Origin of the sequence: Neobittarella massiliensis (ex Bilen et al. 2018), assembly GCF_900289145.1 — a bacterium.
Classification (GTDB): domain Bacteria; phylum Bacillota; class Clostridia; order Oscillospirales; family Ruminococcaceae; genus Neobittarella; species Neobittarella massiliensis.
In genome coordinates this window covers 1-84717 of sequence record NZ_OKQO01000010.1, presented here as the reverse complement: position 1 = coordinate 84717, position 84717 = coordinate 1, and the positions used below count along the sequence as shown (strand labels likewise).

The 84717-nt window shown below is 62.6% G+C and carries 77 protein-coding genes and 1 pseudogene; 61 read left to right on the top strand and 17 right to left on the bottom strand.

All coding sequences use genetic code 11. The annotated features are described in order from the left end of the window. Together C6Y32_RS13820 and C6Y32_RS13815 are read right to left on the bottom strand one after the other, a co-directional pair. The coding region (locus C6Y32_RS13820) for a neutral/alkaline non-lysosomal ceramidase N-terminal domain-containing protein (RefSeq protein ID WP_207204837.1) at positions 1-423 on the bottom strand (423 nt) is incomplete at its 3' end. A gap of 152 nt (positions 424-575) precedes the next feature. Further along, positions 576-857, bottom strand: coding sequence for a CD3324 family protein (locus C6Y32_RS13815; RefSeq protein WP_105205862.1), 282 nt, complete (start codon positions 855-857; stop codon positions 576-578). Positions 858-1222: 365 nt separating this feature from the next. Here C6Y32_RS13815 and spoIIR point away from each other — a divergent pair, with 365 nt between their 5' ends. Both spoIIR and C6Y32_RS13805 read left to right on the top strand, forming a co-directional pair. Beyond that, positions 1223-1837: a stage II sporulation protein R gene (spoIIR, locus tag C6Y32_RS13810; RefSeq protein WP_164998297.1), complete on the top strand. Its 615-nt coding sequence runs from the start codon at positions 1223-1225 to the stop codon at positions 1835-1837. A 117-nt stretch (positions 1838-1954) separates the two neighbouring features. Further along, positions 1955-2518, top strand: a complete 564-nt coding sequence (locus C6Y32_RS13805; RefSeq protein WP_105205860.1) for a biotin transporter BioY — start codon at positions 1955-1957, stop codon at positions 2516-2518. A gap of 92 nt (positions 2519-2610) precedes the next feature. Here the strand turns inward: C6Y32_RS13805 and C6Y32_RS13800 are convergent, their stop codons facing one another. Further along, positions 2611-4569, bottom strand: a complete 1959-nt coding sequence (locus C6Y32_RS13800) for an elongation factor G (RefSeq protein ID WP_105205859.1) — start codon at positions 4567-4569, stop codon at positions 2611-2613. A gap of 186 nt (positions 4570-4755) precedes the next feature. Here C6Y32_RS13800 and C6Y32_RS13795 point away from each other — a divergent pair, with 186 nt between their 5' ends. The 42 genes from C6Y32_RS13795 to C6Y32_RS13585 all read left to right on the top strand — a co-directional run bounded on the left by C6Y32_RS13795 (position 4756) and on the right by C6Y32_RS13585 (position 54477). Next, a complete protein-coding gene (locus C6Y32_RS13795; RefSeq protein ID WP_105205858.1) occupies positions 4756-5685 on the top strand; it encodes a carbohydrate kinase family protein in 930 nt (309 codons plus the stop codon). 114 nt (positions 5686-5799) lie between these two features. After that, positions 5800-6318 carry a pyridoxamine 5'-phosphate oxidase family protein gene (locus C6Y32_RS13790; protein WP_105205857.1) on the top strand — a complete coding sequence of 173 codons (519 nt, stop codon included), beginning with the start codon at positions 5800-5802 and terminating at the stop codon, positions 6316-6318. A gap of 312 nt (positions 6319-6630) precedes the next feature. Further along, positions 6631-9939: a PD-(D/E)XK nuclease family protein gene (locus C6Y32_RS13785; protein WP_129589460.1), complete on the top strand. Its 3309-nt coding sequence runs from the start codon at positions 6631-6633 to the stop codon at positions 9937-9939. After that, positions 9929-13522: a UvrD-helicase domain-containing protein gene (locus C6Y32_RS13780; RefSeq protein WP_105205855.1), complete on the top strand. Its 3594-nt coding sequence runs from the start codon at positions 9929-9931 to the stop codon at positions 13520-13522. The genes C6Y32_RS13785 and C6Y32_RS13780 overlap by 11 nt, the downstream gene beginning before the upstream one ends. A gap of 34 nt (positions 13523-13556) precedes the next feature. Beyond that, positions 13557-14399 (top strand): putative RNA methyltransferase, encoded by an 843-nt coding sequence (locus tag C6Y32_RS13775; RefSeq protein WP_105205854.1) that lies wholly within the window; start codon positions 13557-13559, stop codon positions 14397-14399. A 308-nt stretch (positions 14400-14707) separates the two neighbouring features. Further along, positions 14708-15232 carry a translation initiation factor IF-3 gene (gene infC, locus C6Y32_RS13770; protein ID WP_105205853.1) on the top strand — a complete coding sequence of 175 codons (525 nt, stop codon included), beginning with the start codon at positions 14708-14710 and terminating at the stop codon, positions 15230-15232. 20 nt (positions 15233-15252) lie between these two features. Continuing rightward, positions 15253-15450, top strand: coding sequence for a 50S ribosomal protein L35 (gene rpmI / locus C6Y32_RS13765; RefSeq protein WP_105205852.1), 198 nt, complete (start codon positions 15253-15255; stop codon positions 15448-15450). A gap of 117 nt (positions 15451-15567) precedes the next feature. After that, positions 15568-15921: a 50S ribosomal protein L20 gene (rplT, locus tag C6Y32_RS13760; RefSeq protein WP_105205851.1), complete on the top strand. Its 354-nt coding sequence runs from the start codon at positions 15568-15570 to the stop codon at positions 15919-15921. A 1597-nt stretch (positions 15922-17518) separates the two neighbouring features. Continuing rightward, positions 17519-18316 (top strand): TrmH family RNA methyltransferase, encoded by a 798-nt coding sequence (locus tag C6Y32_RS13755; RefSeq protein ID WP_105205850.1) that lies wholly within the window; start codon positions 17519-17521, stop codon positions 18314-18316. Beyond that, the gene (locus C6Y32_RS13750; protein WP_105205849.1) at positions 18313-19371 is read left to right on the top strand and encodes a DNA-processing protein DprA; all 1059 of its coding nucleotides are present in this window, start codon (positions 18313-18315) and stop codon (positions 19369-19371) included. Before C6Y32_RS13755 ends, C6Y32_RS13750 begins: the two co-directional genes overlap by 4 nt. A 92-nt stretch (positions 19372-19463) precedes the next feature. Next, the gene (gene topA / locus C6Y32_RS13745) at positions 19464-21539 is read left to right on the top strand and encodes a type I DNA topoisomerase (RefSeq protein ID WP_105205848.1); all 2076 of its coding nucleotides are present in this window, start codon (positions 19464-19466) and stop codon (positions 21537-21539) included. Between the two features lie 65 nt (positions 21540-21604). Next, the gene (gene trmFO / locus C6Y32_RS13740) at positions 21605-22924 is read left to right on the top strand and encodes a methylenetetrahydrofolate--tRNA-(uracil(54)-C(5))-methyltransferase (FADH(2)-oxidizing) TrmFO (protein WP_105205847.1); all 1320 of its coding nucleotides are present in this window, start codon (positions 21605-21607) and stop codon (positions 22922-22924) included. Positions 22925-22980: 56 nt separating this feature from the next. Then, positions 22981-24009 (top strand): phosphate acyltransferase PlsX, encoded by a 1029-nt coding sequence (plsX, locus tag C6Y32_RS13735; RefSeq protein ID WP_105205846.1) that lies wholly within the window; start codon positions 22981-22983, stop codon positions 24007-24009. A gap of 25 nt (positions 24010-24034) precedes the next feature. Further along, a complete protein-coding gene (gene rnc, locus C6Y32_RS13730; protein ID WP_105205845.1) occupies positions 24035-24715 on the top strand; it encodes a ribonuclease III in 681 nt (226 codons plus the stop codon). Further along, on the top strand, positions 24712-25710 hold the full coding sequence (locus tag C6Y32_RS13725) for an elongator complex protein 3 (protein ID WP_105205844.1): 999 nt from the start codon (positions 24712-24714) through the stop codon (positions 25708-25710). The genes rnc and C6Y32_RS13725 overlap by 4 nt, the downstream gene beginning before the upstream one ends. A gap of 4 nt (positions 25711-25714) precedes the next feature. Further along, complete coding sequence (gene smc, locus C6Y32_RS13720) at positions 25715-29281, top strand: chromosome segregation protein SMC (RefSeq protein WP_105205843.1); 3567 nt, start codon at positions 25715-25717, stop codon at positions 29279-29281. A 75-nt stretch (positions 29282-29356) separates the two neighbouring features. After that, positions 29357-30271, top strand: a complete 915-nt coding sequence (ftsY, locus tag C6Y32_RS13715; protein WP_105205842.1) for a signal recognition particle-docking protein FtsY — start codon at positions 29357-29359, stop codon at positions 30269-30271. 1207 nt (positions 30272-31478) lie between these two features. Next, the gene (locus tag C6Y32_RS13710) at positions 31479-32075 is read left to right on the top strand and encodes an XTP/dITP diphosphatase (protein ID WP_105205841.1); all 597 of its coding nucleotides are present in this window, start codon (positions 31479-31481) and stop codon (positions 32073-32075) included. Positions 32076-32077: 2 nt separating this feature from the next. Beyond that, positions 32078-32374: a YhbY family RNA-binding protein gene (locus C6Y32_RS13705; RefSeq protein WP_105205840.1), complete on the top strand. Its 297-nt coding sequence runs from the start codon at positions 32078-32080 to the stop codon at positions 32372-32374. A 69-nt stretch (positions 32375-32443) separates the two neighbouring features. Continuing rightward, a complete protein-coding gene (gene nadD / locus C6Y32_RS13700; RefSeq protein WP_105205839.1) occupies positions 32444-33058 on the top strand; it encodes a nicotinate (nicotinamide) nucleotide adenylyltransferase in 615 nt (204 codons plus the stop codon). After that, positions 33055-33657 carry a bis(5'-nucleosyl)-tetraphosphatase (symmetrical) YqeK gene (gene yqeK / locus C6Y32_RS13695; protein WP_164998296.1) on the top strand — a complete coding sequence of 201 codons (603 nt, stop codon included), beginning with the start codon at positions 33055-33057 and terminating at the stop codon, positions 33655-33657. The genes nadD and yqeK overlap by 4 nt, the downstream gene beginning before the upstream one ends. Before the next feature lie 2 nt (positions 33658-33659). Further along, positions 33660-34877 carry an LCP family protein gene (locus C6Y32_RS13690; RefSeq protein ID WP_105205837.1) on the top strand — a complete coding sequence of 406 codons (1218 nt, stop codon included), beginning with the start codon at positions 33660-33662 and terminating at the stop codon, positions 34875-34877. 22 nt (positions 34878-34899) lie between these two features. Further along, positions 34900-35250: a ribosome silencing factor gene (gene rsfS / locus C6Y32_RS13685; protein WP_105205836.1), complete on the top strand. Its 351-nt coding sequence runs from the start codon at positions 34900-34902 to the stop codon at positions 35248-35250. Beyond that, positions 35247-37661, top strand: coding sequence for a leucine--tRNA ligase (leuS, locus tag C6Y32_RS13680; protein ID WP_105205835.1), 2415 nt, complete (start codon positions 35247-35249; stop codon positions 37659-37661). Before rsfS ends, leuS begins: the two co-directional genes overlap by 4 nt. A 175-nt stretch (positions 37662-37836) precedes the next feature. Further along, a complete protein-coding gene (rpsU, locus tag C6Y32_RS13675) occupies positions 37837-38019 on the top strand; it encodes a 30S ribosomal protein S21 (RefSeq protein ID WP_105205834.1) in 183 nt (60 codons plus the stop codon). A 677-nt stretch (positions 38020-38696) separates the two neighbouring features. After that, the gene (locus C6Y32_RS13670) at positions 38697-40808 is read left to right on the top strand and encodes an Ig-like domain-containing protein (RefSeq protein WP_164998295.1); all 2112 of its coding nucleotides are present in this window, start codon (positions 38697-38699) and stop codon (positions 40806-40808) included. Positions 40809-41051: 243 nt separating this feature from the next. Then, positions 41052-41534, top strand: a complete 483-nt coding sequence (locus tag C6Y32_RS13665; protein ID WP_105205832.1) for a YqeG family HAD IIIA-type phosphatase — start codon at positions 41052-41054, stop codon at positions 41532-41534. Between the two features lie 44 nt (positions 41535-41578). Beyond that, positions 41579-42448, top strand: coding sequence for a TIM barrel protein (locus C6Y32_RS13660; protein WP_105205831.1), 870 nt, complete (start codon positions 41579-41581; stop codon positions 42446-42448). A gap of 11 nt (positions 42449-42459) precedes the next feature. Next, positions 42460-43182, top strand: coding sequence for a uracil-DNA glycosylase family protein (locus C6Y32_RS13655; RefSeq protein ID WP_105205830.1), 723 nt, complete (start codon positions 42460-42462; stop codon positions 43180-43182). Positions 43183-43223: 41 nt separating this feature from the next. Next, positions 43224-43688 (top strand): type II 3-dehydroquinate dehydratase, encoded by a 465-nt coding sequence (aroQ, locus tag C6Y32_RS13650; RefSeq protein ID WP_105205829.1) that lies wholly within the window; start codon positions 43224-43226, stop codon positions 43686-43688. 4 nt (positions 43689-43692) lie between these two features. Further along, the gene (locus tag C6Y32_RS13645) at positions 43693-44745 is read left to right on the top strand and encodes a M24 family metallopeptidase (protein ID WP_105205828.1); all 1053 of its coding nucleotides are present in this window, start codon (positions 43693-43695) and stop codon (positions 44743-44745) included. Positions 44746-44892: 147 nt separating this feature from the next. Then, a complete protein-coding gene (gene efp / locus C6Y32_RS13640) occupies positions 44893-45450 on the top strand; it encodes an elongation factor P (RefSeq protein WP_105205827.1) in 558 nt (185 codons plus the stop codon). 75 nt (positions 45451-45525) lie between these two features. Continuing rightward, a complete protein-coding gene (locus C6Y32_RS13635) occupies positions 45526-45981 on the top strand; it encodes a CD1247 N-terminal domain-containing protein (RefSeq protein WP_105205826.1) in 456 nt (151 codons plus the stop codon). Positions 45982-46091: 110 nt separating this feature from the next. Beyond that, positions 46092-46676, top strand: coding sequence for a GrpB family protein (locus C6Y32_RS13630; RefSeq protein ID WP_105205825.1), 585 nt, complete (start codon positions 46092-46094; stop codon positions 46674-46676). A gap of 212 nt (positions 46677-46888) precedes the next feature. After that, positions 46889-47338 carry a GtrA family protein gene (locus C6Y32_RS13625; RefSeq protein WP_164998294.1) on the top strand — a complete coding sequence of 150 codons (450 nt, stop codon included), beginning with the start codon at positions 46889-46891 and terminating at the stop codon, positions 47336-47338. A gap of 1073 nt (positions 47339-48411) precedes the next feature. Beyond that, positions 48412-49623 carry a hypothetical protein gene (locus C6Y32_RS13615; protein WP_105205822.1) on the top strand — a complete coding sequence of 404 codons (1212 nt, stop codon included), beginning with the start codon at positions 48412-48414 and terminating at the stop codon, positions 49621-49623. 202 nt (positions 49624-49825) lie between these two features. Next, positions 49826-51040: a metal-dependent hydrolase family protein gene (locus C6Y32_RS13610; RefSeq protein WP_105205821.1), complete on the top strand. Its 1215-nt coding sequence runs from the start codon at positions 49826-49828 to the stop codon at positions 51038-51040. A 148-nt stretch (positions 51041-51188) separates the two neighbouring features. After that, entirely contained in the window at positions 51189-51470 is a 282-nt protein-coding gene (locus C6Y32_RS13605; RefSeq protein ID WP_105205820.1) for a DUF6506 family protein, read from the top strand. A 77-nt stretch (positions 51471-51547) separates the two neighbouring features. Next, entirely contained in the window at positions 51548-52765 is a 1218-nt protein-coding gene (locus tag C6Y32_RS13600) for a metal-dependent hydrolase family protein (protein WP_105205819.1), read from the top strand. 171 nt (positions 52766-52936) lie between these two features. Next, positions 52937-53386: a MarR family transcriptional regulator gene (locus C6Y32_RS13595; RefSeq protein ID WP_105205818.1), complete on the top strand. Its 450-nt coding sequence runs from the start codon at positions 52937-52939 to the stop codon at positions 53384-53386. Next, positions 53387-53944 (top strand): cyclase family protein, encoded by a 558-nt coding sequence (locus tag C6Y32_RS13590; protein WP_105205817.1) that lies wholly within the window; start codon positions 53387-53389, stop codon positions 53942-53944. A 65-nt stretch (positions 53945-54009) separates the two neighbouring features. Continuing rightward, the gene (locus C6Y32_RS13585; protein ID WP_243562780.1) at positions 54010-54477 is read left to right on the top strand and encodes a pyridoxamine 5'-phosphate oxidase family protein; all 468 of its coding nucleotides are present in this window, start codon (positions 54010-54012) and stop codon (positions 54475-54477) included. 54 nt (positions 54478-54531) lie between these two features. Here C6Y32_RS13585 and C6Y32_RS13580 read toward each other — a convergent pair whose 3' ends face one another. Beyond that, complete coding sequence (locus tag C6Y32_RS13580) at positions 54532-54813, bottom strand: DUF6809 family protein (protein WP_105205816.1); 282 nt, start codon at positions 54811-54813, stop codon at positions 54532-54534. Between the two features lie 457 nt (positions 54814-55270). Between C6Y32_RS13580 and C6Y32_RS15465 the strand changes: the two genes are divergently transcribed. From C6Y32_RS15465 to C6Y32_RS13570, 3 genes are all read left to right on the top strand, one after another. Continuing rightward, on the top strand, positions 55271-55447 hold the full coding sequence (locus tag C6Y32_RS15465) for a hypothetical protein (RefSeq protein WP_164998293.1): 177 nt from the start codon (positions 55271-55273) through the stop codon (positions 55445-55447). Between the two features lie 205 nt (positions 55448-55652). After that, positions 55653-56792, top strand: a complete 1140-nt coding sequence (locus C6Y32_RS13575; RefSeq protein WP_105205815.1) for a M20/M25/M40 family metallo-hydrolase — start codon at positions 55653-55655, stop codon at positions 56790-56792. Positions 56793-57035: 243 nt separating this feature from the next. Next, positions 57036-58238 (top strand): AfsR/SARP family transcriptional regulator, encoded by a 1203-nt coding sequence (locus tag C6Y32_RS13570; protein ID WP_105205814.1) that lies wholly within the window; start codon positions 57036-57038, stop codon positions 58236-58238. A gap of 284 nt (positions 58239-58522) precedes the next feature. Here the strand turns inward: C6Y32_RS13570 and C6Y32_RS13565 are convergent, their stop codons facing one another. Next, entirely contained in the window at positions 58523-58924 is a 402-nt protein-coding gene (locus tag C6Y32_RS13565; RefSeq protein WP_105205813.1) for a zinc-ribbon domain-containing protein, read from the bottom strand. Between the two features lie 238 nt (positions 58925-59162). Here C6Y32_RS13565 and C6Y32_RS13560 point away from each other — a divergent pair, with 238 nt between their 5' ends. The 5 genes from C6Y32_RS13560 to C6Y32_RS15180 all read left to right on the top strand — a co-directional run bounded on the left by C6Y32_RS13560 (position 59163) and on the right by C6Y32_RS15180 (position 64334). Continuing rightward, a complete protein-coding gene (locus C6Y32_RS13560) occupies positions 59163-60770 on the top strand; it encodes an ABC-F family ATP-binding cassette domain-containing protein (protein ID WP_105205812.1) in 1608 nt (535 codons plus the stop codon). Between the two features lie 233 nt (positions 60771-61003). Next, positions 61004-61753 (top strand): exodeoxyribonuclease III, encoded by a 750-nt coding sequence (locus C6Y32_RS13555; RefSeq protein ID WP_105205811.1) that lies wholly within the window; start codon positions 61004-61006, stop codon positions 61751-61753. Between the two features lie 36 nt (positions 61754-61789). Beyond that, positions 61790-62980, top strand: coding sequence for a CCA tRNA nucleotidyltransferase (locus C6Y32_RS13550; protein WP_105205810.1), 1191 nt, complete (start codon positions 61790-61792; stop codon positions 62978-62980). A gap of 202 nt (positions 62981-63182) precedes the next feature. Further along, positions 63183-63872 (top strand): L-2-amino-thiazoline-4-carboxylic acid hydrolase, encoded by a 690-nt coding sequence (locus C6Y32_RS13545; protein WP_105205809.1) that lies wholly within the window; start codon positions 63183-63185, stop codon positions 63870-63872. 186 nt (positions 63873-64058) lie between these two features. Then, positions 64059-64334 carry a hypothetical protein gene (locus tag C6Y32_RS15180; RefSeq protein ID WP_129589459.1) on the top strand — a complete coding sequence of 92 codons (276 nt, stop codon included), beginning with the start codon at positions 64059-64061 and terminating at the stop codon, positions 64332-64334. Positions 64335-64390: 56 nt separating this feature from the next. On the opposite strand, the gene C6Y32_RS13540 is transcribed toward C6Y32_RS15180, so the two are convergent. The 5 genes from C6Y32_RS13540 to C6Y32_RS13520 form a co-directional block, all read right to left on the bottom strand. After that, positions 64391-65464 carry a 6-phosphofructokinase gene (locus tag C6Y32_RS13540; RefSeq protein WP_105205808.1) on the bottom strand — a complete coding sequence of 358 codons (1074 nt, stop codon included), beginning with the start codon at positions 65462-65464 and terminating at the stop codon, positions 64391-64393. 108 nt (positions 65465-65572) lie between these two features. Then, a complete protein-coding gene (locus C6Y32_RS13535; RefSeq protein WP_164998292.1) occupies positions 65573-66511 on the bottom strand; it encodes a carbohydrate kinase family protein in 939 nt (312 codons plus the stop codon). A gap of 28 nt (positions 66512-66539) precedes the next feature. Beyond that, positions 66540-67604, bottom strand: coding sequence for an SIS domain-containing protein (locus C6Y32_RS13530; protein ID WP_164998291.1), 1065 nt, complete (start codon positions 67602-67604; stop codon positions 66540-66542). A gap of 63 nt (positions 67605-67667) precedes the next feature. Continuing rightward, positions 67668-68852, bottom strand: coding sequence for an SIS domain-containing protein (locus tag C6Y32_RS13525; RefSeq protein WP_105205805.1), 1185 nt, complete (start codon positions 68850-68852; stop codon positions 67668-67670). 236 nt (positions 68853-69088) lie between these two features. Next, positions 69089-70102, bottom strand: a complete 1014-nt coding sequence (locus C6Y32_RS13520; RefSeq protein WP_164998290.1) for a carbon-nitrogen hydrolase family protein — start codon at positions 70100-70102, stop codon at positions 69089-69091. Positions 70103-70415: 313 nt separating this feature from the next. On the opposite strand from C6Y32_RS13520, the gene metF reads away from it, so the two are divergent. The 4 genes from metF to C6Y32_RS13500 all read left to right on the top strand — a co-directional run bounded on the left by metF (position 70416) and on the right by C6Y32_RS13500 (position 75179). Beyond that, positions 70416-71300 (top strand): methylenetetrahydrofolate reductase [NAD(P)H], encoded by an 885-nt coding sequence (gene metF, locus C6Y32_RS13515; protein WP_105205803.1) that lies wholly within the window; start codon positions 70416-70418, stop codon positions 71298-71300. A gap of 4 nt (positions 71301-71304) precedes the next feature. Further along, entirely contained in the window at positions 71305-72021 is a 717-nt protein-coding gene (locus C6Y32_RS13510) for a vitamin B12 dependent methionine synthase, activation domain protein (protein WP_105205802.1), read from the top strand. Next, positions 72008-74392, top strand: coding sequence for a homocysteine S-methyltransferase family protein (locus tag C6Y32_RS13505; RefSeq protein WP_279386215.1), 2385 nt, complete (start codon positions 72008-72010; stop codon positions 74390-74392). The genes C6Y32_RS13510 and C6Y32_RS13505 overlap by 14 nt, the downstream gene beginning before the upstream one ends. Positions 74393-74453: 61 nt before the next feature. Next, the gene (locus tag C6Y32_RS13500; protein ID WP_105205801.1) at positions 74454-75179 is read left to right on the top strand and encodes a gamma-glutamyl-gamma-aminobutyrate hydrolase family protein; all 726 of its coding nucleotides are present in this window, start codon (positions 74454-74456) and stop codon (positions 75177-75179) included. 126 nt (positions 75180-75305) lie between these two features. Here C6Y32_RS13500 and C6Y32_RS13495 read toward each other — a convergent pair whose 3' ends face one another. After that, complete coding sequence (locus C6Y32_RS13495) at positions 75306-76112, bottom strand: MBL fold metallo-hydrolase (protein WP_105205800.1); 807 nt, start codon at positions 76110-76112, stop codon at positions 75306-75308. Positions 76113-76310: 198 nt separating this feature from the next. Here C6Y32_RS13495 and C6Y32_RS13490 point away from each other — a divergent pair, with 198 nt between their 5' ends. Then, complete coding sequence (locus C6Y32_RS13490) at positions 76311-76790, top strand: DUF6530 family protein (protein WP_105205799.1); 480 nt, start codon at positions 76311-76313, stop codon at positions 76788-76790. A 201-nt stretch (positions 76791-76991) separates the two neighbouring features. Here the strand turns inward: C6Y32_RS13490 and C6Y32_RS13485 are convergent, their stop codons facing one another. Then, positions 76992-77759, bottom strand: a complete 768-nt coding sequence (locus C6Y32_RS13485; RefSeq protein ID WP_105205798.1) for a 4Fe-4S binding protein — start codon at positions 77757-77759, stop codon at positions 76992-76994. 60 nt (positions 77760-77819) lie between these two features. After that, on the bottom strand, positions 77820-78308 hold the full coding sequence (locus tag C6Y32_RS13480) for an NUDIX domain-containing protein (protein WP_105205797.1): 489 nt from the start codon (positions 78306-78308) through the stop codon (positions 77820-77822). Between the two features lie 189 nt (positions 78309-78497). Between C6Y32_RS13480 and C6Y32_RS13475 the strand changes: the two genes are divergently transcribed. Genes C6Y32_RS13475 through C6Y32_RS13465 form a run of 3 tightly spaced genes read left to right on the top strand, consistent with a single transcriptional unit; the run spans position 78498 to position 80793 of the window. Further along, positions 78498-79118 (top strand): TetR/AcrR family transcriptional regulator, encoded by a 621-nt coding sequence (locus tag C6Y32_RS13475; protein ID WP_105205796.1) that lies wholly within the window; start codon positions 78498-78500, stop codon positions 79116-79118. Continuing rightward, a complete protein-coding gene (locus tag C6Y32_RS13470; protein WP_105205795.1) occupies positions 79115-79999 on the top strand; it encodes an ABC transporter ATP-binding protein in 885 nt (294 codons plus the stop codon). Before C6Y32_RS13475 ends, C6Y32_RS13470 begins: the two co-directional genes overlap by 4 nt. Further along, on the top strand, positions 79996-80793 hold the full coding sequence (locus C6Y32_RS13465) for an ABC transporter permease subunit (RefSeq protein WP_105205794.1): 798 nt from the start codon (positions 79996-79998) through the stop codon (positions 80791-80793). Before C6Y32_RS13470 ends, C6Y32_RS13465 begins: the two co-directional genes overlap by 4 nt. Before the next feature lie 164 nt (positions 80794-80957). On the opposite strand, the gene C6Y32_RS13460 is transcribed toward C6Y32_RS13465, so the two are convergent. From C6Y32_RS13460 to C6Y32_RS13445, 4 genes are all read right to left on the bottom strand, one after another. Continuing rightward, positions 80958-81194, bottom strand: a complete 237-nt coding sequence (locus C6Y32_RS13460; RefSeq protein WP_105205793.1) for a hypothetical protein — start codon at positions 81192-81194, stop codon at positions 80958-80960. 232 nt (positions 81195-81426) lie between these two features. Further along, the gene (locus C6Y32_RS13455; RefSeq protein WP_105205792.1) at positions 81427-82092 is read right to left on the bottom strand and encodes a recombinase family protein; all 666 of its coding nucleotides are present in this window, start codon (positions 82090-82092) and stop codon (positions 81427-81429) included. 260 nt (positions 82093-82352) lie between these two features. Then, a complete protein-coding gene (locus tag C6Y32_RS13450) occupies positions 82353-83018 on the bottom strand; it encodes an ECF transporter S component (protein ID WP_105205791.1) in 666 nt (221 codons plus the stop codon). Positions 83019-83201: 183 nt separating this feature from the next. Then, entirely contained in the window at positions 83202-83969 is a 768-nt protein-coding gene (locus C6Y32_RS13445; protein WP_164998289.1) for a type III pantothenate kinase, read from the bottom strand. A gap of 500 nt (positions 83970-84469) precedes the next feature. On the opposite strand from C6Y32_RS13445, the pseudogene C6Y32_RS13440 reads away from it, so the two are divergent. Further along, positions 84470-84717: pseudogene (locus C6Y32_RS13440) on the top strand (hypothetical protein); the annotation flags it as partial.

Sequence of the window (84717 nt, the reverse complement as noted above, 5' to 3'; positions counted from 1 at the left end):
CCGCACCACCGCCCAGGCGCCGGCGGCGGGGGCCAAGTCTTGCAGCGCCGCCCGGGCGGCGCCGGATACCTGACGGCACAAAAAGCGGTAGTAGGCGGGCGCGGCGGCACAGTCGGGGCCGGAATGGGTGTGGCTGCAGCAGAGCATCACCTGGCTGCGCGCGCAGCACAGCAGCTGGGCCAGCTCGTCGCGCAGGCGGTCGCCCAGCTGCTGGGTGAGCCCCAGCAGGTCCAGCGTTACCAGGCAGCAGCGGTCGCCGTCCTGGTCAAACAGCAGCACCTGGGCGACCAGGGGTTCCAACACGCCGCGGGAAGTATCGTCCTCCCGGGTAAAGCCGATGAGCTGTACCGGCATAGTGGGGGTGATATCGGCGGCGGCATAACCCACCTGCACGGCGCCGGTAGGGGTGTGGGCAGTCATCATAAGTCCCTCCTGTCATGTGCTGAGACCAGTATAGCACTGCCGGCGGCCCTGCGGGCTGCCCCGTTTGCCGCGGCGGTATTTGGTGCACAAAAGAGCGGGCGGGGCCGCCCTGCCCCCGCCTGCTCTTTTGATGCGATCTGAAAGAATGCCGCTCAGCGCCCGCCGCGGGGCTGACCGGCGCGCTCCAGCGCCCGGGATACCGCCCGCACCGACAGCGCGTACTGCGCCGCCAATGCCCGCACCGAAGTGCCTTGCCGGTACAGCGCCGCCAGCTGCCGGTCCCGTGCCGCCAGCAGCGCCCGGGTGTTGGTCCCGCTGCCCCAGGGGCGGCGGCCGGTGGCGGGCACGTACAGGTACCCGCCCTGTATATACTGCTGCAGCGCCGCCAACAGCGGCGGCGGCAGCACATCTTTGGCGTTTTGATAAGCTCTCATATTTTGCGCGCTCCCTGCCTCTTGCGTGGATATCGGATCTGGCAGGGGCCGACGCCGGGCGGCAGTTACTCCACACAGACGCCGCCCGGCGCTGTCCCCGTGTGGAGGTAGCTGCTGTTGTCGCGCTTTTTGTTGTCCTCTGGCCGCATGAGTCGTCTCCTTTTGGCGGGGCCGCCGGGCGGCCGCTGATGGGGCGGCACCGGGCCGCCTGTCTACCACTTCTATTATACGGTGATCCGGCGGCGCTGCCAAGGGGGTAGAGGGGCCGCGCCACATGCCATATTTTTCCACACATAAACTGCATACGCCGGGGAATGGCCGCCCATACTCGTGGTACGACGAGATCAAAAAAGGAGCGATTTCCCATGAAAAGAAGACCGGGTAAAATAGAGTGGGTGCTGGCCCTGACGCTGGTACTGTGTTGCCTGTACAGCGCGGTGTACGCCCAGTCGGGCGCCGAGCAGAACATCCGCCAGAACACGGTGCGGCTGCACATCTTGGCAAACTCCGACAGCGAGCGCGACCAGGCCCTGAAGCTGGCGGTGCGCGACGAGCTGCTGGCCCGCTCGGACGAGTGGTTTGCCGGTGCCGCCAGCAAAGAGCAGGCCCTGCAGGCGCTGCGGCAAAAGCTGCCCCAGATCGAGCAGATCGCCGGCGAGGTGCTGCGGCAAAACGGCTGTGACCTGCCGGTGCAGGCCAAGATCGTAGAGATGGATTTTGCCGCCAAGGAGTACGAGGACACCGCCACACTGCCCGCCGGCACCTACGACGCGCTGCGGGTGATCATTGGGGACGGGGAGGGCCACAACTGGTGGTGCGTGATGTTCCCGCCGCTGTGCGTGCCCACCGCCAGCGAGCAGACCACCCTGACCGTATACGGCGAGGACGGCGCCAAAGAGGTGGCCCCCGGCGGCACCATCCAGGTAAAATTCAAACTGGCCGAGTGGTGGCAAAAGCTCACCGGCCAGGAGGAGCGCTGATCCCCGGCGCACAGCATTGTAAACCTTTGTTTAAAATATAGTTGACAATACCGGCGGCAACAGCTATACTAGCCTTGTTTACCAGTTATAAAATTTAGGTTGACAGGAGCGAGAGAAATGACTTCTGCGAGAAGAGGTTCTGTACAAAAACTGGTGCTCTGCGCCATGATGGCCGCCATTACCGCCGTGTGCGCCCAGGTGGCTATCCCCATCGGGCCGGTGCCCATCAATCTGGCCATGCTGCCGGTGTTCGTGGCCGGCGGCCTGTTGGGGGCCGGCGCCGGCGCCGTGAGCCAAACGGTGTACCTGCTGGTGGGCCTGCTGGGGGTGCCGGTATTCTCGGGCTTTTCGGGCGGGCCGGGCGTGGTGGTGGGCCCCACCGGCGGCTACATCGTGGGCTATATCGCCGCCGCCTGGCTCACCGGGCTGCTCGTCGGCCACCTGGCCGTGAGAGAAAATGGCAAGCTGCGGGTGCCGGTGGTGGTGCTCGCTATGGCGGCTGGGCTCGCCGCCTGCTATACGCTGGGCACCGCCTGGTTCTTGGCGGTCACCGGCGCCGGGCTGTGGTACGCACTGACAGTCTGCGTCATCCCGTTTTTGGCCGGCGACGCGCTGAAGATCGCCGTGGCCACCCTGCTCGTCTGCCGGCTGCGGCCGCTGCTGGCCCGCACCGGACAGTGAGCGGTCACCCCCGGCGCCCGATCGTAAAAAGAGAGCTGCGGCCCATGCCGCGGCTCTCTTTTTTCTCGCTCTCTCTCGGGTACTGGCGGCGGTCAATCTTTTATGTGTATCATGGCCGGCACCTGGTCCCACTTTACAGCATAGCCGGCGCCTTTGGCACAGAAGATCGAGTCGGAGGTGTTCTCGGTATCGCGCACCTTGTCGTAGCCGATGGCGTCGATGATGGGGCCGGGATCGGGTACGGGGCGGTAACTGTCTACCTGTAAGCTCATGCTGCCCTGGCCGCTGGTGTAGGCCGCCAGCTGCGGCGGGTAATCCATAAACCCGGCCACCGGGCACAGCCCCTGTACCTGCGCGTCGCCGCCGGCGGTCTCGGGCGGCAAAAAGCTGCCTCCCACCTTTTGCACGTCGGCCAGCAGGCGGCCCAGGTGTGCGGCCGGCAGCTGGGCGGTAAAGCGGTATACCGGCTCCAGCAGAACGCTCTCGGCCTGCTCCAGCCCCTGGCGGATAGCCCGGTAGGTGGCCTCGCGAAAATCGCCCCCCTCGGTGTGCTTGAGGTGGGCCCGCCCCCGCAGCAAGGTGATATGCACGTCGCACAGCGGCGAGCCGGTGAGCACGCCTTTGTGGGTGCGCTCAAAAACGTGGGTGCGCACCAGGTTCTGGTAGTTTTTGTCCAGCAGATCCAGCGGGCAGGCGCTCTCGAAGGTGATCCCGCTGCCCGGCGCCCCGGGGGCCAGGCGCAGGTGTACCTCGGCGTAGTGGCGCAGCGGCTCAAAGTGGCCGTAGCCGACCACCGTGTTTTTTATGGTCTCGCGGTACAGTACCCGGCAGGGGCCAAACGCCACCCGGGCGCCAAAGCGCGTGCTGAGCTGCCCGGCCAGCACCTCCAGCTGGATGGGGCCCATGATCTGCAGCTGCAGCTGTTCCAGCTGGGGGCTGTACTGCACCCCCAGCAGCGGGTCCTCCCGTTCCAGCAGGCGGCACAGCTCGGCGGCTCTTACCAGCGGCAGCCCGTCTTGCGGCAGCACCGCTACCTGCAGCGCCGGGGTCACGGTGGGGGCCAACGTGTCGGCCGCCCAGCCGACACCGTCGCCCGGCCCGGCCCGGTGCAGGCCGGTCACCGCCACCAGCTGCCCGGCGGTGGCCTGCGGTACACTGTGCGACTTTTCGCCGCTGAATAGCCGCAGCTCTCCGCATTTTTCCTCGAACTCGCCGTGGGCGGTGTGCAGGTACAGGGGCTGCCGGGGCCGCAGCGTGCCGCTCAAGAGCTTGATGAAGGTCAGCTGGCCGCGGGTGGGGTCGCAGCGCACCTTTTGCACCCGGCCGCCCAGCGGGGCGCTCTCGTTGTAGCTGGTGGTAAACAGCAGCGCCAGCCCGTGCAGCAGCGGCTCGATACCCGTGCCCTGCAGCGCGCTGCCGCAAAAGCAGGGTCGCAGCGCCCGGCTCTCTGCCAGCTGCCGGGCGGCGCGCAAAAAGTCGTCGCCGGTGGCGGTGCCGTCAAAGTAGCGCTCCATCAGCTGTTCATCCAGCGCCGCCAGCTCCTCGCGGGCAGTCTCGCTCAGCGCGCCGTCGGCGGCCAGGCTGGTGCAGTCGACCACCGCCCCGCCAAAGGCCTGCTGCAGCGCCGCCCGCACCGCCTGGGGGTCGGCCCCCGGCCGGTCGCACTTGTTTAAAAAGTAAAAGGTGGGCAGCCGGTATTTTTGCAGCAGCCGGCACAGCGTGCGGGTGTGCCCCTGAATGCCGGCGGTGCAGTCGACGAGCACCACCGCGCAGTCGAGCACCGCCAGCGCCCGCTCGGTCTCGGCGGCGAAGTCGGTGTGGCCGGGGGTGTCGACCAGCGTGAAGTGCTGGCCCTGCCACGAAAACTGGGCCTGGCCGGAAAATATGGTGATACCGCGCCGGCGCTCCTGCTCATCGCAGTCTAAAAAGGCGTTTTGGTGGTCCACCCGACCGCGCCGGCGCAGCGCCCCGGCGGCGTAGAGCAGCCCCTCACACAGGGTGGTCTTGCCCGCGTCGACATGGGCCAGCACCCCCACCACTTTTTCCATCATGCAGCGCCACTCCTCCCATCCCGCCGGCGCCCGGCCGGCAGGGTAAAATGCTGCAAGTATTATACTGCTTTTGGGTTAAAATCACAAATCTGTAAAAATCGCAGTGGGGATGATTGACAAAAACTGTATGCGTGTTATGCTGAAACTGTTCAGTTTGTATGACTTTTTGTGAGGAGGATACTGGGGATGGAGCGGCAGAAATATGTGTTCGCCATGGGCGGCACCACCATCGACAATTACTATATGGTAGATAACTGGATCCAGCTGGGGGACAAGATCAGCTGCCAGTTCGTAGAGCGCATTTTGGGCGGGCCACAGCTCAATATGTCCTCGGTGCTGGCGGGGTACGGCGATAAGGTGTACTTTATGGACGCTATCCCCCGCAATGCCGACGGTGAATTCGTGATGCAGTCGCTGGCCGAGCGCGGGGTGGATACCAGCTGTGTGGTGCGGCAGGAGAACTGCAAAAACAGCGAGGGGATCCTGTTCGTCTCGAAGAGGGAGGGAGACCGGGCCATCTTTTTGGAGCAGAGCTACTGCGACCCTATCGAGCCGTCGGGCCAGATGCTGGAGCGCATCGAAAACGCCACCTATTTTTACACCATGAACCGCTATATCGGCGACGTGCTGCGCTCTACCGACTGCATCAAAAGAGCCCGCGCCGCCGGCTGCAAGCTGGTCATCGACGGCGAGGGCCACTACGAGGACCAGAGCAACCTGGAGCTCTTGCATATGGCCGATATCGTGCTCATCAACGACACCTCTTACGGGCGGTTAAAGGCCTGCATCGGCGCCGATCCGGCCGCCTCGCTGCTGGCCGACGCCGCCCAGGTGGTGGTGATGACCAAGGGCCCCGACGGCTGCGAGGTGTTTACCCGCGAGGAGCACTTTGCGGCCCCGGGCATCCCGGTCAAGGCCATCGACACCACCGGCGCCGGCGACACCTTTGCCGCCTCGTTTTTGCACTGCCTGCTGCAGGGCAAAGACCTGCGCTATGCGGCTACCTTCGCCAACGGCGCCGCCGCCCGTCTGTGCACCATCCTGGGCGGTGGCGGCGGTATCGCCCCCGAAGAAGAGGTGCTCGCCTTTATCCGCGACCACGGGGTGGCGCTGTGAGTACAAAACATGAGAAGTGGCGGTGGCGCGGCCCGCTGTAAGATGCGTACGCCCCAGATCATGTGGAAAAAGAACTTTATTGAAAGAAGATGACATTGGTATAAGGAGATAAAAATGTGTGCGTACGATCAGGCCATGAAGCTACTGGATGAACAGTTGGGTAACAGAGATCAGCTGATCTCGCTATCCACTATTGCGCTGGCCCCGTCGGCCAGTGGAAAAAGCCGCCCCGCTGCCCGTATCGTAGATGCGTATTATGAAGACGGCGCATTTTATGTTGTCACATCTGGCCGCTCAGATAAGATGCGTCAGATCGCGCAAAACCCTGAGGTTGCGATATGTGCCATCGTCGAGAACTTTACAGCCGACGGGATCGCTCAAAACCTGGGTTGGGTGGGTGAAAGCGAGAATGCCGAGATGTTGGCCAAACTGCACACGATATTTGCTGCGTGGTATGCCGATGCCAATAACGACAGTGACCCCAACACATGCCTGCTGCGCATTCGCCTTTTAAAGGGCACATGGACCGACGCACATAAGGGGATCAGGCATGAAATTGACTTCATCGGCAAAGCGGTGGGCGAAGTGCCGTTCCAAAACGATCTGGAAGAGCCATCTGCCGGGGTCCTGTGAGTGGGGTTTGAGAGAAAAGATAAAATCGGCGAATTGACGTATTGTACAGATGCGGTATATGGCAGTAGCTCTATCGGAGCTGCTGCCATTTTTTACGGCACCTCTCGGTCGAGTAGGGCCCTGACTGCCGCGATCTTTAAGCGCTGGGGCCATAGCTGCCGGTTGCGCAGACAGCGGCGCTCGTGGTATGCTACTGTAGATAGATCACCGGCTCTGCCGCCGGCGCGACACGGGTGCGCCGACTGGCCGCAGAGCCGCATTGCCGCTGCCGCCGCCGGGCGGCGGCACAGGACGAAAAGGGGAGGGATGACCGTGCTGAAACTGCTGCTGGGCCGGGCCAGATCGGGCAAGAGCGCCGAGCTGTTAGCGCGGGTAAAACAGCAGGTAGCCGCCGGGCGCCAGGTGATCTATCTGGTGCCGGAGCAGGCCTCGTACCAGACCGAGAGCGCACTGTTTTCCTCTCTCACCCGCGCCGAGTTTTCGCGGGTATCGGTCTGTTCATTCACCCGCCTGTGCGCCCAGATCTTTGCCAAAAACGGCGGTTTGGCCCTGCCGGACCTGACCGATGTGGGCGGTGCGGCGCTGATGAGCGTGAGTTTTGACGAGGTAAAAGACCAGCTGCACTACTACGACAGCCAGTCGATGGGGGAGGGGTTCCTCTCGGCGCTGCTCTCCGCCCGGCAGGAGCTCTATAATCTGGGCCTCACCCCCAAGCTGATGGAGGAAACCGCTCAGCTGGTGTCCGCCCCGGCTCTGCAGCAAAAGCTCGGCGATCTGGCGGCGGTATACACTGCTTTCGACAGCCTTATCGACAGCGCCTACGCCGACGAGACCGAAAAGCTGTATCGCGCCGTCGAGCGCCGCGGCGACTTCTTTGCCGGCAAAGCGGTGTTTGTGGAGGAGTTTACCGGTTTTACTAAGCCCCAGACCGACCTGCTCACCGCAATTTTGCGCGATTGCGACAGCCTGACGGTAGCCCTAACCTGCGATGAGCTGTACCCCCGCCGCGCCGCCGGCAAAGACGCCTTGTCCCCCTTTTGGCCGGCGGTGCAGACCGGGCGGCGGCTGCTGGCTGTGGCCAGAAAGTGGGGCGTGCCGGCCGAAAAGCCCAAGGTGATGCGCGCCGACGGCTTTGTAGGCGACGGCCCGCGGCAGATGGAGCGGGCGCTGGCCGGCCACCGCCCGGCGGCGGTGCGCGACGGCACGCTCACGGTGATGTCTGCCGCCACCGTGTTTGAGGAGTGCGAGGCGGTGGCCGCCAAGATCGCCCAGCTGGTGCGCCAGGGCTACCGCTACCGCGACATCGCGGTGATGGCCCGCAGTGCGCAGGACTATGCCGTCCCCATCCGCCAGGCCTTCGCCGCCCGCGACATCCCCTACTTTTTAGATGAGAACCAGCAGGTGTATGCCAAGCCCACGGTCACGCTGTGCCTGCATCTGCTCAGCTGTGCGGTGCGCGGACTCACGCCCGAAGACATCTGTGCGATCGCCCGCGAAGGGGTGCTGGGCGCCACCGAGGAGACGATCTGCGACTTCGAGGATTACCTCTACACCTGGGACCTGCGCGGCAGCGCCCTCAAAGAGCCCTTTACCCGCAGCCCCGGCGGCTTTGGCGGGCAGATGACCGCGGCCGAAAAGCAGCAGCTGGCCCGCATCGAGGCGCTGCGGGCACAGGTGGTAGGGGCGGTGCAGACCTTTGCCGGCGCCTGCCGCCGGGCCACCGGCGGCGACATCGTCAAGGCGCTGTTTGCCGCCTTTGGGGCGCTGGGCACCGGCGAGCTGGGCCAGCAGAAGATCGAGCAGCTCGAGGAGCTGGGCGAGACCCAGCTGGCCGACGACTTTGTGGCCCAGTGGGATGCGGTGATGGGGGTGCTCGACGAGCTGTACCTCACGCTGCGCCGCACCCCCATGAGCGTCGAGCGCTTTTTAGAGGTGCTGCGGCTGTCGCTGCAAAAATGTGATTTTGGCACGCTGCCCCGCAGCCTGGACGAGGTGTTGGTGGGCAGCGCCGACAAGACCCGCCCGGCCGGCATCAGGGTGTGTTTTGTGGTGGGGGCGGTGTTCGGCTCTTTTCCGCTGCAGGAAAAAGATACCGGCCTGCTCAGCCAAAAAGAGAAAAACGCGCTGGTGGCCGCCGGGGTCGATTTTCTACCCGATACCGAGCAGGATATCAGCATCGAGCTGGGCCACTGTTACAGTGCGGCCACCGCCCCTGCAGAGGTGCTGTACATCAGCTATTACACCGGCAGTCTGGCCGGGGAGGAGAGCCGCCCCAGCGAGCTCGTCGAGACTGCCCGGCGCATCCCCGGCGCCGGTGCCGCCACCGCCCGCCAGGTGCTGCAGGAGGCCCCTCACAGCCCCCATACCGCCTTTATGGCCCTGTGCCAGAGCACGGACCAGCCGGCGGTGCAGGCGGCGCTGCAGCAGGCGCTGGGGCCCGGCTATACCGGCCGCATCGACCGGGTGCTGGGCGCGCCGCAGCAGTTCTCGTTTCACCTGGACCCCGCCGAGAGCCGGCTGCTGTTCGGCAGCCGGCTGGGCCTGTCGCCCACCGGGCTGGAGCAGTTTGAAAACTGCCGCTTTTCCTTTTTTTTGCGGCGGGGCCTGCACATCGCCCCCCCGCCCAAAGGGGAGATCTCGCCGCTGGAGACCGGCAGCTTTATCCACTACCTGCTCGAGCAGGTGCTCTCGCGCTTTGGCCGCGGCTTCCCCGCCGCCGGCACCGACGAGATCGCCGCCTGCGCGAGGCAGGTGGCCGACGAGTACGTGGCCCAGAGCCTGGGGCGCGAAAACCTGACGGCCCGGCAGCAGTATCTGCTGCAGAAGATACAAAAGAACACGCTGCTGCTGTTGGGGCACCTGCAAAAAGAGCTGGCCCAGTCGCTGTTTTTTCCCCAGGGGTTCGAGGTGCCCATCGGCGCCGGCAGCGACATACCGCCGCTGCGGGTGAGTGCCGGTGACGGCACCGTGGTGGAGGTGTCGGGCACCGTGGACCGGGTCGACAGCTGCCAGCTGGACGACCGGGAGTACCTGCGGGTCATCGACTACAAGTCCGGCGGCAAAGCCTTTGCGCTGGAGGATGTGTACAGCGGTCTCAACATGCAGATGCTCATCTACCTGTTCGCCCTGTGCGAGCACAGTGGGCAGCAGCCGGCCGGTGTGCTGTACATGCCCGCCTCGGTCGACTACACCAGCCTGGAGCGCGAGCCGTCGCCAAAAGACGACCAGCTCTTTGGGAGCACGCTGCAGCAAAAAGGGCTGGTGCTCTCTGACCCGGCGGTCATCACCGCTATGGAGCGGGAGGTGGCCGGCCGCTATATCCCGGTCACCGCCAAAAAAGACGGCAGCTTCAGCCAGTACTCCCGCACCGCCAGCGCCGAGGAGTTCTCGCTCATCCGCGGCCATATCGAGCACACACTGCGCCAGCTGGCCGACACGCTGCACCGGGGCGATATCGCCGCGCTGCCGCTGCGCCACGGCCAGTTTTTGCTCTGCGACTACTGCGACTACCGCCGCGTGTGCATGCGCGAGGATGACGACCCGGCGCGCAGCTGCCCCAAAATAAAGACCGATAAACTGTTTTTCGAGCGCCTGCGAGAGGAGGAGACCGATGGCCGCTAAGCGCAGATTTACCCCCGCCCAGCAGGCGGCTGTCGACGACCGGGGCGGCACGCTGCTCATCTCGGCGGCCGCCGGCTCGGGCAAGACCTCGGTGCTCACCGCGCGGGTGGTGGCGCTGCTCTGCGACGAGCAGTGCCCCCGCGACCCGCAGAGCATGCTCATCGTCACCTTTACCCACGCCGCCGCCGCCGAGATGAAACAGCGCATCTATCAGGGCCTGGCCGACAAGATCGCCAAAGACCCGCAAAACGCCTTTTTGCGGCGGCAGCAGGCGCTGGTGGGGCGGGCGGATATCTGCACCATCCACGCCTTTTGCCTGCGGCTCATCCGCGAGCAGTTTTCTTCTCTGGGCCTGCGGCGCGATTTTTCCCTCTGCGACGACGCCCAGGCCAGATTGCTCAAAAAAGAGACGGTGGCCCGGCTGCTCGACGAGAAGTACGAGCGCGCCGAACCCGGCTTTTTGGCGCTGAGCGAGCAGATCGACGCCCAGCGCAGCGACCACAAGCTGGGCGAGGTGGTGCTCGGCCTGCACGACTTTTTCGTCTCCCACCCCTACCCCGAACACTGGTGCCGCCAGATGCTCGCCGCCTTTGCCGCCAGCGGGGAGGACTTCTCTGCCAGCCCCTGGGGCATACAGCTTTGCCAGAGCGCGGCGGCGCTGTGCGAGGACCTCTTGCAGACCGTCGACCGCATGCGCCGGCAGAGCGCCGAGGACGGGGTGCTCTACGCCGCGCTCGACGACCTGTTTTCGCAGGATGCCGCCCAGGTGCGCACCGTGTGTCAGGCGGCCCGCTCCGGCGACGTAGAGGCGCTGCGCCAGAGCCTGCTGCAGCTGGGTTTTGCCCGCTTTGCCGCCCCCAAGGGCTACGCCGACGACCCGCTCAAAAAACAGCTGCAGCAAGACCGGGACAAGCTCAAAAAGGCGCTCAAAGACTTTTTGCAAAAGCGGCTGCCCCGCTCGCTTGAGCAGCACGCCCAGGATGTAGAGGCCCAGCTGCCGGTGCTGCGCCAGATGTACGATCTGGTGCTGGAGTTCGACGCCCAGCTCACCGCTGAAAAGCGCGCCCAGAACCTGCTGGAATTTTCCGACCTGGAGCAGATGGCCCTGCGGCTGTGCACGGTGCGCGACGGCGACACCATCCGCCAGAGCGACTGGGGAGAAAAGCTGGCCGCCGACATCGACTTCATCATGGTCGACGAGTACCAGGACACCAACGACGCCCAGGACGCGCTGTTTTTGGCCCTCTCAAAAAACGGCGGCAACCTGTTTATGGTGGGGGATGTAAAGCAGTCGATCTACCGCTTTCGCCAGGCCCGACCCGAGATCTTCATGCAGAAAAAACGGGCCTTCTCGCCCTACGACGGCGTCCACTACCCGGCGCTCATCAATCTCGACCGCAACTTTCGCAGCAGCCGCGACGTGACCGAGACGGTCAACTTCTTTTTCTCGCGCCTGATGAGCCTTCAGGTGGGAGAGGTGGACTACCGCGACGGCGAGGCACTGGTGTGTGCCGGCGGCTACGACAAATTCGACCTGGATACCGCCACCGAGGTGGCGCTGATCGACTGCTCCGACCCCGCCGCCCCAAAGCCGGTGGCCGGCCAGGCCCAGCAGTCGCTGTTCGGTGCGCCCCCAAAAGAGGACCCGCCCCCCTGCGAGGAGACCCGCACCCCCGATGAGCAGGAGGCCGACTGGGTGGCCGCCAGGATCGCCCAGATGGTACAGGACGGCTTTTTGGTGCGCGACGGCGACGAGGTGCGCCCGGCCCGCTACGGCGACTTTGCGGTGCTGCTGCGCTCGGTCAAGGGCAAGGCGGGCACCTATATCCGCCGCATGAAGCTGGCCGGAGTGCCGGCGGCGGGGGAGGGATCACAGGGGTTTTTGACTCAAAAAGAGGTGGTGATGGTCAAAAACCTGCTGGGGGTGCTCAAAAACCCCAAAAACGATCTGGCTCTCACTGGCTGTATGCTCAGCCCCATTTTCGGTTTTACCCCCGGCGAGCTGGCGGCCATCCGCGCCGGTGCGCCCCCGGCGCCTGAGGGCGCCCGCCAGAGCTTTTACAGCATGGTGCTTTGCTGCCGGGGCCAAAAAAAGGTGGATGATTTTCTCTCGCTCACCGAGCATTTCCGCCGCCTGAGCGATCTGCTCTCGGCCCGCGAGCTCATCGAGCGAATCTACGACGCCACCGACCTGCCGGCCATCGTGGGGCAGCTGTCCCAGGGCCGGGTGCGGCAGGAGAACTTAAAGCTGCTGCTCACCTACGCCCAGCAGTTTGGCCAGTCGGGCTCGGCGCGCGATTTTCTCGCCTATCTCGAGCGTATCGAAGAGCAAAAAGGCGACCTCAAAGGCGCACAGGGCCCCGGCGGGGAAGACGCGGTGTCGGTGCTGAGCATCCACCGCTCCAAAGGGCTGGAGTTCCCGGTGTGCTTCGTCTGTGACCTGGGGCACCTCTACAATTTGAGCGATATCCAGGGGCGGTGGCTGCTGTCGCCGGCGCTGGGCTTTTCGCTGTACCGGCGGCGCGAGCACTTTTTACAGCACAGCACTCTGTGCCACGAGGCGGCCCGCCTGCAGCAAAAGGCATCCACCATCAGCGAGGAGATGCGCATTTTATACGTGGCCATGACCAGGGCCAAGCAAAAGCTTATCCTCACCATGCACAGCACCGACCCCCAAAACTGGCTGCTGCGGCGCCACCGGGCCGGCACCTCGCCCTACGCGGTGTCCGAGAGCCGCTGCTTTGGCGACTGCGTGCTCTCGGCGCTGGCCGACTGCAGCGGTGCCGACAGCCTGTTTGCCGGGCTGGGGGTGGTGTCCCAGTGGCAAAAGCGGTGCGGTTTTGGGCTGGTGGCAAACAGCTGCCGCGCCCCCCAGCCGCCGCAGCCGGCATCGGCGCCGCATCAGGCGCAGCCGGCCGCGCCCGATGCGGCGCTGGTCGCGCAGCTCAAACAGCAGCTGGCCTACCGCTACCCGCTGGCGGCGCTGGGGCAGGTGCCGGCCAAGGTGTCGGTATCGCAGCTGGCCAAGGGGCGCAGCACCCGCCTCAACACCCGTCCGGTATTTACCTATCAGGGCGGGCTCACGCCGGTACAGCGGGGAAACGCGCTGCACAAGTTCATGCAGTACTGCAGCTACCACCGCGCCGCCGCCGACCCCGCCGCCGAGATCGCCAGGCTCAGGGCCGAGGCCTACCTGCACCCGCAGGAGGCCGACAGCATAGAGCCCGCCAGCGTGGCCGCCTTTTTTGCCAGCGACATCGGCGCCGAGATACTGGCCTGCCAAACGCTGTACCGCGAGCTCGACTTTTTCACCGCCGTAGACAGCGGCGAGATCGACCCGGCCAGCGCCGGGCTGGGGGCGCAGGTGCTCATTCAGGGCGTGGCCGACTGTGTGCTCGACCGCGGCGACGGGCTGTGGATCATCGACTATAAGACCGACCGGGTAAAGGCCGCCGACCAGCTGGCCGAGCGCTACCGCACCCAGCTGGAGGTGTACCCCCGCGGCATCGGCGAACTGCTGGGCAAGCCGGTCACGCGGCGGGTGCTCTACTCTTTTTACCTGGGGCAGAGCGTCGACGTGTGAGGCGTTGCCGGCTGTGTTTTGAAAGGACTGTATCATGACTGTATTTTGCTGCCCCCACTGTGGCGGGGCGCTCACCACAGCCGGCGGCAGCGCCCGCTGTGCGGCCGGCCACAGCTTCGACTTTGCCGGCAGCGGCTACTTAAACCTGCTGCCGGCCACCCGCCGCCACTCCAAAGATCCCGGCGACAACCGGCAGATGGTGGCGGCGAGGGCCCGTTTTTTGGCCGGCGGCAGCTACGACGTGCTGGCTGATGCGGTGGTAAAACAGCTGGCCGACCTGGTGCCCGCCGGCGGTGCGGTGCTCGACGCCGGCTGCGGCGAGGGTTACTTTACCGCCGCCGTGCGCACCGGGTTGCCGGGGGCCGGCTGGGTGGGGGGCGTCGATATCTCTAAAAGCGCGGTGGCCCGCGCCGCCCGCCGCCACAAGGGCTGCCGCTTCGCGGTGGCGGGGGTGCACGCGTTGCCGGTGGCAGATGGGAGCCTGGCGGCGGTGACCAACCTGTTTGCCCCCCACGACGAGCGCGAGTTTTGGCGGGTGCTGCAGCCGGGGGGCCATCTGCTGGTGGCCGCCCCCGGCCCCCGGCACCTGTGGGGTCTCAAACAGGCCCTCTACGAAACCCCCTACCAAAACCCACCTTTTGCCTACCGGCCCGCCGGCTTTTCGCTGTGCCGGCAGACGGCGGTGACCGCTCAGCTGCAGCTTTCTGACCCCCAGCAGATCGCCGACCTGTTCGCCATGACCCCGTATTGCTATCGCACGCCGCCCCAAAAGGCAGAGGAGCTGCTGGGGCGGCAGCAGCTGGATACCCCCATCGAGTTCGTGCTGGCGCTGTACCAAAAGCTGCCGCCCGAGGAGGAAAAAGGCGGCTGTCTTTAAATACAGGGATTGACATTTTTCGCCCGGTGCGGTATCCTCGACCGGTACCCGCTTTTTTGAGCCGCCCATCCGGCGGTGCCCGGCGGGGGCCCGCCCGCGCGTCCAAAGCGAAAAAAGCACTTGACAGGCCGCTGATAGTCTGTTACACTAGTTTGGAAAACAAAGTAGAACAACATCTGCCGTTCTCACCCATGGCTAACGGGTCATGTGGTCAATAGTCGAGAAAGCCCCACAGCGGGTGTATCTTTGCGATTTGGCGCGGCAACACGGTGTTGTCGCGCTTTTGTAATTTTGTGCTTTGGAGGTGTATGAGCATAGCTAAAAAAGAACTGCTCATCAACGGGAGTATTCGTGAAAAAGAAGTCAGGACCATCGATTCCGACGGCAGCCAGCTGGGCGTTTTGCCCACCAGGCAGGCGCTGTCCATGGCCTACGACAAGGACATGGACCTGGTGATGATCTCGCCGGGCGCCCAGCCCCCGGTCTGCAAGATCATGGACTACGGCAAGTATCGCTTCGAGCAGTCCAAGCGGGACAAAGAGGCCAAGAAAAAGCAGAAAGTCATCGAGAACAAAGAAGTCCGCATGGGCCTGAATATCGACACCCACGATCTCGAGACCAAAGTCGGCCAGGCGACCAAGTTTTTGTCGGCGGGCAATAAAGTCAAGGTATCCATCCGCTTTCGCGGCCGCGAGCTGGCCCACAAAAACCTGGGTTTCGAGCTGATGGAGCGCTTCACCACCCTGTGTGAAGAGGTGGGCACCATCGACAAACCGCCCAAAATGGAAGGCCGCAGTCTGGTGGCATTCTTTTCCGCCAAAGCAGCAAAGTAAAATTTTTAGGAGGACGTATCATGCCTAAGTTAAAAACTCATACCGGTGCCAAAAAGCGCTTTAAACTCACCAAAAACGGTAAGGTGAAACGCGGTCACGCTTTCAGATCCCACATCCTCACCAAAAAAGATACCAAAAGAAAACGCGGTCTGCGCAAAGCGGCCTACGCCGACGAGACCAACGCCAAGATCATCAAAAAATTACTGCCCTACAGCTAAGCGCCGGCGCTTAGAAAAAGGGATCGCCACGGCTGCAGGCACGGTGCTGCCTGGGCTGGGGTTTTTGCGCGTCGGCACTGCCGGCCATCTACAGACATAACGCAGGAGGTTTTCAATATGGCTCGTATCAAGAGAGCGACGATGACACATAAAAGACGCAAAAAGGTGCTGAAACTGGCCAAGGGTTACTTTGGCGGCAAGAGCAAGCTGTTTAAAACTGCCAAGCAGGCAGTCATGAAGTCCGGCCAGTACGCCTACATCGGCCGCAAGCAGAAAAAGCGCGATTTCAGAAGACTGTGGATCACCCGCATCTCGGCCGGCTGCAAGGCAAACGGCATGAACTACTCCACCTTCGTAAATGGTCTCAAAAAGGCCGGTATCTCCCTCAACCGCAAAATGCTGTCGGAGCTGGCCATCCACGACCCCGCCGCTTTCACCTCGCTGTGCGAGAAGGCCAAGGCCGCTATCTAAAAAAGCTACTTTTACGCCCGGTCTTTGGACTGGGCGTTTAGCTTATCGCGCAGTAACCCACTGCTTTCAAGATAAATAGGTGGGTATGGGCGCCTGAGGAAGTGGCGCGATAAGCGATGAAAGAATCTCTGTTCGGGCCATAGGTCCTCCTATCGCCCTAAGGGCGATAACGCGATTCTTTCTGCTGGATATCTGATGGCCTGACGGTGACCCGCTGATTTGTTTATAAATGGGTGGGTGCCGGTGCCTGGGGAAGTGGCGCGATAAGCGATGAAAGAATCTCTGTTCGGGCCATAGGCCCTCCTATCGCCCTAAAGGCGATAACGCGATTTTTCTGCTGGGTATCATCTGATGGCCTAGCGGTGACCCGCTGATCTCCTATAAATGGATGGGTGCCGGCGCCTGGGTAAGAGGCGCGATAAGCGATGAAAGAACCTCTGTTCGGGCCACCGGCCCTCCTATCGCCCTAGGGGCGATAACGCGATTCTTTCTGCTGGGTATCTGATCGCCTGACGGTGACCCGCTGATCTCCTATAAATGGATGGGTGCCGGCGCCTGGGTAAAAGGCGCGATAGGCGATGAAAGAATACCTCTCGGGCCACCGGCCCTCCTATCGCCCTAGGGGCGATAACGCGATTCTTTCTGCTGGGTATCATCTGATGGCCTAGCGGTGACCCGCTGATCTCCTATAAATGGATGGGTGCCGGTGCCTGGGGGAGTGGCGCGATAGGCGATGAAAGAACCTCTGTTCGGGCCACCGGCCCTCCCGCCGAGCTTATCGCACCGTTACCCATTTATATGGTATCAAGCCGGGGGGTATCAGCACCTAGGGCAGCAGTGCGATAAGCGATGAAAGAATACCTCTCGGGCTACCGGCTCTCCCGCCGAGCTTATCGCACCGTTTCCCATTTATATGGTATCAAACCGGGGGTATCAGCACCTGGGGCAGCAGTGCGATAAGCGATGAAAGAATACTTCTCGGGCCACCGGCCCTCCCGCCGAGCTTATCGCACCGTTACCCATTTATATGGTATCAAGCCGGCGGGTATCAGTACCTAGGGCAGCAGTGCGATAAGCGATGAAAGAATACCTCTCGGGCCACCGGCCCTCCCGCCGAGCTTATCGCACCGTTACCCATTTATATGGTATCAAGCCGGGGGGTATCAGCACCTGGGGCAGCAGTGCGATAAGCGATGAAAGAATACCTCTCGGGCCACCGGCTCTCCCGCCGAGCTTATCGCACCGTTACCCATTTATATGGTATCAAGCCGGCGGGTGCCGGCGCCTGGGTAAGAGACGCGATAAGCGATGAAAGAATACCTCTCGGGCCACCGGCCCTCCCGCCGCGGAGCGGCAACGGTATTCTTTCCGTCCTCGGTGTGTTTCGGCGTCCGCAGGGCTCGCTGATAGTCCGGGGAGGGCTTTGGCGCGAACTGTTACGGCGAGAGCGGTAACGAGGTCCATTCCAGCCAAAACCGGCCCACGCGTCTTTATGTGACCGGCCGCCCCACCCCCGGCGACCCATTTTGACCGTTCTTTATGTATTGTGTATACGGTGCTGCCTCTGGCGGCCACACTCTGTTAGGAGGCGTCACCTTTGCCCGAGATCGTCCACATCGCCAGCCGCCAAAATCCTCTGGTCAAAGAGGTGCAGAAGCTCCGCGCCAAGCCGGCTTACCGGCGGCAGCAGGGGGTGTTTTTGGCCGAGGGCCACAAGCTTTGCGCCGACGCGGCCGATGCCGGGGCCCAAATCCTCTGGGCGGTGTGCTCGGATCAGGCACAGCAGCGCTACCCCGAGGCCTGCCGGCTGGTGCTGTCGGCGGCGGCGCGCAGCTACACCGCCACCGACGAGGTGTTTTTAAAACTCAGCGGTCAAAAGGCGCCCCAGGGGGTGCTGTGCGGCGTAGCCGAGCAGAGCGTGCTCGCCCCGCTCGACCAGCTCGATGTAAACAGGAGCTATCTGCTGCTGGAGCAGGTGTCCGACCCGGGCAACGTGGGCACCATCCTGCGCACGGCGGCGGCGCTGGGGCTGGGGGGCATTTTGCTCGACAGCGGCTGTGCCGACTGCCTGGGAGATAAGGCGGTGCGTGCCAGCATGGGCAGCATTTTTAAGCTGCCGGTCTACCGGGTAGACAGCGCGCCCGACACCGTCGCCTGGCTCAAGCGGCAGGGCCTGCCGGTATACGGTTCTACTCTTTCCTGCCGCAGCGTAGATATCGGCCAGGTAGACCTGCGCGCCCCCTGCGCCGTGGTCATCGGCAACGAGGGCCGCGGCATAACCGAGCCGACCGCTGCCGCCTGCGACCAGCTGGTGCACATCCCCATCACCCCGGCGGCCGAGTCGCTCAACGCGGCGGCGGCGGCAGCCATCTTCAGCTGGGAGATGATGCGGTGAACAGCGCCGATATGGCCGCTTGGCAGCAGCTGCAGGCGCTGCTGGGGCCGGGCAGCCACCGGCTGCGGCCGGTACTGCGCCACTTTGGCAGCCCACAGAATGTGTGGCGGCAGGGGGCAGACAGCGACTTTTTGACCGGTGAGGAGCGCCGCCGGCTGGCAAACCTGCGGCAAAATTTTGTCCCGTTCACAGATTTGCCAAAAAACTGTGGTATGGTAGCATTCGGCACGCCCGGTTACCCCGCGGCGCTGGATGATCTGGCAAACCCGCCGGCCCTGCTCTACTTCCAGGGCGATCTGTCGCTGCTGCAGCGCCCGGTCACCGCGGTGGTGGGCAGCCGCCGCATCGACGGCTACGGTCGGCAGGTGTGCGGACATTATGCGGCAGCTCTGGCCCAGGCGGGCCGGGTCGTGCTCAGCGGCACCGCCCTGGGCGCCGACAGCTGTGCCCACCGGGCCGCGCTGGCGGCGGGCGGCAAAACAGTGGCGGTGCTGCCGGGCGGCTTTTTTCACCCGGCGCCGGTACGATCGGCGGCCCTGTTGCGGGATATCACTGCTGCTGGCGGCCTTATTTTGTCTGAGTACCGGCCCGACTGCCCGGTACAAAAAGCCGGTTACTACCAGCGCAACCGGCTGCTGGCCGCTCTCGGCCGGCAGCTGTTTATCCCCCAGTGCGGTGCAGCCGGTGGCGCCCAGATGACCGCCGACTACGCGCTAAAGCTGGGCCGGCCGGTATATGCCGCCGCCGGCGACATCTTTTCCGAGCACGCCCAGGGCCTCACCGCTCTGCTGCAAAAAGGCGCTAGAGCCACCGCCAGTCCGGCGGATATGGGCCTGGCGCCGGCCGTGCCATCCGCGGCGCCGCCACCGCCCGGATCAGAGCCCGACTCGCCGCTGTGGCCGCTGTTTGCCGGCGGTCGGGCGCTGCTGCCCGAAGAGGTACTGGCCGCCGGCGGTATGCCCCCCGGCGCGGCCATGCAGGCGCTCTCGCGGTTAGAGCTCGAGGGCCTGCTTTTGCGCCGCAGCGACGGGCGCTACGCCAAAACGAAAAAATAAGGGGCCCGGCCCCTTTTATCCATACGCGGCAGGTCTGCCCTGCCAGCATCTTGCGCCCCGGTGGGCGCAGATAGAAAGGCGCGATCATACCTATGTCAAAACTGGTGATAGTGGAGTCCCCCGCCAAGGCCAAGACCATCAAAAAATACCTGGGCCGCGGCTACGAGGTGATCGCCTCCATGGGCCACGTGCGGGACCTGCCGAAAACCAAGATGGGGGTGGATATCGAGCACGATTTCGAGCCCCAGTACATCAACATCAAGGGCAAAGGCGGGCTCATCAAAGAGCTCAAGGCCGCCGCCAAAAAGTGCGATACCGTCTATCTGGCCGCCGACCCGGACAGAGAGGGGGAGGCCATTTCCTGGCATCTGGCCCACATTTTGGGGCTGGACGTGTCGGCGCCCAACCGGGTCTCTTTCAACGAGATCACCAAATCCGGCATCCAAAACGGCATGAAACACCCCCGCACCATCGATATCGACCTCTTTAATGCCCAGCAGACCCGCCGCATCCTCGACCGTATCGTCGGCTACAAGCTCAGCCCGTTTTTGTGGCGCAAGGTGCGCAAAGGGCTGTCGGCCGGGCGCGTGCAGTCGGTGGCGGTGCGGCTCATCGTCGACCGCGAGCTGGAGATACGCGCCTTTGTCCCCAAGGAGTACTGGAGCATCGAGGCCCACCACCGCATCCAGGGCAGTCAGGGCAGGTTCGTCTCCAAACTGGTGGGCAAAGACGGCAAAAAACTCGAGATCACCGACAAGCAGCAGGCCGACGCGGTGCTGGCCGATCTCAAGGGCCAGCAGTTTCTCATCGACTCCATCAAGCGCGGCAGCCGCAAGCGCAACCCGGCGCCGCCCTTTACCACCTCCACCCTCCAGCAGGAGGCCTCGCGCAAGCTGGGCTTCCAGTCGCGGCGCACCATGCAGGCCGCCCAGCAGCTGTACGAAGGTGTGGATGTAGAAGATCTGGGCGCTGTGGGCCTTATCACCTACATGCGTACCGACTCGCTGCGCATCTCGCAGGACGCACAGGACGAGGCCACCGCCTACATCAAAGACCACTACGGCGACAGCTACCTGCCCGAAAAGCCCCGCCACTACGCCCAGAAAAAGAGCGCCAACACCCAGGACGCCCACGAGGCCATCCGCCCCACCATGCCGTCGCTTACCCCCATGCAGATCAAAGACTCGCTGACGGCCGACCAGTTTAAGCTCTATAACCTCATCTGGAAGCGCTTTATCGCCAGCCAGATGGCCTCCTCGCTGCTGGATACCGTAACCGTCAACCTGAAGGCCGCCGGCTACGACTTCAGGGCCACCGGCTTTACCGTCAAGTTCGACGGCTTTACCAAGGTGTATATCGAGGGCAAAGACACCCAGGAGGAGGACGAGAAGTCGCTGCCGCCCATCAAGGAGGACTCGGCGATCCTCACCGACAAGGTGCAGGGTGCCCAGCACTTTACCGAGCCGCCGCCGCGCTACACCGAGGCCACCCTCATCAAGGCCATGGAGGAAAACGGCATCGGCCGCCCCAGCACCTACGCCCCCACCATCACCACGATCTTGAGCCGCGGCTACGTGGAGCGCCAGGCCAAGGCGCTGGCCCCCACCCAGCTGGGCGAGATCACCACCGAGCTGCTCAAAGAGCACTTCGACAGCATCGTGGATGTGGGCTTTACCGCCGGGCTGGAGGACGACCTGGACAAGATCGAGGAGGGAAAAGCCGATTGGGTGGCCACCCTGCACCACTTCTACGACCAGTTCGACCGCACGCTGCAAAACGCCGAAAAGGCGATGGAGGGCACCCGGATCAAGATCCCCGACGAGGAGACCGACATCGTCTGCGAGCTGTGCGGCCGCAAGATGGTCATCAAGACCGGCCGCTACGGCAAATTCTTGGCCTGCCCGGGCTTTCCCGAGTGCAAAAACACCAAGGCCATCACCGTCGAGACCCCCGGCAAGTGCCCGGTCTGCGGCGGCAAGATGCTCGAGAAAAAGTCAAAACGGGGCCGCAAATTTTTCGGCTGTGAAAAAAACCCCACCTGTTCGTTCATGACCTGGGACGAGCCGCTGGCCGAGATCTGCCCCCAGTGCGGCAGCACGCTGTTTAAAAAGACCGGCAAAGATGCCATGATCCACTGCCTCAAAGAGGGCTGTGGCTACGTAAAATAGACAGGGGCGCGCACTGCCGCGCACCCGATCTCCACTGAAGCGACCCGAGTATCGGCAGGAGGACCATGTCACCAAAATCTACTGTAAAAGTCATCGGCGCCGGGCTGGCCGGGTGCGAGGCGGCGCTGCAGATCGCCGGCCGCGGCATCCCCGTCGCGCTGTACGAGCAAAAACCGGCCCAGTATAGCCCCGCCCACCACTACCCCGGCTTTGCCGAGCTGGTCTGCTCCAACTCGCTCAAGGCCGACCGGCTGGAGAGCGCCGCCGGCCTGCTCAAAGAGGAGATGCGCCAGTTCGGCTCGGTGGTCTGTCAGGCCGCCCGGGCCACCCAGGTGCCCGCCGGCGGCGCGCTGGCGGTGGACAGAGAGCAGTTTTCCGACTACATCACCCGCCGGGTGCGCGCACACCCATACATCACCGTGCGAGAAGAGGAGGTCACCTCCATCGACCCCGACGAGATCACGGTGGTGGCCACCGGCCCGCTGACCAGCGACCGGCTGTCGGCGGCTATCGGGGCGCTGCTGGGGGAGGAGTACCTCAGCTTTTTCGACGCCGCGGCTCCCATCGTGGCCGCCGACAGCTTAGACTACAGCCGGGTGTTTGCCGCCGCCCGCTATGGCCGGGGCGACGCCGACTACCTGAACTGCCCCATGAATAAGCCCGAGTACGAGGCCTTTGTGCAGGCGCTGCTCACCGCCGAGCGCGCCCCCCAGCACGACTTTGACGGCCGCCAGGTATACGAGGGCTGTATGCCGGTAGAGGTGATGGCCGCCCGCGGCCCCGACACGCTGCGCTTTGGCCCCCTAAAACCGGTGGGCCTGCGCGACCCGGCCACCGGCCACCGCCCCTGGGCGGTGGTGCAGCTGCGCAAAGAAAACCGCGCCGGCACCCTCTACAACCTGGTGGGCTTTCAGACCAACTTAAAGTTCGGCGAGCAAAAGCGGGTGTTCTCGCTGATCCCCGGCCTGCAGAGCGCCCGCTTTATGCGCTATGGGGTCATGCACCGCAACACCTTTTTAAACGCCCCCAAGCTGCTCGGGCCCACCCTAAACCTGCGCGCGTATCCCAAGGTGTTTTTTGCCGGTCAGATCACCGGCACCGAGGGCTATATCGAGAGCGCTGCCGGCGGCATTTTAGCCGGGCAAAACGCCGCCCGGCTGGCCGCAGGGCAGCCGCTCCTCACCCTGCCCCGCGACACCATGCTGGGGGCGCTGGTGGGCTATATCAGCGACCCCTACACCAGCGACTTTCAGCCCATGGGCAGCAATATGGGCGTGCTGCCGCCGCTGGCAGAGCGCATAAAGGGCAAAAAGGAGCGCTACCTGGCGCTGGCCCAAAAGGCGCTTGACAGCCTGCACCGCTATCTGTACCAAAATGGGTGGTGAGCCCGGGCCTACCGGCCGGCCACTGCTTTTCGTTTAGAAAGAGAGGGTTTTGACCTATGCGCATACTCTTTGACGCCTACGGCGGCGACAACACCCCCGACGAGGCCATCAAGGCCGCCAGACTGGCCAAAGATCAGTACCCCATCGAGCTCACGCTGGTGGGCGACAGCGCGGCCATCGCCCACCGGGCCGGCCAGCTGGGCGTATCCTTAGACGGCATCGACCTGCACCACGCCCCCACCGCCATCACCATGGAAGACGAGCCCACCGACGTGCTCAAGCGCCTGAGCGACTGCTCTATGGCCGAGGGGCTGCGCCTTTTACATCAGGGGGAAGGCGACGCCTTCGTCTCCGGCGGCAACACCGGCGCGCTGGTGGTGGGCGCCACCATGATCGTCAAGCGCATCAAGGGGGTCAAGCGGGCGGCGCTGACCGCCCTCATCCCCAGCGCCACCGGCAACTACCTGCTTTTGGATGTGGGCGCCAACGCCGACTGCCGGCCCGAGATGCTGGCCCAGTTCGCGGTGATGGGCAGCGCCTATATGGAGAAGATCGTGGGGGTCAAAGAGCCCCGGGTGGGCATTGCCAACATCGGCACCGAGGAGCACAAAGGCACCGACCTGCAGCGCCAGGCGCTGGCACTGCTCAAAGACGCGCCCATACACTTTATCGGCAACGCCGAGGTGCGCGATGTGCCGCTGGGCTGTGCCGACGTGGTGGTCTGCGACGGCTTTACCGGCAACGTCATGCTCAAGCTCACCGAGGGGCTGGCTAAGATGTTCGTCGGCGAGCTCAAGCAGGTGCTGTTTAAAAACCTGCTCACCAAGATGGGGGCGCTCACCCTGTCGGGCAGCCTAAAGAGCTTTAAGCAAAAGCTCGACTACAAAAAGTCCGGCGGTGCACCGCTGCTGGGCCTCACGAGACCGGTCATCAAGGCCCACGGCAGCTCCGACGCCGAGGCCTTCCAAAACGCCATCCGCCAGGCGGTATCCATGGTAGAAAACCGGGTGGTCGAGACCACCGAACAGGCTATGACGCAGCTCAACAGCCAATTAAAACAGCGCGCCGGCGCCCAAGAACAGTAGCACGGGGAGAAGTGAATAAAAAGACATGGAGAGTTTAGAAAAGAGCCTGCACTACAGCTTTAAAGACCGCGACCTGCTGCACACCGCCCTGACCCACTCGTCGTTTGCCAACGAGCGGGGCGGCAAGGTGCCCTACAACGAGCGGCTGGAATTTTTGGGCGACGCGGTGCTTTCGATCGTGGTGTCCGACTACATCTTCAAAAACCTGCAGGACCTGCCCGAGGGGGAGCTCACCCGCATCCGCGCCACTCTGGTGTGCGAGAAGTCGCTGTGCGATCTGGCCCGGGCCATCCACCTGGGCAATTTCCTCTACCTGGGCCGGGGCGAGGACCTGTCCGGCGGCCGCGACCGCCCCTCTATTCTGGCCGACGCCTTCGAGGCGGTCATCGCCGCCATCTATCTCGACGGCGGCATGGAGGCGGCCTCCGCCTTTATCCTGCGCAATATGGGCAGCCTCATCAACAACCGGCAGTACAAACCATTTGTCGACTACAAGACCCAGCTGCAGGAGATCGTGCAGCAAAACCCCGAGGAGCAGCTGCAGTACGTGCTGGCCGGCGAGGAGGGCCCCGACCACGCCAAGGTATTCACCGTACAGGTGCACCTCAATTCCAACGTGTTCTCCACCGCCACCGGCCGCAGCAAAAAGGTGGCCGAGCAAAACGCCGCCAAAGAGGCGCTGCGCCTTATGGGGTACGAGGTGTGAAACACGGCAACGTCGCCGTGTTCATCCCCCACCTGGGCTGCCCGCAGCAGTGCTCCTTTTGCAACCAGCGGTCCATCTCCGGCCACCAGAGCGCCCCGTCCCCCGCACAGGTGGGCGCGCTGCTGCAGGCCGCCGCCGGGCAGGCTGGTAGGCCCGACCGCAGCTGTGAGATCGCCTTTTTCGGCGGCAGCTTCACCGCCATCGACCCGCGCTACCGCGAGCAGCTGCTAGACGCCGCCCAGCCCTTTTTGCAGAGCGGCGCCTTTACCGGCATCCGCATCTCCACCCGGCCCGACTGTCTCGACGAGTCCCTCTGCCGCCACCTCAAAGAGCGGGGAGTCACCGCCATCGAGCTGGGGGCCCAGTGTATGGACGACGAGGTGCTGGCAAAAAACCGCCGCGGCCACACCGCCGCCCAGGTAAAAAAGGCCAGCGCCGCCATCAAAAAGGCGGGCCTGCAGCTGGGGCTGCAGATGATGACCGGCCTTTACGGCAGCAGCGCGCAAAAGGATTTGCAAACCGCACAGAGTTTTTGTAAAATAGAGCCAGATACGGTGCGCGTTTACCCCACCATCGTCATGGCGGGCACCGCCCTGTGCGACCTGTACCGCCGCGGTGACTACCTGCCCCCCAGTCTCGAGCAGGCGGTGGAGCAGGTGTCGCAGCTGCTACAGCTGTTTTACGCCCGGCACATACCGGTCATCCGCGTGGGCCTGCACCGGGACGAAGGGCTGCTCAGCGGCATGGTCGCCGGCCCCTGGCACCCGGCCTTTCGCGAGCTCTGCGAGAGCCGCATCTACGCCCGTGCGCTGGGGCGCGCCCTAAAAGACGTGCCGCCGGGCCGGGTGGCGGTGGCGGTGCACCCGTCGCAGATATCCAGGCTGTGCGGCCACGGGGGGCAAAACCGCGCCTTTTTTGCCGCACAGGGCTGGCAGCTGCGCCCGGTGCCCGACCCCGGCGTGCCCCCCTTTACCCTCAAACTCGTAAGGACGTGACAGCTTGTTTTTAAAAGCACTGGAGATATACGGCTTTAAATCGTTTCCCGACAAGACCCGGCTCACCTTTGAGCGGGGTCTTACGGCGGTAGTGGGCCCCAACGGCTCGGGCAAATCAAACATCTCCGACGCCATGCGCTGGGTGCTGGGCGAGCAGTCCACCAAAAGCCTGCGCAGCAGCAAGATGCAGGACGTCATCTTCGGCGGCACCCAGCAGCGGGGAGCTATGGGCTTTGCCCAGGTGTCGCTGGTCATCGACAACCAGGAGGGCGAGCTGGCCGGCATCCAGGCGCCAGAGGTCACCGTCACCCGCAAGCTGTACCGCTCCGGCGAGAGCGAGTACCGCATAAACGGCGCCATGGTTCGCCTAAAAGACATCCATGAGATGTTTATGGACACCGGCCTGGGCAAAGACGGCTACTCCATTATCGGCCAGGGCCGCATCGCCGAGATCGTGGCCGCCAAGAGCGACGAGCGCCGCGAGATCTTCGAGGAGGCCGCCGGCATCGCCAAATACCGCTACAAAAAGACCGAGGCCGAGCGCAAACTGGCCCGGGCCGAGGAGAACCTCACCCGGTTGCAGGATATCGTCGACGAGATCGAGTCGCGCTTAGAGCCGCTGCACCGCCAGAGCGAAAAGGCCAGCGAGTACCTGGATCTGGCCGCCCGCCGCCGCCAGATCGAGATATCGCTGTGGGTGCACACTCTGAACAAATCCCGCCAGCTGCTGCGACAGCAGGAGGACAAGCTGCTCATCTGTCAAAACGACCTGCAGCGGCTCGACGGCGAGATCGCGCAGATCGACCGGGCCGCCGAGGATGCCTTTATGCAAAAGGGGGCCATCAGCCGCCGGATCGACGATATCAACGGGCAGATCGCCGCCATTCGCGAGCAGATGAGTCAAAACGAGGCCAGCGCGCTGGTATTGCAAAATGAGAAAAAGCACGTGTCCGAGAGCATCGAGCGCTACCGGGCGCAGATGGGGGATATCGGCGTGCAGAGCGCCCAGAAAGACCGCCAGATCGCCGACCAGCAGGCGCTCATCGAGAAGAGCCGGCAGATGGCCGCCGAGCGCGAGCAGCAGGCGGCAAAAAAGGAGCAGGCGCTGCAGGCGCTCATGAGCGACAACGCCACCGTGCAGTCCGAGATCCAGCAGATGGCCGACCAGCTCTCCCAGTACGCGCTGCAGCTGGGGGAGTACAGGGTGAAACTGCACGCGGCCGAGGACAACCGCACCCGCAGCGCCAGCCAGCTCGAGCAGCTGCAAAAAAACCGCGAGCAGCTGCAAAAAGACCGCCAGCAGGCCGTCGAGGAGCTCGAGCAGGTGCGCCGCCAGCTGGCCGAGACCGAAGAGGCGCTGCAGTCGGCTCAAAATGCCGGCGAGGGTTACGCCATGAAGCTGCGCAGCCGCAGCGATAAGCACCAAAAGCTGGTGCAGGAGCTGGCCGAGCTGCGCGCCGCCGGCACCGATATGCAAAACAAGATCAAAGTGCTGCGCGACTTAAAAGACAATATGGAGGGCTTTGCCTACAGCGTAAAAAAGGTGAGCATGGCCGCCAAAGAGGGCAAGCTGCGGGGCATTTTGGGCCCGGTGGCGCAGCTGCTCTCGGTCGACAGCCAGTACGCCACCGCCATCGAGGTGGCGCTGGGCGGCGCCGCCCAGCACATCGTCTGCACCGACGAGGCCGCCGCCAAGGCCGGTATCCGCTTTTTAAAAGAGACCCGGGGCGGCCGGGCCACCTTTTTGCCCCAGACCACCATCCGCCCCCGCAGCTTAAACGAGCGGGGCGTCGAGGAGGCAGACGGCTTTGTGGGCATAGCCAGCGCGCTGGTGCGCTGCGAGGCAGATATCGCCCCCATCGCCCAGAATATTCTGGGCAAAACGGTGGTGGCCGAGGATCTGGATGCCGCGGCGGCGATGGCCAAGCGCTTTGGCTACCGCTTTCGCGTCGTCACCCTCGACGGCCAGGTGGTCAACGCCGGCGGCAGCTTTACCGGCGGCCACCTGTCTAAGTCCGCCGGGGTGTTTTCCCGCCAGAGCGAGCTGGACAAGCTCAGCCAAAGGCTGCAGCAGACGGCCGAGAGCTACCGCCAAAAAGCCGCCGAGGAGAAAGCGCTGGGCGAAGAGGTGGCCAAGCTCACCGCCATCGTCGACGGCGCCGGCAGCGAAAAGATCACCTTCACCCAGGACAAGATCCGCTGTGAGGGAGAACTGGCCAAGATCGAGCAGTACCTGCAGACGGCCGACCGCCAGCTGGCGGCCATAAAGGACGACGGTGACCGCGCCGCCGCCTACCGGCAGCAGCTCGAGAGCGAGATCAGCGAGCTCGGCGCCCAGCAGCACGAGACCAGACAGCTGCACGACGAGCTCGACGAAAAGCTGGCTAGTCTGTCGGGAGAGGCCAAGGCCTATACCGACCGCCGCCAGCAGATCATCGACGAGATCACCGAGCTGAAAGTACAGATCTCCGGCCTGCAAAAAGACATTCTGGTGGCCGGCCAGGAGATGGTGGCTTTAAGCGAGCAGAAACTGGCCGGCGGCCGCCAAAAAGAGCAGCTGCAGCAGCAGATAGAGAGCGCCGAGGCGCAGCTGGGCGAGCTGGAGGAGCAGGCGCAGGCCCTGGCCGGGCAGAATGATGGCCTGCAGGCCTCGGTGGAGCAGTGCAGGCTGGATATACAGGCCCAGGTAGAGGCACGGCAGGCGCTGGAGCAAAAAGAGACCGCCGACCGCCAGCACCAGCGCCAGCTGCAGACCCAAAAAGAGGAGCTGGCGCGGGAGCTGGCCCGCCTGGAAGAGCGGGGCCGCACCATGCAGCAGCAGTACGACCAGATCATCGCCGACTTGTACGACCAGTACGAGCTCAGTCGCTCCCAGGCCGAAGAGGAGGCCCGCCCGGTCACCGACGAGCGGGAGCAAAACCGCCAGCTGGCCAGCCTAAAGGCCAAGATGCGCGCGCTGGGCGCGGTCAACGTGGAGGCCATCGAGGAGTACCGGGCCGAAAAAGAGCGCTACGACTTTATGACCGGCCAGATGACCGACGTGCAGGAGAGCAAAGAGAAACTGCGCCAGATGATCGGCTCGCTCACCAAAGAGATGATCGCCATCTTCTCGGACAACTTCAAAAAAATAGGCGACAACTTCTCCCGCATCTTTGTCGACCTGTTCGGCGGCGGCAGCGCCGGTCTGGTGCTCACCGAGCCGGACAACGTGCTGGAGTCGGGCATCGAGATCCAGGTCTCGCCCCCGGGCAAGCTGGTCAAGAGCCTGCAGGCGCTCTCCGGCGGCGAGCAGGCCTTTGTGGCCATCGCCATCTACTTTGCCATCCTCACCGTACACCCGTCGCCGTTTTGCATCCTCGACGAGATCGAGGCCGCTCTAGACGACGTCAACGTCGCCAAATACGCCAGCTACCTGCGCACCATGAACGACCGCACCCAGTTCATCCTCATCACCCACCGCCGCGGCACCATGGAGGAATCCGACGTGCTCTACGGCGTCACCATGCAGGAAAAAGGGGTTTCTAAGCTGCTCAAGCTGGATGTCAGCGAGATCGGCTCCGAATACAAATAGAGATGGGCCGTAAGGCCCCGCCGGCCGCGGCCGGCAGCACACCGACTACACGGATCAGAAAGAGGAGGCAGCAAGTTGGGCTTTTTTGAAAAACTCAAGCAGGGACTTAAAAAGACCCGCGATTCTTTTGCCGGGGCCATCAGCGGCATCGCCGCCAGCTTTACCAAGATCGACGAGGAGCTGTTCGAGGAGATCGAGGAGACCCTCATCATGGCCGACGTGGGGGTCGATACCGCCCTCAAGGTGGTCGAGAACCTGCGCGCGGCCATCAAGCGCGACCGGGTCACCGACCCGGCCCAGGTCAAGAGCTACCTGAAAGACGCACTGTACGAGATACTGGCCGGCGACACCGCCCTGCAGCTGCCCACCAAGCCCACCATCCTGCTCGTCATCGGGGTAAACGGGGTGGGCAAAACCACCACCATCGGCAAAATAGCCGCCGACCTGCGCGGTAAGGGAAACAAGGTGCTGCTGGCGGCAGCCGATACGTTCCGCGCCGCGGCCATCGATCAGCTGCAGGTGTGGGGCCAACGCGCCGGGTGCGACGTCATCGCCCACCAGGAGGGCTCCGACCCGGCGGCGGTGGTGTTCGACGCGGTGCAGGCGGCCAAGGCCCGCGGCGCCGATGTGCTCATCTGCGACACTGCCGGCCGGCTGCACAACAAGAAAAACCTCATGGCCGAGCTCGAGAAGATCGGCCGGGTCATCGACCGCGAGGCGGCCGGCTGCAAAAAAGAGACCTTTTTGGTGCTCGACGCCACCACCGGCCAAAACGGCGTCAACCAGGCCAAACAGTTTATGGAAGTCACCGACCTCACCGGCATCGTGCTCACCAAGCTCGACGGCACCGCCAAAGGCGGGGTGGTGGTGGCCATCAAAGATCAGCTGGGCCTGCCGGTGCGCTACATCGGCGTGGGCGAGCAGGTCGACGACCTGCAGCCGTTTGACGCCAGAGAGTTTATCGAGGCGCTGTTTAGCGAAGAACAGTAGCGACTGCGGTTAGAGTGGAAAACGGTAGTGACTGCGTTCAAAAGGAGGATGCCAATCGCTGCGGACTCGCTGCGCTCGCCTTGCTCTGTCATCCTCCTCTTTGCAATCCTCCGGCACCGCCCCAAAATCACGGCCGGGCCGCAATTTTGGGGCGGTGGAAGGTATCGGCCGTCCGGCCGATGAAATCTAAATGGTCTTATCAAAACGCCGGTCGTGCCAAACGGGAGGTGCCGGGGCCAATCGCCGATATATTGTTTTATGGCTCCCGGCTTCGCCGGCTCGCACCAGGTTGACCTGCTGCGGTTCTGTTAAGAAGTTAGCTTTCATTTCCTACCACGCTACTGCCTAGCCGCCGATATGTGGCTTTGTGGCTCCCGGCGTTGCCGGTTCGCACCAGGTTGACCTGCTGCGGTTCTGTTAAGAAGTTAGCTTTCATTTCCTACCACGCTACTGCCTAGCCGCCGATATATTGTTTTATGGCTCCCGGCTCCGCCGGTTCGCACCGTATCGCACCGCTGTGGTTCTGTGGGGCGGCCGGGGCGCATCTCACGCCGGTTCACCGGTCGGGCCGCCGATATATTGTTTTGTGGCTCCCGGCGTTGCCGGCTCGCACCGTGTCGCACCGCTGTGGTTCTGCGGGGCAGCCGGGGCTTATCTCATGCCGGTCCACCGGTCAGGCCGCCGATATATTGTTTTGTGGCTCCCGGCGTTGCCGGTTCGCACCGTGTTGCACCGCTGTGGTTCTGTGGGGCGACCGGGGCGCATCTCACGCCGGTTCATCGGTCGGGCCGCCGATATATTGTTTTGTGGCTCCCGGCGTTGCCGGCTCGCACCGTGTCGCACCGCTGTGGTTCTGTGGGGCGGCCGGGGCGCATCTCACGCCGGTCCATCGGTCGGGCCGCCGATATATTGCTTTGTGGCTCCCGGCTTCGCCGGCTCGCACCGTGTTGCTCTGCTGTGGTTCTGTGGGGCGGCCGGAGCTCACCTCACGCCGGTTCATCGGTTGGGCCGCTGATATATTGTTTTATGGCTCCCGGCGTTGCCGGCTCGCACCGGGTCGTCGCTTTACAATGTCGTCGTAAGGCAGGTCAGCCCAAAGGGGCGCTATTTGCCGCCTGATTTCCTGTTTCAAGTCCGAATTTATAATTTATTAACATTTCCCCAAGGCCTGTCAAGGCCCCGTCTGCCTGCACAAAGGAGAGCGATCATGCGCTTTATCATCGCCACCAACAATCAAAAAAAGCTCAAGGAGTTCCGCCGCATTCTCGACAGCTACGGCATCGAGGCGGTCTCTTTAAAAGAGGCCGGTATCGAGACCGAGATCGAGGAGACCGGCACCACTTTTGAAGAAAATTCTTTCATCAAGGCCAAAGCCATCTGCGACCTGAGCGGCCAGCCGGCCATTGCCGACGACTCCGGTCTGGCGGTGGATGCGCTGGGCGGGGCGCCGGGGGTGTACTCGGCCCGCTACAGCGGCGAGGGGGCCACCGACGAGAAGAACAACCAAAAGCTGCTGGCGGCGCTGGAGGGCGTACCGGCTGAAGAGCGCGGGGCCAAATTTGTCAGCGTCATCACCTGCGTGTTCCCCGACGGCCGCAGCTTTCACACCCGCGGCGAGTGTCCGGGGGTCATCGGTCTGGCGCCCAAAGGCGACAGCGGCTTTGGCTACGACCCGCTGTTTTACGTGGGGGAGGACAAGACCTTCGCCAGCATCGGGCCGGATGAAAAGGATGCTATCAGCCACCGGGGTAAGGCGCTGGCCGACTTTGCACCCCTATTACAGCAATATCTAAAGGAGAGATAATTATGCTCAGCAGCAAACAGAGGGCCCGTCTGCGGGCCGCTGCCAATTCCCTCGACACCATCCTGCAGGTGGGCAAAGGCGGGCTGGACGACGCAGTAGTCACCCAGGTAAAAGACGCTTTGGCCGCCCGCGAGCTCATCAAGATGCGGGTACTGGAAAACAGCCTCTACACCGCCAAGGAGGCGGCCGCCGAGCTGGCCGAGTACACCGGCGCCGAGGTGGTGCAGGTCATCGGCACCCGCTTTGTGCTCTTCCGCGGCAAGAAAAAAGACAGCAAGTACCAGGAGCTGCTCAAGTAGCTGCTTCCGGCACACCGGCGGTGAAGCGCCGCCGGTGCAAAAAAAGCTCTAAAAAGGCAGGTGACGGCAATGTCTATGGCGGTGTTCGGCGGCACTTTCGACCCGCCCCACAAAGGCCACACCAAACTGGTGTCGGCGGTGTGCAGTCAGCTGGGGCTCGGGCGGTGTCTCATCATCCCCACCAACATCCCGCCGCACAAGCAGCAGGCTACCGGCGGGGCCAGCGCCGCCGACCGGCTGGCCATGGCCGCCCTGTGCGACTGGGGCGTGCCGGCCCAGGTGTCGGATATAGAGCTCGCCCGCACCGGCAAGAGCTACACCTACGACACGCTGGTGCAGCTGCGCGCGCTCTACCCCGGCGAAAAGCTCTACTTTCTGCTGGGCAGCGACATGCTCTACTACTTTAAAAAGTGGCACCGCTGGCAGGAGCTGCTGGGGCTGGCCACTTTTTGCGCCGCCGCCCGCAACGCCACGGACCGGGCGGGCCTGCAGGCCTTTGCCGACGGGCTGACCGCACAGGCGGGGGGAGAGATCCTGCTGTTTGACTTTCCGCCGGTGGAGATCTCCTCCAGCGCGCTGCGGCAGAGCCTGGCCGCCGGGACCGCCGTCGGCGCCTATCTCGACCCGGCGGTGGCAAGCTACATAAATACCCATCATCTCTACAGACAGGGGGCATCTGTTTGACTGGTACCGATATCGATCTCGCCGCCCTGCGCCAGCTGGCCAAAGAGCGGCTCTCGAAAAAGCGCTTTCGCCACGTGCTGGCGGTAGAAAAAATGGCGGTGGACCTGGCGCGCACCCACGGGGCAGATATCTGGCGCTGTCAGGCGGCGGCGCTGCTGCACGACCTGATGAAAGAGTCCCCGCTGCCCGAATTATTGCATTGGTGCCGGGGTTTTGCTATAATAGAGCATATTCGCCTGCCGTATCAGCAAAAAGTCGTCTGTACCCGGGCTCTCTTACACGGCCCGGCCGCCAGCGCTTACGCCCAAAAGGAATTGGGCATTGCCGATCGGGAGATACTAGACGCTGTGTACTACCATACCACCGGCCGCCCGGCCATGACCGGGGCCGAAAAGGTGGTATTTTTAGCAGACATGGTGGGGCTGGACCGCGATTTTCACGGGGTGGACAAGCTGCGAAAACTGTGCTTTGCCAGTTTAAACCGCGGCATGGCCGCCGCTTTAAGAAACAATATCCTCTACCTGGCCAAAGAGCAAAAGCCCATTTACGAGGACACGGTCTCGGCCTATAACTACTACCAACTTCTGGGAGATGATTGATTTTGGCAAATAGACCTAACAACAATAGCAACGGTGGCGGCGATCAGCGCGGCCGCGGCCCGGCTGGTAACAGTAAGCGCCTGCGCGTAAAAAAACCGGTCAACAAGAAAAAGCGGCTCACCATCATCCTGTCCAGCGTGCTGGCGGTGGTCATCCTGCTGTGCGGGGTGGGCTATGCGCTGCTGCACACCAACCTGTTTGGCGGCGCCGACATCACCGAGTACTCCAGCCCCAAAAAGATCCAGGACAAGTCGGTGAACATCCTGGTCTGCGGCATCGATAACGATTCCGACCCGGCGGCCGAGCACACCGAAAACGAGCTCACCGACGTCATCATGATCGTCAACTTCAATTTCGAGAAGAGCGAGGCCACCATTCTGCAGGTCCCCCGCGACACCTATATCGGCAGCGACTACCCCTCCGGCAAGGTGAACGCCGTCTACGCCCACGGCGACAACCAGAATGAGAAGATCAAAAATCTGGTGGGCCTGCTCAACGACCAGTTTGCCCTGCCCATCGACCACTACGTTACCATCACCATGGAGACCTTCCGCGAGGCCATCGACGCCATCGGCGGCATCGATATGAACGTCCCCTACCAGATCGACTACTCCCCGGGCGAGGGATTCGTTATCCCCGCCGGCCAGCAGAAGCTCACCGGCCAACAGGCAGAGTGGTTCGTGCGCTGGCGCGACGGCTATGCCGAGGGAGATATCGGCCGCGTCAAGGCCCAGCGGCTGTTTGTTTCGGCGGCCATGGAGGAGCTCACCACCCTCAACAGCAGCCAGATGATCAAGTTAGTCAAGCTCTGCTACGACAAGGTCGAGACCGACCTCACCATGGCCGATATCCTGGCTTACGCCCAGGAGGCCTCTAAGCTCGACCTGGCCAAGGTCGAGATGTATATGGTCCCCGGCGAGCCCACCTATTCCGACGACGGGCTCTCTATCTACGGCATCCACAAAGACGAGCTGGCCGACCTGCTCAACCAGAAATTCAGGCCCCACACCGACGACGTGCTGGCCGAGAATCTAAATGTCATAGAGGTCAGCCACGAGTACGACTATTACGACCAAAACGGCAACTCTATCCAAGATCTGCTGGACGGCCACACCCCCGGCAAAGACAGCCTCAGCAACAAAGAGGACACCACCAGCGGCACCGGTGACGGCAGCGGAGAAGACAGCTCCGGCACCGGCTCCGATACCGGCGAGGAGTAGAGCCACACAGAGGAGTGAACGCATGGACGCAAAACAAAAATATCTCTTGGCAGCCAAAGCCTTAGACGATAAAAAAGCCACCGATATCAAAGTGCTCAAGATCGCCAAGATCTCCACTCTGGGCGACTACTTCGTCCTCTGTGAGGGCGGCAGCACCACCCAGGTCAAGGCGCTGGCCGACAACGTGGAGTTTCTCCTCAAGCAGCAGGGAGCCGAGCCGCTGCGGGTCGAGGGGTACCAGTCGGCAAACTGGATCTTGCTGGATTACGGCGACGTGATGGTGCACGTGTTTTTGCACGAGACCCGGGAGTTTTACGACCTGGAGCGGCTGTGGGCCGACGGTGAGCTGGTAGATTGGGAGAGTGAAGCATGAACTACGACTTTAAGCAGATCGAAAAAAAATGGCAGGACCGGTGGGAGGAGGACAAGACCTTTGCCGCTACCACCGACTACTCAAAACCCAAGTTCTACCCGCTGGTAGAGTTTCCCTACCCCTCGGGTCAGGGCCTGCATGTGGGGCACCCCCGCTCCTATACCGCCCTCGACATCGTGGCCAGAAAGCGCCGCCTCGAGGGGTACAACGTGCTCTACCCCATGGGATGGGACGCCTTTGGCCTGCCCACCGAGAACTACGCCATCAAAAACCACATCCACCCCGAGATCGTCACCAGGCAGAACGTGGCCCGCTTTAAGAGCCAGCTGAGGTCGCTGGGTCTGTCGTTTGACTGGGACCGGGAAATAAATACCACCGACCCATCCTATTACAAGTGGACCCAGTGGATCTTCTTGCAGCTGTTCAAAAAGGGGCTGGCCTATAAAAAAGAGATGGCCGTCAACTTCTGCACCTCCTGCAAGGTGGTGCTGGCCAACGAGGAAGTCGTCGGCGGCGTGTGCGAGCGCTGCGGCGGCGAAGTGGTGCGCAAAGTCAAGAGCCAGTGGATGCTTGGGATCACCGAGTACGCCCAGCGCCTCATCGACGACCTCGACGAGGTCAACTTTATCGACCGGGTCAAGACCTCGCAGATCAACTGGATCGGCCGCTCCACCGGCGCCGAGGTGGATTTCTCCACCACCGAGGGGGACAAGCTCACCGTCTACACCACCCGCCCCGACACGCTGTTCGGCGTCACCTACATGGTGCTCTCGCCCGAGCACCCCTACATAGACCAGTGGGGGCAGGCGGGCAAGGTACACAATCTGGATGCGCTGCTCTCCTACCGCGAGCAGGCCGCCCGCAAGAGCGACTTCGAGCGCACCGAGCTGGTCAAAGAAAAGACCGGCGTGTGCATCGACGGCGTGCGCGCCGTCAACCCGGTCAACGGCAAAGAGATCCCCATCTTCGTGTCCGACTACGTGCTCATGAGCTACGGCACCGGGGCCATCATGGCGGTGCCCGGCCACGATACCCGCGACTGGGAGTTCGCCAAGACATTCTCGCTGCCCATCATCGAGGTCGTGGCCGGCGGCAACGTGGAAAAAGAGGCCTATACCGACTGCGGTACCGGCACCATGGTCAACTCCGGCTTTTTAGACGGCCTAACGGTCGACGAGGCCAAAAAGGCTATCGTCGAGTGGCTGGATAAAGAGAAAAAAGGTCACCCCAAAGTCAATTTCAAGCTGCGCGACTGGGTGTTCTCCCGCCAGCGCTACTGGGGCGAGCCCATCCCCATCGTGCACTGCGACAAGTGCGGTTTCGTGCCCATCCCCGAGGATCAGCTGCCGCTTAAGCTGCCCGAGATCGAGGACTTCGAGCAGACCGAGGACGGCCAGTCCCCGCTGGCCAAGCTCGACAGCTGGGTCAATACCACCTGCCCCCACTGCGGCGGCCCCGCCAAGCGCGAGACCGACACTATGCCCCAGTGGGCCGGCTCGTCCTGGTATTTCCTGCGCTACTGCGACCCCCACAACGACAAGGAGCTGGCCAGCAAAGAGGCGCTGGAGTACTGGATGCCGGTCGACTGGTACAACGGCGGCATGGAGCACACCACCCTGCACCTGCTGTACTCCCGTTTCTGGCACAAGTTCCTCTACGATATCGGCGTGGTGCCCACCAAAGAGCCCTATAACAAGCGCACCAGCCACGGCATGATCCTGGGCGAGAACGGCGAGAAGATGTCCAAGTCCCGCGGCAACGTGGTCAACCCCGACGATATCGTCGAACAGTACGGCGCCGACACGCTGCGCCTTTACGAGATGTTCATCGGCGACTTCGAGAAAGCCGCCCCCTGGAGCGCCGACTCCATCAAGGGCTGCTGCCGCTTTTTAGAGCGCACCTGGGGCCTGGGCAAGCTGCTGGTACCCGGCGAGGGCTACTCCGCCGCGCTGGAGACCAGCTTCCACAAGACCATCAAAAAGGTGACCGAGGATATCGAGAACCTCAAATTCAACACCGCGATCGCTGCCATGATGGCCCTCATCAACGAGATCTACGCCCAGAAAGCGGTCACCCGCGACGAGCTGCGCGATTTCCTCATCATGCTCAACCCGTTTGCCCCCCACATCACCGAGGAGATGTTCGAGAAATACAGCCTGGGCCAAGGGATGCTCTCCCACCAGAAATGGGTGCAGTACGACGAGAGCAAATGCGTCGACGCCACCGTCGAGCTGGCCGTGCAGGTAAACGGCAAGGTAAAGGCCCGCATCGTGGTGCCGGCCAACTGCGACAAAGAAACGGCTATCCGGCTGGCCAAAGACCACGCGGCCATCGCCGCCGAGCTCACCGGCAAAATGCCCATCAAAGAGGTGTATGTGCCGGGCCGTCTGGTCAATATCGTTATCAAGTAGACCTGAGCGGGCAGCTGCTCTGCGCAGATTTACCAGAGAGCAGATAGATTTTCTCTTGACACCGTATAGGCAAAAGATGTATAATAATCTCTGTTCTACTAATATGGTTTGGTTATAGTTTTTGCCTTGGCAATGATTATAAACTCCTGCCCCATGGCGGAGGGAGGGGAAGTAAGTGTCAGAAGTTCGTATCAAAGACAACGAGTCTTTGGACAGCGCCTTGAGAAGATTTAAAAGACAGTGCGCCAGAGCGGGCGTCCTCCAAGAGGTCCGTAAGAGGGAGCACTACGAGAAACCTTCTGTCAAGCGCAAGAAAAAGTCTGAAGCAGCGCGTAAACGCAAATTTAAAAAGAGATAATTTGCGCTTTGCCGGTGTGTGACAAATGTGCAAAAAGCGGACAACTTAGGTTGTCCGCTTTTTTTGTCTGCCAAAATACCACTGTCTCCCCACACTGCCCTCATTATGTATCGTGCAGTCATATTTTCGACAACAAAATGCTTTTGCCACCGATTTGTTTGACATTTCTGGCGTTTCCTCTTATAATAGGAGGCAAAAGCTGGGAAAATTTTGCAACATCTGCCAGGGATATCCATTTCCACCCAGGGGCAGACGGGCAAAAAACGGCATGATAGCGGCGTTTGACCGGTCTGCCCGTCGGTGGCAGGTCCCCGTGGCGGCGCGCTGCCTTTTCAGCAAAGTATGGTTTTTCGTTCGCCGGCCGCTCCTAGCTACAGACGCGCAAAAAGGCCGGTCTGCAGCGTGCAGACCGGCCATAAATACCAGGTATATCCAATTTTGCAAAAGAACGAAAAACCATAATTTCCAGTGCAAAACATAGCTGGGCCGCGAGAGCCGGTCGGCGGCGGCGCGCTCGCTCTGTGTGCAGAGCACCGCCTGCCGGCACCGCCGCGCTGAACCCGGCACCTGCAGAGAGGAGGATGCATATAAGTTTTGCACCGGCAGTGAAAAAGTGGGGGAGTGCTCGCCTACGGGTGGGCGCACCAGAATGTGTAAAGAAGAAGGAGCACACATCGATGAAGAAAAAGATCATATCCTCGGTACTGGCACTTATGCTGGTCGTGGGATGTCTGCCGCTGGCGGCACTGGCCGCCCAAAACGACATCGACGCCGCCCAAGCGCCTACCTATAACGAGTCGACCAACGAGTTTTTTGCAGGTGGCACGCCCATCACCATCGAAGATACCGATGAGGCCGGCAAAGCGGCCCTCATCAAGTGGGATGGTGGCCAGCAGCTCATCGCTGCCGATGCAGCTGTATACGGCGGCAGCGATACCGTGTCCTCGAACATCCACCTGCGCAGCACCTCCATCACCATGAACGGCGGCCAGGTAAAAGATCTGGTCGGCGGCAACAAGACCAAAAACGAAAAGAGCGGCTGCGATTACAGCCTGATCGACACCGTCACGCTGGATATCAACGGCGGCACCATCACCCGGGGCCTGCACGGTATCGACAACCAGCACACTGCCTTTGGCGCCGACGTGCGCAAAGAGCAAAACGGCAAGTCCTATAAAAACTATGCCATCGGCGACCTGAACGTCACCATCGACGGGGCCACCGTCAACGATTTCCGCGGCGTCACCTCTTACGCCTACGCCGAAAATGTCGATGTCGTGGTGGGCAGAGATGCGGCCGCACAGCTCAAGGGCTTTATGTGGGGCACCAACGGCATCATCGGCAACGCCACCTTCACCATGTACAGCGGCAGCACCGATATCGGCCAGTCCATCCTGCGCTGCTGTATCCTCGGCAAAATGACCTACAACATCCTCGGCGGCCAGATCGGCGACATCTACGCCGGTTCTTACTACCCCGCCGAGGAGACCGCTGCCGGTTCTAACAACTGGGACGGCTGGGGCTTTGGCGGCGTCGATTACGGCTTTGTGGGCAGCACCGAGATCAATGTCGGGGCCGACGCCAAATATAACGACATCATCTCCGGCTTCCAGTACCGCGAAGACGTAGAGATCTTTAAAAACAAATACGCCGATGCCAGCTGGTGTATCAAAGAGATCGACACCACTGCCCCCATCGTGCTCAACCTGTCTGCTCGTCCCAGCGCCGAAAAGCTGGACACCTTCTCGGTCATCGGCAGCGACGCCAGCTACGTGACCACCAACTGGAAAGCCACCGGTATCACCCTGGACCAGAACGAGCTGCTGCTGAACGCCGGCGGCCGAGCCGTACAGCTCAACGCCAGCGTACTGCCCGAGTACAACACCGACAGCATCGTCTGGACCACCTCCGCCCCCGAAGTCGCCGAGGTGCTGGATGGCCGGGTAGACCCGCGTTCTGCCGGCACGGCTATCATCACCGCCACCGCCGGTGACGTATCGGCCCAGTGTGAAGTTACCGTTTACGAGGTAGAGGAGCCCCAGATCCCCACCATCGACCCCTCCAAACCGGTCGGCAAAGTCGAGGTCGGTTCCACCTCCAATACCCATGTCGTCATCTCCAGCTCCGCCAACCAGCTAGTCACCGAGATCCTGGCCGGCAAAGCAGTAGACGCGGTAGACGAGGCCACCAAAGAGGCGGTCAAACAGGCCGCCGAGAGCGGCAAAGCCATCACGGCGGCCGTCTCGGTCGAGCTGATGGACGAGAGCCAGGTGGCCGAGGCCGATAAAGCGCTCATCAAAGAGAGTGCCGGTAAAGTGGCCGGCGGAGCGGTCGTGGCCCAGTACCTCGACTTAAAGGTGCTGCTCACCGCCGACGGCGTCGAGCTCGGCACCCTCAATAAGCTCAACTCCGCGGCCAGCTTCACCATCGCCGTCCCCGAAGAGCTGAAAGCCGACGGGCGCATTTTCCATATCGCCCGCCTGCACGACGGCAAAGTCGACCTGCTCGAGACCGTCCAAAATGAAGACGGCACGCTCACCTTCTCCACCGACCGCTTCTCCACCTATGCGCTGGTCTATCTTGATGGGGCCAGCGGCGGAAATGGCAACAACGGCGGCGAGACCACCACGCCCGGCGGCGACAGCACCACCGATAGCGGTAAAGGCAGTGACAGCGCCAATACCGGCGACGTGCTGCCCATCGCGGTACTGGGCGCGGCTCTGGCCGTATCCGCCGGCGCAGTGCTCACCCTGCGGGGCAAACAGAGCAAATTCCGCCACATGAAATAAACTGCATCTTCCTCTTTTCATAAAAAGGGCCCCCGATCTATCGGGGCCCTTTTTTGCTGTGGCGGCGGCCGTACCCCCACACCGGTCCCACCACCGGGCAGCACTGTCCGCTCGGGTGGCAGATAATTTGTGTCACGGGCCGTTTACCTGTAGAAATAAAGGCGCAAAATTGCTATACTATGGAAGAAGCCGCCGGCGCGCTGCCGCCGGCCACCACATCAAAGCTTTTAACAGGAGAACACCATGCTGAGACCCGGTTATATGTTCAGGAGCGTCGCCGACGTGACCATAAATTTTTTAAAACAAAATAACATCCGCGGCCTGATCATCGATATCGATAACACGCTGGCCAAGCACGACCACCCGGTCCCCGCCGAAGGGGTGGAGGCGTGGATGGACAAGCTGCACCAAAACGGCATACAAACGGTCATCATCTCCAACAACGGCTACGACCGGGTGCGCCCCTTTGCCGAGATCTTTGGGGTAGATTACATCTGCGACGCCAAAAAGCCGCTGCCCGGCAGCTACAAAAAGGCGGTGGCCAAAATGGGGCTGCCCAAAAGTCAGGTGGCTATGGTCGGCGACCAGCTGTTTACCGACACGCTGGGCGGCAACCTGGCCGGGGTCAAGACCATCCTGGTAAACCCCATCGACTCCTCTGAGCTGCGCCAGATACGCTTTAAGCGCAAGCTGGAGGACCTGATCGTCAAGCGGGTGGACGACTGATCGCCGCACCGCCCAACCCCACCGGGAAGGAGAGCTATTATACCATGCCAGATACCGCCAGATTCGGCCCGGCCGGCAATTCCAACAGCTTTAAAGAGCAGGGCTACAAGACCACCCTGCAGGCCCCGGGCTATGTAGAGAAGATGGGCCTCGACTGCTACGAGTACCAGTGCGGCCGCGGCGTGCGGGTAAACCCCGACACGGCCGAGAAGTTTCGCCGCAAAGCGGCAGAGCACCGCGTCGCCGTGTCGCTGCACGCGCCGTACTACATCTCACTGTCCTCGGTTGAGGAGGAAAAGCGGCAGAAGTCGGTCGACTACATCCTGCAGAGCGCCCGCGCCGCCGATATGCTGGGCGCCAGCCGCATTGTGGTGCACACCGGCTCCTGCGCCAAAATATCCCGGGCCGAGGCGCTGGAGCTGGCCAAAGGCACCATACAGACTGCGCTGGATGCCCTCGACGCCGCCGGGCTGGGCCACATCCACATCTGCCCCGAGACCATGGGTAAATTAAACCAGCTGGGCACGCTGGAGGAGGTGCTGGCGCTCTGCCGGCTCGACAGCCGTCTCATCCCCTGTATCGACTTCGGCCACCTGTACGCCCGCACGCTGGGCGGCATAGCCGGCAAAGACGACTTCCGCCGCATTTTAGATGCCATCGGCAGCGTATTGGGGGAGGAGAAGCTGCGCGACTTTCACGCCCACTACTCGATGATCGAGTACACCGAAAACGGCGGCGAAAAGCGCCACCTCACCTTTGCCGACGGCCTGTTCGGCCCCGACTTTCACCCGCTGATGGAGCTGCTGGCCGAATACGGCAGCTGCCCCACCATCATCTGCGAGTCGGCCGGCACCCAGGCCGAAGACGCCTTGGCCATGAAGACCTACTATCACCAGCAGCTGGCAAAAGAGTAGGGGGGACCGGCATGCGTGCCGCAGGGGCAGATATTGGCCGTGTCAAGCGCACAGACAGAGAGCTGGGGGCCGTCACCTCGCTGGGAGCGCTCATGGACTGCTGGCGCCGGGAGCACCGAGCGGAGCAGCCGCAGCACTACCGCCTGTATGCAAACGTGCAGGTAAACAGCTGCTCTTTTGTAAAGGACGGCATCCTCTCACCCCGCCGTTACTGGGCGCTGCAGGCACCGGCCAAGCGGTATCTCTTTATTTCTAAAGAGGCAAATATCTCGATGGATGGCGAGGAGAGCTGGTGCGGAAAAGGCTTTTGGCTGCGCGAGGTGGCCGCCGGCAGCTGTCCACAGACAAACTTCTCCCGGCGGCTGGGCATGCTCTACAGCGCCGCCGTCAGCGGTGACTTCGCGCGCCCCGACAAGAGCGGCAGCCTCCTCCCCGAGATCGCTTTCATGAACCTCAACAAGCGGGGCGGGGCCAGCCGGTGCTGCTGGCACACGCTGCGCTGCTACACCCAAAAATACGCCGGTTACATCTGCCGCGAGATCGAGCTGATCGGCCCGCAGGTCATCGTCTGCTGTGGGGGCGGCGTCCAGAATTTGCTCGAGCAGTATGTGGGAGCCGACGCGCTGCGGCCCTATACGGTGCTCAGCGTGTACCACCCCAGCTACCGCTGTGCCGACGAAAAACACCTGGCAAAGCTGCACGACCGGCTGCTGGCGCGGGGGCTGTGCCGGTAGACGACTACCCACTCTATTGTAAAAAAAAAGGGGGACTTTTTATGCGCGGGACCATCGCCATCGTCAACGGGCCCAACCTCGACCTGTTGGGCGTGCGGGAACCGGCCCACTACGGCCGGCAAACGCTGCAGTCCATCGAGGAGGCCTGTATCGAAAAATGCCGCCAGCTGGGATTTGACTGTATCACCTTTCAGTCAAACAGCGAGGGGGACCTCATCGACTTTATCCACCGGGGCGTCGGCCCCGACGGCGCCCCCGGCGAATTCGACGCCATCGTCATCAACCCCGGCGCCTACACCCACTACAGCTATGCCATCCGCGACGCGCTGGCCGCGGTCTCGCTGCCGGCTGTCGAGGTGCACATCTCCAACGTGCACCGGCGCGAGGAGTTTCGCCACCAGTCGGTGACGGCGGCGGTGTGTGTCGGCCAGATCGTGGGCCTGGGCTCTATGGGCTATCTGCTGGCCATCGAGGCGCTGGCCCAGCGCCTGAAAGAGGGGGAATAGAGATATGCGCATCTGTGATAAACTGCCGCAAGGCGTAGACGCCGCCATCATCAGCGACGAGAAGAACCGCCAGTACCTCACCGGGGTGCGCTCCTCGGCGGGCACGGTGGTCGTCACCCGCGACGAGACCTATCTCATCATCGACTTCCGCTATATCGAGATGGCCCGCCAAACAGCTGTCGACTGCCAGGTGCTCCTGCAGGGCCGGCTGTACCAGCAGATCGGCGAGCTGTTTGCAGCCCACGGGGTCAAGACCTGGGGCCTGTGCGACAGCCTCACCGATCTGGCCCAGCTGCGGCGCTACCAAAAACAGCTGCCCGGCGCCTTTTTAGAAGACAGCGGGGTAGACGGCCTGCTGCAGCAGCTGCGCATGTGCAAGTCAGAGGTGGAGCTGGGCTTTATCCGCCAGGCCCAACAGCTCACCGACGACTGCTTTTCCTATATCACCCAGCGCATCGCCGCCGGCCGCAGCGAGCGCGACATCGCCCTGGATATGGAGTTCTACATCCGCCGTCAGGGGGCCCAAGGGGTCAGCTTCGACTTCATCGTGGTGTCGGGCGAAAATTCCTCCAAGCCCCACGGGGTGCCCGGCGAGCGGCTGGTGCAGCCGGGCGACTTCATCACCATGGATTTCGGCTGCACCGTCGGCGGCTACTGCTCCGACATGACCCGCACCGTGGCGGTGGGGCAGGTGACCGACGAGCAGCGGCAGGTCTACGATATCGTGTTGCAGGCCAACCGCCTGGGGGTACAGCTGGCCGGCCCGGGCGTCGCCTGCGACTGGGTGGACGCCCAGGTGCGCGCGCTCATCGCCGACGCCGGCTACGGCGAATGCTTCGGCCACGGTCTGGGCCACGGGGTGGGGCTGGATATCCACGAGGAACCGGCTTTTTCCCCCTCCTGCGGCACGCTCACCCGGCCGGGCATGGTCATCACCGTCGAGCCGGGCATCTACCTGCCGGGCAGGTTTGGGGTCCGCATCGAGGACATGGTCGTCATCACCCGGGACGGCTGCACCGACATCACCCGCTCCCCCAAAGAGCTGCTGGCGCTATAGCGGTGCTGCCTGTCCGTCCACTGCGGACACATCGGCCGCCCGGACCCCGAAAAGTGGCCTGTTTATGCGCTTATCCACAAACTCGGGGTTGAAAAAGCGACCGAGATAGGATAGAATTAGATAGAACTATGAGTATGGAGGTCAACAATGATATCTGCGGGAGATTTTAGAAACGGCGTGACATTCGAGATGGACGGCAACGTGATGCAGGTCATCGAGTTCCAGCACGTAAAGCCGGGCAAAGGCGCCGCGTTCGTGCGCACCAAAGTCAAAAACGTCATCACCGGTGGCGTGGTCGAGAAGACCTTTAACCCCACCGAGAAATACCCCACCGCCTACATCGAGCGCCGCGACATGCAGTATTTGTACAGCGACGGCGATCTGTACTACTTTATGGACAACGAGAACTACGAGCAGCTGCCGATCAACAAGTCGGTGCTCAGCGACAACTTCAAGTTCGTCAAAGAGAACACCGACGTGAAGGTGCTCTCCTACAAAGGCAACGTGTTTGGCGTAGAGCCCCCGTTCTTCGTCGATCTCGAGATCACCAAGACCGATCCGGGCTTTAAGGGCAACACGGCCACCAACACCACCAAACCCGCCATTCTGGAGACCGGTGCCGAGATCCGCGTGCCCCTGTTCCTCGACGAGGGCGACAAGATCCGCATCGATACCCGCACTGGCGAGTATATGGAGCGCGCATAAGCCCCATACTCTATACTGGTTACTGGATACTGGGGAGTAAGCGCATCCAAATTTATAAGGACAGGAGAGATTGCAGTGACAATAAACGAAAAAGTGTCCTACCTGAAAGGCCTGATGGAGGGCCTGGAACTGGACAAAGGCAAAAAAGAAGTCAAAGTGATTTCGGCAATGGTGGACATCATTGAAGATTTGGCGCTGACTGTCGACGACATCGAGGAAGATCTGGACGAAGTGATGGATCTGGTCGAGGAGATCGACGAGGACCTGTCCGATGTGGAGGACGACCTCTACGGCGAAGACGAGGACGGCTGTGACTGCGGCTGTGAAGACTTCGATGAGGGCGAGCTGTACGAAGTGACCTGCCCCAGCTGCGGCGAAGTGGTCTGCGTGGACGAGGACATGCTGGACCTGGGCAGCATCCCCTGTCCCAACTGCGGCGAGGAGCTGGAGTTCGATATGGATTTCGTCTACGATGAGGACGAGCCCGAGGGCGGCTGCGACTGCCACGAAGAGGGCTGCGACTGCAAGTAGTCCGCCGCCACGAAAATAGCGAGATCGCGCACAGAGAGGACCGGTATACCGGTCCTCTCTTTCTGCTGTACCGCCCCGGCGGTGCAGCCCGCAATAGGAGGTCATACGATATGCCATCACCAAAGATAGAGCGCAGCGACGCCGAGCTGGCCCAGGTCACCGTGGGGGAGCGGGTCCCCCACAACAGCACCATCTTTTTGCAGGAATACGACACCCAGTGGCCCCGGCTGTACGCCGTCGAGCGGCAGCGCATACAGGCCGCGCTGGGCGCCGGCGCCCGGCAGATCGAGCACGTGGGCTCCACCTCGGTGCCGGGCCTGTGCGCCAAGCCCATCATCGATATGCTGTTGCTGGTGGCCGACTCGGCCGACGAGTCCGCCTATCTGCCCACTATGCAAAAAGCCGGCTACACACTGCGCATCCGCGAGCCGGACTGGTATCAGCACCGCATGTTTAAAGGCCCCGGGACCGACAGCAACATCCACGTGTTCACCGTCGGGTCAGAGGAGGCGCAGCGCATGCTGCTGTTTCGCGACTGGCTGCGCGCCCACCCCGAAGACCGCGACCTGTACGCCGCTGCAAAGCGCCGGCTGGCCGCCCGGGTGTGGCGCCACGTGCAGCACTACGCCGACGCCAAGACCGCGGTGGTGCAGCAGATCATGCAGCGGGCGCTGGCCGTCGGCAGCGCCCGGTAGCCGCCGACAGGTCGGCGCAGCAGCTGCCGCCACCTGCCGCCCAGGCCGCCGGCTGTCCTGCAGCAGGGCAGGGGAGCCGCGCTACCGGCACGCCGCCGGTAGCGGCTGCGATTTGACAACCGCTGCCGGCGGTGGTACAATGCCAGTCAACGCGACAGTATTCGACATCTCAAACCCGGCCCACCAGCCGGGCGCTGACAGGGGGGCTGCTGGTGAAAAAGCTGGCTGCCAAAGTATTTGGCGACATTAAAAACGACCTGCCCCGCTTTGTGCGCTACGTGTTCTGGGGGGCCATCACCGCCTTTTTCAATTTGGGCGTGTACCTGCTGCTGACCAACGCCTTGGGGCTGCACTACCTCGTCAGCAATACCGTCGCCTGGGTCCTGTACGTGGTCGCGGCCTTCTTTACCAACAAGCTGTACGTCTTTGGCACCCGCGGGCAGACCGGCAAACAGGTCGCAGCCGACCTGGGCCGCTTTGCAGGCAGCCGTCTGGCCACCTGCCTGCTCGAAAATGTCATGCTCTTTGTGTTCGTCACCCTGCTGCACGGCAACAAAAACCTGACCAAGATCATCGCCAGCGCCACCTCGGCCATCCTCAACTACCTGGTCAGCTGCCTCATTATATTTTCCAAGAAAAACAGCGCCGGCGAGCGCCGGTGATATAGATCAGCAAAATAAAAAGAGCGCTCGTCAGGGCGCTCTTTTTTATCGTACCGCCGCCTTTGTTTACCGGCACGGGCTGCCAAAGCGCGCATGAGCGCCCGGGCCGGCTTGTGCCCCCGCCAACATGCCCAGTACCGCTCTGCCGCCGTTTTTCTCCATATACCCGATCCCCACCGGCCCGCCACCGTCGCTGCCGAACAGTTTTCCAGTCGCTGCCCACTCGCCACCCGGCCGATCCCCCGTCTCCAACATACCCACTGCTCGCCGCCCGCCCGATCCTCCACTCCCAACATGCCCGTCCGATCCCCCGCACTAAACCCGCTCGCTCACTGCCGTCCGGTTAAACCCCACACCCAACCCGCCCGTTGCCCGCCACCTGCCCGATCTCCCACACTCAACCCGCCCGCTCACCGCAGCCCGGGCACGTCCCGTACCAACCCGTCCACTGCCCGCCGCCACCCGGCAGGTCTCCCGCACCCAACCTGCCCGCTCACTGCCGTCCGGTTAAACCTCACACCCAACCCGCCCGCTTACCGCCACCCGGTCAAGTCCCGTACCAACCCGTCCGCTGCTCGCCACCGCCCGGTCAGGTCCCCCGCCCCCAACCCGCTCGATGCCCACCCAAAACTGAGAGTTGGCCCCAGTTCTTCCAGCACTTTGCAGTGACAAAGCGATGTGGCAACTTTTTTTACCAAAAAACAACAAAAATTGCTAAAACAGCGGTTTTCCACCATGTGGTCTGTGCACATTGACGAACTAGGTCTATCTCCGCTGGAAGATCTGCCGGTAGTCCTGTCACGGACGAAAGTGTTTTCTAAACAAATACAAAAGTGCGGTATAAGGCAAATGTGTGCGCGTATAAAATACATTACATTGTCAAACCGTTATCAATTTATGAATAAACTTTGAAAATACGTGATTTTTACCGCCGATTTTACTGGTTGAAAGTGATGAATTGACACATGTGACGAAATCGGACTAAAAGTGGTGACAACGAAAAATGCGCGTGCTATACTATGGAAAAATGACGGGCAAAGCCGGTCATTCTCAAAAAGAGTAGGAGGATCCTTATGCAAAGCTTATGGACGCCGCTATTCTCGTTTGCCGTATTCGTGATCGTTTTCGCGTTCGGCGACCTGGTAGCAGAGAAAACAAAAGGTCTGGTCTCATCCATCATCATCGGCGCTGCCGTGTATCTGGTTGGCTTCTGGACCAAGATCATCCCCGCTTCTTCCCTGACCGACACCACCCTGCCGGCTATGATGAGCGCCTTTGGTATCGCTATTTTGCTGGTACACGTAGGCACCATCATCAACCTGGAGGACCTGTTAAAAGAGTGGAAGACCGTCCTGATCGCCCTGATCGGTCTGGTCGGCTTGGCGGCCATCAGCTTTACGCTTTCGACCATGCTCTTCGGCCGTGAGTACGCCCTGAGCGCTGCTTCGCCCATTGCCGGCGGCGTTATCGCCGGTGTCATCACCAACGAGTCGGCAGTCGCTGCCGGCAAACCCGAGCTGGGCGGTTTCGCCATGCTGGTGGTGGCCTTCCAGATGTTCATCGGTATGCCCATCGCCTCTTTCCTGCTGAAAAAAGAGGCCAACAAGCTGGTCAAATCCGGCACGCTGGACCTGAGCGGCGACAGCGCAGACAAGAAAAAGAAGATCAATCTGCGCTTCATCCCCCCCATGCCCAAGAGCCTGAGCACCTCCAGCTGGATCATCGGCCGCGTGGCCATCGTGGCCGCTATCGCCGCCATCCTGGCCAACTTCACCGCCATCCCCGGCTCCAACCCCACCAACTACATCTTAAACCCCAACATCGCCTATCTGCTGTTCGGCATCCTGTTCTGCGAGTTCGGCTTCCTCGAGAAGAACGCCCTGAACAAGGCCAACGCCTACGGCTTTGTGGGTATCGCCCTGATGAGCATCGTCCCCGGCAGCTTCGCCTCCATCTCGTTTAAGGCGTTCCTGGGCATGATCTATCCCCTCATCGGCACCCTGATTCTGGGCTCCATCGGCATCGCCGTATTCGCGGTCATCGCCGGCAAACTGCTGGGCTACTCCCCGGCCATGTCCATCACCATCGGCCTCACCGCCCTGATCGGTTACCCCGGCACCCAGGTCATCACCAACGAGGTCACCAACGGCCTCGACGCCTCCGACGAGGAGAAAGCAGCTGTCTCCGAGATCCTGCTGCCCAAAATGCTGGTCGGCGGTTTCACCACCGTCACCATCGCCTCGGTCGTGTTCGCCGGCATCATCGCCCCCATGATCTTCAAATAAAAACTGCCTGAGCAATGCGCGCAGCGCGCATATTGCCCGACAGTGCGCAGTTTGAAAAGCATATAAGTCGTGCCGCCCGCGCTCTGCCGCTGGCGGCACAACTTCGTTTTAGCCCTTTAAAGGATCAAGGATCGCTGTATCGGGCCGCAGCCGCGGCCCTGCCATACACACAGTACTGTAAAACTGTAAAGGAGTGTTTGAGATGAAAAAAGTAATCAAATGCGGCAAGCTCTTTACCGCCACCGACGAGCGCGTACAGGAGAACATGGCTGTTGTCATCGAGGACAACAAGATCGTGGAAGTCGCCCCCGCGGCGGCAGTGGACTGCGCCGGCTGTGAGGTCATCGACCTGTCGGATAAATTCGTTATGCCCGGCCTGATCGACACCCATCTGCACACCGCTTTCGACGGCCGCCCCGGCTGCATGGAGACCCAGATCACCTGGACCGCCGGCGACTTTGCCTTCGCCAGCATGAAAAACGCCGAGAAAGACCTGATGGCCGGCTTTACCACCGTGCGCGACGAGGGTTCTTACGGCTTTGTCGACGTGGCGCTGAGAAATGCCATCAACCGCGGCGACGTGGTGGGCCCCCGCATGATGGTCTCCGGCCGCCCCTTGGGCACCACCGGCGGCCACTCCGACTCCCACTATAACCCCGACATCCACGGCGAGACCACCATGGGCCTCATCTCCGACGGCCCCGACGGCGCCCGTCATGCCGCCCGCTACACCCTGAAATACGGCGCCGACCAGATCAAACTCATGGCCACCGGCGGCGTCATGTCCATCGGCGACGAGCCCGGCGCCCCCGACTTCACCTTCGAAGAGATGAAGGCGGCGCTGGATGTGGCCAACAGCCGCGGCCACATCTCCTCGGCTCATGCACACGGCGCAGTGGGCATCAAAAACGCCATCAGGGCCGGTATCACCTCCATCGAGCACGGCATGATGATGGACGACGAGTGCATCGACATGATGGCCGAGCACGGCACCTACCTGGTCCCCACCATCGTAGCGGCCTACAAGATCGTCGAGAACGGCGACTCCCTGCCCGCCGAGGCAGTCGAGAAGGCCACCCGCTGCCTGGTCAACCACGGCAAGAACCTGGAAAAATGCCGCGCCAAAGGCGTAAAGATCGCCTTCGGTACCGACGCCGGCACCTACTATAACTACCACGGCACCCAGACCTGCGAGTTTGCCCTCATGCAGAAATACGGCAACTTCGGCGTGGCCGAGAGCCTGCTGTCGGCCACCAAAGTCGCCTCTGAGCTCATGCGCATGAACGACAGGGTCGGCTCCATCGAGGCCGGCAAACTGGCCGATATCACCGCCTTCGACGTCAGCCCCTTCGACGATATCCACACCATGGAAAACTGCACCTTCGTCATGAAAGACGGCGTCGTGTATAAGGGCTAAACCCCAGCTTTAAACCGCCAGAGTGGCCGCCTGCAAGCGGCCACTTTTTTGGCTGTATGCCCCTTGGGGCCCACCGCTAAAAAAAGCGTGCGGGCGCCGCTTGTCGAAAAGGTGACCGGCGCTCCGCCGATAGAAAGAGGTCTAAAATATGAAACTCGCCTATATGCTCATGGGCCACTTCGACAGCCGCCGCGACCGCGCCGACATGCACGGCGGCGATGTGCAGGTCGTCGGCGTATCCAGTATCGAAGACGCCTGCCAAACAGCGCAGCAGCTGGCCGCCGACGGGGTGCGCTGCATCGAGCTGTGCGGCGCCTTTGAGGAGGCGGGGGCCCGCGCCGTCATCGCCGCCACCGGCGGCAAAGTGGCGGTGAGCTATGCGGTGCACCTGCCCGAACAGGACGCTCTGTTCGAAGAGATATTTGGTTAGAGCTCTCCCCAGCGGCGACGGACTGCCGGCTGGGCAAACGAGCCGATACTTTATAAAGTAGAGAAGGAGAAGCGCTTATGGATAAGATCGTGCTTTTGTGCGGCAAGCTGTTTTGCAGCACGACCGGTACCGTCAAAGAAAAGGTGGCCGTCACCGTTGAGGGTGAAAAGATCACCGCCGTCTGCCCGGTCGAGCAGGCCGATACCGCCGGCTGCACCGTTTACGACCTGGGCGACAAGTTCGTCACCCCCGGCCTCATCGACGCCCACGTCCACACCATTTGGGACGGTGAGGTGGAGTTTATGGACTGCATCAACAAGGGCACCATCGGCGACCTCACCATCCGCTCCATGCTGCTGGCGAAAAAAGACCTGATGGCCGGCTTCACCACCATCCGCGACGAGGGCTCTTACGGCTTTGCCGATATCGCCGTGCGAAACGCCATCGACCGGGGCGAGATAGACGGCCCGCGCATGTTCGTCAGCGGCGAGGCCATCTCCTCCACCGGCGGCCATTCCGACGGCTGGCTGGCGCCGCAGATCACCGGTAAATGCCAGTCGGGGGTCATTATCGACGGGCCGGATGCCGGCCGCCGCGCCGCCCGCTACAACCTCAAATACGGCGCCGACCAGATCAAGATCATGGCCACCGGCGGGGTGGGCAACCCCGGCGAGCCCGGCGCCATCGAGCTCACCTTTGAGGAGATGAAAGCCATTTTAGACGTGGCCAACAGCCGCGGCCGCATCTCCTCGGCCCACGCCCACGGCGCGCAGGGCATCAAAAATGCCATCCGTGCCGGCATCACCTCCATCGAGCACGGCATGCTCATGGACGATGAATGTGTAGAGCTGATGGCACGGCACGGCACCTACCTGGTGCCCACCATCATCGCCGGCCAGCGCATCAACGAAAACGGCGTGGCTGCCGGCCTGCCGGCCGAGGTGGTCGAAAAATCGGTCCGCTGCCTGCAGGGCCACCGCGAAAACCTGCGCAAGTGCCGCCAGGCGGGGGTAAAGATCTGCTTTGGCACCGATGCCGGCACCTCCTTTAACTACCACGGCAAACAGGCCTACGAGTTTAGTCTCATGGTAGATTTCGGCTTTACTGTGGCCCAGGTGCTGCAGGCGGCCACCGCCACCAACGCCCAGCTGCTGGGCTGGCAGGATAAAGTCGGCAGCGTAGAGCCGGGCAAGCTGGCCGATATCGCCGCCTTTGACGGCGATCCCTTCGCCGATATCTCGTCTATGCAGCGCTGCAACTTCGTCATGAAAGGCGGCAAGGTCTATAAGGCCTAAGCTGCCAGCGCTCCCGCGCAAAACGCAACAAAAGAGGTGCCGCCCGCGGCACCTCTTTTTTATCGCCCGGCGGGTAGGGGGGCCACCGCGGACCACCACCTCTAAAAATCGTTGACAGAGAGACGATCCGCCCCTATACTGTATCCATAGAAACAAAAAGGAGCGGGTAGTGTGGAACTGTTACAGCTGTTGGCCCAGTTTTTAGAGCGGCAAGACCTGCTCTCTAAACTCACCGAGAGCGAGCGCCTGCACGGCTATGGCTATTCAGATGTACATGCTATCGCCGCCATCGCCGCCATCGATCACGCCAACGTCACCAAGATCGCCGCCCACCTGCACATGACCCGCGGCGCCGTGAGCAAGATCGCCAAGCGCCTGCGGCACAGCGGCTGCATCACCCCCTACACCGAGCCGGGCAACAAAAAAGAGGTGTACTACCACCTCACCGAAAAAGGGGCGGCGCTCTGTGCCGAACACGACGCGCGCCACCGGCAGTGGCAGCAGCGCGATCAGGCCTTTTTGCGGCGCTGCGACCAGCGGCAGCTGCAGGCCGTGACCCGCTTTATGCGGGACTATAACGCGTATTTACAAGAGCAGATACAGCAGTTGGGAGGAAGATAGATGTTACAGGATCTGACCGTACAGGTCACCCCGGAGATGGTACAAAACGCCCGGGGGAACGAGGAAAAAGCGCTGGTGGGCCACCTGGGCACCCACTTCGACGTGATGGACAAGCAGTTCCCGCTCGCATACACCCGCCGCCGGGCGGTGGTATTCGATGTGCGCCAGGTGGCCGGCCGCGATATCGACTGCGGCGATATCGATCTGGAACAGGTGCAAAATGAGATGTTCGTGGCTTTTTATACCGGCTTTATCGAGCGGGAGGGCTACGGTAGCAAGACCTATTTTTCACAGCATCCACAGCTGTCCCACGCGCTTATCGACGCGCTGCTCGACCGGGGCGTCTCGCTCATCGGCGTCGACTTCGCCGGTGTGCGCCGCGGCCGCGAGCACACCCCCAAAGACCAGTACTGCGCCGACCGCGGCGTGTTCATCATCGAGAACCTGTGTCACCTGGGCCCGGTGGCGGCGGCCGGTCCCAGCTTTACCGCCCACACCTACCCGGTCAACTACACCGGCATGACCGGGCTGCCCTGCCGGGTGGTAGCCGAGTTTTAACGCCGCCGCCCGCCTGCCCCCGTATACCGCATAAGAGAGGGGAAAGAGCAGAGATGTTTTGAGAGATGCGCCGCAAAAAACAGGCTCTGTCGGCGACGGCGTGCGCCGCGGTGTTAAAGCGCGGTACGGCCGGTGTGCTGGCGGTGCTGGGCGACGGCGGCTACCCCTATGCCGTGCCGCCGAGCTGCGCCTACGATAAGAGCGCCCAAAAACTGTACTTTCACTGCGCCCGCACCGGCCACAAGCTCGATATCATCGCCCGCCACAGTCAGGTGTCGTTTTGCGCGGTGGATAAAGACCAGGTGATGCCGCAGCAGTACACCACCTGTTTTCGCAGCGTGGTGGTGTTTGGCCGGGCCCGGGTGCTGCAAGATGTCGGCCAAAAGCGGGCCGCCCTCGAGCTGCTGGCGGCCAGATATGCGCCGGACGACGAGCCCGGCCGCCGACAGGACTCGGTCGCCCCGCCAAACAGCGCTGAGTATAATGTTATAGACAAAAGAGAGCGGAGCCAAAGTGGCCTCGCTCTTTTTTGATTTCAGCATTACAGTAAAGGGAAACACCTTTACTGATTGGCGCCGCCAACGAGCTTATCTCTTCGTTCTTGGCTCCTCTAGCGCTGCCAGCAACAGCTGTGCACCAAGCGAAAATCCGCGACAAAAGGTGTGGTACAGCTCTATTTGGTTGCACTCGGTGGCCGCGCTCTGCAACAGCTGCACCCGTCGATATGCTTCTGGCGGCAGGTTTTCTCGGCACCACCGGTCCTGTCTCTCGGATTCCCGGTTGGCGGCGCGATAGTCGCTGCCCAGTGGCCCAATTTGGTCGGCCGGGCAGAGGTTGCCGTAATATAGCGCCTGTAATATATCCTGCATCTGCTCACTCCTCTCTTTTATCTCCCATACACCATACCATATGTTTGGGGTCTCTGTTAGGGTAAAAGGGACCTATTTATTTCTGAAAAGCTATTTTACTTTACAGGCTGCGGCGACTCAAACTTTGTAAGGTGAAAAGACCAGGAGTGATCGAAGACCTGTTCTGCCCTGCCCAGTCGCTCAAATGTCCTATTTTTGGCGAGGTAGATACAACTTATCCAATTACTGGCAGATTATTCTGTGGTATCGCACAAACTCCGCCGTTTTCTGATTTCCCACCAAATCCATCCCTAAATCGACAAACTCCACAGCGTGTACAAGCTATAATCAAGTCAACACAAGGGACAATGTGCCAACCGGTGCCACAATGCGCGGGTGCGCTACGGTCCCGTCTCGCCATAAATAACGATAAACCAACTGCCTATCCACTCTTACACGTTATAAGGAGGACGTTCAAATGGACTTCGAGACTGCATTCTCGCAATTTTTAGAGAGCAACCAATACGACCAATTCGAGGGCATGCTTTTCTGCATGGTGCGCGAGGCCTTTATGGCCGGCTACCAAATGGCCGGGGGCGATCTCTCGCAAATGCCCCCCATCCTGCGGGTGATCACCGAAAAGCGCCACAAATAAACAGGCCTGCGCACGGGCCCGCCCCGCAGATCGGCAGCGCGCCGGTTTTGATAAAATACATTTTCCGACGGCGCAATATGTGTTATACTGATTGTGTACATAACCTGTCTGCATATATTGAAAGACGCGCCGCTGCACGCCTTACCGGCACGATCCTGCCTGGTGGCGCAGCTGCGGTGCGCCCGCTTAAAGGAGTGTTTTGATCATGGCCCTACCCCTGCGCGACGAACTCAAACAGTACCTGCAAAACAGCCAGCAGCAGCTCACCGAACTGCTGCTGGCCCTCTGCCAAATACCCGCCCCTTCTCACCACGAGGAGCAGCGCGCCGCCTTTTGTAAGCAGTGGCTCGAGCGTCAGGGCGCCAAAGGCGTCTATATCGACGAGGCCCTCAACGTGGTGTACCCCCACCGCTGCCGCGAAGAAGAGCCGGTCACCGTGTTCATGGCCCACACCGACACCGTATTTCCCGACACCGAGCCCTTTGTCCCCCAGCAAAAAGACGGCAGGCTCTACTGCCCCGGCGTGGGCGACGACACCGCCAACCTGGCCGTGCTCATGCTGCTGGCCAAATACGTCATCCAAAACGATTGCCCGGTGAAAAACGGGCTGCTGTTCGTCTGCAACTCCTGCGAGGAGGGGCTGGGCAACCTAAAGGGCAGCCGCCAGATCATGGCCGACTACGCCGGCCGGGTGCACGAGCTCATCTCGCTGGACGGCTACTACCTGGGCCTGTGCGATATGCCGGTGGGCTCTATGCGCTACCGGGTCACCCTGCGCACCGAGGGGGGTCACTCCTACGGCGATTTCGGCAACCGCAACGCCATCGAAAAGCTCTCCAGCATGATCCAGACGCTGTACACGGTGCGGGTGCCCCAGGCCGGCAAGACCACCTACAATGTGGGCGAGATCAGCGGCGGCACTTCGGTGAATACGATCGCCCAGTCCGCCAGCATGCTCTACGAGTTCCGCAGCGATTCCCGTGAGGGGCTCTCTTTCATGAAGCGCTTTTTCACCAGCGTGGTCGAGAGCTACCGCAATATGGATCTCGAGGTAGAAGTCGAGCTTCTGGGCGAGCGCCCCTGCATGGGCGATGTCGACCCGGTGGCGCAAAAAGTGCTGGCCGACCTGTGCGCCGACGCCATCGAGCAGCACGCCGGCAAACAGCCCATGCGCATGCCCGGCTCTACCGACTGCAATATCCCCCTGTCGCTGGGCGTGCCCGCCTGCTGCTTTGGCGTGTGCCTGGGCGGCGGCGCCCACACCCGCGGCGAGTATATCGAGCTCGACTCGCTGCCGGTGGGGGCGGCCATCGCCGCCACCGTGCTGCAAAACTGGCTGGCGTAAAGCCCGCCGATCACGGCGCAAAATGCCACCTGCCCCCGGCTGGCCCTGCATGGCCGGCCCGGCAGTTTTGGCGCACATCAAAAGTAAAAACGGCCGCCTCTGCCGGGGACCGTCTGCCCCCGGCAGAGGCGGCGCTATCTGTACCACCAAAAAGTAAAGAGCAAAAAAGAGCGCGCCCGTTCCGGCGAGAGCGCGCTCTTTTTTTGCGGGCAACGACTGCCGCCACGAGGGAGGAGATGACCCATGACCGTTGTTTCACTGCGCACGCTGGGCATGTGCAGCTTATGTGTAGACGGCGAATACGTAGAGGAGCTGGCGCGCTCGCGACAACTGACCAGCCTGCTGGTCTACCTGCTTGTCAATCCGGGGCGCGAGCTGCCCAACAAAGAGCTGGTAGAGGTGCTGTGGCCCGAGCGCGAGCCCGATGCCAAGACCGAGCATGCCCTGAAAAACCTCATGTACCGCGCCCGAGCCATGCTGCGCCGCAGCGGGGCCGACGGGCTGGCCGATGCGCTGGCCAGCCAAAAAGGCGGCTACTGCTTTGTAGAGCGGGAGGTCGACTTCAGCAGCGATATCCGCCGTTTCACCGAGCTGTGCCACCATTTAGAGCGCCAGGAGGTGTATGTCGAAGAGGGCTATGCCCTGTTTTCCGAGCTCATCGGCCTGTACCGGGGCCGCTTTTTGCAGGAGCTCTCGCCGGTAGAGTGGATACGCAACTACCAGCAAAAGCTGCACGACATGTACCTGCGCGCCTGCCGCCAGATCGTCGACTACCTGATCCGGTGGAGCTACTACCAGGAGATCCCCACGCTCTGCAGCCGGGTGCTCGAGATCGACCCCAACAGCACCACCTTCCAGCGCCTGCATATCTGGTCGCTGCTGCAGGTAGGTGATTGGAAGCAGGCCCGGGCGGTGAGCGAGCGCACCATCGCCAAGATCAAGTCCCGGGGCCTGCCGGTGCCCGAGGAGCTGCAAAAAATGCAGCGGCAGGTGCTCAGCTGGCCCAAACGGGTAGAAAAGCGGGTACATATGCTGGCCAACATGATGGCCGAGCCCCGCGGCCACGAAGGGGCCTACCAGTGTGAGTACGCCTCTTTTTGCCAAATAAGCCAGGTGCTGCAGCGCATTTTGCAGCGCCATCAGCTGCACTGCTGCCTGGGCGTGTTCACCGTAGAGCGGGCCGACGGCGGCGCGCTGGCCGAGCACCACTGCCGCGCCGCCATGACCGACCTGCTCACGGTGCTGCAGCTGGGGCTGCGGCGGGGCGACGTGTTCTGCCGCTACAGCGACTGCCAGTTTTTGGTGCTGCTCACGGTACAGCTGCACCGCCACGGCGCCCAGGCTATGCGGCGCATGGTCGAGCAGTTCGGCGAGCTGTGCCGGGTGCCGGGCATCGCACTGGATTTCGACGTGATGCCCCTGCCCGATCCCGATATCCGCGACTGAGCGCCCGCGCCGCAAGGTCCGCATTTTCTCTAACAAGGCCCGGCTGCCGCTCATTTGCCGGCGGCCCGCAGGGCCTTTTTTGGCGGCAGCGTCTGTAGCCGCGGCAACGGGGCGCAAATAGTAGAAAAAACAGCCGTTTTTACAATTTGTTCACAATTGCCCGACCGCCGCCCACTGGTTACTGGGGCCCGGCGGCCACAAAAAAGGCAGCAGCTCATTTTAGAGCCGCTGCCTTTTATTTTGATGTGCGCAGATAAAATATGCCCACATGCGCTCATGGGCGCTCACCACAGCGAGGCAAAACCCAAAAACAGCCCAAACCCCAGCAGGGAAAACAGGATGCTCAGCACTACCCGCCCCACCAGGATCACCAGCGCCGCGCCGCTGAGCAGCTTGCCGGTGGTGTCGGACTGGCCGTTTTTGCTGTTTTGAATACTCATGACCAGCCCGATAACGGCGCACACACAGCCCACGATGGGCACAAAAAAGGCGCAGATGATGCCCACGATACCCAGCACCAGCGTGGCGGTGTTATTTTGCTGTTGGCAGCGGGGACCGGCGGGCTGATAAGGTGGGGCATAGCCGCCCTGCGTATAGCTGATCGGCTGCTGGGCCCCGCAGTGGGGGCAGTAACCGGCCGCCAGATCGATAGAAGCACCGCAGCGGGTGCAGCGTTTGTTTTGCATAACAGGTCCTTTCCGGGGCGGCGGATAGAGCCCGCCGCCCACCTGGCAGTTCTCTACGACCATTATAGAGTACCAGCGGGCAGGATACAAGTTGACAGCGCAAATACTCGACAGAAAATTGGCATTTTTACTAGGTTTTGTCGGCCGGGTATGGTAAAATAGGAAAGGTCTGCCCGCCTTAGCGGGCAGCTGCAGGGTAGATATGCGGGCCTGCCCGCTGTAACATACAGGAGGAACTATGATCACAGTACAGGAACTGAGCCTGGCCTTCAACGGCCAGAACTTGTTTAAAGGGGTCAATTTAAAATTTACCCCCGAAAACTGCTACGGCATCATCGGTGCCAACGGGGCGGGCAAATCCACCTTTTTAAAAATACTCTCGGGCGAACTCGAGCCCAGCACCGGCGAGGTCATCATCCCCGAAAAGACCCGCATGTCGGTGTTGGGGCAGGACCACTTTGCCTATGATGACTTTAACGTGCTGGATACCATCGTGCAGGGCAACCCCCGCCTGTACGAGATCATCGGCCAAAAAGAGGCGCTGTACGCCAAAGAGGACTTTTCAGAGGAGGACGGCATTCTGGCCTCGGAGCTGGAGGCCGAGTTCGCCGAGCTGGGCGGCTGGGAGATCGACACCGAGGCCGGCCGCCTGCTGGAGGGCCTGGGCGTGGGGGTAGACCTGCTGTACGCTGAGATGGCCGGCCTGCCCGAAAAGCTAAAGGTAAAGGTGCTGCTGGCGCAGGCCCTGTTTGGCCAGCCCGATATCATTTTGCTCGACGAGCCCACCAACGGCCTGGATATCGCCGCCATCGAGTGGCTGGAGGAGTTTTTGGTAAACTTCCCCGGCACGGTCATCGTGGTCTCGCACGACCGGCACTTTCTCAACATGGTCTGCACCCATATCGTGGATATCGACTTCACCAAGATCCGCATGTATGTGGGCAACTACGACTTCTGGTATCAGTCCAGCCTGCTGATGCAGCGGGTGCTGGGCGACCAGAAGAAAAAGCGCGAGGACAAGATCCGCGAGCTGCAGAGCTTTATCTCGCGCTTTTCGGCCAACAAGTCAAAGGCCAAGCAGGCCACCAGCCGCAAAAAGCTGCTGGACAAGCTCACGGTGGAGGAGCTGCCGGCCAGCTCGCGCAAATACCCCTATGTGGGCTTTACCATGAACCGCGAGCCGGGCAAAGAGATCTTACAGGTCAGCGGCCTGTCCAAGACCATCGACGGCGTGCAGGTGCTAAACGACGTCAGCTTTACCGTCAACCGCGGCGACAAGATCGCCTTTTTGAGCGAAAACGATCTGGCGGTGACCACCCTGTTTCGCATCTTGACCGAGGAGATCGAGCCGGACAGCGGCAGCTTCAAGTGGGGCGTGAGCACCAGCCAGAGCTATTTTCCCCAGGACAACACCGCCTTTTTCAGCGGCACGGCGGGGGAGATGAGCATCTTAGAGTGGCTGGGTCAGTATGCCCAGGACGAGAACACCGAGACCTATCTGCGGGGCTTTTTGGGCCGCATGCTGTTTAGCGGCGAAGACGTGTACAAGCAGGTAAAGGTGCTGTCGGGCGGCGAAAAGGTGCGCTGTATGCTGTCGCGGATGATGATGTACGGCTCAAATGTGCTGGTGCTCGACCAGCCCACCAGCCACCTGGATCTGGAGTCGATCACCGCGGTGCAAAACGGGCTGTGCGACTTTGGCTCCAACGTGCTGTTTACCTCGCACGACCACGAGTTCGTGCAGAACATCGCCAACCGCATCATCGAGCTGCGCGAGGTCGGCACCATCGACCGCATGAGCACCTTCGACGAGTTTATCGAGTACAAAAAAGAGATGGGCCAGTAGCCTGTTTTGAGCGGCGCCGCGCTCCCCCCGGGGGAGGCGGCGCTTTTGCGCGTGCGGCGGCGGATTGACAGCACCCCTAAAATAGACTAAAATAGTAGAAAATAGCGTGCCGGCGGCCCGGCCCATTTTGCGGCTGCGGCGCCAGCCGGTAGGGGCCGCAGCAGGGCATGATGAAAAGATACCGCTGGGCGGCGCCGAGAGACGCCGTACATCGAGATAGCAGGAGGGATTGGATGAAGATCGTCACCTGGAACGTGAACGGGCTGCGCGCCTGTTTAAATAAGGGGTTTATGGATTTTTTTGCGCAGGTGGGGGCAGATATCTTCTGTGTCCAAGAGACCAAGATGCAGCCCGACCAGGCGCAGATAGAGACGCCGGGCTACCACCAGTACTGGCACAGCGCCGAGAAAAAGGGCTATTCCGGCACGGCGGTGTTTTCAAAACAGCAGCCGCTGTCGGTGCGGCGAGATTTTGGCGTTGAGCAGCACAGCCACGAGGGGCGGGTGCTCACCTTGGAATACCCGGATTTTTACCTGGTCAACGTCTACAGCCCCAACTCGCAGGACAAGCTGGCCCGTCTCGATTACCGGCTGGAGTGGGAGGACGCCTTTCGCGCCTATCTGCTGGAGCTGGATGCGCAAAAACCGGTGGTGGTGTGCGGCGATATGAACGTGGCCCACTGCGAGATCGACCTGAAGAACCCCAAGACCAACCGCAAAAACGCCGGTTTTTCTGACGAGGAGCGGCAGAGCTTTGGCAAGACGCTGGCGAGCGGCTTTACCGACGTGTTTCGCGCCCTGAACCCCGATCTGACCGGCGCCTATACCTGGTGGAGCTACCGCTTTAATGCCCGCAAAAACAACGCCGGGTGGCGGATCGACTACTTTTTGGTATCGCAGCGACTGTTTGAGCAGGTGCAGGGCTGCACCATTTTTAGCGACGTGCTGGGCAGCGACCACTGCCCGGTACTGCTGGAGCTGTAGCCACAGCGCCCGGCTTTGAGTGGGAGGTGAGCGGCGGTGCAGCTGCAACTGCCGGCAGATATCATAGCGGCGCTGCGGCGGCTGGAATGCGCCGGCTACGCCGCCTACTGCGTGGGCGGCTGCGTGCGTGACGGCCTGCTCGGCCGCCAAACAGCCGATTACGACATCGCCACCACCGCGCTGCCCCAGCAGGTAAAAACGGTGTTTGCCGGCTGCCGCACCGCCGATACCGGTATCGCCCACGGCACGGTAACGGTGCTGTGGCGCGGCCGTGCGCTGGAGATCACCACTTTTCGCCGCGAGGCGGCGTACAGCGACGGCCGCCATCCCGACCGGGTGGCTTTTGGCGGCACCATCAAGACCGATCTTGCCCGGCGCGACTTTACCGTCAACGCGATGGCCTGCGGGGCTGACGGGCGTATCCTCGACCCGTTTGGCGGCCGGGCCGACTTGGCCGCCAAACAGCTGCGCTGTGTGGGCGATCCGGCTGTCCGCTTTAAGGAGGACGCGCTGCGCATCTTGCGGGCGGTGCGCTTTGTGGGGGTGCTGGGCTTTGCCGTCGAGCCGGCCACCGCCGCCGCGATGGCCGCGCAGGCCCCGGGCCTGGGGCGCATTTCGGCCGAGCGCATAGGGGCCGAGTTCGTGCGGTGCATTGCCGGCCGCTACGCCCGGCAGGCCCTGCAGGGGTACCCGGCTGTCTTTGCCCAGTTTATGCCGCCCTACGGCGATTTTTCCTGTACCGACAGCCATCTCCCAGTGCGGCTGGCACTGCTGTTTGGCAGCTGCCGGCACCCGGCCCGGGCCGCCCAAACGCTGGTGCTGCTGCGGCAGCCGGGCGCGCTGTGCCGCACGGTGCGATTTTTGGTGCAGACCCGGTCCTGGCCCGCCACCGCCGACCGGTGGCAGCTGCGGGTGCTGACCCACCGCTGGGGCAGCGACCGCCTACAGCTGCTGTGCCGCCTAAAAGTGCAGATGGGCAGCCCGGTAGCGGCCCGGGCGCTGGCGGTGGCGGCCGATATACAGGCGCAGGGAGACTGCACCGCGCTGTCTCAGCTGGCCGTCAGCGGCCGCGATCTGCAGCAGGTGGGCCTTGCGCCCGGCCGCCGGCTGGGGGCCTGCCTTGACTGGCTGCTGGGCGAGGTGATGGCTGACCGCCTGCCCAACCGGCGCGCCGCGCTGCTGGCCGCCGCCCAAAACTGGAGCGCCGGCAACAGCGGCGCCGTATAGAAAAAATTATACAGCCGCCCGGCTCTTGTGAGCCGGGCGCTTTTTTATAAAGAGGGGTGCAGGCCCACCTTTTTGCGGCCGCTGCCGCCCGGCACAATGTGCAAAGAATACCGGCTACTTTTGTAGCTCTGTCAGTAGATGTTTGGGGCGGCGGGTGGTAAAGTAAAGGTAGCCGACAACGACCTTTAAAAAGGAGGGCGACATGTGTACCTTTAGCTGCCAGCGCCACCACGCGCTGCTGGCCGCCCTGCTCTACCGCGAGATCGAGCGGGTCTGCCCGGCCGACTGCAGCCGGCTGACCGAGCGGGTGGTGACCGACTACGGCCTCGACCGGGGCCGCATTGCCAGAGAGAACACGCTGAAAATGGGCGACAGCCTGGACATACACAACTATAAGGCCTACAAGTCGCTGCGCACCACCGACGACGAGTTTGTGGAAGAGGTGCTCAGCTACGGCCCAGACCTGACGACCGAGGTGCGCCGGTGCTGCTGGATCGACGTGTGGCGGCAGTACGGTCTGCTCGAATACGGCAAGCGCTACTGCCTGTACTGCGATAAGGCGATGATGCGGGGGTATAACCCGGCCGTCACCTTAGAGATACCGGCCCTCATGGAGCGGGATGGCTCGCCGGTTTGCCGCTTCGTGTGGCCCAGCGTAACGCTCTGCCCCGAACGGGTGGCGTCCAAAAAGGAGCAGCTGCAGGGCCGCTTTGTGATGAGCTGGGGCCAGCTGACCGACCATTTGCTGCACTGCGCCAAGCAGAGCCTCAACAGCGAGGAGCCGGGCCTGGGCGACGTGGTGGCCGCCCGAGCGCTGCGGGCCTTTGCCGAGATAGAAAATAGTCGCCCGTATGAAAAAAGCGGTTTTATCAATGACAGCGGGGATAGATGAGAGAAGATCACGATCCGCAAAACCGTCGCAGCTGATGCAAAAAACGAAAAGGATCTCAGCAAGAGAGTACCGGCGAAAAGAAGTTGCTTCGTATGCAAATTTAGTTTAGAAGCACCACCCAATTTTAAGCTGTTTTTGTGGGACTTAGAGATAGCGGCAAAGCACGCAAATGAGAGCAGTGCCCGAATGGATGAGGCGGTAAAGCTGGCGCATATCTGCTGCTCGCTGCGCGCAGTGATCGGCTACCTGCCGCGAGAGCAGAGAGAAAATTGTGGGGATAAAGCGCATCTGAAATATGTTTGGGAGCAAATGAGGCATTTGGCATGTACTGACGATCTCGGTAGAGGTGCATTTTTGGTTATTTGGGGGAATGTGGGCTGTACCGGACCGGTAAGCTATTTCCATTATAAACCCTGTTTATATACCGAAAATGGCTTTGTGCGGATGCAGCTAACACAATAAAGAGCCGGGCGCTTTTAAGCGCCCGGCTCTTTGCTATCTGTGTTCGAAATACGCTGTCAATCCCCCAAGCTGATCCCCAGCAGGCGGGCCGTCTTGACCTCCTGGCAGTCGACGGGGACCGTTTTGAGCTTGCCGGCCACTTCACACAGGGGCACCGGCACCACCTTGTTATCCCGCAGGCCCACCATGTAGCCGTACTGCTCTTTGATGATGAGCTTGCCGGCTGCGGCGCCAAAGCGGGTCGAGAGCATCTTGTCAAAGGCACAGGGGCTGCCGCCGCGCTGGAAGTGGCCGGGGATGGTCACCCGGATCTCCTGCCCGGTGCGGCTGGCCAGCTCACCGGCCAGCCGGTACGAGATAGAGGGCTCGGTCATCTTGGCCCGGGCCGCCTTAAACTCTTTTTTCGAGAGCTTGGCCTCCTCTTTCGAGAGCGCCCCTTCCGCCACCGCCAGGATGGAGAAGCGTTTGCCCATCTCGTTGCGGCGGCTGAGCACCTTGGCGATCTTGTCCACATCGTAGGGGATCTCCGGCAGCAAGATCACGTCGGCGCCGCCGGCGATGCCCGCGTGCAGCGTGAGCCAGCCCACCTTGTGGCCCATCACCTCGACGATGAACACCCGGCCGTGGCTGGTGGCGGTGGTGTGGATGCAGTCGAGCACGTTGGTGGCGATATCGACAGCGCTCTGAAAGCCAAAGGTCATATCGGTGCCCCACAGGTCGTTGTCGATGGTCTTGGGCAAAGTCACCACGTGCAGCCCCTCCTGCGACAGCAGGTTGGCGGTCTTGTGGGTGCCGTTGCCGCCCAGGATCACCAGACAGTCGAGCTTCATCTTGTTATAGGTCTCTTTCATCCGGGCCACTTTGTCGACGCCGTTTTCCTCCACCTGCATTTTTTTAAAGGGCTGCCGGGAGGTGCCGAGGATGGTGCCCCCCTGCACCAAAATGCCGGAGAAATCGGCCGGAGCCATAGGGTGATAGTCCCCCTCGATAAGGCCGCGATAGCCGTCGCGGATGCCGAATATCTGCACGTCGCTGCCGTAGTGCTGGTACAGGGTCTTGGCCACGCCCCGCAGCGCCGCATTGAGGCCCTGACAGTCGCCGCCGGATGTGAGCATGCCGATGCGTTTCATGATGTATCCCCCTTTAAGGTGTGTTGGTCCGCCGCCGCTCAGGGCGGCACCGTGCGCAGTCTATCTGTACCTTTTAGTATAGGACAAATAGGCAGAAAATACAAGAAACTACAGCAGGCAGCGGTATTTTTGGTATAACTGGTCCGCCATATCTGTCGCCTCGGCGGTGAGCGCGGGGCCAAACTGCGGCCAGGGGCCGTACTGGCGCAGGTTGTAGCTAGAGGCCACGTTGCCCATGATCCCGGTCATCACCGGGTCGTTTTTCTCGCACCAGGCATAACAGCAGGCGGCGGTGGAGGCGTTGCCGCAGCCGGTGGTATCCACCACCGCTGTCCCCGGCGGCAGCGGCGCCGACGGCAGCAGATAGGCCCTGCCGCCGGCGATGGTGTACATGCCGCGGCTGCCCACCCGCAGCAGCACCAGCTCGGGGCCCAGCCGCTTTAAAAAGTCCAGCAGCTCGGCCTCGCCGGCCAGCCCAAAGATCCGGCACCCCTCCACCAGGTTGAACGAGGCCATGTCCACCTTTTGGCAGAGCTCTACCGTGGCGGCCCGGTCGGTGGCGAAGGTGTGCGAGCCGTTGGGCTCCCACATGATCTGAAAGTGGTATTTTTCCCGCAGAGAGAAGAGCTCCGCCCAGCTGGGGGAGGGTTGCGGTGGCCCACAGAGACACACGCCCCGGGTGTCGGGGCCGATGTGCCGGCGGTAGTCCTCGGGCTGGGGTCGCCAAAAGTCGGAATCGGCCCAGTCGCGGGTAAAAAACCAGGTATCCTGCACCGTCTCGTCGGCCCGGTACTGGATAGCGCAGTACGGCGTCTTGTCCGAGACGAACCGCAGCCCCTGCCGGGGGACGCCGTTTTGCGAGAACCAGGGGTCGTAGATATCAAAAAAGTCGTTGCCGACCCGCGCCAGGTAGAGGACGTCGTCGGTGAACACCCGCATGCCGCAGTAGCCGTACAGCGGCACCCCGCCCAATTTGGGGGGCAGCGTCTGCCCTGCGGGGGTGATGATCTGGTCGAGCATATTGAGGCCGGTGGCCAGGTAGCGCATGGCTGTCATCTCCTTTTGCCGCCGGCGCTCAAAACGGGCGCGACAGGCGGAGCATCTCTACCAGCAGCGCGGCGGGGATGAGCTGCGACAGCGGGGTGACCCAGCTGTAGCGCGAGGCGGGCAGCGCCAGCGCCAGCGGGTCGTGGTCGTCCATGTCGGTGACGGTCACCACCTGGCGGCCCAGCTCTTTGGCAAAGGCGATGGTCCGCAGGGTGCGGTCCATCGACGAGTTGGCGCCCGACACGAAAAACAGCGTGAGAAAGCGGTGCGGGTCCAGCGCCAGCATGTTGACGTGCAGCCAGTCCTCGCTCTCCTCCAGCGTCACCACTTGGCCCAGCCGGCGGTAGCACAGCATGCGCGCCAGGTAGCCGGCCGGGTAGTCGCGGCCGCTGGCGATGATGTCGATGTCGGCGGCGTCGGCGCAGCTCTCGGCCACCTGCCGGGCCCGGGCGCACAGGTCCTCGGCCTGCTGGCTGACCGTGTCGATGTGATCGGCGATCTCGTCGAGCAGCTCGCCGGCCTTTTTGTCGCACAGCTTGCCGCTGGCAAGACCCATGGCGCGCCCCAACAGCAAAAGCGCCAGGTAGCTCACAAAAAAGTGCTCGGTCTCGGGCAGCAGCGGCGCGCCGGCCGCCGGCAGCGATAGCAGCCAGTCGCACAGCGCGGCGGCGGGGCAGTCGGCCCGGGCGGTCAGCAGCAGCACCTTGGCGCCGGTACTCTGCGCCTCGCGCACGGCGTGGGGCAGCTGGCCGTCGTCGCCGGCACAGTCGATGGCGATGACGAAAGCGCTGCCCAGCTGCAGCTTTTCGCGCTCGATAAAGTGGCGCAGCGCGGTGGGGGTGAGCGCCTCTACCCACTCGGCGGGGTAGGAAGACAGCGACGAGAACACCGACCGCCCGGCCAGCGCGGCCGCGTAGTTTTCACCGCTGCCCACCAGCAGTATGCGGCCGGTGTTCTTGAGACAGTCGCCGGGGAACAGGTTTTCTATCTGGCGGCACAGGGCCGGCAGCAGCGCGGCGGTGACCGTGCTGTAGTGCCGGATCAGCGGGGGCAGAGCCGCAGCTGAAGCCGAAGTGATATCTTGAGCGTTCATAAAGACCTCCTTTTTAACTGGAAAAACGGGCCGGCAAAGCGGCGTGTGGCGCATCCGCCCCCGTCAGGGGACGATGAGCAGCGGCTCGTTCGAGATGGGGTCGCCGCCCATGCGGGCCATCGTCTCGCGCACGAACGGCTCGTGGTCGCCGTAGCGGTAAAAGCTGCTGCCGCGCATTTTGCTGATGTAGCCCAGCAGGTTGCCCAGGGGCGAGTACTGCATCAGCGGTTTGGCCCAGCGGTAGGGGGTAGAGGGTATCTCAAACACCTCGGCCCCGGCGGGGAAGGTGCCGGCGTCGGCGTCGGTGATGACGATGGTGGGCCGCCCCAGCGCCACCATCTGCCCGATCACCTCCACGCTCAGGTCAAAGGCCTCGTTTTCGCGGTCTAAGATCACCACCGTGCCGATGCTCTGGGGGTCTTTGGCATAGGGGCCGGTGGCGGGCCAGTTCTCGGTGTTTTCGTAGGTGGCCAGATCGCCGTAGGCCTCGACGAATTTGGCGGCGCCGAACCAGGCGTTGGGGTACTCCGGCCCACAGGCCACCACCTCGTAGTGGTGAAAGTTTACCCAGGTCTGGGCCAGCTGCCACATGCGGTCGTCGTTTTGGTCGACCAGCTCGCGGGTGAACGAGGCGGCGTAGTCGATCATCCCCTGCCGGTAGGCCTCGGCCTGCCGGGCACAGTAGTGGCCCCGCACCTCGCCCATGCGCACGGCCAGCAGCATCATGGTGAACATGGTGCTGAAGTACGAGCGCTGGCAAGGCGCGTGCTCGGTATAGGGGCCGCACTCGAACTTGGGCATCTGGATGAGCAGCAGCTCGTCGGCGGCGTCGACCAGCGGCGACTCGGGAAAGTTGACGATGGCCACCGCGGTGGTATTTTTGCCCAGCTTTTTCACCCGCTGGGTGGCCTCGACGACGCGGGAGGTCTTGCCCCGGCTGGAGATGGAGAAGAGCAGCGTGTCGTCCAGGTCCTGGCCGCTGTAGTGGCGCGACAGCTCGATGGCGGGCATGCCTTCCATGGGCACCCGGGCCAGCTGTAAAAAGGCCTGTTTGGCACAGGCGGCGGCGCAGAACGAGTCGCCGCAGCCGCAGGCCAGCACCTTTTTGGCCAGCAGGTACTCCGGGGTGGTGACGGCGTCGAGTATCTTCTGGTGGTTGAGCTGGTACAGCTGACCGGCAAACGTAGCCAGATCATAGCTCTCCAGCCGCATGGAATTGTTGTAATCCTCTTTTTTTAAGCGAGACATCAGTAAGATCACCTTCCTCACAACATGTGGATATGTAACGGCGTGAACATGCGGCGGCAGCGCCTGCCGGCACGTTTCGGCGTTTTTAAAACAGCTTTTTCTGCCGGGCGGCGGCAAAGCCTTTTGCCGGGTGAAAAACGGAGTTTTGGGCGCCGCTTTTCCCCGGCGGGGAAGCTTTTTCTTTAGGGGCGGCGGCAAAAGCAGCCCGTGCGGCCGCCTTTCTCTGAGAGAAATACCTACTGTTCCCCCCAATACGGGTCTTCCAGCAGCAGCTCGTTTAGCTTTTTGTAGATGTCGGGCCGGTAGTCGGGCCTGCCGCTGAAGGGGTTGCGGTTAAAGATCATGCGGGAGCCGACCGACAGGTCCACGGTGGCGATGAGCAGCTCGGGCTCGCACAGGTCGATATCGCCGCAGTACACGTGTACCTTATCAGGCCCGATCCCCGGCCCCAACACCATGCTGGCGCCGGTAAAGTAGGCCGGGTCCGGCCGCGGGCAAAAGGGACGGCAAAACTGCCGTCCGGGGGAATCGGGCTCCAGCAGCGCGTCGGTCTGGTTGCAAAAATCCTCGTCCACGATATCATAGCCCACCAGGTTTGAGCTGGCCACGAAAAAGTCGTTGGCGATGACCGCCTGGCGCAGCCCCTCGTAGTAGCAGGTCTTCCAGTCGAAGTGGGGGGCCTCGGCCATAGCGGTGGGGTTTAAGTACACCTTGGCCCCGGTGGCGGCGTGGTAGCGCAGGATCTCGTGAAATGAGTAGGTGTCGTAGCAGATGCCCACGGCGATCTTGCCCCACGGGGTCTCAAACGAGAAGGGGTCGCTGCCGCGGTCGCACCAGCAGCTCTCGGCCATGGCCGGGTGGATCTTGCGGTAGCGGCCGATATACCCCTGGGGCCCGCAGGCCACCGCCGTGTTGTAGATGGTGTCGGGGCGGTCCTCATCGCGCTCGGGCATGCCAAAAACGGCGTATATCTCCATCTGGCGGCACACCTTGGCCACCGCCGCCACCGCGGGGCCGCTCACCGGCTCGGCCAGCTGCACCTGCATCTTCTCCTCCTTGGGGACGCCGGTCTGGTTTTCATAGCCGGTGAGGGCCAGCTCGGGAAAACAGACGATGTCGGCCCCGCGGCGGGCGGCGGCGCGGATATAGCTGATGATGCGGGCCAGATTGCGCTGCTTTTGGCCCCACACAGCGCGAAAGTTGACGACGGCCAGGTTGAGGATCTCTTCCTGGGGGATGATGTTGGGCACGGTCTTACCTCCTTTTACGGCAAAAGTGATCGGGCATATCCATTTTCTACTATCCTATATCATACGCCCCGCCGGCGGGCGGAGGATAGGACAGGTGTCCCAGTTTATATAGAAATTGCAGGCCGTATTTTGGCAGATTTACACCACGGCGGCTCGGCGCGCGCGACCGGCGGCGGACGGCCCCTTTTTCTTTGGCGGGCGCTTTTCAATCGCCTGGTGAAATGTTATAATGATAGCCTGTAAGAATTAGAAAAAATACCGCAGAGCGGCGGCTGTCAGCGGGGCCGCAGCGGTAGCTTTGGAGTGGACTGACATGAACTTATCGACCCTGTATGAGCAGAAAAAATGTGTGCTGTCTTTTGAGGTGTTCCCGCCCAAAAAGACCGACGATGTGCGGGGGCTGTACCGCACGCTGGAGGGGCTGCACGATCTGGCGCCCGACTATATCAGCGTCACCTACGGCGCCGGCGGCAGCGGCGAGCAGCGCCAGCAGACGGTGCACCTGGCCGATACCATCAAGCGCGAGTACGGCATCGAGCCGCTGCCCCACCTCACCTGCATCAACTCCACCAGAGAGACGGTGCTGGCGCTGCTCGACGAGCTGGCCGCGCTGGGCATCGACAACGTGCTGGCGCTGCGGGGAGACAGGGTAGAGGGGGCGCTGCCCGGCGCCTTTCACTACGCCAGCGAGCTGGTAGAGCTGATTAAGAGCCGCGGCGGCTTTTCGGTGGCCGGCGCCTGCTACCCCGAGGGGCACACCGAGGCGCCCAGCTTGGAGGAGGACATCGTCCACCTGCGCCGCAAGGTAGACGCCGGGGTGAGCCACCTGGCCAGCCAGCTGTTTTTTGACAACGCCGCCTTTTACAGCTTTGAAAAAAAGGCCCGGGCCATGGGCATCACCGTGCCCATCGCCGCCGGCATCATGCCGGTGACCAACAAGAGCCAGATCGAGCGCATGGTGTCGCTCTGCGGGGCCAGCCTGCCCGACAAGCTGGCCGGCATCATCGATAAATGGGGCCACAACAAGGCGGCGCTGCGGGATGCGGGCATCGCCTACGCCGTCGACCAGATCGTAGACCTGATGGCCAGCGGCGTACAGGGCATCCACCTGTACACCATGAACAGCCCCTACGTGGCCAAAAAAGTGGTGGGCAGCGTGCAGAAGCTGCTCTGCGACCTGAACTGCACGGAGGCCTAGCGCGGTGGCGCTGTACCGCGCGCAGGGGGCGGTGGACCCGGCCGACCTGGTGCTGGACCGGGCGGAGATACTGCGCTACCTGGGCCATCGCGGCAGCGCTATCCCGCCCGAGATAGACGCGCTGATAGACCGGTCGGTGCAGGCGGTGCGGGCGGCGGCGACGCCCCGCTATGTGTGCCGCGAATTTTTGCTGGGCGCCCCCCAGCCGCAGGGCATCCCCCTGCTGGATACCGACTTTTACCTGCCGGGGGAAGACATTTTGCAGCTGCTGGCGGGCTGCGACAGCTGCGTTTTGATGGCCGCCACGCTGGGGGCGGGCGTCGACGCGCTGCTGCGCCGCCAGCAGGTGGCCGACATGGCCGCCGCCGTGGTCTGCGACAGCGCCGCCGTCACCGCCATCGAGGCGGTCTGCGACCGTGTGAACGCGCTGATAAAAGGCGCCTGCGGCCAGCGGGGGCAGCGCTGTACCTGGCGCTTTTCGCCGGGGTACGGCGATATGCCCATCACCTGCCAGCCCCAGGTGGCGCGGCTGCTGGATACCGGGCGACAGATCGGGCTGGCGGTGTCCTCCAGCTGCCTGCTGACCCCGTCTAAATCGGTGACGGCGATCATCGGCGTGGGAGAGCGCGCCACACAGGATAAAAAGAGCGGCTGCGCCCACTGCAGCCTGCGCGAAAACTGCACATTCAGACGGGGAGGAAAGCGCTGTGGCGACTTTTGATTTTACGCATACCTTTACCCTGCTCGACGGGGCTATGGGCACCATGCTGCAGGCGGCCGGCCTGCCCGCCGGCGGCCGCCCCGAGAGCTATAACATCACCCACCCCCAGATCATCGAGGACATCCACCGCGCCTACATCGGCGCCGGCAGCCAGGTGATCTACACCAACACCTTTGGCGCCAACGCCCACAAGCTGGCCGGCAGCGGCTACACCGTCGAGCAGGTGGTGGACGCGGCGGTGCGCATCGCCCGCCGGGCGGCGGCCGGTACCGGCTGTAAGGTGGCGCTGGACCTGGGGCCTATCGGCGAGCTGCTGGAGCCGGGCGGCAGCCTGCAGATGGAGGAGGCCATAGAGCTGTTTGCCCGGCAGGTGCGGCAGGGGGCCGCCAGCGGCGCCGACCTGGTGGTGTGCGAGACCATGACCGATTTAGCCGAGGTAAAGGCGGCGGTGCTGGCCGTGAAGGAGAACTGCGACCTGCCGGTGTGGTGCTCGATGAGCTTTGAAAAGACCGGCCGCACCTTTACCGGCACCAGCATACCGGCCATGGCCCTGACTCTGTCGGGGCTGGGGGCCGAGGCCATCGGCATCAACTGCTCGCTGGGGCCCGACGATATCTACCCGCTGGCCAAAGAGCTGGCCGCCTGCTGCGACCGCCCGATCTTTATCAAAGCCAACGCCGGCCTGCCCAACCTGCAGACCGGCAGCTACGATATCGACCCCGACGCCTACGCCGGCCACCTGCGCGGCTATATCGAACTGGGCATCACCGTGTTTGGCGGCTGCTGCGGCACCTCGCCGGCCTATATCCAGAAGATCGGCGAGATGCTGGCGGGACGGGCGCCGTCGCCGCGGCCCCGGCAGCGGCGCAGCGCCTTGTGCTCCCCCTCGAGGGTAGTCGAGATCGACGGCCCCAAGATCATCGGCGAGCGCATCAACCCCACCGGCAAAAAGCTGTTTAAGCAGGCGCTGATAAACGGCGATATCGACTATGTGCTGGCGCAGGGGCTGTCGCAGGTCGAGGCGGGGGCCGACATCTTAGACGTGAACGTGGGCCTGCCCCAGATCGACGAACGCCAGATGATGAGCAGGGTGGTGCGGCGGCTGCAGGCGGTGGTGGATGCGCCGCTGCAGATCGACACCACCGACCCGGCCGCCCTGGAAGCGGCGCTGCGGGTGTACAGCGGCAAGCCGCTCATCAACTCGGTAAACGGCGAGGAGAAGAGCCTTCATACCGTGCTGCCGCTGGCCAAAAAGTACGGGGCGGCGGTGGTGGGCCTCACGCTGGACGAAAACGGCATCCCAAACCGGGCCGAGGACCGGCTGGCGGTGGCCGAAAAGATATTGGCGGCGGCGCTGGCGGCGGGCATCCCCCGGGAAGACGTGTACATCGACTGTCTGGTGCTCACTGCCTCGGTGCAGCAGGCCGAGGTGGTCGAGACGCTCAAGGCGGTGCGCATGGTCAAAGAGCAGCTGGGGCTAAAGACCGTGCTGGGCGTGTCGAACATCTCGTTTGGGCTGCCGGCCAGAGAGCAGATCAACCGTAGCTTTTTGACGCTGGCGCTGGCCGCCGGGCTGGACCTGCCCATCTTAAACCCCAACCTGGAGGCCATGCGGCAGACGGTAGACAGCTTTCGCGTGCTCTTTAACATCGATAAAAACGCCGCTTATTACGTGCAGACCTACGGCAGCCAGCCGGCGGCGGGCCCGGCTGCCGGCCCGGCGGCGCCCACCGGCGCGGCGGCTGACCCGCAAAAAGAGATACCGGCCGCCATCCACCGGGGCCTGGCCGACCGGGCGGCAGAGATGACCGAGGCGCTGCTGGCTAAAAAAGACCCGCTGCAGGTGGTGCAGCAGGTGCTCATCCCGGCCCTCGACCAGGTGGGCGCCGACTTTGAAAAAGGGACCATCTTTTTGCCGCAGCTGATGCAGTCGGCCAACGCGGCGGGGGCGGCTTTTGACCGGGTAAAGGCCCACATCGCCGCCAGCGGCGGCGAGCAGGCCGGCGGCGACAAGATCATTCTGGCCACCGTCAAGGGGGACATCCACGATATCGGCAAAAATATCGTCAAGGTGATTTTGGAAAACTACGGTTTTACCGTGCTGGATCTGGGCCGCGACGTGCCGCCGGAAGAGGTGGTGCGCACCGCGGTGGAGCAGGACGTGCAGCTGGTGGGCCTGAGCGCGCTGATGACGACCACGCTCTGCAGCATGGAGGAGACCATCCGCCAGCTCAGAGCGGCCAAACCCGGCTGCCGGATCATGGTGGGCGGCGCCGTGCTCACCGAGGACTACGCCCTGCAGATCGGGGCCGACTACTACGCCAAAGACGCCAAGATGTCGGCGGATATCGCCAAAAAGATCTTTAAATAGCCGCCGCTTTGGCGCGGGCGCCTGTTTGGGGCGGCAAAAATAAGAGAGGTAGTGTTTTTTGATGGAGCGACCAGTTATAGGGATCAGCACCGGGCCGATCGTGCACACCGATCCCATGTTTTTTGGGCGGGTGAGCGACGGTATCAACGGGAATTATGCCGCGTCGGTGGCGGCGGGCGGCAGTATACCGGTGCTGCTGCCCACCGTAGAGAGCGAGGAGCTGGCGTCCGCCATGATCGACCGCGTCGACGGGCTGCTGCTCTCGGGCGGGCACGATATCGACCCGGCCATCTACGGGCAGCAGCCGCGCCAGGCGCTGGCCGAGGTGTGCGCCCCGCGCGACACCTGCGAGCTGCTTTTGCTGCGAGCGGCGCTGGCGGCGGGCAAGCCGGTGTTGGGCATCTGCCGGGGGCACCAGCTGCTCAACTGCGCGCTGGGCGGCACGCTGTACCAGGACCTGGGCGAGATCAGCGGCAGCGACATCCAGCACCGGCAGCTGGGCGACCCCTGCCGCCCCAGCCACGAGGTGTTTATCGACAGCCAGTCGGTGCTGTACCCGCTGCTGGGCGAGCGGTACCGGGTAAACTCGCTGCACCATCAGACGGTGGACCAGATCGCGCCGGGCTTTTTTGCCGCCGCGGTCGACGCCGACGGCAACATAGAGGCCATACAGCGGGCCGAGGGAAGCCTGGTGCTGGGCATCCAGTGGCACCCGGAAATGATGGCCGCACAGGACGAGAAGATGCTCGGCGTGTTTAAAATGTTCACCGCCTGCTGCCAGAAGTAGCGCCCCGCCAGTTTGGGGCAGACCGCATAAAAAAGAGAGCGGGCACAGATGTTCTATGCATCTGTGCCCGCTCTTTATTGCTTGCGGCGGTGCGGCCCGGGCGGCCCTGGGGGCGGCAGGCCCCGGTCACAGGTCGATGTGCTGCCCGGCAGTGATGGGGAACACCCGCCCCGGCAGCAGGTGCTGCAGCTGGGCCAGCGCCACCGGCCCGGTACAGTGGCCGGTGTACAGGGTACAGCCGGCCTGTTTGACGGCGTGGGCCACGGCGGCGATGCGGCCGGGCTCCTCGCTGGTGTGGGTGTGGGGGTCGCTCAGGTGCAGGCCGCCCACCACCACCTGCGGGTAGTGGCCGCACAGCAGGCGGCACCGGCGCAGGATGGCGGCAATGCCCGTGTGCCCGCAGCCGCACACCAGCACCCGCCGCCCGCCCCGCTCTATGAGCAGGTGCTGCTCGTGGGCAAACGCGTCGGGCTGCCGCCGCCCGTTCAGCAGCAGCCGGTTGTAGGTGGGAAGCAGCGCGTCGCGCGGCACCCCGGCAAACAGCAGCAGCCCATCGCCCAGCGAGTGGGTGCTGCCGGTGTAGACGAGCCGGTCGCCAGCTGTTAGCGGCGGCACCGAGATATCGCCCAGGCCGTGCAGCCGCCGCGAAAAGTGGGGGTCCAGAGCCCCGGGGCGCAGGTAGATGGGGGCGCTTTGGTTTAGCGCCAAAAAGGTCGGCAGCCCGCCGCCGTGGTCGCGGTGGCCGTGGGTGAGGACGGCGGTGTCGACGGCGGCCAGGTCGATCCCCAGCTTTTGCGCGTTGCGCGCAAACAGCGCGCTGCCGCCGGCATCCACCAGCAGCCGGCGCCGCCCGACCCGCAGGTACAGGCTCAGCCCGTGCTCGGCCTCAAAGCCGGGCCGGGCGGTGTTTTCGGCAAGTACAGACAGCTGCATGAGATAGGCCCCTTTCTGCCGCCGCCCACCGGCGCAGTGTGCGCTCCGGCCGGTGGGCGGCAACTGATTATAGATTATAACACGGCGCTTTTTCAGTTGACAAGGCGCGGTCGGTGTGGTATATTGATTTTACTAAATTAGTAATTTAGTAAAACAGTAAACATAAAAACGAAGTTTTACCACAGAGGAGGAAACGCGATGAAGATCCCCACCACCCTAAAACACAAACCGGTCATCACCGTCGAGAATTACGAGCAGGTCGACGGCCACAAGGCCTACCAGTCCGACGCCAAGGGCCTGTCGCTGGGGCTGGCCCAGTGGAACGACCGGGGCAGGGTAGAGGTGTCGGCCAAGGTGTGGCGCTACACCGGTGAAAAGTGGTCGCGCCAGTCTGAGGAGCTGCCCCTGCACCGGGTGCTCGACCTGGCCATCCTCATCTGCCGCGCCAAGCAGTACATGGCCGAGAGCTACCGCTACCCCAAGCTGTACGACCCGCAGCAGCCGCAGATCGACCGCATCGGCCTGCAGGGCGACGCCATGACGGTGGCCGTGTGCCGGGACAACCCCATGATCGACGAGGATATCAAGCTGTTTGGCCAGGCGCTGTCGGAGGAGGACGAGTTTTTGAGCGAGCGGCTGCACACTCTGAGCCGCATGCTGCACGAGGCCGGGTACTGAGCGCCAATAGAGTGCCGGCCCGGCAGCGCGCACTGCCCAGTATAGAGAGTATACAGTATACAGAACACAGTACACAGGCGTTCAGCATGCGTGGGGCGGTGAGCAGCGCCCGGCAGGCGCCGGTCGCAAACGGGTGCAAAACAGAAAAAACAGCGCTGTCTCAGCCAAAAAGACAGCGCTGTTTTCAGTTTGTTTACAATTTTAGCCGAGAAAGAGCGCGTTGGATTTGGGCTCCTGGCAGGCTTTTTTGAGTTTTTGACCGGCCGCCAGCAGCGCCGCGCGGTTTACTTTGCGCGCCCCCGCCGGGCACACCGCGATACAGCGCATGCAGGAGATACACAGCGCTTTGTCGGTGCTGGCGGGGTCGCCGGCGGGGATGGCCGCCACCGGGCAGCCGGCGGCACAGCGGCCGCAGCGGGTGCAGCTCTTGCCGGCTTTGGGCACAAAGGGAACGCCGCCGTAGTCGCGGTAGGGCACGTTTCCCGGCAGCTGCAGGCCGGGCGCCAGCGCCTTTTGGGCGATGGCCCGCCTGATCTCCTGCCCAAAGGCGCGCAGCTGCCGGGCGTCTTCGGCGTCGGGGCGGCCGGTGGCGAACTGGCGCATGATCGAGTGCTCGGCCACGGCGGCGATGCCGGCGATACAGGTAAAACCGCCCGCCTCCAGCACGTCTTGCAGCTCGCGCAGCGTGTCGTCGTAATGGCGGTTGCCGTAGACGGCGATCGCCACAGCCATAGCTCCGCCGCCGCGGATGGCCGCCAGCCGCTCTGCGGCGACGGCGGGCACCCGCCCGCCAAAGCTGGGCACCGCCACCAGGCAGATGTCGCCGCTCTGCAGAGAGAGACCGGCGCACCCGCCTTGGGGTGCCGACAGGTCTACCGCGGTGGCCGGCTCGCCCCAGTCGGCAGCGAGAATATCCACCACCTTTTGCGTGCCGCCGGTAGGGCTGAAACAGATGGTATAGAGTGACAAATCGAGGGCCCCTTTCTGTTGTGGGCGCCGCGCCGGCCCCAGAGCGCCGGCCGGTGCGCCTTAAAAATCTTCCAGCGGGGTGACCGCCAGCTGCTCGGGGGTGGTGATGCCGCCGTAGAGCAGCCGGGTGTGCCGGCCGGTGTGCAGGTAGTGGGCGAGCATCTGCCCGGCAGTCAGCGGCATGGGCAGCGCGGCGATCTCGCCGAGCGAAAACCAGCGCAGCTGCCCCTCGCTGCTGGTGGCGGGCACGGTGCTGCCGGGCCGCAGGCGGGCAAAGAAAAAGTAGTTCTGCCGGGTCTCGCCGTTTTTTTGGCGCAGGGTGATGTAGCGCAGCCGCAGATCGAGGAGATCGCCTTCGCCGAGGCCGCTCTCCTCCTCGAGCTCCCGCAGCGCGCAGGCGCGGGCGTCACCCAGCTCCTCCGGCATAAAATGGCCGCCGATCCCGCACCAGCTGGGCGACACCACCCGTGAGCCAACGCGGTAGAGCAGCAGGATGCGGTCGCCGTCGAGGATGTAGACCGAGGTCATGTTGCGCAGTTTACCGTCCACCAAAACACCTCCCTTTTTAAAAAACAGTGTACTACTTTTGCCGGGCGCATGCAAACCGGCCACACCCAAAAGTTTTTAGCGGCCGCCGATCCCCTAAAAAATCTTTGGGGGGCCTTGTAAAAACCAGTCAATGCCGTAGAATGGAGATTGACCGGTTTGGTCACACATCCGAGAGAGGAGGCGCCCGCAATGCGCCAGACCTTTGATGAGCTGCCGCCAAAACGGCAGCTGCAGATCGTCAACGCCGCCATGGAGGTGTTTGGCAAAAACAGCTATAAGCACGCCTCGACCGAGGAGATCGCCTACCGGGCGGGCATCTCGAAGGGGCTGCTGTTTTACTATTTTAAGAGCAAGCAGGCGCTGTACGAGTATGTGTACCACTACTGCGATAAGCAGGTGCAGCAGACGGTGGCGGCCGACCTGCAGCAGGGCTGCGACGACTTTTTTGAGCTGATGGACCGCGGGGCAGACGCCAAGGCGGACCTGATCCGCCGGCACCCGGCCATTATGGACTTTATGATGCGGGTGTGGGCCGAGCAGGGGCAGCAGCACGCCGAGCAGATCACCAGTCAGCTGCAAAAAGCCATGCGCCAGAATTACGGCCAGTATTTTGCCGGGGTGCGGCTGGACCGCTTTCGCGACGACGTGGACCCGGTGCGGCTGCACCGCATGCTGCTGTTTATGGTGCAGGGCTATGTGGCCGAGATGCAGCGCCTGGGGCTCGCGCCGGATGTGGACGAGATGATGGCCGAGTGGCACTGCTGGCTGCGCGATCTTCGCCGCCTGACTTATAAGGAGGAGTATCAGTGAGCGTGATAGAGATACAAAATATCACCAAGGACTACGGGAAGGGACGCGGGGTGTTCGATGTGTCGTTTGCCGTGGAGCGGGGCGAAGTGGTGGGCTTTTTGGGCCCCAACGGAGCCGGTAAAACAACGGCTATCCGCCAGCTGATGGGCTTTATTCGCCCCGACCGGGGGCGCGCCGAGGTGCTGGGGATGGACTGCTTTGCCCAGCGCGACCAGGTGCAGGCCCGGCTGGGCTACCTGCCGGGCGAGATCGCCTTTATGGAGGACATGACCGGCACGGCGTTTATCCGCTTTATCGCCCAGATGAAAGGCATGGGCGACTTGACGCGGGCCCGGCAGCTGATGGAATTTTTAGAGCTGGACGGCCGGGGCCGCATCCGGCGCATGTCTAAAGGGATGAAGCAGAAGATCGGGCTGGTGATCGCCTTTATGCAGGACCCGGATGTTCTGGTGCTGGATGAGCCCACCAGCGGCCTGGACCCGCTGATGCAGGGCAAATTCGTGCAGCTGATCAGCCGGGCCAAGAAGGCGGGCAAAACGGTGCTGATGTCCTCCCACATGTTTGAGGAGGTGGAGCAGACCTGCGACCGGGTGGTGATCATCAAAGAGGGCCGCGTGATCGCCGCCGAGGAGATGCAGCACCTGCGCCAGAGCCGCACCAAGGTGTTTTTGATCGACTTTGCCACCGCCGCCGAGGCCGAGCGGTTCTGTGCCGGCGGCGCCGGCCGCCAGCTGGACGGCTGCCGGGTGGTGCTGCGCACCAGCGGGCGAGCCGACGCGCTGATCAAAGAGCTGGCCGGGTACACCGTGACAGAGCTGGCCACCCGCACCCAATCGCTGGAGGAACTGTTTATGCACTACTATGGGAGGGGATCGAAATGACCGGCCCGCTGTTTAAAAGAGAGGCCCGCGCCAACTACAAGCTGGTGCTTTTATTTATGGGGATACTGACGGTGTACGGCGCGCTGATCGTGGCCATGTACGACCCGGAGCTGGGTAAGAGCCTGCAGATGATGGCCGAGAGCATGCCGGAGCTGTTTTCGGCTTTTCAGATGCAGAGCCCCGGCAACACGCTGCTGGAGTTCGTGGGCAACTACCTGTACGGCTTCATCCTCATCGTGATACCGCTTCTGTTCATCGTGCTGATGGCCAGCCGCCTGGTGGCGCGCTATATCGACCGGGGATCGATGGCCTACCTGCTGGCCACCCCGCACAAGCGGCGCAGCATTATAGCCACGCAGGGGGTATTTATGGCGCTGGGCACGCTGCTTCTGGTGGTGTACGTGACGGTGCTGGTGCTGTTTTGCGGCGGGGCGATGTTTGACGAGCAGCTGGATGTAGGGCGGTTTTTGCTGCTGAACGCGGGGCTCTACGGCCTGCTTTTGTTCATGGCCGGCCTGTGCTTTTTATCGGTGTGCTGCTTTGACCAGACCAAGCTGAGCTGCGGCCTGGGCGCCGGCTCGTGCATCGCCTTTATCCTGCTGCAGATGCTGTCGCAGGTGGGGGACAAGATGGATTGGCTCAAGTACCTGACCCCGCTGACTCTGTTTGACGCCGGTGGCCTGATCGCCGGTGAGAGCGGTGCTGTCGCCGGCTTTTTGGTGCTCTATGCGCTGGGGACCCTGCTCTTTTTGGCCGGCGGCGCGATCTTTTGCCGCCGAGATCTGCCCCTGTAGATATCTTAAAAAAGAAGTGCCGCCAACAGACGAGAGGCGCCGGCCGTGTGCAGTTTGCACGGCCGGCGCCTTTTTGGGCGTATTGGGGCATGTCTTGGACATGTTTTGAGCATATTTTGGGCATGAAAAAAGCCCACGGACAGGTGGGCGGCGGGAGAGCAGCGCTACCGGCTCTCTTTATTCAAATAGTCGATCGCGGCTTGCGCGCTTAAAAACTGCTGCTCGTTGCCGGTGATGTAAGAGACCGCGTCGCTCCACTCGCGGGGCGAGAAATCGCCCTGAGAGAGCGTTTGGGCCGCCTTTAACACCGCGGCGCGCAGCCCGGGCCGGTGCAGGTCTGAGAGGTAGGTGCAGTGGGTCGCCTGGGCCAACTGCTCTAAAAGCGATAGCTGCTCTGCCATGACTTGCCCCCCCTTTTTAAACGGAATAGAAACTGGTATAAAAAACCATTTTTGTCATAAATTACTAAAAATTGTGACGGTAATTAGACATTTTGTGACCATCATCGTATAATGGTTTTACTGGCGAATTTTTGTGTTTTTTACACATTTTAAGCGGTTTTTCACCGGTTTGGCGGCTGTTACTCTAAGTCTACCCTCTGGCGCAAATAATTTTGGGGGGCAAAAGGGGCGCTCACCGCGCCGGTTTTTCGGCGGCGGGCCGTTCCTGCTGCGCCTGGCGGCAGCGGCGCAAAAAGGTCTGGTAGCTGACGCCCAGCAGCTTGCCCGCCTGGCGGGAGGAGATCTCGCCCCGCTGCCAGCGGCGGCGCAGCTCCTCAAACTGGGGCGGCATGGGGATGGGGGGATGCCCGAAGCGGACCCCCCGGGCCTTGGCGGCGGCAATGCCTTCCGCCTGCCGCTGGCGAATGTTCTCGCGCTCGGTCTGGGCCACATAAGAGAGCAGCTGCAGCACGATATCGGCGATCAGGGTACCGGTGAGGTCGCGCCCCTGGCGGGTGTCGAGCAGAGGCATGTCGAGCACCACGATGGCCGCCTGCTTTTCTTTGGTGATGTGGCGCCACTGCTCGAGGATCTCGTCGTAGTTGCGGCCCAGCCGGTCGATGGATTTGACCACCAGCACATCGCCGGGGCGCAGGCGCCGCACCAGGCGCTGGTAGGCGGGGCGGCAGAAGTCTTTGCCGCTGAGCTTATCCAGGTACCGGTTTTTGTGCGGCACGCCAAACTGGTCCATGGCGATGTGCTGGCGCTCCTCATTCTGGTCTCTGCTGGAGACGCGAATGTAGCCAAACACTCTGCTGACAGTAGTGCTATCGGTAGTGCGGTCGGTGGTGCTGTCCATTTTTTATCCCTCCGTAATAAAATTTGTTTTGTGTATCGAGGTGTATAAAAACAGCGGCTTTACTCTTTACCCTGTATTCTGTACAGGGCGCGGATCGAGCTGGCGGCGCCCGCGCGGGCAGGCAGGTGGCGGCCCTGCCAAAAAACAGGCCGTTTCCACTACAGAAAAAGCGGCACGAATGTGCCGCTTTGGTACACGTATATTTTACAGCTAAACAGGGTCGCCGCATACTGGAAAATGTTTCCCGGGCCGCGGGCCGGTCACCGCCGCTGCCGGGAGAGCACGGCGGCCACCGGGGCGCTGATCAGGGCGGTGATGACGCCGGCGACCAGTGCCTCCAGCGTGCCGTTGAGGCCGATGACCCCCATAATGATCCCGCCCAGGGCGCTGTAGGGGACATTTTTGACCTGCTGGGCGTACACCGGGCCAAACAGCAGCCAAATGCCCCCCATCACCAGCAGCGTGTTCACAAACGAGCCCACCACACCGCACAGACCGCTGGCAAAGGTCTGCCGGGCGCGGCTTTTTTGGCACAGGGACGAGAGGCCCCGGTACAGCCAGCCGGCGGCCACCCCGATGAGAATGCGGGGCAAAAAGCAGATGAGCAGGCTGTACAGCGCGTTTTTGGCGCCGCCCATGCCGATGGAGGCGGCGTAAAACGGGGAGAACACGAACGAGGAGGGGCCGGGGCGCACCGTGTTGATGAGCAGGCTGGACAGACCGAACACCCCGCCCAAAAAGCCGCCGGCGGCCGGCCCCAGCCAGATGGCCCCCAAAATGACGGGGATGTGGATGGTGGTGGCGTTGATGGGCCCCAGCGGGATAAAGCCCAGCGGAGTGAGGGCCAGCACAAAGATGATGGCCGAGAGCAGAGCCAGCTGGACCGTGCGGACAGTGCCCCTTTGGTGGATGGCGGATGATTTCATAGCGATACCTCCTGCTGCCGCTCCCCAGCAGTGGGGATGCAGCGCATTATTAGCGGGTATCTCGGTGCGCTCGTTGGCGCCTGCGGGGCGCGCACAGCGGCGGCTGGTACCGGTCCGGCGCAAAAGTGCTGCCGGCCGGCCCCACCGCGATAACGTGCATTTTGCCGCCGGCGCCCGGGGCTTTTAGCGGCGGTTTTTGCAGTAGATCTGCCGCAGCCCGCGCAGGAGCAGATGGGCGTCTTGCACCAGCGGGGTGCGGCAGCAGGGGGCGATCAGCGGCGCGAACTCGCCGGTGGCGACGACCGTGGGCGCCTGCCCCAACAGCTGCGTGTAGCGGGCGACCATACCGTCGACCATGCTGGCGGCGCCGTAGACGATGCCGGCCTGCATGGCCTCGGCAGTGTTTTTGCCCAGAACGCTGGCCGGCGCCTTTAGCGCCACCTGCGGCAGCTGAGCGGCGCGGTCGGCGAGCGCCTGCGCGCCCACCTCGACCCCCGGCGCTATACAGCCCCCCAGGTACTGGCCGCCATCGCCGATACAGCAGATGGTGGTGGCGGTGCCGAAATTGCAGACCAGCGCCGGCAGCGGGTAGGCGCTGGCAGCGGCCACCGCCCCGCACACCCGGTCGCTGCCCAGAGCGGCGGGGGCGTCGAGCCGGATGTCCAGCCCGGTCTTTACCCCCGGCCCCACACAGACGGCCGCGCAGCCGCAGAGCTGTTTTACAGCCGCCGTGAGCGCCGGGTACAGGCCCGGCACCACCGAGGAGATGGCCGCGCCGTCAAAGCTGTTTGGCGCGCAGCCGTACAGCGCCAGCAGCTGGCCCAGCATGAGCGCGTGCTCATCGGGCAGCGGCGTGTGGCGGGTGGCGGTGCGGGCGGTGAATACCAGCTCGTCGCCGCGAAAGGCGCCCAGCGTGGTGGTGGCGTTGCCCACCTCTAAGACCAGCAGCACGGTAAGACCTCCCTTTTTTATAACTACTGCAAGAGAGCAGCCGCCTATGGGCTGTGCCGCTCTGGCGGGCTGTACCGAGTGCCGAGCTACGAGCTACGAGCAATGAGCAATGAGCGATGAGCGCACCGACCTCCCGCAGTGGCAGTATACCAGAAATACCGCCCGCTGTAAACGCCGGCCACGCGTGCGGGCCGGCGCGGTCGCGCCCGGAAAAACGGCGATCGGCCGAGCGGCGTACGGCGCGCGGCGGAATTTATAAAATCGGCGGCCCCGGTGCGCGGCAGTGACAGTATTGCACAGAGAACGAGACGCGAAATCGGCAAAATGAGAGAAATTTAGGGGGGTATATTTGGCCCGGTGTGTCGATATGGTATACTGTTTAAAGATACAGGGTGCGCGCTGTGTGGACCCGCTTTTTGGCGGTGCGCAGAATGCGCCGCAGTTTCGCGGCCCTGCAGCAGAGGTGTTTGGTAAGCCCTGCGCAAGAGGAGGAACAGCTCATGAAAAAATGCAGCCAATGTGGCAATGAATTTGAGGGCAATTTTTGTACGGAATGCGGCGCGCCGGCCCCGGCCGACGAGCCGGTACAGACTGCTGCGGACAAGAGCGCCGCGGCGCCCCGCCGCTGCCGGAACTGCGGCAAAGAGTTAAGCGGGAACTTCTGCATGTTCTGCGGCACCCCGGCCGACCAGCCGCAGCCCGCGCCGGTACCGCCCGCCGCGGCAGACCCCGCCGCCGGGGCAGCGGG

Excerpts from the sequence above, each read along its gene's own strand:
- C6Y32_RS13815 (WP_105205862.1), bottom strand. The coding sequence starts at position 857 with ATGAGAGCTTATCAAAACGCCAAAGATGTGCTGCCGCCGCCGCTGTTG.
- spoIIR (WP_164998297.1), top strand. The coding sequence starts at position 1,223 with ATGAAAAGAAGACCGGGTAAAATAGAGTGGGTGCTGGCCCTGACGCTG.
- C6Y32_RS13805 (WP_105205860.1), top strand. The coding sequence starts at position 1,955 with ATGACTTCTGCGAGAAGAGGTTCTGTACAAAAACTGGTGCTCTGCGCC.
- C6Y32_RS13800 (WP_105205859.1), bottom strand. The coding sequence starts at position 4,569 with ATGATGGAAAAAGTGGTGGGGGTGCTGGCCCATGTCGACGCGGGCAAG.
- C6Y32_RS13795 (WP_105205858.1), top strand. The coding sequence starts at position 4,756 with ATGGAGCGGCAGAAATATGTGTTCGCCATGGGCGGCACCACCATCGAC.
- C6Y32_RS13790 (WP_105205857.1), top strand. The coding sequence starts at position 5,800 with ATGTGTGCGTACGATCAGGCCATGAAGCTACTGGATGAACAGTTGGGT.
- C6Y32_RS13780 (WP_105205855.1), top strand. The coding sequence starts at position 9,929 with ATGGCCGCTAAGCGCAGATTTACCCCCGCCCAGCAGGCGGCTGTCGAC.
- C6Y32_RS13775 (WP_105205854.1), top strand. The coding sequence starts at position 13,557 with ATGACTGTATTTTGCTGCCCCCACTGTGGCGGGGCGCTCACCACAGCC.
- infC (WP_105205853.1), top strand. The coding sequence starts at position 14,708 with ATGAGCATAGCTAAAAAAGAACTGCTCATCAACGGGAGTATTCGTGAA.
- rpmI (WP_105205852.1), top strand. The coding sequence starts at position 15,253 with ATGCCTAAGTTAAAAACTCATACCGGTGCCAAAAAGCGCTTTAAACTC.
- rplT (WP_105205851.1), top strand. The coding sequence starts at position 15,568 with ATGGCTCGTATCAAGAGAGCGACGATGACACATAAAAGACGCAAAAAG.
- topA (WP_105205848.1), top strand. The coding sequence starts at position 19,464 with ATGTCAAAACTGGTGATAGTGGAGTCCCCCGCCAAGGCCAAGACCATC.
- trmFO (WP_105205847.1), top strand. The coding sequence starts at position 21,605 with ATGTCACCAAAATCTACTGTAAAAGTCATCGGCGCCGGGCTGGCCGGG.
- plsX (WP_105205846.1), top strand. The coding sequence starts at position 22,981 with ATGCGCATACTCTTTGACGCCTACGGCGGCGACAACACCCCCGACGAG.
- rnc (WP_105205845.1), top strand. The coding sequence starts at position 24,035 with ATGGAGAGTTTAGAAAAGAGCCTGCACTACAGCTTTAAAGACCGCGAC.
- C6Y32_RS13710 (WP_105205841.1), top strand. The coding sequence starts at position 31,479 with ATGCGCTTTATCATCGCCACCAACAATCAAAAAAAGCTCAAGGAGTTC.
- C6Y32_RS13705 (WP_105205840.1), top strand. The coding sequence starts at position 32,078 with ATGCTCAGCAGCAAACAGAGGGCCCGTCTGCGGGCCGCTGCCAATTCC.
- nadD (WP_105205839.1), top strand. The coding sequence starts at position 32,444 with ATGTCTATGGCGGTGTTCGGCGGCACTTTCGACCCGCCCCACAAAGGC.
- rsfS (WP_105205836.1), top strand. The coding sequence starts at position 34,900 with ATGGACGCAAAACAAAAATATCTCTTGGCAGCCAAAGCCTTAGACGAT.
- leuS (WP_105205835.1), top strand. The coding sequence starts at position 35,247 with ATGAACTACGACTTTAAGCAGATCGAAAAAAAATGGCAGGACCGGTGG.
- C6Y32_RS13670 (WP_164998295.1), top strand. The coding sequence starts at position 38,697 with ATGAAGAAAAAGATCATATCCTCGGTACTGGCACTTATGCTGGTCGTG.
- C6Y32_RS13665 (WP_105205832.1), top strand. The coding sequence starts at position 41,052 with ATGCTGAGACCCGGTTATATGTTCAGGAGCGTCGCCGACGTGACCATA.
- C6Y32_RS13660 (WP_105205831.1), top strand. The coding sequence starts at position 41,579 with ATGCCAGATACCGCCAGATTCGGCCCGGCCGGCAATTCCAACAGCTTT.
- C6Y32_RS13655 (WP_105205830.1), top strand. The coding sequence starts at position 42,460 with ATGCGTGCCGCAGGGGCAGATATTGGCCGTGTCAAGCGCACAGACAGA.
- aroQ (WP_105205829.1), top strand. The coding sequence starts at position 43,224 with ATGCGCGGGACCATCGCCATCGTCAACGGGCCCAACCTCGACCTGTTG.
- C6Y32_RS13645 (WP_105205828.1), top strand. The coding sequence starts at position 43,693 with ATGCGCATCTGTGATAAACTGCCGCAAGGCGTAGACGCCGCCATCATC.
- efp (WP_105205827.1), top strand. The coding sequence starts at position 44,893 with ATGATATCTGCGGGAGATTTTAGAAACGGCGTGACATTCGAGATGGAC.
- C6Y32_RS13630 (WP_105205825.1), top strand. The coding sequence starts at position 46,092 with ATGCCATCACCAAAGATAGAGCGCAGCGACGCCGAGCTGGCCCAGGTC.
- C6Y32_RS13615 (WP_105205822.1), top strand. The coding sequence starts at position 48,412 with ATGCAAAGCTTATGGACGCCGCTATTCTCGTTTGCCGTATTCGTGATC.
- C6Y32_RS13610 (WP_105205821.1), top strand. The coding sequence starts at position 49,826 with ATGAAAAAAGTAATCAAATGCGGCAAGCTCTTTACCGCCACCGACGAG.
- C6Y32_RS13605 (WP_105205820.1), top strand. The coding sequence starts at position 51,189 with ATGAAACTCGCCTATATGCTCATGGGCCACTTCGACAGCCGCCGCGAC.
- C6Y32_RS13600 (WP_105205819.1), top strand. The coding sequence starts at position 51,548 with ATGGATAAGATCGTGCTTTTGTGCGGCAAGCTGTTTTGCAGCACGACC.
- C6Y32_RS13590 (WP_105205817.1), top strand. The coding sequence starts at position 53,387 with ATGTTACAGGATCTGACCGTACAGGTCACCCCGGAGATGGTACAAAAC.
- C6Y32_RS13585 (WP_243562780.1), top strand. The coding sequence starts at position 54,010 with ATGCGCCGCAAAAAACAGGCTCTGTCGGCGACGGCGTGCGCCGCGGTG.
- C6Y32_RS13580 (WP_105205816.1), bottom strand. The coding sequence starts at position 54,813 with ATGCAGGATATATTACAGGCGCTATATTACGGCAACCTCTGCCCGGCC.
- C6Y32_RS15465 (WP_164998293.1), top strand. The coding sequence starts at position 55,271 with ATGGACTTCGAGACTGCATTCTCGCAATTTTTAGAGAGCAACCAATAC.
- C6Y32_RS13575 (WP_105205815.1), top strand. The coding sequence starts at position 55,653 with ATGGCCCTACCCCTGCGCGACGAACTCAAACAGTACCTGCAAAACAGC.
- C6Y32_RS13570 (WP_105205814.1), top strand. The coding sequence starts at position 57,036 with ATGACCGTTGTTTCACTGCGCACGCTGGGCATGTGCAGCTTATGTGTA.
- C6Y32_RS13565 (WP_105205813.1), bottom strand. The coding sequence starts at position 58,924 with ATGCAAAACAAACGCTGCACCCGCTGCGGTGCTTCTATCGATCTGGCG.
- C6Y32_RS13560 (WP_105205812.1), top strand. The coding sequence starts at position 59,163 with ATGATCACAGTACAGGAACTGAGCCTGGCCTTCAACGGCCAGAACTTG.
- C6Y32_RS13555 (WP_105205811.1), top strand. The coding sequence starts at position 61,004 with ATGAAGATCGTCACCTGGAACGTGAACGGGCTGCGCGCCTGTTTAAAT.
- C6Y32_RS13545 (WP_105205809.1), top strand. The coding sequence starts at position 63,183 with ATGTGTACCTTTAGCTGCCAGCGCCACCACGCGCTGCTGGCCGCCCTG.
- C6Y32_RS15180 (WP_129589459.1), top strand. The coding sequence starts at position 64,059 with ATGGATGAGGCGGTAAAGCTGGCGCATATCTGCTGCTCGCTGCGCGCA.
- C6Y32_RS13540 (WP_105205808.1), bottom strand. The coding sequence starts at position 65,464 with ATGAAACGCATCGGCATGCTCACATCCGGCGGCGACTGTCAGGGCCTC.
- C6Y32_RS13535 (WP_164998292.1), bottom strand. The coding sequence starts at position 66,511 with ATGCGCTACCTGGCCACCGGCCTCAATATGCTCGACCAGATCATCACC.
- C6Y32_RS13530 (WP_164998291.1), bottom strand. The coding sequence starts at position 67,604 with ATGAACGCTCAAGATATCACTTCGGCTTCAGCTGCGGCTCTGCCCCCG.
- C6Y32_RS13525 (WP_105205805.1), bottom strand. The coding sequence starts at position 68,852 with ATGTCTCGCTTAAAAAAAGAGGATTACAACAATTCCATGCGGCTGGAG.
- metF (WP_105205803.1), top strand. The coding sequence starts at position 70,416 with ATGAACTTATCGACCCTGTATGAGCAGAAAAAATGTGTGCTGTCTTTT.
- C6Y32_RS13500 (WP_105205801.1), top strand. The coding sequence starts at position 74,454 with ATGGAGCGACCAGTTATAGGGATCAGCACCGGGCCGATCGTGCACACC.
- C6Y32_RS13495 (WP_105205800.1), bottom strand. The coding sequence starts at position 76,112 with ATGCAGCTGTCTGTACTTGCCGAAAACACCGCCCGGCCCGGCTTTGAG.
- C6Y32_RS13490 (WP_105205799.1), top strand. The coding sequence starts at position 76,311 with ATGAAGATCCCCACCACCCTAAAACACAAACCGGTCATCACCGTCGAG.
- C6Y32_RS13475 (WP_105205796.1), top strand. The coding sequence starts at position 78,498 with ATGCGCCAGACCTTTGATGAGCTGCCGCCAAAACGGCAGCTGCAGATC.
- C6Y32_RS13465 (WP_105205794.1), top strand. The coding sequence starts at position 79,996 with ATGACCGGCCCGCTGTTTAAAAGAGAGGCCCGCGCCAACTACAAGCTG.
- C6Y32_RS13460 (WP_105205793.1), bottom strand. The coding sequence starts at position 81,194 with ATGGCAGAGCAGCTATCGCTTTTAGAGCAGTTGGCCCAGGCGACCCAC.
- C6Y32_RS13455 (WP_105205792.1), bottom strand. The coding sequence starts at position 82,092 with ATGGACAGCACCACCGACCGCACTACCGATAGCACTACTGTCAGCAGA.
- C6Y32_RS13450 (WP_105205791.1), bottom strand. The coding sequence starts at position 83,018 with ATGAAATCATCCGCCATCCACCAAAGGGGCACTGTCCGCACGGTCCAG.